Annotated in this window: 98 protein-coding genes, 2 pseudogenes and 1 riboswitch (2 of these 101 cut by a window edge); of the genes and pseudogenes, 61 read left to right on the forward strand and 39 right to left on the reverse strand. The window is 71.0% G+C overall.

Annotation, left to right across the window (positions count from 1 at the left end):
- From OG306_RS23205 to OG306_RS23230, 6 genes are all read left to right on the forward strand, one after another.
- Positions 1–651 carry the 3' portion of an alpha/beta fold hydrolase gene (locus tag OG306_RS23205; RefSeq protein WP_266747991.1) on the forward strand. Its footprint begins 645 nt before the window's first position, so only the last 651 of its 1296 coding nucleotides appear in the window; the start codon falls outside the window, past its left edge; its stop codon occupies positions 649–651.
- A complete protein-coding gene (gene tsaE / locus OG306_RS23210; protein ID WP_266747992.1) occupies positions 620–1183 on the forward strand; it encodes a tRNA (adenosine(37)-N6)-threonylcarbamoyltransferase complex ATPase subunit type 1 TsaE in 564 nt (187 codons plus the stop codon). Before OG306_RS23205 ends, tsaE begins: the two co-directional genes overlap by 32 nt.
- A gap of 63 nt (positions 1184–1246) precedes the next feature.
- Positions 1247–2251, forward strand: a complete 1005-nt coding sequence (locus OG306_RS23215) for a serine/threonine protein kinase (protein ID WP_266747993.1) — start codon at positions 1247–1249, stop codon at positions 2249–2251.
- A 6-nt stretch (positions 2252–2257) separates the two neighbouring features.
- A complete protein-coding gene (locus OG306_RS23220) occupies positions 2258–4441 on the forward strand; it encodes a protein kinase domain-containing protein (RefSeq protein ID WP_266905717.1) in 2184 nt (727 codons plus the stop codon).
- A gap of 22 nt (positions 4442–4463) precedes the next feature.
- A complete protein-coding gene (locus OG306_RS23225; RefSeq protein WP_327258874.1) occupies positions 4464–6554 on the forward strand; it encodes a protein kinase domain-containing protein in 2091 nt (696 codons plus the stop codon).
- A 154-nt stretch (positions 6555–6708) separates the two neighbouring features.
- Positions 6709–6894: a hypothetical protein gene (locus OG306_RS23230; RefSeq protein ID WP_371665589.1), complete on the forward strand. Its 186-nt coding sequence runs from the start codon at positions 6709–6711 to the stop codon at positions 6892–6894.
- Positions 6895–6912: 18 nt separating this feature from the next.
- Here the strand turns inward: OG306_RS23230 and OG306_RS23235 are convergent, their stop codons facing one another.
- A complete protein-coding gene (locus OG306_RS23235; RefSeq protein WP_266747997.1) occupies positions 6913–7479 on the reverse strand; it encodes a hypothetical protein in 567 nt (188 codons plus the stop codon).
- 154 nt (positions 7480–7633) lie between these two features.
- Here OG306_RS23235 and tsaB point away from each other — a divergent pair, with 154 nt between their 5' ends.
- Genes tsaB through OG306_RS23255 form a run of 4 tightly spaced genes read left to right on the forward strand, consistent with a single transcriptional unit; the run spans position 7634 to position 10186 of the window.
- On the forward strand, positions 7634–8296 hold the full coding sequence (gene tsaB, locus OG306_RS23240) for a tRNA (adenosine(37)-N6)-threonylcarbamoyltransferase complex dimerization subunit type 1 TsaB (protein ID WP_266747998.1): 663 nt from the start codon (positions 7634–7636) through the stop codon (positions 8294–8296).
- The gene (rimI, locus tag OG306_RS23245) at positions 8293–8796 is read left to right on the forward strand and encodes a ribosomal protein S18-alanine N-acetyltransferase (protein WP_266905711.1); all 504 of its coding nucleotides are present in this window, start codon (positions 8293–8295) and stop codon (positions 8794–8796) included. Before tsaB ends, rimI begins: the two co-directional genes overlap by 4 nt.
- Positions 8796–9896 (forward strand): tRNA (adenosine(37)-N6)-threonylcarbamoyltransferase complex transferase subunit TsaD, encoded by a 1101-nt coding sequence (gene tsaD, locus OG306_RS23250; protein WP_266748000.1) that lies wholly within the window; start codon positions 8796–8798, stop codon positions 9894–9896. The genes rimI and tsaD overlap by 1 nt, the downstream gene beginning before the upstream one ends.
- A 5-nt stretch (positions 9897–9901) precedes the next feature.
- Positions 9902–10186 carry a hypothetical protein gene (locus OG306_RS23255; RefSeq protein WP_266752361.1) on the forward strand — a complete coding sequence of 95 codons (285 nt, stop codon included), beginning with the start codon at positions 9902–9904 and terminating at the stop codon, positions 10184–10186.
- Positions 10187–10237: 51 nt separating this feature from the next.
- Here OG306_RS23255 and OG306_RS23260 read toward each other — a convergent pair whose 3' ends face one another.
- Positions 10238–10858, reverse strand: coding sequence for a class I SAM-dependent methyltransferase (locus OG306_RS23260; protein WP_266748001.1), 621 nt, complete (start codon positions 10856–10858; stop codon positions 10238–10240).
- A gap of 99 nt (positions 10859–10957) precedes the next feature.
- Here OG306_RS23260 and OG306_RS23265 point away from each other — a divergent pair, with 99 nt between their 5' ends.
- Both OG306_RS23265 and OG306_RS23270 read left to right on the forward strand, forming a co-directional pair.
- Positions 10958–11623: a hypothetical protein gene (locus OG306_RS23265; RefSeq protein WP_266905709.1), complete on the forward strand. Its 666-nt coding sequence runs from the start codon at positions 10958–10960 to the stop codon at positions 11621–11623.
- A gap of 52 nt (positions 11624–11675) precedes the next feature.
- Positions 11676–12041, forward strand: coding sequence for a hypothetical protein (locus OG306_RS23270; protein ID WP_266748003.1), 366 nt, complete (start codon positions 11676–11678; stop codon positions 12039–12041).
- Positions 12042–12074: 33 nt separating this feature from the next.
- Here the strand turns inward: OG306_RS23270 and OG306_RS23275 are convergent, their stop codons facing one another.
- A complete protein-coding gene (locus OG306_RS23275) occupies positions 12075–13292 on the reverse strand; it encodes a THUMP-like domain-containing protein (protein WP_266752362.1) in 1218 nt (405 codons plus the stop codon).
- An 82-nt stretch (positions 13293–13374) separates the two neighbouring features.
- On the opposite strand from OG306_RS23275, the gene OG306_RS23280 reads away from it, so the two are divergent.
- On the forward strand, positions 13375–14418 hold the full coding sequence (locus OG306_RS23280; RefSeq protein WP_266748004.1) for a polysaccharide deacetylase family protein: 1044 nt from the start codon (positions 13375–13377) through the stop codon (positions 14416–14418).
- Between the two features lie 268 nt (positions 14419–14686).
- Here OG306_RS23280 and OG306_RS23285 read toward each other — a convergent pair whose 3' ends face one another.
- On the reverse strand, positions 14687–15166 hold the full coding sequence (locus OG306_RS23285) for a DUF6234 family protein (protein ID WP_266748006.1): 480 nt from the start codon (positions 15164–15166) through the stop codon (positions 14687–14689).
- 329 nt (positions 15167–15495) lie between these two features.
- Between OG306_RS23285 and groES the strand changes: the two genes are divergently transcribed.
- Both groES and groL read left to right on the forward strand, forming a co-directional pair.
- On the forward strand, positions 15496–15804 hold the full coding sequence (gene groES / locus OG306_RS23290; RefSeq protein ID WP_093540722.1) for a co-chaperone GroES: 309 nt from the start codon (positions 15496–15498) through the stop codon (positions 15802–15804).
- A 100-nt stretch (positions 15805–15904) separates the two neighbouring features.
- Positions 15905–17530: a chaperonin GroEL gene (gene groL, locus OG306_RS23295; protein WP_266748007.1), complete on the forward strand. Its 1626-nt coding sequence runs from the start codon at positions 15905–15907 to the stop codon at positions 17528–17530.
- 104 nt (positions 17531–17634) lie between these two features.
- Here the strand turns inward: groL and OG306_RS23300 are convergent, their stop codons facing one another.
- The 5 genes from OG306_RS23300 to OG306_RS23320 form a co-directional block, all read right to left on the reverse strand.
- Positions 17635–18663, reverse strand: a complete 1029-nt coding sequence (locus tag OG306_RS23300) for a hydroxyacid dehydrogenase (RefSeq protein WP_266748008.1) — start codon at positions 18661–18663, stop codon at positions 17635–17637.
- Between the two features lie 35 nt (positions 18664–18698).
- On the reverse strand, positions 18699–19553 hold the full coding sequence (locus tag OG306_RS23305; RefSeq protein ID WP_266748009.1) for a carbohydrate ABC transporter permease: 855 nt from the start codon (positions 19551–19553) through the stop codon (positions 18699–18701).
- Complete coding sequence (locus OG306_RS23310) at positions 19550–20443, reverse strand: carbohydrate ABC transporter permease (protein ID WP_266748010.1); 894 nt, start codon at positions 20441–20443, stop codon at positions 19550–19552. Before OG306_RS23310 ends, OG306_RS23305 begins: the two co-directional genes overlap by 4 nt.
- Positions 20443–21771 carry an ABC transporter substrate-binding protein gene (locus OG306_RS23315; RefSeq protein ID WP_266748011.1) on the reverse strand — a complete coding sequence of 443 codons (1329 nt, stop codon included), beginning with the start codon at positions 21769–21771 and terminating at the stop codon, positions 20443–20445. Before OG306_RS23315 ends, OG306_RS23310 begins: the two co-directional genes overlap by 1 nt.
- A gap of 169 nt (positions 21772–21940) precedes the next feature.
- On the reverse strand, positions 21941–23044 hold the full coding sequence (locus OG306_RS23320) for a substrate-binding domain-containing protein (protein WP_266905706.1): 1104 nt from the start codon (positions 23042–23044) through the stop codon (positions 21941–21943).
- A 198-nt stretch (positions 23045–23242) separates the two neighbouring features.
- On the opposite strand from OG306_RS23320, the gene OG306_RS23325 reads away from it, so the two are divergent.
- A complete protein-coding gene (locus OG306_RS23325) occupies positions 23243–24775 on the forward strand; it encodes a right-handed parallel beta-helix repeat-containing protein (RefSeq protein WP_266748013.1) in 1533 nt (510 codons plus the stop codon).
- Between the two features lie 38 nt (positions 24776–24813).
- On the opposite strand, the gene OG306_RS23330 is transcribed toward OG306_RS23325, so the two are convergent.
- Entirely contained in the window at positions 24814–25587 is a 774-nt protein-coding gene (locus OG306_RS23330; RefSeq protein WP_266748014.1) for an SDR family NAD(P)-dependent oxidoreductase, read from the reverse strand.
- A 69-nt stretch (positions 25588–25656) separates the two neighbouring features.
- Positions 25657–26331: an MOSC domain-containing protein gene (locus tag OG306_RS23335; RefSeq protein ID WP_266752364.1), complete on the reverse strand. Its 675-nt coding sequence runs from the start codon at positions 26329–26331 to the stop codon at positions 25657–25659.
- Between the two features lie 108 nt (positions 26332–26439).
- On the opposite strand from OG306_RS23335, the gene OG306_RS23340 reads away from it, so the two are divergent.
- Positions 26440–27330, forward strand: coding sequence for a LysR family transcriptional regulator (locus OG306_RS23340; protein WP_371665591.1), 891 nt, complete (start codon positions 26440–26442; stop codon positions 27328–27330).
- 85 nt (positions 27331–27415) lie between these two features.
- Here the strand turns inward: OG306_RS23340 and OG306_RS23345 are convergent, their stop codons facing one another.
- A complete protein-coding gene (locus OG306_RS23345) occupies positions 27416–27751 on the reverse strand; it encodes a WhiB family transcriptional regulator (protein ID WP_266748016.1) in 336 nt (111 codons plus the stop codon).
- A gap of 411 nt (positions 27752–28162) precedes the next feature.
- Here OG306_RS23345 and OG306_RS23350 point away from each other — a divergent pair, with 411 nt between their 5' ends.
- The 4 genes from OG306_RS23350 to OG306_RS23365 all read left to right on the forward strand — a co-directional run bounded on the left by OG306_RS23350 (position 28163) and on the right by OG306_RS23365 (position 32646).
- A complete protein-coding gene (locus tag OG306_RS23350) occupies positions 28163–28774 on the forward strand; it encodes a response regulator transcription factor (RefSeq protein ID WP_003948568.1) in 612 nt (203 codons plus the stop codon).
- A gap of 296 nt (positions 28775–29070) precedes the next feature.
- Positions 29071–29646 (forward strand): sigma-70 family RNA polymerase sigma factor, encoded by a 576-nt coding sequence (locus tag OG306_RS23355; protein ID WP_093893485.1) that lies wholly within the window; start codon positions 29071–29073, stop codon positions 29644–29646.
- 230 nt (positions 29647–29876) lie between these two features.
- On the forward strand, positions 29877–31382 hold the full coding sequence (gene guaB / locus OG306_RS23360) for an IMP dehydrogenase (RefSeq protein WP_266748017.1): 1506 nt from the start codon (positions 29877–29879) through the stop codon (positions 31380–31382).
- Between the two features lie 139 nt (positions 31383–31521).
- A complete protein-coding gene (locus OG306_RS23365) occupies positions 31522–32646 on the forward strand; it encodes a GuaB3 family IMP dehydrogenase-related protein (RefSeq protein WP_072486665.1) in 1125 nt (374 codons plus the stop codon).
- Between the two features lie 84 nt (positions 32647–32730).
- Here OG306_RS23365 and OG306_RS23370 read toward each other — a convergent pair whose 3' ends face one another.
- Positions 32731–33273: a hypothetical protein gene (locus OG306_RS23370; RefSeq protein ID WP_266748018.1), complete on the reverse strand. Its 543-nt coding sequence runs from the start codon at positions 33271–33273 to the stop codon at positions 32731–32733.
- 136 nt (positions 33274–33409) lie between these two features.
- Positions 33410–34672, reverse strand: a complete 1263-nt coding sequence (locus tag OG306_RS23375) for a nucleotide sugar dehydrogenase (protein ID WP_266905704.1) — start codon at positions 34670–34672, stop codon at positions 33410–33412.
- A gap of 302 nt (positions 34673–34974) precedes the next feature.
- Here OG306_RS23375 and OG306_RS23380 point away from each other — a divergent pair, with 302 nt between their 5' ends.
- On the forward strand, positions 34975–36681 hold the full coding sequence (locus OG306_RS23380) for a glycerol-3-phosphate dehydrogenase/oxidase (RefSeq protein ID WP_266748020.1): 1707 nt from the start codon (positions 34975–34977) through the stop codon (positions 36679–36681).
- Between the two features lie 79 nt (positions 36682–36760).
- On the opposite strand, the gene OG306_RS23385 is transcribed toward OG306_RS23380, so the two are convergent.
- Positions 36761–37873, reverse strand: a complete 1113-nt coding sequence (locus tag OG306_RS23385) for a serine hydrolase domain-containing protein (protein ID WP_266748021.1) — start codon at positions 37871–37873, stop codon at positions 36761–36763.
- Positions 37874–37993: 120 nt separating this feature from the next.
- On the opposite strand from OG306_RS23385, the gene OG306_RS23390 reads away from it, so the two are divergent.
- The 5 genes from OG306_RS23390 to OG306_RS23410 all read left to right on the forward strand — a co-directional run bounded on the left by OG306_RS23390 (position 37994) and on the right by OG306_RS23410 (position 48593).
- Complete coding sequence (locus OG306_RS23390; RefSeq protein ID WP_266905702.1) at positions 37994–39994, forward strand: serine/threonine-protein kinase; 2001 nt, start codon at positions 37994–37996, stop codon at positions 39992–39994.
- Between the two features lie 182 nt (positions 39995–40176).
- A complete protein-coding gene (locus tag OG306_RS23395; RefSeq protein WP_371665592.1) occupies positions 40177–42942 on the forward strand; it encodes a serine/threonine protein kinase in 2766 nt (921 codons plus the stop codon).
- 131 nt (positions 42943–43073) lie between these two features.
- The gene (locus tag OG306_RS23400) at positions 43074–44804 is read left to right on the forward strand and encodes a serine/threonine-protein kinase (RefSeq protein ID WP_266748024.1); all 1731 of its coding nucleotides are present in this window, start codon (positions 43074–43076) and stop codon (positions 44802–44804) included.
- A gap of 178 nt (positions 44805–44982) precedes the next feature.
- Entirely contained in the window at positions 44983–46611 is a 1629-nt protein-coding gene (locus OG306_RS23405; RefSeq protein WP_266905698.1) for a succinic semialdehyde dehydrogenase, read from the forward strand.
- Positions 46612–46688: 77 nt separating this feature from the next.
- Positions 46689–48593: a GMC family oxidoreductase gene (locus tag OG306_RS23410; protein WP_327258871.1), complete on the forward strand. Its 1905-nt coding sequence runs from the start codon at positions 46689–46691 to the stop codon at positions 48591–48593.
- Between the two features lie 99 nt (positions 48594–48692).
- Here OG306_RS23410 and OG306_RS23415 read toward each other — a convergent pair whose 3' ends face one another.
- Together OG306_RS23415 and OG306_RS23420 are read right to left on the reverse strand one after the other, a co-directional pair.
- Positions 48693–49730, reverse strand: coding sequence for an LAETG motif-containing sortase-dependent surface protein (locus OG306_RS23415; protein ID WP_266748027.1), 1038 nt, complete (start codon positions 49728–49730; stop codon positions 48693–48695).
- Between the two features lie 614 nt (positions 49731–50344).
- Positions 50345–50677: a chorismate mutase gene (locus OG306_RS23420; protein WP_371665593.1), complete on the reverse strand. Its 333-nt coding sequence runs from the start codon at positions 50675–50677 to the stop codon at positions 50345–50347.
- Between the two features lie 455 nt (positions 50678–51132).
- Here OG306_RS23420 and guaA point away from each other — a divergent pair, with 455 nt between their 5' ends.
- The 5 genes from guaA to OG306_RS23445 all read left to right on the forward strand — a co-directional run bounded on the left by guaA (position 51133) and on the right by OG306_RS23445 (position 56424).
- Positions 51133–52728 carry a glutamine-hydrolyzing GMP synthase gene (guaA, locus tag OG306_RS23425; RefSeq protein ID WP_266748029.1) on the forward strand — a complete coding sequence of 532 codons (1596 nt, stop codon included), beginning with the start codon at positions 51133–51135 and terminating at the stop codon, positions 52726–52728.
- A 112-nt stretch (positions 52729–52840) separates the two neighbouring features.
- Entirely contained in the window at positions 52841–53449 is a 609-nt protein-coding gene (locus tag OG306_RS23430; protein ID WP_266748030.1) for a Uma2 family endonuclease, read from the forward strand.
- Positions 53450–53574: 125 nt separating this feature from the next.
- Positions 53575–54345, forward strand: coding sequence for a class II aldolase/adducin family protein (locus OG306_RS23435; protein WP_371665594.1), 771 nt, complete (start codon positions 53575–53577; stop codon positions 54343–54345).
- Between the two features lie 113 nt (positions 54346–54458).
- Positions 54459–55727 carry a hypothetical protein gene (locus tag OG306_RS23440; RefSeq protein ID WP_266748032.1) on the forward strand — a complete coding sequence of 423 codons (1269 nt, stop codon included), beginning with the start codon at positions 54459–54461 and terminating at the stop codon, positions 55725–55727.
- A 187-nt stretch (positions 55728–55914) separates the two neighbouring features.
- Positions 55915–56424, forward strand: coding sequence for a DoxX family protein (locus tag OG306_RS23445; RefSeq protein ID WP_266752366.1), 510 nt, complete (start codon positions 55915–55917; stop codon positions 56422–56424).
- Positions 56425–56580: 156 nt separating this feature from the next.
- Here OG306_RS23445 and OG306_RS23450 read toward each other — a convergent pair whose 3' ends face one another.
- Entirely contained in the window at positions 56581–57918 is a 1338-nt protein-coding gene (locus OG306_RS23450) for a PspC domain-containing protein (RefSeq protein WP_266748034.1), read from the reverse strand.
- Between the two features lie 196 nt (positions 57919–58114).
- Here OG306_RS23450 and OG306_RS23455 point away from each other — a divergent pair, with 196 nt between their 5' ends.
- Together OG306_RS23455 and OG306_RS23460 are read left to right on the forward strand one after the other, a co-directional pair.
- Positions 58115–59416: an ATP-binding protein gene (locus OG306_RS23455; RefSeq protein WP_266748035.1), complete on the forward strand. Its 1302-nt coding sequence runs from the start codon at positions 58115–58117 to the stop codon at positions 59414–59416.
- Positions 59400–60095 (forward strand): LuxR C-terminal-related transcriptional regulator, encoded by a 696-nt coding sequence (locus OG306_RS23460; RefSeq protein ID WP_266748036.1) that lies wholly within the window; start codon positions 59400–59402, stop codon positions 60093–60095. The genes OG306_RS23455 and OG306_RS23460 overlap by 17 nt, the downstream gene beginning before the upstream one ends.
- Positions 60096–60126: 31 nt before the next feature.
- Here OG306_RS23460 and OG306_RS23465 read toward each other — a convergent pair whose 3' ends face one another.
- Together OG306_RS23465 and OG306_RS23470 are read right to left on the reverse strand one after the other, a co-directional pair.
- Complete coding sequence (locus tag OG306_RS23465) at positions 60127–60900, reverse strand: GNAT family N-acetyltransferase (protein WP_266748037.1); 774 nt, start codon at positions 60898–60900, stop codon at positions 60127–60129.
- 40 nt (positions 60901–60940) lie between these two features.
- Positions 60941–61987 carry a C40 family peptidase gene (locus tag OG306_RS23470; protein ID WP_266748038.1) on the reverse strand — a complete coding sequence of 349 codons (1047 nt, stop codon included), beginning with the start codon at positions 61985–61987 and terminating at the stop codon, positions 60941–60943.
- Between the two features lie 355 nt (positions 61988–62342).
- Here OG306_RS23470 and OG306_RS23475 point away from each other — a divergent pair, with 355 nt between their 5' ends.
- Complete coding sequence (locus OG306_RS23475; RefSeq protein WP_266748039.1) at positions 62343–62696, forward strand: hypothetical protein; 354 nt, start codon at positions 62343–62345, stop codon at positions 62694–62696.
- Positions 62697–62933: 237 nt separating this feature from the next.
- Here OG306_RS23475 and OG306_RS23480 read toward each other — a convergent pair whose 3' ends face one another.
- On the reverse strand, positions 62934–64121 hold the full coding sequence (locus OG306_RS23480; protein ID WP_266905692.1) for a C40 family peptidase: 1188 nt from the start codon (positions 64119–64121) through the stop codon (positions 62934–62936).
- Positions 64120–64286: riboswitch (cyclic di-AMP (ydaO/yuaA leader) on the reverse strand. (Overlaps the previous gene by 2 nt.)
- Positions 64287–64566: 280 nt before the next feature.
- Between OG306_RS23480 and pcrA the strand changes: the two genes are divergently transcribed.
- Positions 64567–67011 carry a DNA helicase PcrA gene (gene pcrA, locus OG306_RS23485; RefSeq protein WP_266748041.1) on the forward strand — a complete coding sequence of 815 codons (2445 nt, stop codon included), beginning with the start codon at positions 64567–64569 and terminating at the stop codon, positions 67009–67011.
- A 69-nt stretch (positions 67012–67080) separates the two neighbouring features.
- Here pcrA and OG306_RS23490 read toward each other — a convergent pair whose 3' ends face one another.
- On the reverse strand, positions 67081–68646 hold the full coding sequence (locus tag OG306_RS23490; RefSeq protein ID WP_371665595.1) for a M23 family metallopeptidase: 1566 nt from the start codon (positions 68644–68646) through the stop codon (positions 67081–67083).
- A 380-nt stretch (positions 68647–69026) separates the two neighbouring features.
- Positions 69027–69920: an esterase/lipase family protein gene (locus OG306_RS23495; RefSeq protein WP_266748043.1), complete on the reverse strand. Its 894-nt coding sequence runs from the start codon at positions 69918–69920 to the stop codon at positions 69027–69029.
- A gap of 464 nt (positions 69921–70384) precedes the next feature.
- On the opposite strand from OG306_RS23495, the gene OG306_RS23500 reads away from it, so the two are divergent.
- Positions 70385–70798 (forward strand): cobalamin B12-binding domain-containing protein, encoded by a 414-nt coding sequence (locus OG306_RS23500; protein ID WP_266748044.1) that lies wholly within the window; start codon positions 70385–70387, stop codon positions 70796–70798.
- Positions 70799–71132: 334 nt separating this feature from the next.
- On the opposite strand, the gene OG306_RS23505 is transcribed toward OG306_RS23500, so the two are convergent.
- Positions 71133–72725: a DUF5691 domain-containing protein gene (locus tag OG306_RS23505; protein WP_266748045.1), complete on the reverse strand. Its 1593-nt coding sequence runs from the start codon at positions 72723–72725 to the stop codon at positions 71133–71135.
- Positions 72726–72774: 49 nt separating this feature from the next.
- Positions 72775–74208: an SWIM zinc finger family protein gene (locus OG306_RS23510; RefSeq protein ID WP_266748046.1), complete on the reverse strand. Its 1434-nt coding sequence runs from the start codon at positions 74206–74208 to the stop codon at positions 72775–72777.
- Between the two features lie 348 nt (positions 74209–74556).
- On the opposite strand from OG306_RS23510, the gene OG306_RS23515 reads away from it, so the two are divergent.
- The 5 genes from OG306_RS23515 to sucD all read left to right on the forward strand — a co-directional run bounded on the left by OG306_RS23515 (position 74557) and on the right by sucD (position 82009).
- The gene (locus OG306_RS23515; protein WP_266748047.1) at positions 74557–75669 is read left to right on the forward strand and encodes an ATP-binding protein; all 1113 of its coding nucleotides are present in this window, start codon (positions 74557–74559) and stop codon (positions 75667–75669) included.
- The gene (locus OG306_RS23520) at positions 75666–78296 is read left to right on the forward strand and encodes a DUF5682 family protein (protein ID WP_371665596.1); all 2631 of its coding nucleotides are present in this window, start codon (positions 75666–75668) and stop codon (positions 78294–78296) included. The genes OG306_RS23515 and OG306_RS23520 overlap by 4 nt, the downstream gene beginning before the upstream one ends.
- The gene (locus OG306_RS23525) at positions 78293–79510 is read left to right on the forward strand and encodes a VWA domain-containing protein (protein ID WP_266748049.1); all 1218 of its coding nucleotides are present in this window, start codon (positions 78293–78295) and stop codon (positions 79508–79510) included. The genes OG306_RS23520 and OG306_RS23525 overlap by 4 nt, the downstream gene beginning before the upstream one ends.
- 386 nt (positions 79511–79896) lie before the next feature.
- Positions 79897–81078, forward strand: a complete 1182-nt coding sequence (sucC, locus tag OG306_RS23530) for an ADP-forming succinate--CoA ligase subunit beta (RefSeq protein WP_266748050.1) — start codon at positions 79897–79899, stop codon at positions 81076–81078.
- Between the two features lie 46 nt (positions 81079–81124).
- The gene (gene sucD / locus OG306_RS23535; RefSeq protein ID WP_266748051.1) at positions 81125–82009 is read left to right on the forward strand and encodes a succinate--CoA ligase subunit alpha; all 885 of its coding nucleotides are present in this window, start codon (positions 81125–81127) and stop codon (positions 82007–82009) included.
- A gap of 189 nt (positions 82010–82198) precedes the next feature.
- On the opposite strand, the gene OG306_RS23540 is transcribed toward sucD, so the two are convergent.
- The gene (locus tag OG306_RS23540) at positions 82199–83479 is read right to left on the reverse strand and encodes a sigma factor-like helix-turn-helix DNA-binding protein (RefSeq protein ID WP_266748052.1); all 1281 of its coding nucleotides are present in this window, start codon (positions 83477–83479) and stop codon (positions 82199–82201) included.
- Between the two features lie 125 nt (positions 83480–83604).
- On the opposite strand from OG306_RS23540, the gene OG306_RS23545 reads away from it, so the two are divergent.
- The gene (locus tag OG306_RS23545; RefSeq protein ID WP_432762239.1) at positions 83605–85212 is read left to right on the forward strand and encodes a cell division protein PerM; all 1608 of its coding nucleotides are present in this window, start codon (positions 83605–83607) and stop codon (positions 85210–85212) included.
- A 13-nt stretch (positions 85213–85225) separates the two neighbouring features.
- Here OG306_RS23545 and OG306_RS23550 read toward each other — a convergent pair whose 3' ends face one another.
- Positions 85226–86140, reverse strand: coding sequence for a hypothetical protein (locus OG306_RS23550; RefSeq protein ID WP_266748054.1), 915 nt, complete (start codon positions 86138–86140; stop codon positions 85226–85228).
- A 364-nt stretch (positions 86141–86504) separates the two neighbouring features.
- On the opposite strand from OG306_RS23550, the gene purN reads away from it, so the two are divergent.
- Together purN and purH are read left to right on the forward strand one after the other, a co-directional pair.
- Positions 86505–87161 (forward strand): phosphoribosylglycinamide formyltransferase, encoded by a 657-nt coding sequence (gene purN / locus OG306_RS23555; RefSeq protein WP_266748055.1) that lies wholly within the window; start codon positions 86505–86507, stop codon positions 87159–87161.
- Positions 87148–88701, forward strand: coding sequence for a bifunctional phosphoribosylaminoimidazolecarboxamide formyltransferase/IMP cyclohydrolase (gene purH, locus OG306_RS23560; protein WP_266748056.1), 1554 nt, complete (start codon positions 87148–87150; stop codon positions 88699–88701). The genes purN and purH overlap by 14 nt, the downstream gene beginning before the upstream one ends.
- Positions 88702–88814: 113 nt before the next feature.
- Here the strand turns inward: purH and OG306_RS23565 are convergent, their stop codons facing one another.
- Positions 88815–89588 carry an RDD family protein gene (locus tag OG306_RS23565; RefSeq protein WP_266748057.1) on the reverse strand — a complete coding sequence of 258 codons (774 nt, stop codon included), beginning with the start codon at positions 89586–89588 and terminating at the stop codon, positions 88815–88817.
- A 226-nt stretch (positions 89589–89814) separates the two neighbouring features.
- Here OG306_RS23565 and OG306_RS23570 point away from each other — a divergent pair, with 226 nt between their 5' ends.
- From OG306_RS23570 to OG306_RS23590, 5 genes and pseudogenes are all read left to right on the forward strand, one after another.
- Complete coding sequence (locus OG306_RS23570; RefSeq protein ID WP_371665597.1) at positions 89815–90678, forward strand: bifunctional methylenetetrahydrofolate dehydrogenase/methenyltetrahydrofolate cyclohydrolase; 864 nt, start codon at positions 89815–89817, stop codon at positions 90676–90678.
- Positions 90679–90707: 29 nt separating this feature from the next.
- Positions 90708–91406, forward strand: a complete 699-nt coding sequence (locus tag OG306_RS23575; protein WP_371665598.1) for a DUF3017 domain-containing protein — start codon at positions 90708–90710, stop codon at positions 91404–91406.
- 446 nt (positions 91407–91852) lie between these two features.
- Positions 91853–92320: a helix-turn-helix domain-containing protein gene (locus tag OG306_RS23580; protein WP_371665599.1), complete on the forward strand. Its 468-nt coding sequence runs from the start codon at positions 91853–91855 to the stop codon at positions 92318–92320.
- Between the two features lie 316 nt (positions 92321–92636).
- Positions 92637–93626: a malate dehydrogenase gene (locus tag OG306_RS23585; protein WP_266905676.1), complete on the forward strand. Its 990-nt coding sequence runs from the start codon at positions 92637–92639 to the stop codon at positions 93624–93626.
- A 193-nt stretch (positions 93627–93819) separates the two neighbouring features.
- Positions 93820–94013: pseudogene (locus OG306_RS23590) on the forward strand (hypothetical protein); the annotation flags it as partial.
- On the opposite strand, the pseudogene OG306_RS23595 reads toward OG306_RS23590, so the two are convergent.
- Positions 94005–94115, reverse strand: a pseudogene (locus OG306_RS23595) (isocitrate lyase/phosphoenolpyruvate mutase family protein); the annotation flags it as partial. The pseudogenes OG306_RS23590 and OG306_RS23595 overlap by 9 nt on opposite strands.
- Before the next feature lie 98 nt (positions 94116–94213).
- The gene (locus OG306_RS23600; protein ID WP_266748061.1) at positions 94214–94726 is read right to left on the reverse strand and encodes a carboxymuconolactone decarboxylase family protein; all 513 of its coding nucleotides are present in this window, start codon (positions 94724–94726) and stop codon (positions 94214–94216) included.
- A gap of 47 nt (positions 94727–94773) precedes the next feature.
- Between OG306_RS23600 and OG306_RS23605 the strand changes: the two genes are divergently transcribed.
- Positions 94774–96177, forward strand: coding sequence for a PLP-dependent aminotransferase family protein (locus OG306_RS23605; protein WP_266748062.1), 1404 nt, complete (start codon positions 94774–94776; stop codon positions 96175–96177).
- 400 nt (positions 96178–96577) lie between these two features.
- Positions 96578–97240 carry a class I SAM-dependent methyltransferase gene (locus OG306_RS23610; protein ID WP_266748063.1) on the forward strand — a complete coding sequence of 221 codons (663 nt, stop codon included), beginning with the start codon at positions 96578–96580 and terminating at the stop codon, positions 97238–97240.
- 205 nt (positions 97241–97445) lie between these two features.
- Here OG306_RS23610 and OG306_RS23615 read toward each other — a convergent pair whose 3' ends face one another.
- Positions 97446–98309, reverse strand: coding sequence for a hypothetical protein (locus OG306_RS23615; RefSeq protein ID WP_266752368.1), 864 nt, complete (start codon positions 98307–98309; stop codon positions 97446–97448).
- A gap of 127 nt (positions 98310–98436) precedes the next feature.
- Between OG306_RS23615 and OG306_RS23620 the strand changes: the two genes are divergently transcribed.
- Positions 98437–98712: a hypothetical protein gene (locus tag OG306_RS23620; protein ID WP_266748064.1), complete on the forward strand. Its 276-nt coding sequence runs from the start codon at positions 98437–98439 to the stop codon at positions 98710–98712.
- Positions 98713–98719: 7 nt separating this feature from the next.
- Positions 98720–99916, forward strand: coding sequence for a glutathionylspermidine synthase family protein (locus tag OG306_RS23625; protein WP_266748065.1), 1197 nt, complete (start codon positions 98720–98722; stop codon positions 99914–99916).
- Positions 99917–99963: 47 nt separating this feature from the next.
- Here OG306_RS23625 and rocD read toward each other — a convergent pair whose 3' ends face one another.
- The gene (gene rocD / locus OG306_RS23630; RefSeq protein WP_266748066.1) at positions 99964–101169 is read right to left on the reverse strand and encodes an ornithine--oxo-acid transaminase; all 1206 of its coding nucleotides are present in this window, start codon (positions 101167–101169) and stop codon (positions 99964–99966) included.
- A 262-nt stretch (positions 101170–101431) separates the two neighbouring features.
- On the opposite strand from rocD, the gene trpS reads away from it, so the two are divergent.
- Complete coding sequence (gene trpS, locus OG306_RS23635) at positions 101432–102445, forward strand: tryptophan--tRNA ligase (protein ID WP_266748067.1); 1014 nt, start codon at positions 101432–101434, stop codon at positions 102443–102445.
- Between the two features lie 160 nt (positions 102446–102605).
- The gene (locus OG306_RS23640; protein ID WP_266748068.1) at positions 102606–103196 is read left to right on the forward strand and encodes a 2'-5' RNA ligase family protein; all 591 of its coding nucleotides are present in this window, start codon (positions 102606–102608) and stop codon (positions 103194–103196) included.
- A gap of 35 nt (positions 103197–103231) precedes the next feature.
- On the opposite strand, the gene OG306_RS23645 is transcribed toward OG306_RS23640, so the two are convergent.
- Complete coding sequence (locus OG306_RS23645) at positions 103232–104032, reverse strand: decaprenylphospho-beta-D-erythro-pentofuranosid-2-ulose 2-reductase (protein ID WP_266748069.1); 801 nt, start codon at positions 104030–104032, stop codon at positions 103232–103234.
- A 224-nt stretch (positions 104033–104256) separates the two neighbouring features.
- A complete protein-coding gene (locus OG306_RS23650; RefSeq protein ID WP_266748070.1) occupies positions 104257–105606 on the reverse strand; it encodes an FAD-binding protein in 1350 nt (449 codons plus the stop codon).
- Between the two features lie 142 nt (positions 105607–105748).
- Here OG306_RS23650 and OG306_RS23655 point away from each other — a divergent pair, with 142 nt between their 5' ends.
- Entirely contained in the window at positions 105749–106678 is a 930-nt protein-coding gene (locus OG306_RS23655; RefSeq protein WP_266748071.1) for a YihY/virulence factor BrkB family protein, read from the forward strand.
- Here OG306_RS23655 and OG306_RS23660 read toward each other — a convergent pair.
- The gene (locus OG306_RS23660; RefSeq protein WP_266748072.1) at positions 106626–107900 is read right to left on the reverse strand and encodes a D-alanyl-D-alanine carboxypeptidase family protein; all 1275 of its coding nucleotides are present in this window, start codon (positions 107898–107900) and stop codon (positions 106626–106628) included. The genes OG306_RS23655 and OG306_RS23660 overlap by 53 nt on opposite strands.
- Positions 107901–108021: 121 nt before the next feature.
- Here OG306_RS23660 and OG306_RS23665 point away from each other — a divergent pair, with 121 nt between their 5' ends.
- The 3 genes from OG306_RS23665 to OG306_RS23675 all read left to right on the forward strand — a co-directional run bounded on the left by OG306_RS23665 (position 108022) and on the right by OG306_RS23675 (position 111374).
- Positions 108022–108267 (forward strand): SCO4848 family membrane protein, encoded by a 246-nt coding sequence (locus OG306_RS23665; RefSeq protein WP_266748073.1) that lies wholly within the window; start codon positions 108022–108024, stop codon positions 108265–108267.
- 30 nt (positions 108268–108297) lie between these two features.
- Positions 108298–109629: a metallophosphoesterase gene (locus OG306_RS23670; protein WP_266748074.1), complete on the forward strand. Its 1332-nt coding sequence runs from the start codon at positions 108298–108300 to the stop codon at positions 109627–109629.
- A 188-nt stretch (positions 109630–109817) separates the two neighbouring features.
- Entirely contained in the window at positions 109818–111374 is a 1557-nt protein-coding gene (locus OG306_RS23675; RefSeq protein ID WP_266752369.1) for an ABC transporter substrate-binding protein, read from the forward strand.
- A gap of 52 nt (positions 111375–111426) precedes the next feature.
- Here the strand turns inward: OG306_RS23675 and OG306_RS23680 are convergent, their stop codons facing one another.
- The 4 genes from OG306_RS23680 to OG306_RS23695 all read right to left on the reverse strand — a co-directional run bounded on the left by OG306_RS23680 (position 111427) and on the right by OG306_RS23695 (position 114370).
- Entirely contained in the window at positions 111427–112179 is a 753-nt protein-coding gene (locus tag OG306_RS23680; protein WP_266748075.1) for a TetR/AcrR family transcriptional regulator, read from the reverse strand.
- 23 nt (positions 112180–112202) lie between these two features.
- Positions 112203–112637, reverse strand: a complete 435-nt coding sequence (locus OG306_RS23685) for a thiol-disulfide oxidoreductase DCC family protein (RefSeq protein ID WP_266748076.1) — start codon at positions 112635–112637, stop codon at positions 112203–112205.
- Positions 112638–112644: 7 nt separating this feature from the next.
- Positions 112645–113076: a hypothetical protein gene (locus OG306_RS23690; RefSeq protein WP_266748077.1), complete on the reverse strand. Its 432-nt coding sequence runs from the start codon at positions 113074–113076 to the stop codon at positions 112645–112647.
- A 67-nt stretch (positions 113077–113143) separates the two neighbouring features.
- Positions 113144–114370 carry an MFS transporter gene (locus OG306_RS23695; RefSeq protein ID WP_266748078.1) on the reverse strand — a complete coding sequence of 409 codons (1227 nt, stop codon included), beginning with the start codon at positions 114368–114370 and terminating at the stop codon, positions 113144–113146.
- Between the two features lie 88 nt (positions 114371–114458).
- Between OG306_RS23695 and OG306_RS23700 the strand changes: the two genes are divergently transcribed.
- Positions 114459–114773, forward strand: partial view of a MarR family winged helix-turn-helix transcriptional regulator gene (locus tag OG306_RS23700; protein WP_266748079.1) — the 5' portion only. 195 nt of this gene lie beyond the right edge of the window; the window shows 315 of its 510 coding nt (coding positions 1–315); the start codon lies at positions 114459–114461; the stop codon falls past the right edge of the window.

A 114773-nucleotide genomic window follows, 5' to 3' on the forward strand; every position in this document is an offset into this window, starting at 1 on the left:
ATGATGGCGCTCGCCGAGCAGTACCCCCAGCTCGTCCGGGACCGGGTCGCCGCCATCGCCTTCGTCGGCACATCGAGCGGGAAGCTCGGCGAGGTCAGCTTCGGGCTGCCGGTCGCGGGCGTGAACGCGGTGCGGCGGGTGCTGCCCGGGGTGCTCAAGGCGCTCGGTTCCCAGGCCGAACTGGTGGAACGGGGCCGGCGGGCGACCGCCGATCTCTTCGCCGGGCTGATCAAGCGGTACTCGTTCGGTTCGCGGGACGTCGACCCGGCGGTCGAGCGGTTCGCCGAGCGGCTCATCGAATCCACCCCGATCGATGTGGTCGCCGAGTTCTACCCGGCCTTCACCGAGCACGACAAGACCCACGTCCTGCCCGCGTTCCGTGACGTCCCGGTGCTGATCCTGGCGGGCGACAAGGACCTGGTGACGCCCAGCTCGCACAGCGAGGCCATGGCGGACCAGCTCCCGGACGCGGAGCTGGTCATCGTCCCGGACGCCGGTCATCTGGTGATGCTGGAACACCCGGAGACGGTGACCGACCGGCTGGCGGACCTGCTGGTACGCATCGGGGCGGTGCCCGCCGCGACCGATGTCGGCGGACAGGGAAGTAACGTTGGCGGACATGGAAGCACCGCACAACAGCCTGGCGGCTGAGGCCGACGCGGGCACCGCGCCGGGCACCGTCACCGTCGACCTGGCCGTCGAGTCCCCCGAACAGATGCAGGCCCTCGGCCGCCGCATCGCCGCTGTCCTGCGCCCCGGCGACCTCGTGATGCTCTCCGGGGAGCTCGGAGCCGGGAAGACGACGCTGACCCGGGGGCTCGGTGAGGGCCTCGGGGTGCGCGGCGCCGTCACGTCCCCCACGTTCGTGATCGCCCGCGTCCACCCCTCGCTGACCGGCGGCCCCGCGCTGGTCCACGTCGACGCGTACCGGCTGGGCGGCGGGCTCGACGAGATGGAGGACCTGGACCTCGACGTGTCGCTGCCGGAGTCGGTGGTGGTCGTGGAGTGGGGCGACGGCAAGGTCGAGGAACTGTCCGAGGACCGGCTCCACGTGATGATCCACCGCGCGGTCGGCGACACGGACGACGAGCGGCGCTCGGTGACGCTGGTGGGGATCGGGGCGCGCTGGGCACAACTGGGCGAGGACATGGCCGCCGAACTGCCGGGGCAGGCATCCCGGTAGGGGGCCGTTGCGCGCGCTCAGTAGGGTGAAACCTGTTCGGCACTGACCACGGGGGACACGCGCATGGAACACCTACGCCAGGACGACCCGGCCCGGATCGGGCCGTACGTCCCCCTGGCCCGGCTGGACGAGAGGGACGGCGGACACCCCGTCCCCGACCGCCGCTACATCGCGCGCAGCGCCGACGGCGAACGCACCGTCCTCGTCTGCGTCCCGCGTGCCGCCGCCGACCCGTCGCGCTGGGCCGAGGAGGTGCGGCACGCGCGCCGGTCGTCCGTCCCGCGCTTCCTGCCGGTGTCGGACGCGGCGGAGGCTGCAGGCGGGCAGGTGCCGGACGGTGCGGACCCGACTCCCTGGTACGCGGCGCCGTACGCCCCCGCGCTGGTGCTGCCCGCCGCCCTCGCGGCGCACGGCGGGCCGCTTCCGGAGCGGTTCGTACGGGCATGGGGAGCAGCCCTGGCGCAGTCGCTCGCGGCCGCCCACGCGCAGGGCGTGACGCACGCCGGAGTGAGCCCGTCCGCCGTCCTGCTGATGGCCGACGGGCCCTGGCTCGCGGGTTTCGGAGCGGTACGGGCCGCAGGGCCGGACGGGCTGAGACGCCCGGACCTCGCGGGTCTGGAGCCCGCCGCTCTCGCTCCGGAGCAGCTGTCCGGCGGCCTGCCGCGCCCCCTCGGGGACGTGTACGGCCTGGGGGCGGTGCTCTCGTACGCGAGCACCGGTCAGGTCGTGCCCGAGAACGGGGAACTGCCCGCCGCCCTGCGCCCCGTGATCACCGCCTGCCTGGCCCGCGACCCGGCCGCCCGCCCGGCGGCGGCCCGAGTGGCGGCGGAGCTGACGCGGGGTACGGGCGCGGCACCGGCATCAGCCGCGCCGCAGGTGCTGCCCGCGTCGCAGGCGCCGTCCGCCCCGCAGGCCACGGTGCTCGACGGGGTCTTTCCCGTGCCGCTTCCGCCCCGGGTCCTCGCGGAGCTCGCCCGGCACTCGGCCGCCGTTCTCGCCGCCGAGCTGCCCGGTCCGCCGATACCGGCCGTGCCGGCCGGCCCGGTCGCCCGCAACGGGCGGGGCTGACGGCCGGTGCTCGCTCCTCTCAGCCACGACGATCCGCAGGACCTCGGCGGCTACCAACCGGTCGCCCGGCTCGGCAGCGGCGGCATGGGCACCGTCTACCTGGCCCGTTCGGACCGCGGTCGCACCGTCGCCCTCAAGACGATGCACGCCCGCATCGCGTCCGACCCCGTTGCCCGCACCCGCTTCCGGCTCGAAGTCGAGGCCGCCCGGGTCATCGGCCCCGTCCACGGCGCCCGGGTCTTCGCCGCCGACCCCGCGGCCGTCACGCCCTGGCTGGCGACCGAGTACGTTCTCGGGCCGCCGCTCGACGAGGCGCTCGATCTGGCCGGTCCCCTCCCGGAGCCCGCCGTCCGGGCCCTGGGCGCCCTGCTGTGCCGGGCCCTGACCCAGCTGCACCTCTCGGGCGTCGTCCACCGCGACCTCAAGCCCTCCAACATCATGCTCATGGTGGACGGCCCCAAGGTCATCGACTTCGGCATCGCCCGTGCCATCGGGGACGAGCGACTGACCCGCACCGGAGCCGCCGCGGGTACGCCCGCGTTCATGTCTCCCGAACAGGCCACCGGCCAGGACCACACCGCGGCCGGTGACGTCTTCGCGCTCGCCGGTGTGCTCACCCGGGCGGCGAGCGGACACGGCCCCTTCGGCTCGGGACAGCCCGCGGACCTCCTCTACCGGGTCCGGTACGCCGCCCCGGACCTCACCGGCGTACCGGAGGGTTTGCTCCCGATCCTGGCCGGCTGCCTGAGCAAGGACCCCGCCGAACGTCCCACCACCACGGCACTCGCGGCCGCGCTCGCTCCGCCCCCGGGCACCTTCGCCGAGCATCTCCCCGAATCGTTGCTCCTGGAGATCGCCCGCCGCGCGGCGGCGGTCTGGGCCGTCGCTCCGTACCGCCTGCCGCCCCCGGCGGACCACGCTCTCGCCGACACCGCACCCGACGGCCCCCGCCGCCGCGGCCTGTCCCGTCGAGGGCTGCTCACCCTGGGCGGCGGCACCCTGCTCGGCGAGGCCGCGGGCGCGGCGGGACTCCGGTACCTGCCGGGCCGGGACGACCCTGCTCCGGGCAAGAGCGCCCCGCCCGCCAGGAGGCCCGCCTGGGACATGCGCTGGCAGGTGAAGGCGGACTACGGGATCACCCCCCGGGTGCCGCCCGTGCCGCTCCTGCTGGAGGAGCTGGTCGTCGTGTCGGTCAGCGCCAGTTCGCTCCAGGCCCTGGACCCGGTGTCGGGCGAGGGACGCTGGACGGATCCCGACGTGTGCCGCCCGCACCAGGTCACCACGGACGGCAAGCAGATCTGTGCCATCGAGTACACCTTGGAGGAGACCGACCCGCTCACCCTGTGCACCGTGAACCTGGGCGACGGAAAGCTCACCACACCCTTCGCCCGGCTTCCGGGCCTGGAAGGGCGCCATCTGGAGAACCAGGTGCTCGGTGTCGCGGGCGGCACCGTGTACGTCGTGGGCGGCCACGGGCGCTATTCGACCGAGGGATTCCGCAGGGACCAGACCTGGTCCCTGCTGGCCGTCGACAGCCGTACGGGAGACATCCGCTGGACCCGGCCGCTGCCTGCGCGGCCGGACGGGTCCGAGCGGCTGCACTTCCTGACCGCGCAGGTCCGGGGCACGTATCTGGTCCTCGTCCAGCAGTCCGCGGCGGGCCGGCTGACGCTGGCCGTCCTCGACACCCGTACCGGACGGCGGCTGTGGGACACCCCGCTCGACGGGGAGCAGCACGCGTTCACCCGGGCCCGGCTCGCGGTGGACGACCGGCACGTGTACACCACGTCCGGAGGTTTGCGCGCGCTCCGGCTGGCCGACGGCGGATCTGCGTGGCGGTTCACGCAGGGCCGCTCCGGTGCGGCGTACAGCCCGCCGACGGTGGCCGGCGAGGCGGTCTACGTGGTGGAGGAGAGCCTGGGCATCGTCTCGGTCGGCGCCTCGGACGGGAAGCTGCGCTGGGCGGAGAAGGGCCGGGCCGACACCGGGACGGTCCTCGACGTGGCACCCGCCGTGGGCGTCGACTACGTCTACAGCGCTGCAACGTCCGCGCTGACCGCCACTCGGCTGCGTACCGGTGTCTCGTCCCGCCCCTTCAGGGCCGCGCCCGGGAGCTACTACCCCCACGAGGCATCCAAGGCGCTCATCGCGCTCGGCGACGCGTACGCCGCCGGTTACCCCCTGCTGTGAACTCACGGAAAGCGCTGCGGAAATGAAGCCCCTGGAATCCGGCGACCCGATCCGGCTCGGCCCGTACCACCTGCGTGGCGTCCTGGGCGAGGGCGGCATGGGCAAGGTGTATGTGGGACAGGACGCGCAGGGGCGCGCCGCCGCGGTGAAGGTCCTGCACCCCCATCTGGCGCACGACACCCACCTCGCGCAGCGGTTCGTCCGTGAGGCGCAGATGGCGCAGGCCGTCACCGGCGAGGGCGTGGCCCGGGTCCTGGAGGCCCGGACCGAGGGCGGACGGCCCTGGATCGCCACCGAGTTCCTCGTCGGCCCGACCCTCGACGAGGCGGTCCGCGCCCACGGCCCGCTCGAAGAGCCCGCCACCCGGGCCCTCGCCGTGGCGCTGGCGCGGGCGCTGACGGTCATTCATGCGGCGGGACTCGTCCACCGCGACCTGAAACCCGCGAACATCGTGCTCACCTCGGCGGGTCCTCGGATCATCGACTTCGGTATCGCCCGGCCCGAGCACGGGTTCACCCTGACGGTGACCGGACAAGTCCCGGTGACACCTGGTTACGGTGCCCCCGAGCAGGTGCTGGGTCGGCGTGTCGGCCCGCCCGCCGATGTCTTCTCGCTCGGTGCGGTGCTCGTGTACGCGTCGAGCGGGCAGCGCGCGTACGAGGGCGAGCACGTCGCCGCCGTGCAGTACGAGGTCGTTCACGGCGAACCGCGGCTGGACCGGGTCCCGGCCGTGCTCCGGCCGCTCATCGCTCCCTGCCTGGCCAAGGAACCCGCGCACCGGCCCGCGCCCGAGCACATGGCCGGTGTCTTCGCCCCGCCCCGGGGTGCCGAACGGGTCTGGCGGCAGGGGCCGCTCGCGCAGGATGTCACGGCGCGCGAGCGCAGCCTGCACCAGCTCACCACCGTGTCTGCCGCGGACCGTGGCAGCGGCGGTTCCGTCTCCCGCCGCCGTCTGCTGACCGCGTTCGCGGTCGGCGGGGCGGTGGCGGTGGGTGGTGGCGCGGTGTGGTGGAACATGCGGGAGCGCGGCGCCGGGCCGTTCGACATCCCGCCCGCGGCCAGGACGCCGACGGCCCGCGCTCTGTCCCCGGAGCGGGGCGACTACGCCCGCGGCCAGACGCCCGAGCCGCTGTGGAGCGTGTCCTCGGCGCTTGCCGGGGTGACCCCGGCGCCCCTTCCGGTCCGCGATGTGATCGTCGCCGGCGGCGTGGCGGGAGGCCTCGTGGCACGCAGCGTCGTGGACGGTTCGGTGGCGTGGAAGGCGCCCGAGGTGGCGGCGAGCCGCCGATACGTGTCGCTCTCGGACCGGCTGGTGGCGGCTGTCGACGGGGACGGGGTGCTGCGTACCTTCGTCGCCTCCACGGGTGAACCGAAGTGGACGGCGGACGCGGACGTGGCCTGCGTCCTGGCCGCGGACGACGAGGCGGTGTACGTGGTCACGGGGGATGGCCGGGTGCGGAGCATCGGCCGGTCCGACGCCAAGGTGCGCTGGACCGTCGCGGCCGGAACCGATCTCACTGCGGAGTCCGGGGCGCGCGGGGTTGCCGCGCGGGGGCGCCTGGTGGTGGCCGGGGACCGTGACGTCGCCGCGTTCGCCACCGGTGACGGCCGCAGGGTGTGGGCGCGCGAAGCGCAGTCCGTGAAGCGGCCCGGTCTCGCCGTCGCGGGGGAGACCGTCGTGGTGAGCGGCTCCCGGCTGGCCGCGCTGGACCTCGGCGACGGCAAGGAGCGCTGGGTCGCGGACAGCCCGGAGGAGGTGTCCGGGGTCCCCGTCTCGTGGGGCCCTCCCACGGTCCACGGCCTCCATGTGTTCGCGGCCGTCCTCGGCCACCCCCGGCGTCTGGGCATCGCTGACGGGAAACCGAGCGACTGGGCGTACGAGGGCCTCTTCCAGTGCGACCCGCCGAGCCCGCTCGTCGTCGCGGGCGACGGTCTTTGGTCGGTGGCCGTCAACAAGTCGGTGGGCGGGGTGAACGTCCTCGACCTGGTCCGTCAGCGCGAGCCGTGGGTCTTCCCGCTCATCAAGCACCCCGACCGCTACTGGCTCGCGGCCGATGGCGGGCGGGTCTTCCTGCTGGACGGTGCCTCGCTCACCGCGCTGCCGGTCTTCTGAAGGCTCGTTCGAGTGCGGATTCAGCTGTCCGGCACTCTTTCCGACAAGTCGTCGGTAAATGCTTGCGCAGGACGCGGCGGTCGTGGTCACATGGATGGGAGAATTGGTTAGGTGTGCCTAACCGTGCCCTCCATCGGAGCTCCAGGAGGCATCCATGCCGACGTCCGAGCGTGACCCGCAGCCGCAGCCGCAGCCGCAGCCGCAGCCGCAGCCGTCCGCCCTGTCGATGAAGGATCTGCTGGCCTCGTGTGCCGCCGCCACGGCGGTGTCCACGCCGCCACCGGCCGAGCCGGTTGAGGAAGAGCCGGACGGGCTGCCGTCCCGGCGCGACGCGGCATAGCCTGCGCAACGTGTCCCGCTACGGGACGACGACGACCTTCGTACCCACCAGCGCGAAGTCCCACATCGCGTCCCCGTCGGCCCGGGACATCCGTACGCCGCCGGTCTTCAGTGACGGGTCCGGGCTCTCCATCGAACCGTCCAGTGCCGCGCTGAACCCCACGGCCACGCCGTCCACCATCGCGAACCGCACCACGTGCTCGATCATCACGCCGTCCGAGCCCTTGGTCGCGGCTCCCGAGCGCGGTGTGACCACCTCGTACGTCCCGGGCCGCGGGTTCAGTGAGCTCGGCATGACGGCGAAGCTCCTGGTCACCTCTCCAGCCGCGTCGACGAGCCACACGTGGCGGTCGGCCAGGGCGTACACGACCCGTGTTCCGGTACCGGAGGCGGTGGGGAGTGCGGCCGGCGGCTTCTTTTCCTTCGGCTTGTCGTGGCCGGCGGCGGGCGCGCTGCTGGAAACCTTCGGCTTGGGGGCGGCGACGGAGTCAGGGGCGTTCGCCGATGCCTGGTAGGCCAGAAAACCGACCGCGGCGAGAGCCGCCGCAGTGAGCCCGGCCACGATTCCCGAGCTGCCCCTTGCCACCGTGCGCGCCCCTTTCGCTCCGTATGTCGTACAAACGTTTAGCGATTACGTCGTACTCGCGTGCGTTCCCGGTGACGGTAGCAGCCGGGGCCGGTCGTACCGGGACGCCGTACGGGACACCGTGCCCCCGTCGGAGGAGCCGTAGGCTGTTTGCGTGCTCTTGCTCGCCGTGGATACCGCCACCCCCGCCGTCACCGTCGCCCTTCACGACGGAACCTCCGTCGTCGCCGAGTCCGGTCGGGTCGATGCCCGAAGGCATGGGGAGCTGCTGCTGCCCGCCGTCGACCGGGTCCTCGCCGAGGCCGGGGTGAAACTCGACGCCGTGACGGACGTGGTCGTGGGCGTCGGCCCCGGCCCCTACACCGGGCTGCGGGTCGGCCTGGTCACGGCCGCGACCTTCGGCTCCGCCCTCTCCGTGCCCGTGCACGGGGTCTGCACCCTGGACGGTCTCGCGTACGCCGCAGGGCAGGCCGGCCTGGAGGGCCCGTTCGCCGTCGCGACGGACGCCCGCCGCAAGGAGGTCTACTGGGCGCGCTACGAGGACTGCCGTACGTGCGTCACGGAGCCCGCCGTCGACCGGCCCGCCGACATCGCCGAGCGGCTCGCAGGAGTTCCCGTCGTCGGGGCGGGCGCGGTGCTCTACCCCGAGGCGTTCCCGGACGCCCGGGGCCCCGAGCACGTCAGCGCCGGTGCGCTGGCCGCCCTCGCCGCCGAGCGGCTCGCCGCGGGCGCGGAATTGTTGCCGCCGCGGCCGCTCTACCTGCGCAGGCCCGACGCCCAGGTCCCGAAGAACTACAAGGTGGTCACCCCGAAGTGACGAGCACGACTGCCGTACTGCGCGAAATGCGCTGGTGGGACATCGATCGGGTGCTGGCCCTCGAACACGAGCTGTTCCCGGACGACGCCTGGTCGGCCGGCATGTTCTGGTCCGAGCTGGCGCACGCCCGCGGTCCGCGGGCCACCCGCCGCTACGTCGTCGCCGAGGATCCCGCCACCGGCCGGATCGTCGGCTACGCCGGGCTCGCCGCGGCCGGTGACCTCGCCGACGTACAGACGATCGGTGTCACCCGCGACCACTGGGGCGGCGGCCTCGGCTCCGAACTCCTCACCGATCTCCTGAAGCACGCCACGGCCTTCGAGTGCGCCGAGGTGCTCCTCGAAGTCCGCGTCGACAACACCCGGGCGCAGAAGCTGTACGAACGCTTCGGCTTCGAACCGATCGGCTTCCGCCGCGGCTACTACCAGCCCGGCAACATCGACGCACTCGTCATGCGCCTGACGGTGCAAGAGCCCGCACAAGAGACAGAGACTTACTGATGGCTGACGAACCGCTCGTACTCGGCATCGAGACCTCCTGCGACGAGACCGGTGTCGGCATCGTCCGCGGTACGACGCTGCTGGCCGACGCCGTCGCGTCCAGCGTCGACACGCACGCCCGCTTCGGCGGCGTCGTGCCGGAGATCGCCTCCCGCGCGCACCTGGAGGCGATGGTCCCCACCATCGAGCGCGCCCTGAAGGAGGCCGGGATCAGCGCCCGCGACCTCGACGGCATCTCCGTCACCGCCGGTCCCGGGCTCGCGGGCGCGCTGCTCGTCGGCGTCTCGGCCGCGAAGGCGTACGCGTACGCGCTGAACAAGCCGCTCTACGGGGTGAACCACCTCGCCTCGCACATCTGCGTCGACCAGCTGGAGCACGGCCCGCTGCCCGAGCCGACCATGGCACTGCTTGTCAGCGGCGGCCACTCCTCCCTGCTCCTCGCGCCGGACATCACCAACGACGTACGGCCGCTGGGCGCGACCATCGACGACGCGGCGGGCGAGGCCTTCGACAAGATCGCCCGGGTGCTGGACCTCGGCTTCCCCGGCGGCCCGGTCATCGACCGGCTGGCGAAGGAGGGCGACCCGAAGGCGATCGCGTTCCCGCGCGGACTGAGCGGCTCCCGCGATCCCGCGTACGACTTCTCCTTCTCCGGCCTGAAGACGTCCGTCGCCCGCTGGATCGAGGCGAAGCGGGCCGCGGGCGAGGACGTGCCGGTACGGGACGTGGCGGCGTCCTTCCAGGAAGCCGTGGTGGATGTGCTCACCCGTAAGGCCGTCCGGGCCTGCAAGGACGAGGGCGTCGACCACCTGATGATCGGCGGCGGTGTCGCGGCCAACTCGCGGCTGCGGGCCCTGGCCGAGGAGCGGTGCGAGCGGGCCGGCATCCGGCTGCGGGTGCCGCGGCCGGGGCTGTGCACGGACAACGGAGCGATGGTCGCGGCGCTGGGCGCGGAGATGGTGGCCCGGAACAGGCCGGCCTCCGACCTGGAGCTGTCCGCGGACTCGTCGCTGCCGGTGACCGACCCCCACGTCCCCGGTGCCCACGCGCACAACCACGATCATGTGCACGAGATCAGCAAGGACAACCTCTACTCATGAGCGGCATGAGCGGCACGACCGTCGCCTTGATGTGGGAGGCCCGTGCCACCGCCGGCCGGGGCCCCGAGCTCCTGGAGTGGGCGCGCGCCCGTGCGGCCGAGCTGGCCCGTGAACCGCTGCGACGCGAGCTGCTGCGCGCCCCGCAGGACCGGGTCCTGGTCCTCACCTGGTGGGAGGGGGAGTACGGCGACGAGCTGCCCGAACTCCCCGAGCCGGACCCGGAGTTGATCACTCGTCCGGTGCATCGGTGGCGCTTCGAGTCGCTGGGGGCCGTGGACTTCCCCGGCTGATCGGCCCTCGGTGATCGCGCCGGGTTCCGCCTACGACGCGGCCACGCCGGTCTACGACGCGGCCACGCCCATCGACACGGCCGCCATCGCCTTCGGCGCGCCCTTCTCGTAGAACTCGTCGAGGTCGACGATCGTGAACCCTGCGGCCGTCAGCATCTCGGCGACCGGCCGGGTCAGGCGGCACCCGGCGAAGAGCCGCCGCTCCAGCGGATCGAGGCGGCGTTGCCAGCGGCGTACGTTCTCGTCCTCCTCCGGCGCCAGACCGTGCTCCAGGAAATGCAGGGTCGCACCGGGCTTGAGAACCCGGCGCACCTCGCGCAGTGCCGCGTCGGCGTCGGGGATGGTGCACAGCGCCCACGTCGACAGGGCGCCGTCGAAGGTGTTGTCCTCGAACGGCAGGTACTGGCTGTCCAGACAGGCGCGCCGCACCAGGGGGTGCCCCGCGTCGATCCGGTCACGCGCCAGCTTCCAGCCGAGATCGGACGGCTCGACCGCGGCTACCTCGGTGACGGCGTCCGGGTAGAACGGAACGTTGTGCCCGGAACCGAACCCGATCTCGATGATCTCGCCGTACAGGCCCTCGCAGACCCGGCGCCGCAATGGTTCGACCTGCTTCATCCCGCCGACGGCATCATCGATCCGGGGCACGATCCGGTCGGCATAGAACCCCATCGCGAACCTCCGTGTGTTTCTTTCCAGCATGGCACCGCGGCGGCTTCCGCGCACCGTGCTGCCCGCAGAGGGGGGCGCGCGGTCGGTAGGGTCTGGCCCATGTTTCGCCGCGCACAACTGCCGCCGCCGCCACCGCCCGTGGAGATACGTTCCTGGCCCGACCGCGAGGCACTGCTCGCCGACCGGGCCGTGGTGCTCGGGGAGCTGGTGAGGGCACATGTGTCACCGGGGCGCCTGGCGATGCTGTGGTTGTGGGGAGCACTCTGCGCGCTCGGCTGGTCGCTGGTGGGCGCTGCGCTCATCACGTTCGAGGAGACGTACGACATCTTCAGCGCCTTCCTCGCCGTGATCCTCGTCGGCATGGGCACCTGCTGCGTGGTGCCGGCGGTCCTCCTCGTCGTCATTGGCCTGCGCTACGACATCGAGGTGCGCCGACTGCTCGACGCCTGGGGGCACTTGGACCGCGATCCGGTACGGGACGCGCGGTTGCTGATGCCGGGCGTCAGCCTCGTCTGGCTGCTGATGTCCTTCACGCTGTGCGCGCTCGGGCTGTACGCGTGCATCGCCGTCCCGGCGACCTCCGAGGCGGCCCAGGACAGTTTCGCCCTCATCGTCCTGGTCACCGGACTCGGGATGACCGGCTGGCTCACCGGGCTGATCGGCATCATCAAGGCCTTCGCGCACCGCCGTTGGGCGCTGCGGATGCTGATCGGGGCGCCCCGTCCGGAGCCGCTGTTCTCCGCCGGGGGCGGCGCGCATCGCTGAGTCCGGACCTATCCTGACCGCTACATGAGTCGCACAGGGGGAGGCGTGTCACATGGAGTGGTACTGGTGGGTGCTCATCATCTTCTGGACCGGCGGATTCGGGTGGGCCGTCGACAACGTCCGTACCGCGCTGCGCAACCGGCACACCCGCAAGCTGGAGCTGCTGGAGGCGGCCAAGCAGGAACGGCTCGCCGTCGAAGCGGCCCACCGGCCGCCGGAGCCGGTCTGCGGCTGCACACACCATCTCGCCAAGCACGACAAGCGGGGCAAGTGCCATGAGCGGGTCGAGGTGCCGACGGCCTGGGACGAGTCGAAGAAGCCGGTCCGCTTCGAGTCGGGGCAGTGCAACTGCCAGCAGTACGTGGGTCCTCAGCCGCTCTCCCAGGTATACGCCGAGGACCTGACCGACCTGGCCTGAGACCGGCCGGCAATTGCCGGCCGGCCGGTCGGGCTAAGACGCCTCCGGCCGCACGGGGTGACCGATCAGCATCGTCGGGGCCCCGGCCACCCGGGTCAGGAAGACCGTCGCGGCGTTCGGCCCCTGGAGCTTCATCCTGCGGCGCAGCTCCTCCGGCTCGACGGCCGAGCCGCGCTTCTTCACCGTCAGGACGCCGACCTTCCGCTCCCGCAGCAGCGCCTTCAGCTTCTTCATGTTGAACGGCAGCCGGTCGGTGATCTCGTACCCGGTGGTGTAGGGGGAGTCGTACGGCTCGTCGCTCGTGACGTACGCGATGGTCTCGTCGATCAGCCGGCCGTCGCACCGCGCCACGATGTCGGCGACCAGGTGGGCGCGGATGACGGCCCCGTCCGGCTCGTACAGATATCGGCCGACCGGGCCGACGGGCGGGGCGGGCAGCGGGGCCGCGGACCAGAGGGTGGCGCGGGCCGGGAGCACGGTGGCGCGGTACGAACCGGGCGCGAAGCCCTCGCCGAACCAGAGCACGGCCTCCTTCACGTCGCCGCCGTCCGAGATCCACTCCGCCTCCGCCCGTGCCGGGATCGCCTCGTGCGGGATGCCGGGGGCGATCTTCAGCGCGGCGCGGGGGGCGTCGAGCGCGGCGCCGGTCGCCCAGGAGAGCGGCGGTGAGTACGCCTCGGGGTCGAAGATCCTGCCCCGGCCGCCGCGCCGGGCCGGGTCGACGAAGACCGCGTCGTACGGCGAGGTGTCGATCTCGGTGACATCGGCGCACCGCACCTCGATCAGACCGTCCAGGCCGAGCGCGACGGCGTTGGCGCGGGCCACCTCGGCGGTCAGCGGGTCGCGGTCCACGGCGAGGACGGAGATGCCCGCCCGCGCGAGCGCGATCGCGTCGCCGCCGATCCCGCAGCAGAGGTCGGCTACGCACCGCACCCCGCCCGCCGCCACGAACCGCCGCGCGCGATGGGTGGCCACCGATGTACGGGTCGCCTGCTCGACGCCGTTCGGTGTGAAGAACATCCGGTACGCGTCCTCGGCGCCGAACTTCGCCACCGCCCGCTGGCGCAGCCGGGCCTGCCCCAGCGCCGCCGAGACCAGGGGGGCCGGGTGGTCGCGGCGCAGCCGGGTGGCGGTGGCGAGCTCCTGGGCGGGGTCGTACGACCGCAACTCGTCCAGGAGCGCCGCGCCCTCGGGGGTGCGCAGGGCCATGAAGGAGGCGAGGGGGGAGTCGAGAGCGTTCACCCGCCCCATTGTGAGCCAGCCGGGTTGACCGGCGGACCCGGCGGCGGTGTCGGGCGGGGGCGCCCGTCCCCTGCTGGCAGGATGCGACGCCATGCGTCTTGTACGACAAAAGGTAAAACTAACAGCGAATCTGAGCGAAGCGGGTGCATGCGAATCCGGGCGCGGCCGGAGCCCCGGCGGGCATCGGCCCGCGTGTGCTGTCCTGGCCGCGCTCCTGATCGTCGCCGCCGGCTCCGGCTGCGCCTCCGAGGCCGACGGCCGGGCCGGCGCCGACGTCGAACACCGCGCCCGGCCCGCCGCCGGACTTCCGGGCGGTCCGGGATTTCCGGGCGGTCCCGGGCAGAAAGCGGGCCCCGAGCGGCCGGCCGGTCAGGGCCGCGCACCCGCCGGGCCCTATGAGAACGCGAAGTTCGGCCCGGCCGTACGGGCGGCCCTCGCCAAGAAATGGCGGCTGGACCGGCCACCCCTGATCGCACCCCCGCCGCCCGCCGTCAAACCGCACATCACCACCCGGGAGGGCTTCGAGGTGAAGGGCGGCGACGACTCGCTGCCGCCGGTCTTCACCACCGTCCCGACCAAGGACCGGGTCGTCTTCCTGACGATGGACGACGGGTCCGAGAAGGACCCCGAACTGCTCCAGATGATGGACGAACTGGACATCCCGTACAGCGCCTTCCTCACCGACGACGAGGTGCGTGACAACTACGGGTACTTCGGGGAGGCGCAGCGGCTGGGCGTCGGCCTCAACAACCACACGCTCAGCCACCCGTACCTTCCCGGGCTCTCGTACAGCGAGCAGAAGCGCGAGATCTGCGACCAGCAGGCCACCATCGAGAAGCAGTACGGGAAGCGGCCCGTCCTCTTCCGTCCGCCGTACGGCAACTACAACGGGGACACGCTCCGGATCGCCAAGTCCTGCGGCGTCAAGGCCGTGCCGCTCTGGAACGCGGAGGCGTTCCCGGACCACATGGAGTGGCGCGAGGGGGACCAGGACCTGCGTCCCGGCGACATCATCCTCACGCATTTCCGGGGCCGGGGGGCGTGGGGTGCCGATATGGCGGACCTGGTTCGCGCGGTCATGAAGACCATCACGGATCAGGGGTACGCCGTGGCCCGGCTGGAGGATTACGTATGAGAAGGGCGTACCGGCTGCTCGCCGGCCTGCTGGCAGCCGGTGCGCTCCTGACCACCACCGCCGGGTGCGCGCAGTCGGTCGCCCCGATCGAACGGCTGGGCCGCAAGGCCGCACAGAAGGTGACCCACCCGGGGCCGAGCCCCACAGCGGGCCCGCAGACGCATCCGCACGGCGACCGGGGTGATCGCAGCGGCCGCAGTGACCGCCGGGACCGTGGCGGTCATGGCGGTCACGGGGCGTCAGGGGCGCTGGTCGTCATCGCCTGCCCTCAGCCGCCGGAGTCCAGGCACGCGTGGTTGTCGCCGCCGCTGAGGCACTGGTGGCCGGACCGGCCGGGATCGTCCGAAGGCGTGGAGGCCGGCGCCGGGTGCGAGCGGCGGTAGTCCTCGTGCCCGACCTGCACCGCCGCCACGCACAGCAGGAGCACGACCGGGATCTGGAGCGCCCCCGCCCAGGGCCAGTTCTCGCGGATCAGCACCACGGCGATCAGCGCGACCGCCGCCGCGATCCCGCCGAAGACGAGGACGGGCGTCCAGTCCATCGGCGGCGGGTCCGTCGTCTCCGAAGCACCGGGGTCCCACCGGGACCGGGACAGGGTCAGGGAGTGGGCGGCGGCCGCGCAGATCAGCCCCTCCAGGAGCACCAGCAGCAGACCCAGCACCACATCGAGACAGCCGTTCACGGCGCGCGAGCCGCGCCGGGGCCGCGAGTCCCGTGAATCCGAATGCCGGTACGGAGATTCGGTCATGTTCACACAGTCGTACGGAACGCCGTGGTCCGTACGGCCGTTGTCCCAGTGTTGTCCGGACTGTTGTCCGGACGGTACCCCGGTCGCTGCCCCGGCCGGCGCGCGGTGCTGGGCCGGAGCAGGGCTCCGGTGGACGCCACGAGCGCGTGAATTGGCACTCCGCTTGACCGAGTGCTAATCGCGGTCATAGTCTCGGTGCTGGCACTCACCACTGGAGAGTGCCAGCAGTACTGTGCGACTGGCAGGTCCGGCACCCGCGACGACGGATCCACCTGGTCGCCACCCAAAGACTGTTACCCCGTGAGATCTCCGAAGGGGGAGACCGGATCGTGTCGACCGCCAGCACCAAGGTTGCGATCAAGCCGCTCGAGGACCGCATTGTGGTCCAGCCGCTCGACGCCGAGCAGACCACGGCCTCCGGCCTGGTCATTCCGGACACCGCCAAGGAGAAGCCCCAGGAGGGCGTCGTCCTGGCCGTGGGCCCGGGCCGCTTCGAGAACGGCGAGCGCCTTCCGCTCGACGTCAAGACCGGCGACGTCGTGCTCTACAGCAAGTACGGCGGCACCGAGGTGAAGTACAACGGCGAGGAGTACCTCGTCCTCTCGGCTCGTGACGTGCTCGCGATCATCGAGAAGTAATTCACCCACGTTTGCTTCTGTTCTGCGCCCCTGGCCCCCTGCGAACTAACCAGCCGGGTGGTCAGGGGCGCAGTTCGTTCGAGAGGAAAGCTCAGCTCCCATGGCGAAGATCCTGAAGTTCGACGAGGACGCCCGTCGCGCCCTTGAGCGCGGCGTCAACAAGCTTGCCGACACGGTCAAGGTGACGATCGGCCCCAAGGGCCGCAACGTCGTCATCGACAAGAAGTTCGGCGCACCCACCATCACCAACGACGGTGTCACCATCGCGCGCGAGGTCGAGCTCGACGACCCGTACGAGAACCTCGGTGCCCAGCTGGTGAAGGAGGTGGCGACCAAGACCAACGACGTCGCGGGTGACGGTACGACCACCGCCACCGTGCTGGCCCAGGCGCTCGTCCGCGAGGGTCTGCGCAACGTCGCCGCGGGTGCTTCCCCGGCCGCCCTGAAGAAGGGCATCGACGCCGCGGTCAAGGCCGTCTCCGACGAGCTCCTCGCGACCGCCCGTCCGATCGACGACAAGTCCGACATCGCCGCCGTGGCCGCGCTCTCCGCGCAGGACTCGCAGGTCGGCGAGCTCATCGCGGACGCGATGGACAAGGTCGGCAAGGACGGTGTCATCACCGTCGAGGAGTCCAACACCTTCGGTCTGGACCTCGAGTTCACCGAGGGCATGGCCTTCGACAAGGGTTACCTGTCCCCGTACATGGTGACCGACCAGGAGCGTATGGAGGCCGTCCTCGACGACCCGTACATCCTGATCCACCAGGGCAAGATCGGCGCGATCCAGGAGCTGCTCCCGCTGCTGGAGAAGGTCATCCAGGCCGGTGGCTCCAAGCCGCTGCTGATCATCGCCGAGGACGTCGAGGGCGAGGCGCTGTCGACCCTGGTCGTCAACAAGATCCGTGGCACCTTCAACGCCGTCGCGGTGAAGGCCCCGGGCTTCGGTGACCGCCGCAAGGCCATGCTCGGCGACATCGCCACCCTCACCGGTGCGACCGTCATCGCCGAGGAGGTCGGCCTCAAGCTCGACCAGGCCGGTCTGGACGTGCTGGGCACCGCCCGCCGCGTCACCGTCTCCAAGGACGACACGACGATCGTGGACGGCGGCGGCGAGCCCGGCGACGTCAAGGGCCGGGTCAACCAGATCAAGGCCGAGATCGAGGCCACGGACTCCGACTGGGACCGCGAGAAGCTCCAGGAGCGCCTCGCGAAGCTGGCCGGCGGCGTGTGCGTGATCCGTGTCGGTGCCGCCACCGAGGTGGAGCTCAAGGAGAAGAAGCACCGTCTGGAGGACGCCATCTCCGCGACCCGCGCCGCGGTCGAGGAGGGCATCGTCTCCGGTGGTGGCTCCGCTCTGGTTCACGCCGTCAAGGTCCTGGAGGGCAACCTCGACAAGACCGGCGACGAGGCCACGGGTGTCGCGGTCGTGCGCCGCGCCGCCGTCGAGCCGCTGCGCTGGATCGCCGAGAACGCCGGTCTTGAGGGCTACGTCATCACCTCGAAGGTCGCCGAGCTCGACAAGGGCCAGGGCTTCAACGCCGCGACCGGCGAGTACGGCGACCTGGTGAAGGCCGGCGTCATCGACCCGGTCAAGGTCACCCGCTCCGCGCTGGAGAACGCCGCGTCCATCGCGTCGCTGCTGCTCACGACCGAGACGCTCGTCGTCGAGAAGCCGGCCGAGGAAGAGGCCGAGGCCGGTCACGGCGGCCACGGCCACTCGCACTGACGCACAGCTTCACGCAGCCACTGAGGCCCGGTACCCCGTCGCGGGGTACCGGGCCTCCGGCGTGTGCTGCCGGGGCGGCGGAGCGCCTCGGCGTGTCGGCCGGGTCACGCCGAGCGCGGCAGCGCTCCCGCCAGCACCGGAGCCGCGAACGGCAGGCCGGCCGCGTACCGTTCCAGCTCGTCCAGCGCCTCGTCGGCCATCCGGTGCAGCTCATTGCCCAGCGAACCCGCCACATGCGGAGTGAGCAGCACGTTCGGCAGCTCGTACAACGGTGAGTGCGCGGGCGGAAGTTCGGGCTCCGTCACATCCAGCACCGCGTGCAGCCGCCCGCTCGTCAGCTCGGGCAGCAGCGCGCCCTCGTCGATGAGCGAACCCCGCGCCGTGTTGATCAGGGTCGTCCCGGTCGCCATGGCCGACAACTGCGCCGCGCCGATCAGATGGTGCGTCTCGGGGAGCTGCGGCGCGTGCACCGAGACGACCGAGCTGCTCGCGCACAGCTCGTCGAGCGAGGTGAGCCGGACGCCGAGCCGCGCCGCCTCGGTGACGTCCACGTACGGGTCGTACAGCAGGACGTCCAGATCGAAGGGGCGCAGCAGCTCGATCACCCGGCGGCCGATGCGCGAGGCGCCGATGATGCCGACCGTGCGGCGGTAGTTGCCGGTGCCGTCGAACTCCGCGAGCCAGTCGTGCTCGGTGCGCAGCGCGCGGTAGCGGTCGGCGGAGTGCAGGACGCGCTTGTTCGCGAACAGGATCGCGGCGAGCGTGAATTCGGCGACCGGCAGCGCGTTGGCCCCGGCCGCCGAGGTGACGGCGATCCCGCGCTCCCAGCAGGCGTCGGTGATGTGGTGCTTCACGGAACCGGCCGCGTGCACCACGGCCCGCAGCCGGGGAGCGGCCGTCAGTACTTCGGCGCTGAGCGGCGTCGCGCCCCAGCAGGTGAACAGCACCTCGGCATCGGCGAGCGCGGCGGCCACCTCGGGCGTCGGGTCGGCCAGGTCGTGGGCGACGAGGTGCGGGTCGGTGCGGGTGAGGGTGGCGAGGCGGGTGCGGTGGCGGTCGGTGAGGAGGCGGGCGGCGATGCCGGGGCCCATCGCGAGCAGGGCGGCCGGCCGGTTGTCAGTGGCGTGGGGCATGGTGGAACTCGTACTCCTCAGGGCTCGCGGTGAGGTCACTTGACGCTACCGGCGGTCAGTCCGGCCTTCCAGTGCCGCTGCAGCGAGACGAAGGCGACGATCAGGGGGATGACGGCGAGGAGGGACCCGGTGACGACGAGTGGATAGAAGCTCGGCTCGCCGTGCGTGTTGGTGTTCCAGGAGTACAGACCGAGGCTCAGCGGGAAGAGCTTGCGGTCCGAGAGCATCACGAGAGGGAGGAAGAAGTTGTTCCAGATCGCGGTGAACTGGAAGAGGAAGACGGTCACGAAGCCCGGCATGACCATGCGCAGTCCGATGGACCAGAAGACGCGCAGCTCGCCGGCCCCGTCGATACGGGCGGCCTCCAGGGCCTCGTTCGGTATGTAGCCGGTGCTGAACACCCGGGCGAGATACACGCCGAACGGGTTGACGAGCACCGGGATCAGCACGGACCAGTAGGTGTTGACCAGGCCGGTCTTGGAGGCCAGGAGATACATCGGCAGGGCGAGCGCCGTGGTGGGGACGAGCACACCCATCAGCACGAGGCCGAACAGCTTCTCCTTGCCCCGGAATTCGTACTTGTCGAAGGCGTATCCCGCGGCGACGCAGATCAGCGAGCAGACGATCGCCCCGCCGCCCGCGTACATGAGGCTGTTGACGTACCAGCGGAAGTAGATGCCGTCGCCGTAGGAGGCCAGGTTCGACAGGTTCTCGCCGAGGTTGAAGCCCTCGAAGGAGAAGGCATTGCCCGCGAGCAGACCGCCGGTGTCCTTCGTGGCGGCGGTGACCAGCCAGACGAGGGGGAAGAGCATGTAGACGACGGCGAGCAGGAGAAAGCCGTTGACGGCGGTCTTCGACATCCAGCGGCTGCGGGAGGCGGGGGAGTTCATGCTTTCTTGCCCTTCCGGCCGGTGAAGCGGGTGACGACGAAGGACAGCAGCGCGGCCGTGAGCGCCAGCAGGATGGAGGCGGCCGCGGCGAGACCGTAGTCGTTGCGTTCGAAGGCCGCGGTGTACGCGTACATGTTCGGCGTCCAGGTGGAGGAGACGGCGGAACCGGTCCCCTTGTTGAGGATCAGCGGCTCGGTGAACAGCTGGAGCGAGCCGATGACCGTGAACAGCGCGACCATCACGACGGAGGCGCGGATCAGCGGAACCTTGATGCTGAGCGCGATGCGCCAGGCACCGGCCCCGTCGACCGTCGCCGCTTCGAGCACGGAGCGGTCGATCGCCTGCAACGCGGCGTAGAAGATCACCATGTTGTAGCCGAGCCATTCCCACAGGGCGATGTTGACGATGGAGGGAAGGGCGCCTTCGGGGGAGAAGAAGTCGAAGCCGATCCCGCCGGACTCCATGGCGCTGACCACCGGGCTGAGCTGGGGCGTGTAGAGGTATACCCAGATCAGCGCGGCGATGATGCCGGGCACGGCGTGCGGCAGGAAGAGCGCGAGCTGGAAGAACCGGCGGGCGCGGGCCAGCGTGGAGTCCAGCAGCAGGGCGAGGGCGAGGGCCCCGATGAGCAGCAGCGGAATGTAGAACAGGCAGTATCCGAGGAGTACGCCGAAGCCCTCGCGGAACGCCCGGTCGCCCAGGGCCGCCGTGTAGTTGTCGAGTCCGCTGAAGACGGTCTCGGTGCCGCCGAAGCCCAGGCCGGACTGTTTCTCGGTGAACAGGCTGAGCCAGACCGCGTATCCGATCGGCAGCACCATGACCGCGGTGAACAGTACGAAGAAGGGCCCCAGCAGGATGGCGGCGGCTCTGGTCGTCCGGGCGCGCTTCATCAGTCTGCGTCCTCGACCTTCAGACCGCGCTTCTTCAGCTCGGCGACCGTGGCGTCGTGCCCGGCCTTCACGGCGTCCTTGATGGTGGTGCCGCCGCTCGCGACCTTGCCGAACTGGTCCTTCATGGTGGTGTTCGTGGTGCCGGTCGTCGGGCCCCAGTTCCAGTTCTGGCCGATGGACGCGGCGGCGCCCTCGAACACCTGGTAGATGTCCTCGCCGCTGTAGAAGCCGGCGTCGAAGGACTTCTTCGCCACCGGGCGCAGGGCCGCCGCGGCCGGGAAGGCGCTCGAAGTGCCGGACTCGATGCGGGCCTTGATGCCTTCCTCGGTGGTCGACATCCAGGTGGCGAACTCGACCGCGGCCTCGGCCTTCTTGCTGGTCTTGGTCACCGCGAAGGTGGAGCCGCCGAGCATGCCGCTGGCCGGCTTGCCGTCCCAGTTGGGCATCGGGGCGACGGCCCACTTGCCGCTCTGCTCGGGCAGCGTGGCCTTGAGGACGCCCGCGCCCCAGGCGGCGCCGAGGTAGCCGACGGTGCCGCCGTTCTTGAGGGAGTTGGTCCACTCGGGGCTGAACGAGGCGTTGGCGCGGATCAGATCGTCGTCGAGCAGACCCTGCCAGTAGTCGGCGACCTTGTTGGTGGCCGCGTCGGCCGTGCTGACCTTCCAGGTGTCGCCCTCGGGCTTGTACCACTGGGCGCCGGCCTGCCAGGACATCGCCTGGAACGTGGTCGGGTCGTCGGGGAAGAAGGTGCCGATCCGAACCTTCTTGTCGGCCTTCTTGATCTTCTCGGCGGCCTTGCGGAACTCGTCCCAGGTCTTGGGGACCTCGACGCCGTACTTCTCGAACAGGTCCTTGCGGTAGTAGAACGCCTGCGGCGAGGCGTCGAACGGGACGGCCCAGTTCTTGCCGCCGAGCGTCGTCAGCTCGACCGCCTGCGGCAGCAGCTTCTTCCTGATGTCCTCGGTGAAGTACTGGCCGATGTCCTGGAGCGCGCCCTGACTGACGTACTCCGGAAGCTGCGGGTACTCGATGGAGACCAGGTCGGGGGCGTTGCCTGCCTTGACCGCGTTGGAGATCTTGGCGTAGCCGCCCGCGTTGCCGGACGGGATCTCCTCGTACACCACCTTGATGTTCTTGTGCGAGGCGTTGAACGCGTCAACGACCTCCTTGGACCCCTTGGTCCAGCCCCAGAAGGTGATGCTGACGGGCTTGCCGTCGCTTCCGGCGGCGGCTTTGTCGTCGCCGCCGCCACCACAGGCCGTGAGAACGGCGAGGGCGGTGGCGGCGCCGACTACGGCGAGGGACGTTCTGCTCGAACTGCGGCTCACAGCGAGGCTCCTGAACAAGCGACGACATTGGCGTTCGCCGTGATCCTTGGACCAGCCGTGACCGAAGTCAAGAGCGAAAGAGCGTTTGATCGAAAAAAGATCAGAAAAGTTGCGTACGGAAGTGTGTGGAACGCCCTGCGTGAGGGAACGGGGGGTGCGCGCACTACGCCTACGAGAGGGGCGCTCCGCACGAGTCCCGGACCCGCAGCTGCGGCAGCAGCATCAGATGGCGCCGTGGTGCGCCCCCGCTCTGGCCGAGCCGCTCCACCAGCAGTTCCGTCGCGTGGCGGCCCACGTCGCGCTTGGGTGGTGCCACCGCCGTGAGCGGGGTGTCCGCGAGAGCCGCCACCTCGTCGTCGTAGGCGATCAGCGCCAGATCGTCCGGCACCCGTACGCCCAGCTCGGCAAGGCGCTGCACGACCTGGATCGCGTCCACGTCGTTGTGGATCAGCGCCGCCGTCGCCACGCCCGAGTGGACCGCCTCGCGCAGCGCCCGCACGGCCTGGTCGAACCTGTCCGGAGCGAGTTCGGCCGGTACGGACTCGATCACGTCCTGCGGCGCGCGCAGACCGAGCACGGCCAGGGCCTCCGCGTACCCGGACCGCACCGCGAGGGCGGTCGGCGAGTCCGCCCGGGCCATCAGGAGCGGCGCCCCGTGCCCGAGATCCACCAGGTGGCGAACGGCGAGCAGCACCCCGTGCGCATGGTCCGAGCAGACCCGGTCCAGGCCGTCCAGCGGGGAGCCGGCGGTGGGCCTGCGCTCCAGCAGGACGGTCGGCACGGGCAGTGAGGCGATCCAGTCGCCGAACGCGGCGGGGTCGCCGGGGTGCTGCCAGCCCGGTGCGATCAGCAGCCCCTCGGCGCCCGCGGAGAGCAGCCCCTCGGTGCGGGCCTGGTCCTCCTGCGGCCGGTAGTCGGAGATCCGCAGGATCAGCCGGGCACCCGCCCCGGCGGCCGCCTCATGGGCCCCGCGGATGACCTCGGAGAAGTAGTACGTCGACGAGGGCGCGAGCATGCCGAGAACCAGGCCGCTGCCGCTGCCGCTGCCGCTGCCGCTGCCGCCGGGCCCCGCGGCGGAGGCGGCGTCCTGCGGCCAGGACACCGAGCCGTGGACCCGGTCGAGCAGGCCCCGGCCGGCCAGCTCCTCCACGTCTCGGCGCACCGTGACGGCGGAGACCCCGAGCTGCGAGGCGAGCTCCGAGACCCGGGCTGAACCCCGCTCCCGTACCAGCCCCAGCAGGCGGTCATGACGTTCAGCAGCACTTTCGCGCACGGCAGCAGTCCCCTCGCAGTGTGTGGCCCGGCCCCCGGTCCGGCCGGTGCCGGGGCTGTGGTCCGACCCTAGACCAACGTGATCGAACGATGGGAATTTCGATCATTCAAACGTAATCCATTGACGTTCGATCAATCCGAGTCCAGGATTCCGGCGATGCCGACTCGTCCCGTCCCTGACTGTTCGTACGGAGGAATTGTGAGACATCGCGTCACCGCTGCGACGCTGGCGGCCCTGACGGCCGCCGCCGGCCTGACCGCAACCGGCCAGAGCGCCGCGCAGGCAGCGGCACCCGCCGGCCGTGTCTTCCATGTCGACTGCGCGGCCGACCCGGCCGGCGCCACCGGCAGCAGACAGCACCCCTGGACCACGCTCGCCGAGGCCAACGCGCACACCTACGGCCCCGGTGACAGGCTGCTCTTCAAGCGCGGCGCCACCTGCACCGGCACCCTCGCCCCCACGGGCACCGGCTCCGCCCACGCCCCGTTCACCATCGCCGACTACGGCACCGGCCCGGCCCGCGCCAGGCTCGACGGCGCGGGCGCCCACGACGTCGTCCTGCTCTCCAACACGCAGTACGTGCACCTCAAGGCCCTGGAGATCACCAACGCGGACAACCCCGGCAGCGAGCGCAACGGCGTCCGCCTCCGCCTCACCGACTACGGCGTCGCCCGTGGCTTCGACATCTCCGGCCTCTACATCCACGATGTGCGCGGCGGCGACTACAAGACGGTGTCCGGCTCCAGCGCGATCCACATCGCGGTCGAGGGCAAGGCGAAGGCCAGCTGGTACGACGGCCTGGACGTCGGGCACAACCGCATCGAGGACGTCGACCGCGAGGGCATCTACTTCAAGTCGACCTTCTCCAAGCGTGATCTGGTAGGCGAGCAGCAGGACCCGAACGTCTACCCGGGGGAGTGGACACCCAGCACCGGCGTCCGTATCCACCACAACACGCTGAAGTCCCTGGCGGGCGACGGCATGAAGCTCGACACCACCAGCGGTGCCCGCGTCGACCACAACCGGGTCGACGGCTTCCAGCTCCGCTCGCCCTCCGCCAACGCGGGCATCTGGACCTTCAACACCGACGACACGACCGTCGAGTACAACGAGGTCTCGGGCGGCGGCAACACCCACGACGGGATGTCCTTCGACGCGGACGGCGCCTCGCAGAACACCGTCTTCCAGTACAACTACAGCCACGACAACAAGGGCGGCTTCCTGCTGATCTGCCCGTACAGCGGCGCCAAGACCATCGGCACGGTCGCCCGCTACAACGTCAGCCGCAACGACGGCGCCCGCCTGATCCAGAACTGCTGGGGCCCGATCCTCGACACGAAGATCCACAACAACACCTTCCAGAACAAGGAGCAGATCCCCGGCTATCTCGTCCAGGACGACGCCGGCAGCCCCGCCACCACCCAGCACGAACTGTCCATCCGGAACAACATCTTCGTGAGCGAGGGCACCGGCGGCTACGCGTTCAAGAACCCGACGCCCGGGCTCTCCTTCGACCACAACGCCTTCTACGGCATAGAGATGACCCGCCCCGACCCCGGTGGCATCACGGCCGACCCGAAGCTCCGCGCGGACTTCAGGCTCGGCGCGGGCTCGCCCGCCCTGGCCGCCGGAGCCGTCATCGAGAACAACGGGGGCAGGGACTACTTCGGCAAGAAGCTGACGCCCGGCGCCCCCAACATCGGCGCCTACGCGGGCCACGGGGTGCACTGACCGCGCACCCGGCAGCCGCGCACCCGTCGACCGACCACTCATTGAGGACCGTACTTGCGGCCTGTCTTGGAGGTGACCCCTCCGAGCAGGCCGCGCGGCGTCACCTTCACGAGCCCCATCAGCACCTTGTAGCGGGGATCCGGGACGGAGAGGGACTTGCCGCGTGCCAGGTCCGCCAGGGCCGTCGCCACCAGCTTGTCCGCATCGAGCCACATCCAGCCCGGAATGTTGCCGGTCCCCATCCCGGCCCGCTGATGGAACTCCGTCCGTACGAAACCGGGGCACAGTGCCATCAGCCGCACCCCCGAACCGGCCAGGTCCTTCGCCGCGCCCTGGGTGAACTGCACGACCCACGCCTTGGACGCGCCGTACGTCCCGCGCGGCACGAACGCTGCCACCGAGGCCACGTTGACGACCCCGCCCCGCCCGCGCTCGCGCATCCCGGCCGCGGCCGCCGAGGTCAGCCGCAGCACCGCCTCGCAGTGCACCTTCAGCATGTTCAGCTCATCGGCCATGGGCACATCCAGGTAGCTGCCCCTGTTGCCGAACCCGGCGTTGTTGACCAGCAGATCGACCGGCTGGTGACGATCCGTCAACCGGTCCTCGACCGCGGCGATCCCCTTGTCCTGTGACAGATCGGCCGTCAGCACCTCGGCTTCGATGCCGTGCCGGTCGTGCAGTTCGGTCGCCTGCTCGCGCAGCCGCTCGGTGTCCCGGGCCACCAGCACCAGGTTGTGCCCGTCGGCCGCCAGCCGCCGCGCGAAGGCGGCCCCGATACCCGCGGTCGCGCCCGTAATCAGTGCAGTCGTCATACGCGGCACGTTAGTGCCTGTCCGCCGGCCGCGAACGGACAGGCACCGTCGCCCCGCGGACCACCGCGATCACTCGCGCGTGGCCTCCTTCTCCACATACTTCAGCGCGGCACGCAGCGACTCGGGATGCAGCGCTTCGCCCGCCGCGAGCAGCTTCGGGAGCAGCTCCCTTCGCGTCGTCGACGCCTGGAAGTCCAGCCGCACAGTGACGTCGTGGCCGGGCCGGTGCACGATCTCGACCGGGTCGCCGGAGCGGATCTCACCCGGCTCGATCACCCGCAGATACGCCCCCGGGGCGGCCGCCTGCGTGAACCGCCGGACCCAGCCCTTCTCGTCGAGATGACCGGCGAACGTACGGCACGGAATCCGGCTCGACGCGACCTCCAGCACCAGATCGGGGCCGATCCGCCAGCGCTCGCCAATCCTCGCGCCGTTCACGTCGAGACCGGTGGTTGTCAGGTTCTCGCCGAACGCGCCATTGGCGAGCGGGCGGCCGAGCACCCGCTCCCAGTCGTCGAGGTCCTCGCGGGCGAAGGCGTACACGGCCTGGTCGGAGCCGCCGTGATGACGCAGATCGCACACCGCGTCCCCGGCCAGGCCACTGCCCCCGGTGCCCTTGGGGCCGGGATCGGTGACGCGTACGGGTCCGTCGACCGGCTGCTTGCCGATCCCGGTCACGCCGCCGGCGGCGTCGGTGTACTCGACGACCTCCGGCCGCCCTGCGTTCACGGTCAACAGCTTCATCGGCTTCATCGAGTTCATCGGCTTCATGCGGAGAACGCTAACCATCCCGCCCCCAAAGGTGCCTGCCAATAATTCGCGCCCAATCCAAGAGCGGCTTATGGTTGAAGGGTGATCGAAGCCCGTCATCTCCGTGTCCTGCGTGCCGTCGCCGCCACCGGCTCGTTCTCCGCCGCCGCCCGCGAACTGGGCTGTACCCAGCCCGCGGTCAGCCAGCAGATGAAGGCCCTGGAGGCCTCCGCGGGAACGACGCTGCTGATCCGCACGGGACGCGAGATGCGCCTCACCCAGGCGGGCGAGGCGCTCGTCCGCCATGCCTCCGGCATCCTCGCCGGGCTCGTCGCCGCCGAGGAGGAGGTCGCCGCGATCGCCGGGCTGCGGGCCGGCCGCGTCCGGCTCGTCTCGTTCCCCAGCGGCAGCTCCACCCTGGTCCCCGGCGCCCTCGCGGCGCTGCGCGCGGCCCACCCCGGCACTCGGGTCTCCCTGGTCGAGGCCGAACCGCCGCGCTCCGTCAAGATGCTGCGCGAGGGCGACTGCGACATCGCGCTGGCGTTCCGCTACGGCGCCTCCGGCACCGAGTGGGACGACCTGGTCGTACGCCCGCTGCTCACCGACCGGCTGATCGGCCTGGTCCCCGAGGGGCACCGGCTGGCAGGTGCGGACACCGTCACCGTCGCCGAACTGGCCGAGGAGTCGTGGATCGCGGGCTGCCCGCGCTGCCGTCGCCAGCTGGTGGAGGTCTGCGAGGAGTCCGGCTTCACGCCCCGGATCGACTTCGCCACCGACGACTACCCGGCGGTCGTCGGCCTGGTCGGCGCCGGACTCGGGGTGGCCGTACTGCCGGAGCTGGCGATCGAGTCGGTACGCCCCAAGCGGGCCCGTACCGTCGCGGTGGAACCGGCCATCGAGCGCGAGATCGTCGCCCTCACCCTGCCGGACCTGGCTCAGGTGCCGGCGGTGGCGGCCACCCTGGACCAGCTGTCCCTGGCAGCCGCCCGCTGACCGGGGCCTGCCTGTGACCCGGCCTCCTTCGGTGGCCGGGTGAAGCGCAAAAACGTTTTTCTATTCGCGTACGGACGGGGCGGGTTCAGCCGTGCCCCGACGGGGACGGAACGCCCGACGGCGCCGCTGCCGCGATCAGGCGATTACGGGCCCGTCCCATGAGCTCCTCGCGCTCGTCCTCGGTCAGTCCGCCCCACACCCCGTAGGGCTCTCGTACGGCCAGCGCGTGTGCCGCGCACTCGGCGCGCACCGGGCATCGCATGCAAACCTCTTTTGCCGAGTTCTCGCGGGCGCTCCGAGCCGCCCCGCGTTCACCCTCCGGGTGGAAGAACAGCGAGCTGTCGACCCCGCGGCAGGCCGCCAGCAGCTGCCAGTCCCACAGATCGGCGTTGGGTCCGGGAAGGCGGGAGAAATCTGCCATTGCTTGTCCCCTCAAACCATGCTGAGTCGGAATCGTCGTTGTCATCCATTTGTGACCGTGCTCATGACATTACATCTACGGTGTAAGTAGATGTAAATATGACTGATTGCGAATCTAGCCACAGACACCAGTAAAAGGGAAGAAAACCCGCTAAATGGGGCATAGGTTCATATGAAATTTCCGTTGACCGTTGGATGAGTCGTGCCGCTCTCCTCCGTGTGCGAGTCCTCACGTAGAGTGCCGAACCCGGCCGTCCGACCCGTAACTCTTTCGAGTGACCATCGTTGAGAGGGCGGAGGCGGTTGACAGAAAAAGCGATCGGGCAGATGTCCGAGAGCGTCAACCGCTCAGGTGACGACTTGTAACAGCCTGGAGGCTCAAGGTGACGCGCATCAGCTGCGGAGGACGGTCATGACATCCGTCCTCGTCTGCGACGACTCCCCGCTTGCCCGAGAAGCGCTCCGTCGCGCGGTCGCGACCGTGCCCGGCGTCGAGCGTGTGACGACGGCGGCCAACGGCGAGGAAGTTCTCCGCCGCTGGGGCGCCGACCGTTCGGATCTGATTCTGATGGACGTACGCATGCCCGGTCTGGGGGGTGTGGAGACGGTCCGGCGGCTGCTCTCCGCCGATCCCGGCGCCAGGATCATCATGCTGACCGTCGCCGAGGACCTGGATGGCGTCGCGCTCGCGGTCGCCGCCGGCGCCCGCGGCTATCTGCACAAGGACGCCTCCCGCGCGGAGTTGCGGGCCACCGTGACCCAGGCGCTGGCCGATCCGACGTGGCGGCTCGCCCCGCGCCGGCTGCGGTCGGCCGAGATGGGTGCGGCGCCGACGCTCACGGCGCGGGAGATCCAGGTGCTCGAAGGAATGAGTCACGGCCGCTCGAACGCCGAGATCGGCCGTGAACTGTTCCTCTCCGAGGACACGGTGAAGACGCACGCCAGGCGTCTGTTCAAGAAACTCGGCGCCTCGGACCGGGCGCACGCCGTGGCGCTCGGCTTCCGCTGGGGCCTGGTCCGCTGAGGACGGCCATGGCCGGCAGTCGATCGATTCCCCGTCCGCACACCGGCGGACGGGGCGATGCGACGGGGGTGCGTGGCGCGGGCCCCACCCCGCCGGTGGTGCCTTCCGCGCCCGCGGCATGTGACGCTTCCCGGCCGATGCCGCATCCTTGAGATGTGGAGTTCCTCGGGGACGATTCGGTCGAGCGGAAGGGGAGGGCGCAGGACATGACTTCGGGCGCACCCGCTCATAACGCTTCGGTGCACAACTACGGACGCGGTGGAGCGGAAGAAGCGGCTCCGAGGCACCATGGTCCGATGCGCGACGACGAGACGACGGTGATCGGTGCACTGGTGCACCGTGCTGTCGAGGGGGACGCGCAGGCCACGCATGATCTGCTGGCGCATGTCCACCCCCTCGCGCTGCGCTACTGCAGGTCCCGGCTGAACCGGCTGCCCGGTGATGCCCGTCACTTCGTGGAGGACCTGGCGCAGGAGGTCTGTGTAGCGGTGCTGATGGCGCTGCCGCGCTACAAGGACACCGGCAGACCCTTCGAAGCCTTCGTCTTCGCCATCGCGGGCCACAAGGTCGCCGACCTCCAGCGCGCCGCGATGCGGCACCCGGGATCGACGGCCGTGCCCTCCGACGAGATGCCCGAGCGGCCGGACGATTCGCTCGGGCCCGAGGAGCGCGCACTGCTCAGCAGCGATGCCGCCTGGGCCAAGAAACTTCTCGCCAATCTCCCGGACAACCAGCGCGAGCTGCTGGTTCTGCGGGTCGCGGTCGGCCTGACCGCGGAGGAGACCGGGCAGATGCTGGGCATGTCGCCGGGCGCGGTCCGGGTCGCCCAGCACCGGGCGCTGAGCAGACTGCGGGCCCTCGCGGAGCAGTGAGCGGGGCCCTTCCGGGAGCGTACGAGCCGGCTGTCCGGGACCGTGCGAACCGGCTGTCCGGTCCGTCCGAGTCGCCTGGCCGCGTCCGTGCGAGCCGTCTGTCCGACGCCGGCCGTTTTGTCTGTACGAAGCTACAGAACCTCTGGTTGATCTTGCTCGTGGAATGAGACACCCCCGGAGGCCGTTAGCATGGACATCCGCACCGATCAAGGCCATTTGGGGAAGGTGTCATGACTGCAAACGTCGACGGAGTGCCCGAGAAATTCGCGACGCTCGGGCTGACATACGACGACGTGCTGCTGCTGCCCGGCGCGTCCGACATGGCGCCCGATCAGATCGATACCTCCTCGTACATCTCCAAGAACGTGCGGGTGAACATCCCGCTGCTCTCCGCCGCGATGGACAAGGTCACCGAGGCCCGCATGGCGATCGCCATGGCCCGGCAGGGTGGCGCCGGTGTGCTGCACCGCAACCTCTCCATCGCCGACCAGGCCAACCAGGTCGACCTGGTGAAGCGCTCCGAGTCCGGCATGGTGACCGACCCGATCACGGTGCACCCGGACGCGACGCTGCGCGACGCCGACGAGCTGTGTGCCAAGTTCCGTATCAGCGGTGTCCCGGTCACCGACGCCGCGGGCAAGCTGCTCGGCATCGTCACCAACCGTGACATGGCCTTCGAGCCGGACCGTACGCGCCAGGTGCGCGAGGTCATGACGCCGATGCCGCTGGTCACCGGCAAGGTCGGCACCTCCGGCGTGGACGCCATGGAGCTGCTGCGCCGCCACAAGATCGAGAAGCTTCCGCTGGTCGACGACTCGGGGGTCCTCAAGGGCCTCATCACCGTCAAGGACTTCGTCAAGGCCGAGAAGTATCCGAACGCCGCGAAGGACAAGGAAGGCCGGCTGCTGGTCGGCGCGGCCGTCGGTGTCGCGGGCGACGCCTTCGAGCGGGCCCAGGCACTGATCGAGGCGGGTGTCGACTTCATCGTCGTCGACACGGCCCACGGCCATTCCCGGCTGGTCGGCGACATGGTCGCCAAGATCAAGTCGAACGCCTCCGGTGTCGACGTCATCGGCGGCAACATCGCCACCCGTGATGGCGCCCAGTCGCTGATCGACGCGGGCGTCGACGGCATCAAGGTCGGCGTGGGCCCCGGCTCCATCTGCACCACCCGCGTCGTCGCCGGCATCGGCGTCCCGCAGGTCACCGCGATCTACGAGGCCTCGCTCGCCGCCAAGGAGGCCGGTGTCCCGGTCATCGGAGACGGCGGCCTGCAGTACTCGGGCGACATCGCCAAGGCCATGGTGGCCGGCGCGGACACCGTGATGCTCGGCTCGCTGCTCGCGGGCTGTGAGGAGTCCCCGGGCGAGCTGCTCTTCATCAACGGCAAGCAGTTCAAGTCGTACCGCGGCATGGGTTCGCTCGCCGCGATGCAGACCCGTGGCGACCGCAAGTCGTTCTCCAAGGACCGCTACTTCCAGGAGGGCGTCGCCTCCGACGAGAAGCTGGTCCCCGAGGGCATCGAGGGCCAGGTCCCCTACCGCGGCCCGCTCTCCGCGGTCGTCCACCAGCTCGTCGGCGGCCTGCGCCAGTCGATGTTCTACGTCGGCGGCCGCACCGTCCCGGAGCTCCAGGCCAACGGCCGGTTCGTCCGGATCACCTCGGCGGGCCTCAAGGAGAGCCACCCGCACGACATCCAGATGACGGTCGAAGCGCCGAACTACAGCAGGAAGTAACGCATCAGCACAGCCGAGGGGCGGCCCGGGGGTCCCGGACACTGTTGACCAAACAGTGTCCGGGGTTCCCGGGACCGCCCCTCAGCCGTGTGTCGGGGATACTGGACAGCGCAGACGTAGAGGGAAAGGCCACACCATCGTGACTGAGATCGAGATCGGGCGCGGCAAGCGCGGCCGCCGGGCGTACGCATTCGACGACATCGCCGTCGTTCCGAGCCGCCGTACCCGCGACCCGAAGGAGGTCTCGATCGCCTGGCAGATCGACGCCTACCGTTTCGAGCTGCCGTTCCTGGCGGCTCCCATGGACTCCGTGGTCTCCCCGCAGACCGCGATCCGCATCGGTGAGCTGGGCGGCCTCGGTGTCCTCAACCTCGAGGGTCTGTGGACCCGGCACGCCGACCCGCAGCCGCTGCTCGACGAGATCGCCGAGATGCCCGTCGAGTCGGCGACCCGCCGCCTTCAGGAGATCTACTCCGCGCCGATCCAGGAGGAACTGATCGGGCAGCGCATCAAGGAGGTGCGCGACTCCGGTGTCGTCACCGCCGCCGCGCTCTCCCCGCAGCGCACCGCGCAGTTCTCCAAGGCCGTCGTCGACGCGGGCGTGGACATCTTCGTCATCCGCGGTACGACGGTCAGCGCCGAGCACGTCTCGGGTGCGGCCGAGCCGCTCAACCTCAAGCAGTTCATCTACGAGCTGGACGTCCCGGTGATCGTCGGCGGCTGTGCCACGTACACCGCCGCCCTGCACCTCATGCGTACCGGCGCGGCCGGTGTCCTCGTCGGTTTCGGCGGTGGCGCCGCGCACACCACGCGCAACGTCTTCGGCATCCAGGTCCCGATGGCGACCGCGGTCGCCGATGTGGCCGGGGCCCGCCGCGACTACATGGACGAGTCCGGTGGCCGGTACGTGCACGTGATCGCGGACGGCGGCGTCGGCTGGTCCGGCGACCTGCCCAAGGCCATCGCCTGCGGTGCGGACGCCGTGATGATGGGCTCCCCGCTGGCCCGTGCGACGGACGCGCCTGGCCGCGGCCGGCACTGGGGCATGGAGGCCGTCCACGAGGACGTGCCGCGCGGCAAGCTGGTGGACCTGGGCTCGGTCGGCACGACCGAGGAGGTCCTCACCGGCCCTTCGCACACCCCCGACGGTTCGATGAACATCTTCGGTGCGCTGCGCCGCGCGATGGCGACGACGGGGTACAGCGACCTCAAGGAGTTCCAGCGCGTCGAGGTGACGGTGGCGGACTCCCAGCACCGCCGCTGACCGCTCTCAGCAGACAGATGGACGCGGGCGAGGCCCGGACCGCAACGGCGGTCCGGGCCTCGCCCGCGTCCATTCAGCGAACGGTCACGCGGCCTTCTTGGCGCCACCGATCGCGGCCACGGCAGCGAGCAGCAGGAAGAGGTAGGTCTTGAAGTCCGATCCCGCGTTCCAGGCCTTCGTCAGAACGTCGAAGTGGTCGAAAAAGAGGCTGGACGCGGACTGGTGGACCAGATCGGACAGGGCGATCGCTACGCCCACGAGCTGGCCGAGGTAGACCGCACCCACCGACAGAACGGCGCTCACGACGGGCAGCACCGGGTTCTGACCACCCACCTTGCTCGTCGCGAAGCCGACGAGGAAGCCGACGCCGACGGCGATGTAGCCGATCTCGCGGTCGATGGCGCCGGCGATGACGCCGTACAGGAAGGCCGCGACGACCGCCGTGACCACCGCTGTGAGCAGGCCGAGACCCAGGTTGTTGCGGGTCGGGGCCGCCGGGGCGAACGGTGCGGCGTCGAACGTGGCGCCGGGCTGGCCGTACGGGCCGGGCTGCTGGCCGACGTACGGGTTGCCGTCGACGGGCTGGGCGTCGTTCGGCTGGTGCGGCGGTGGCACGGGCTGGCTCATGGGTGGGATCCCCCCTGGGACGGAAGCGCACGACTGTGCGAGAAGTGACGCCGCAGGCTAGCAGCCGCCTATGACATCGCCCACTAAATTCCTTGGAGGACCCTTGGGATCCTCCTGAATCCTGGGAACCCGCTTCTCACAACCGGTGCGCGGCCCCCGCCGGGGTCGCGCCCCGGGTGTCCAGGAGCAATTGGGCCTTCACGGCGAGGCCCTGGAGGTCGTACGTGCGGTGGTGCTGGAGCAGCACCGTGAGGTCCGCGCTCGATGCCGCCTCGTACAGCGAGTCGGCGCGCGGGACAGGGAGTTCACGGACCCGCCAGTCCAGGACGTGCGGGTCGTGGTAGCCGATCTGGGCGCCCATGTCCATCAGCCGGGCGGCGATCTCCCGGGCGGGGGAGGCCTCCTGGTCGGCGAGGTCCGGCTTGTAGGTGACCCCGAGGAGCAGCACCCGGGCGCCCCGTACCGACTTGCCGTGCTCGTTCAGGAGGGTGGCGCAGCGCTGGATCACGTACTGCGGCATCCGGTCGTTGATCTCCTGGGCGAGCGAGACCATCCGCAGGGGGTGCCCGGGGGTGCGGCTGTTGTACGGAAGGTAGCCCGGGTCGACGGGGGCGCCGTGGCCGCCGACGCCGGGGCCCGGACGGAACGGCTGGAAGCCGAAGGGCTTCGTCTCGGCGCACCGGATGACGTCCCACAGGTCGATGCCGAGATCGTGGCAGAGCACCGCCATCTCGTTGACCAGGGCGATGTTGACGTGCCGGAAGTTGGTCTCCAGGACCTTGGTCATCTCGGCCTCGCGCGGCCCGCGGGCCCGGACGACCTTGTCGGTGAGCCGGCCGTAGAAGGCGGCGGCGGATTCGGTGCAGGCGGGGGTGAGGCCGCCGATGACCTTGGGGGTGTTGGCGTAGACGTGGGTCCTGTTGCCGGGGTCGAGGCGGCTGGGGGAGTAGGCGAGGTGGAAGTCGCGGCCGGCGCGGAGCCCCGAGCCCTCTTCGAGGAGGGGCAGTACGTAGCTCTCGGTTGTGCCCGGCTGTACGGCCGATTCCAGCAGGACGGTGGTGTGCGGGCGCAGCCGGGCGGCGAGCGTGCGGGCCGCGTCGCCGACGGCGTTGAGGTCGAGGGTGCGGTCGGCGCCGAGAGGGGTGGGCGCGCAGATCACCGCGGTACGGATCCGGCCCAGTTCGGCCGGGTCGGTGGTGGGCCGGAAACCCCCCGAGAGCATCCGGCGTAGGTCCGAGGCGGTGAGTGATCCCTCGACGGGGTTGCGGCCCGCGGCGAGTTCCGCGTACGCGCGTGGGTCGGTGTCGTATCCGACGGTCTGGACACCGGCGGCGACGGCGGCTTGGGCGAGGGGCAGGCCGAGGTGGCCGAGTCCGATGACTGCGAGGTCTGCGGGCATGTGGATGGGCCGTCCTTCCCTTGGACCGACCGGCATATGGAGGGCGCCACCCTCTATTTGCCGGTCGGTCCCAGGACACATGAGAGCGGAAAGCGCAACCGCTGGGGACAGCGCAATGTCAGACTAGGCGTAAATATGACCTATATGTCGCATTGCGTGGCTCTCGTCGACCTGGTGTTGTCCACAGGCGGTGGCCGAAGTCGTGGACGGCGGACAGAATCGAGAGGTGGGCACGGGGCGTCCGACCGATCGGTCGGGGCGCGCCCGGTGCCGGACCACCCCGATCTACCCGGGAGGCAGCGGTGAGGACAGCGACACTGGGACCTGCGGAGCGCGCCGAGGCGCTCGCCGCGATGGCCGAGCGCGAACTGGATGTGCTGGTCGTGGGGGCGGGCGTGGTCGGCGCGGGTACGGCGTTGGACGCGGTGACGAGAGGTCTCTCGACCGGCCTGGTCGAGGCGCGCGACTGGGCCTCGGGCACATCCAGCAGGTCGAGCAAGCTGATCCACGGCGGGCTGCGGTATCTGGAAATGCTCGACTTCGCGCTGGTCCGGGAGGCGCTGAAGGAGCGCGGGCTGCTCCTGGAGCGGCTGGCCCCGCACCTGGTGAAGCCGGTGCCGTTCCTCTACCCGCTGCAGCACAAGGGCTGGGAGCGGCTCTACGCCGGATCCGGAGTGGCGCTGTACGACGCGATGTCGGTGTCCTCGGGACACGGCCGCGGCCTGCCCGTCCACCGGCATCTCTCCCGCCGCCGCGCCCTGCGGGTCGCCCCGGCGCTGAGGAAGGACGCCCTGGTCGGGGCATTGCAGTACTACGACGCGCAGATGGACGATGCCCGCTATGTCGCGACGCTGGTGCGCACCGCCGCCGGATACGGCGCCCGGGTGGCGAACCGGGCGCGGGTGATCGGCTTCCTCCGGGAGGGCGAGCGGGTCGTCGGCGTCCGAGTGGAGGACGTCGAGGCGGGCGGTGCGTACGAGGTCAGGGCCAAACAGGTGGTCAACGCCACCGGGGTCTGGACGGACGACACCCAGGCGCTGATCGGGGAGCGCGGGCTGTTCCACGTCCGGGCCTCCAAGGGCATCCACCTGGTCGTCCCGAAGGACCGCATCCACTCCTCGACCGGCCTGATCCTGCGGACCGAGAAGTCCGTCCTCTTCGTCATCCCGTGGGGACGGCACTGGATCGTCGGGACGACGGACACCGACTGGGACCTGGACAAGGCGCACCCGGCGGCGTCCAGCGCCGACATCGACTATCTGCTCGAACACGTCAACTCGGTCCTGGCCACGCCCCTGACCAGGGATGACGTCCAGGGCGTCTACGCGGGGCTGCGGCCGTTGCTGGCCGGTGAGTCGGAGGCGACCAGCAAGCTCTCGCGCGAGCACACGGTGGCGCATCCGCTGCCCGGCCTCGTGGTCGTGGCGGGCGGCAAGTACACGACGTACCGAGTGATGGCGAAGGACGCCGTGGACGAGGCGGTGCACGGTCTCGACCAGCGCGTGGCGGACTGCGTCACCGAGGACATTCCGCTGCTGGGGGCGGAGGGCTACCGGGCGCTGTGGAACGCCCGGGCGAGAACCGCGGCCCGGACGGGGCTCCACGTCGTCCGGGTGGAGCATCTGCTCAACCGCTACGGCTCCATGACGGAGGAACTGCTCGAACTGATCGTCGCCGATCCGACGCTGGGCGAGCCACTGCCGTCGGCGGACGATTACCTGAAGGCCGAGATCGTCTACGCCGCCTCGCACGAGGGGGCCCGCCATCTCGACGACGTACTGACCCGCCGCACCCGGATCTCCATAGAGACCTTCGACCGGGGCACACGCAGCGCCAGGATCTGCGCGGAGCTGATGGCACCGGTGCTCGGCTGGGACGAGGGGCAGATCGACCGGGAGGTCGAGCACTACGAGAAGCGGGTGCAGGCGGAGCGGGAGTCGCAGCGGCAGCCGGACGACCTCACGGCGGACGCGGCACGGCTCGGAGCGCCGGACATCGTGCCGATCTAGTGCCGCGACCGGCAATGTTTGCCCGGAGGGAGCGTGCGTGCTGGGCGGCGCGACGGGGCAGAGCTTGCCGGGAGGGACACTAGGACCGGACCAGGGCCGGTCGAGGGCCGTTCCGGGGCCGGGTCGGGTGGCTGCAGAACTCCGCGTCGAGCAGCGCCGGTTCGAGCGTCTCCGCATCGGCCAGGGTGTCCGTGTCAATGCGGTACGTCAGGGTGTGCCGGCCGTCGCGCGTGGCGGCGGTACGGACGTAACTGCCCGCTATATGCCCGTTGTGGCCCCAGACGGTGATGCCGCAGGAGAGCTTCTGCGGATAGATGCCCAGGCCGTAGACGCCGTGCGTGGCACCGGTGTCCAGGAGGGCAGCCAACTGGGCGGGCGGGAGGAGGCGCCCACCCAGCAGAGCCGCGTAGAAGCGGTTCAGATCGGCGAGCGTGGAGATCAGCTCCCCGGCCGCGCCCGCCGTGCGGGGGTCGAGCTCGGTGACGTCGCGGAGGCTGCCGTCGGCCGGGTCGCGGGTGAAGCCGCGGCCGCGCGGGGAGGGCAGCGTGGTACGGGAGCCGGGCAGGGAGGTACCGGTGAGGCGGAGGGGGGTGATGATGCGGTGACGGATCTCGGTGGCGTAGCCGTGTCCGGTGACGCGTCGGATAACGAGTCCGAGTACGACGTAATTGGTGTTGGAGTAGGCGTAGCGGCCGGGGGTGCTCGTCGGACGGTGGGCCAGCGCGACACGGACCGCCGCGGTGGCGGAGACCGGGTGGGCGGAGGTGTCGGCGGTGTAGTCGTAGAGGCCGCTGGTATGGCTCAGCAGGGCGCGCAGGGTGATACGGCGGCCGTCGTTGCCATTGCCGCGGATCAGACCGGGCAACAGCCGGTCGACGGTGTCCGACAGCTGCAGCCGTCCCTCCCGGGTGAGTTGGAGCACGACGGTGGCGACGAAGGTCTTGGTGACGCTGCCGGCCCTGAACCGGTCCTCCTTGCGGATACCGGGTCCCGTCGAGCGATAGGTGTCGTACGGTGCGGAAGAGGCGTGACGGGCCAGCAGCGCCGCCGTCGGAGCGCCACCCGCGGCGACGAGCCGGGGAAGGTAGGAGGCTGCGGGCGTGAGGTGTGGTTCGCTGGGCAGGGGCACTGTTCCCAGGCTGAACAACACCAGCAGCAGCGAGGTGGCGAGCAGCGCCCTGAGTGTCGGCATGGCAGGGTTTCCCTTCCTCCGGGCACATCATGACGGGCCCACGGACCCGGCACCACGACCGGTCCCGGGGTGAGGGACAATGAACGCTCTGCCAGGGCGGGTTGATCGCAGAGGGGACGCATGTCGGAGGCGGAGCAGGCACGGGAGCCCCAACGGGACAAGGACGGACGTCTCCTTGCGGGGCGTTACCGGCTCGGGGAGGTGCTCGGCCGGGGCGGTATGGGCACGGTCTGGCGTGCCGTCGACGAGACGCTGGGCCGCACGGTCGCGGTCAAGGAGCTGCGGTTCCCTACGGCCATCGACGAGGACGAGAAGCGCCGCCTGATCACGCGCACGCTGCGCGAGGCGAAGGCGATCGCCAGGATCCGCAACAACGGCGCGGTGACGGTCTACGACGTGGTCGACGAGGACGACCGGCCGTGGATCGTGATGGAGCTCATCGAGGGCAAGTCCCTTGCCGAGGCCATCCGCGAGGACGGGGTGCTGACGCCGAAGCGTGCCGCCGAGGTCGGCCTCGCCATCCTCGACGTGCTGCGTTCGGCACACCGCGAGGGCATCCTGCACCGAGATGTGAAGCCGTCCAACGTACTGATCGCCGAGGACGGCCGGGTCGTGCTGACCGACTTCGGTATCGCGCAGGTCGAGGGCGACCCGTCGGTCACCTCGACGGGCATGCTCGTCGGCGCCCCCTCGTACATCTCCCCGGAGCGCGCCCGCGGACACAAGCCGGGGCCGCCCGCCGACCTGTGGTCGCTCGGCGGACTGCTGTACGCCAGCGTCGAGGGCACCCCGCCGTACGACAAGGGGTCGGCCATCGCCACCCTGACCGCGGTGATGACCGAGCCGCTCGACCCGCCGAAGAACGCCGGTCCGCTGGAGGAGGTCATCTACGGCCTGCTCGCCAGGGATCCCGATCAGCGGCTCGACGACGCGGGCGCGCGCGCCCTGCTCGACGACGTGATCCACGCCCCCGAGAAGCCGGACCCGGTGCTGCCCCCGCCCGCCGACGCCACCCAGGTCATGGCGCTGCCCGGGGAGTCCGTCAAGCCTGCCGCCAAGGCGGCGTCGAAGTCCGGTGAGCCGGGGGAGGGCGCGCGGGACCGGTTGCGGGGTGCACTGCGCTCCGTACGCAACGCGAAGGCGACACCGGTCGCCGCGGCCGCCGCGCCGCCTCTGCCCTCGACGCCTCCGGTGATCACGCCGTCGGCCGGTGGTGCGGCGGGCCTGTCGAAGTCCGCCCGGACCTCGGCCCCGGCGACGCCGGCCACGGCCTCCGCCGCCGTACCGTCGCCGCGCCCGGCCACGTCGCCGGTCGCACCGCCCCGCGCGTCCCTCACGGACGTGGTGCCGCGCCGCACCCTCGCGATCATCGCGGCCGTGATCGCGCTCGCCGTGATCGGCACGGTCCTCGCGCTCACGCTCGGCGGGGACGACAAGAACACCGCGGGCGGCGGCAGCGGAAAGGACGACAAGTCCACCTCGGCCGGAGCCTCGACGACGACCGGCGGCTCCGCCGACACCGACACCGACAGCGGCAACAACAACGGCGGCGACAAGGCCCAGGACCCGGGCAAGGACCAGGGCAAGGAACAGGGCACGGGCAAGGACGACAGCGCGGACAAGGGTTCGGACGGTTCGAAGGGCGACAATCCGGGCGACGCAACACCCGCCGGATATCGGACGGTCACGAACAAGAGCTTCCACTTCACGATTGCCATGCCCGAGGACTTCCGGTTCGACAAGAATTCGGGCAGTAACTCCGGTGCCATTTACAACGCCAGCGGCGGTTTCCCGCGCGTCCAGGTCGACTACACCGACTCGCCGGGCCGTGACGCCGCAGCGGCCTGGAACGCCGCGAAGGGCGGTGTCGCGGCCAGCAGCAACGGCTACCACCACCTCGGCGTGAACAAGATCCAGTACAACGGCTACCCGACCGTCGCCGACTGGCAGTTCGAGCGCACCCAGCAGGGCCAGCGGGTCCGGGTACTGAACCGGGGCTTCAAGGTCGACGCCACCCACGGCTACGCGATCATGATCAGCTGCAAGGCGAGCGAATGGGACAGCGAGGAGTGCCGGACGCTGCGCAAGACCGCGTTCGACACGTTCGAGCCCACCGACTGATCCGTGGGTGAAAAGGGCCGGGATGCGCCGACTGAGACGCGTGGCCGTTACTTGCCACGTATCGTGAGAGCCTGAAGACCGTACGCAGCCGGAACGGCGGCTCAATTGCACGGTAAGTGACCGCAATTGATGGGTTTGTGCGGTCATCGTGACCGGGGGACAGCGCGCTCTGGGGAGGCGTCGTGGATGACTACGCGGGTCGGGTGCTTGCCGACCGCTACCGCCTTCCGCTGCCGCCGTCCGACGCGTACGAACTGGTCGAGACCCGGGCGTTCGACACCTACAGCGGACAGGAAGTCCTGGTCCGGCAGGTGCCGTTGCCCGAGGTGGTGGACGCCGAGGTGCTCGACGCCGACGGTCCGGTACGGGCGGCCCGACAGGTCACCGGGCGTGCCGTGCGGCGCTCCACGGATCCGGCGGTGCGGCGCGCCATCGAGGCGGCGCAGGCGGCGGCCCGGATCCCCGACCACCCCAGGCTCGACCAGGTCTTCGACGTGTTCGCCGAGGCCGGTTCGCTCTGGATCGTGAGCGAACTCGTCATGGCCCGCCCCCTCGCGGCCCTGCTGGCGGATCGCCCGCTCGATCCCTTCCGGGCCGCCGAGATCGGCTCCGACGTGCTGACGGCGCTGCGGGTGCTGCACGCCCATGGCTGGACCCACCGGAACATCACCATCCGTACGGTGCTGATCTGCGACGACGGCCGCGTCGTGCTGACCGGCCTGGCGGCCGGGGCGGCGGAGGAGGCGCTCTGCGGGTACGTACCGACGCCGCAGCCCGACGACGAGGAAGAGATCGGTTTCGGCCGCCCGGCGGTCGAGACGGGCCCGTCCGGGCCGTACGTACCGCCCGTCCCGCCCGCCCCTCCCGTCCCGCCTGTTCCTCCCGTCTCTCCGGCCGAGGTGCCGGCCTCGCGCGGCCCGGCGGCGATCGAGACGGGTGGCGCGGACGACGGCGATCCCAACGGTGACGACGCGTACGGCGGTGACGACGCGTACCGCGATGGCGGTCCGCGCGGCGGTGGCGATGCGCAGATTGGTGCGCAGACCGGTGTGTTGGGCGAGCTGGAGGCCGTACGGCGGCCGGGGAACCCCGCCCCCGGAGCGGGGAGCGCCGCGCAGTCGCGAGCCGAGCGCGCCGGAGCCATCGCGGCCTACCGCGCGGGCGCCCTCGCCGCCGCCCGGGCCGGCGAGGACCGGCGCCGGGCCGGGGCAGGCGAGGCGGGGGACGCGGAGGACACGGGCTCCCTCCCCGTCCAGCGCCCCACTGGGCCGTCCGGCCCGGACCGCGGCCACCCGCAGCCGACCAGCCTCTGGAGCCGGCCCGCCGAGGACCCGTACGACGACGAGGACGACGAGGACGACGACGGCGACGGAGGCGATGACCAGTCACCGCCCGCCCGGCGGCTGCACCTCACCGGCAGCTGGAGCGACGGCCCCGGATCCGGGCGTCCCGTGCCCGCCGGGGGCTCGGGCGAGGACGCCCTGCGTGCCGATGCCCGCCGCCACGGCAACTCCGCGGCGCTGCCTGCACACCGGCCCGAGCAGCGGCAGGAGCCGACCCGCTGGGACGACCTCGTGGCGAGCGGCCGTACGGGCCCTGCCTACCGCGGCCCCGCCACCACCCTCGCCGCCGAGCGCGCCCGGCAGGCCCGGATCGCCGTCGTCGGCGCGGTCACCGAGCGCTGGGCGCCCGAGCAGGCCGGCCCCGTCCACGAGAACTGGCAGCTGGCGCCGCCGATCGGCCCCGCCACCGACCTCTGGGCGCTCGGCGCGCTGCTCTACCGCGCCGTCCAGGGCCACGCCCCGTACCCCGAGGAGAACGCGGCCGAGCTTGTCCAGATGGTCTGCGCCGAGCCGCCCGCCTTCGCCGAGGAATGCGGTCCGCTGCGCCCCGTGGTCGAGTCCCTGCTGCGTCAGGACCCCACCGAGCGGCCGGATTTCGAAGAGCTGCGCGGCTGGCTGCGCTCCCTCGTACGGTCGGCGCCCGAGCCCGAGGCCGGTCTGGACGTCGTACCCCTGCCCTCCCTCGACAGCGCCCGGCTCCCCGTCGTACGCCGCCGGGGCGAGCTGGTCCGCAGGCGTCGCGGCCGCCTCGGCCAGGGGACGTCCCACGGCCGCCACCGCCACACGAAGGAGAAGCCCGACCGGCGGCACGACAGGCCCCGGGCGGAGAAGGCGCCCAGGGCGCCGCGCGAGCCCAAGGGCCCCAAGGCGTTGCGCACCCCCCCGCCCGGCCGCCGGCCCGGCGAGGGCCGGGCGCCGCGACGGCTGGGACGGCTGCTTCTGCTACTCGTCCTGCTGGCGCTGGTCGCGGCCATCACGTACGCCGTGATGTTCATGCCCAAGACGGACAGCGGTTCCGGCACCCGCCCCTCGGGCGCGGCTTCGTCGGCGTCCGGTTCACCCGAGCCCGGCGACGGCGTGTCCGACGGGCAGTCGCCCTCGCAGCCCCCCGGCGCGCAGCAGCCGCAGACCAGCCGCTCCGCCGTCGCGCTCGCCCCCGGCTACGTTCTGCGCAAGGACCCGGAGGGCTTCGAGATCGGTGTGCTCAAGGGCTGGCAGCGCAGCCCCGCCAACGCGGACCGGCAGATCCGGTACGGCAGCGACGGCTTCAGCCTGCTGATCGTCCCCGGACGCGACACGGTCAAGGCCAACGGCAACGACCCGCTGGCGTACCAGGCCGACAAGGAGCTGGAGTTGCAGCCGTTCCGCGACTCCAGCTGGTCGGGGTCGAGCGGGCTGCGCCGGATCGACGTCGGCCGACAGGCCATGGCCGAGGGGCAGTTCACCTGGCAGGACGCCAGTGGCCGCGAGGTGTACGCCCGTAACCTCGCGATGATTGTCGACGGCCGCTACCACATCCTCCAGGTCATCGGCCCGGAGAACCGGCGCGACGAGGTTTCGGACATCTATGAACAAGCCATCGCCTCCTACCGCGTGACGCACTGAAGCATTCGGGGCGTCATCTGGGCAGTGGGCGGAGCGACAAGCATCACAGTGCGGTCTCTTGGGGGATGGCGAGGTTCCGTGGCCGTGCGTCCCCTCCGTAATCTGGCCTCCGAGGGAACGGGGCGGAATACGTGGATCGATCACAGGGCACGGACGCGGGACTGGTGCTGGCCGGAAGGTACCGGCTCGGTGAAGTCCTCGGGCGCGGCGGCATGGGCAAGGTCTGGCGCGCCCACGACGAGGTGCTGCACCGCACGGTCGCGGTCAAGGAGCTGACCGCCGGGCTGTACGTCGCCGAGGCCGACCGGATCGTGCTGCACGCCCGCACACAGAAGGAGGCCCGCGCGGCCGCCCGGATCACGCACCCGGGTGTGGTCACCGTCCATGACGTGATCGAGTACGACAACCGGCCCTGGATCGTCATGCAGTACGTCGACGGTCCGTCACTTGCCGACGCGGCCAAGGAGTCCGGCGAGATCGAGCCCCGCGAGGCCGCCAGGATCGGCTTCCACGTGCTGGGCGCCCTGCGCGCCGCACACGCTGCGGGAGTGCTGCACCGGGACGTGAAGCCCGGCAACGTACTCCTGGCCAGGGACGGCCAGGTGCTGCTCACGGACTTCGGGATCGCGGCCATCGAGGGTGACTCGACCATCACCAGGACCGGTGAACTGGTCGGCTCCATCGACTATCTGGCGCCCGAACGGGTACGTGGCGGCGATCCCGGCCCCGCGTCCGACCTGTGGTCCCTCGGTGCCACGCTCTACACCGCGGTCGAGGGACGCTCGCCGTTTCGCCGTACATCGCCGATCTCCACCATGCAGGCCGTTGTCACCGAGGATCCCCCGCCGCCGGAGCGGGCGGGTCCGCTGGCTTCCGTGATCACCGCTCTGCTCCGCAAGGAGCCCGAGGACCGGCCGTCGGCGGCCGAGGCGGAACGGATGCTGCTGGAGGCCATGGAGGGCCGTGAGCCCCGGGCCGCGCAGGCGTACGTACCGACGCAGCGCGTCCCCGACGAACTCCTGCGCACACTGGGCCCGGACGGCACGTCAGGTGCGGGTGTGGGCGCGGGTGCGGGCGCGGATGGGGCTGCGGGTGCTTCCGTTGCTCCTGGTACAGCGGGTGCGTCCGGTACGGCCCGGCTTCCGCCCCCGGCCGCCGGTTCCGTCGTCGGCCCGGCGTCGTTCCCGGTGACCCGGCGCAGCCGGGGCCGGTGGCGTACGACGGTCCTGGTCATCGCCGCGGCCGCGCTGGTCGGCGGCGGCGCGGGGCTTGCCGCGATGAAGTACGGGGACCGCACGGACAGCGCCACCGGGCGCGGCGGCACGGGCACGCACGCGACCGAAACCCCCTCGAATCCCAGCACTTCGCAGGCACCGAAGCCGGACACCCCGGGGAAGGGCATACCCGACGGCTGGCACCGGGTGAACGACCCCGAGGGCTTCAGTCTGATCGTGCCCGACGGCTGGGTGCGCCGGGAGGACCGCAACCAGATCGACTACACCCCGGACAACGGCGTGCACTACATCCGGATCGGCATCGACCCGTCGCCCGACTTCGAGAACTCGTACATGCACATGCTGAACCTGGAGAAGCAGCTGGCCGAACGGCTTCCCGGCTACCACCGCGAGACCCTGGAATCCAACACCTACCGCGACCGGGAGGGCTCGCTCTGGGAGTTCACCTGGACCGAGACCAAGAACCACCCGGGTCCGCGTCACGCGATCGACCAGATGTACTTCGGGGAGGACGGCGGCCCGGAGTACGCGATGTACATGACGGGTCCGGCTTCGGACTGGGACACGACCCGGGAACAGTTCGACACGATGCTGCGCGGCTGGCGGGCGCCCGACAGCTCCGGCTGAGATCCGGCAGCCCGGACCGGGATCGCACGGCTGGGGGGCCGTCGGGTGTGGGTCCGGCGACTGCAGGGGTCCTGATCAGGGGCTTTGTTGCCAGTGATCACTGGCTTGTTTGTGGGGAGTGTGAAAACCCGTTACTCACGGGTACCCAAAGCGTGCGGCTGGACGTACTCTCGCCCTCATGACGGACTCGCAGGCCTCCACGTCCACCCCCGCAGCCCCGGTCGGCACCAACCCCGTGGCCGCCGCCCCCGCAGGTGTGCGCACCGCGGCCGATGTGGTGACGCCAGAGGTGATCGCCCAGCTGACCCGTGGCGTGGCCGGCTCCGGCCGTACGGCCAACCACACCCCCTTCACGGGGGAGAAGCTGGCCGATCTGCCCGAGTCCACCCCCGAGGACGTGGCGACGGCCTTCGAGAAGGCCCGGGCCGCCCAGCCGGCCTGGGCCGCGACCCCCGTCCGCGCGAGGGCGGCCGTCCTGCTCCGCTTCCACGACCTCGTGCTCAGCCGCCAGGCCGAGGTGCTCGACCTCATCCAGCTGGAGACCGGCAAGGCCCGGCTGCACGCCCACGAGGAAGTGCAGGCCGTCGCCGTCGCGGCCCGGCACTACGGGCGCAAGGCCCCCGCGTACCTGAAGCCGAAGCGGCACACCGGAGTCGTACCGACCCTCACCAAGGTCACCGAGCTGCGCCAGCCGCGCGGCGTCATCGGCCAGATCGCGCCGTGGAACTACCCCTTCGAGCTGTCCGTCGGCGATGCGCTGCCTGCGTTCGTCTCCGGCAACGCCGTCGTGATGAAGCCCGACACGGAGACGGCGCTGACCGCGCTGTGGGCCCGGGACCTGCTGATCGAGGCCGGGCTGCCCGCCGAGGTGTTCCAGGTGGTCCTCGGTGACGGACCCGTCGTCGGCCCCGAGGTCGTCAAGCACGCCGACTACGTCTCGTTCACCGGTTCCACCCGCACTGGCCGCGAGGTCGCGCAGGGCGCGGCGGCCCGGCTCGTCGGGGTCTCGTTGGAGCTCGGCGGCAAGAACGCCATGCTGGTCCTGAAGGACGCCGATGTGGAGAAGGCCGCCGCGGGTGCCGTCCGCGCCTGCTTCTCCTCGGCCGGCCAGCTCTGCATCTCCATCGAGCGGCTGTACGTCCACGAGTCGGTCGCCGACGACTTCGTGGCCCGTTTCGCCGCCCGTACGAAGGCCATGCGGCTCGGCAGTTCCCTCGCCTACGGCGCCGACATGGGCTCACTGGTCGGCGAGCGCCAGCTGGAGACCGTCACCCGGCATGTCGCGGAGGCCGTGGAGAAGGGCGCCCGGCTCGTCGCGGGCGGCGTCGCCCGGCCGGACATCGGCCCGCTCTTCTACGAGCCGACCATCCTCGACGGCGTCGAGGCGCCGATGGCCGTGTGCAGCGAGGAGACCTTCGGCCCGGTCGTCTCCATCTACCGCTTCACTGACGAGGACGAGGTCGTCGCCCTCGCCAACGCCACCCCGTACGGCCTGAATTCGAGCGTCTGGACCAAGGACGCCAGGCGCGGCCACCAGGTCGCCGCCCGGCTCCGGACCGGCACGGTCAACATCAACGAGGGGTATGCCCCCGCGTACGGCAGCGTGCAATCCCCGATGGGCGGCATGAAGGACTCCGGTCTCGGCCGACGGCACGGCTCCGAGGGCATCCTCAAGTACACGGAGGCACAGACCGTCGCCCAGCAACGGCTGATTCCGCTCGCCCCGGCGTTCGGCATGGACGACGAGAAGTACGCGGCGTTCATGACCCGCAGCCTGAAGGCGATGAAGGCGTTCCGCCTGCGCTGACCCCCGGAGCAGGCGTTTTGCCCGCGCTGCCCCGTAACACCGCAGCACGTTCCGCCCTTTTCGTACCGAGGAGAGCCATGTCCCAGGACAGCCCTGCCCAGAATCAGGCCGAGCCCGCCGGTGGGACCGACGACGACGCGTACGACTACGACGTCCTGGTCATCGGCTCGGGCTTCGGCGGCGCGGTGTCGGCCCTGCGGCTGACGGAGAAGGGATACCGGGTCGGGGTCCTGGAGGCGGGCCGCCGCTTCGGCCCCGGCACCCTCCCCAAGAACTCCTGGGACATCAAGAACTACCTGTGGGCCCCCGCGCTCGGCCTCTACGGCATCCAGCGCGTCCACCTGCTCGGCCATGTGATGGTGCTGGCCGGTGCGGGCGTGGGCGGCGGCTCGCTCAACTACGCCAACACGCTGTACGTGCCCCCGGCGCCGTTCTTCGAGGACCGGCAGTGGGCGTCCATCACCGACTGGCAGGACGAGCTGAAGCCGCACTACGACCAGGCGAAGCGGATGCTCGGGGTCCGGCTCAATCCGACGATGACTCCGTCCGACGTCCATCTGAAGGCGGCCGCGCAGGCCATGGGCGTCGGCGACACCTTCCATCTCGCCCCGGTCGGCGTCTTCTTCGGCGACGGCAAGGACGCCGACGGCACGGCCACGGTCAAGCCCGGCGGCACGGTCGCCGACCCGTACTTCGGCGGCGCGGGCCCCGCCCGCAAGGCCTGCACCGAGTGCGGCGAATGCATGACGGGCTGCCGGCACGGCGCGAAGAACACCCTCAACGAGAACTACCTCCACCTCGCCGAGAAGGCCGGGGCGGTCATCCACCCGATGACCTCCGTCGTCGCGATCGCGGACCACCCGGAGGGCGGCTACCACGTCACCACCGTACCCACCGACCGCCGCAGGAAGACGAGGCCCACGCGGCTGCGCGCCCGCAAGGTGGTCGTCGCGGCGGGCACGTACGGAACGCAGACCCTGCTGCACACCATGAAGGACCGCGGTCTGCTGCCCCGGCTCTCCGACCGGCTCGGCGAGCTGACCCGCACCAACTCCGAGGCGCTCGTCGGCTCGCAGACCAGCGACCGGCGCTACCGCAAGAAGCACGGCACCGCGAAGGCCGACTTCACCCAGGGCGTCGCGATCACGTCCTCGATCCACCCCGACGAGAACACCCACATCGAGCCGGTCCGCTACGGCAGGGGCTCCAACGCGATGGGCGCGATGTCCATCCTCCAGGTGCCCTACGGCGGCCGCCGGGTGCTGGGCTGGCTCGGCAACATGGCCAGGCACCCGGCCCTCGCCCTGCGATCGCTCTCCAACCGCCGCTGGTCGGAGCGGACCATCATCGGACTCGTCATGCAGTCGCTGGACAACTCCCTGACCACGTACCGCAAGCCGGGCGGAATAGGGAAGGGCCTGCTCACCGCCCGGCAGGGGCACGGCGCACCCAACCCGGCCCAGATCGAGGAGGCGACGCGCAGCGCCTCCCTGCTCGCCGACGAGATCAACGGCTTCGCGGGCTCGAACATCGGCGAGCTGATGGGCACCCCGCTCACCGCGCACTTTCTCGGCGGCTGCCCCATAGGCGCGAGCGCCGAGGAAGGGGTGATCGACCCGTACCACCGGCTCTACGGACACCCCGGCATCTTTGTGGTCGACGGTTCCGCGGTCTCCGCGAACCTCGGCGTCAACCCGTCGCTCACCATCACCGCACAGGCCGAGCGCGCGATGTCCTTCTGGCCCAACAAGGGCGAGGCGGACCCGCGCCCCGCGCAGGGTGAGGCGTACGAACGGCTGGCCGCGGTCGAGCCGCAGGCACCGGCCGTACCGAAGGAGGCGTTCGGCGCGCTGAAGCTGCCGTTCCTCGGGCTGCCGACGGTCCCGCCGAAGAAGAATCTGCAGGAGCAGACGGAGAAGAACCCGCAGGAGCAGACGGAGAAGAACCCGCAGGAGCAGACGGAGAAGAATCCGCAGGAGTAGGCGGAGCAGCGGTGGCAGGGCCCCGGCCGACCGGGACAGCCGAAGGGGCTGCACCCCCCTCCGAGTGCAGCCCCTCCGTGCTCAAGGTGACGAAACGCCTTACGCGGCGGCGTCACCGTTCCTGCGGCGCCGCACGATGAACATCGCGCCCGCGCCGAGCACGATGGCCGCGCCGCCCGCGGCGGCGAACACCGGCACCGCGGAGGACGAACCGGTCTCCGCGAGGGAGCCGGAGACCTTGCCCGTCGGGTTGTCGGCCGGCTTCGTGGTCGGGACCGGAGCGGTGCCGCCGGTCTGCGGCGTCGAGCCGCTCTCGCCGGAGTTCACGATCTTGAACTTGTACGCGACGTCGCTGAAGCCCAGGCAGTCCTTGTCGCCCACGTACAGACCGGCGCCGAGGGTGAAGCCGGCGCCGACGGGGGCGGTCGACTTCACGTTGATGCGCAGCGGGATGTCGACCTCGTAACCCGGACGGATCTCGTCGGACTGGCCGACGTAGCCGACCGCGCGGCCGTCCTCGTTGAGGTCCTCCCACTTGTTCGTGTCCTGGTCGAGGGCCTGGAGGCTGACGTGCTTCGACTTGAAGAGGTCGTAGCCGTCCTTGTCGGAAGAGGCGCCCGCGAAGTAGTCGATCTCCTTCACGACGGACTTCGACGAGTTGTAGACGTTCATCTTGAACTGGTGCCAGCCGCTGCCCCGGGCGATCTTGCCGGGCAGGCCGTTGATGGAGATGTCCAGGTCGGACTTGGAGCACTCCACCAGCTCCTCCGGGTCCTCGGACTCCGACGGGGACGCGGATGCCGAGGCGGACACGGACGGGGACGGGGAGGCGGATGCGCTCGCCGAGTCGCTCGGGCTCGGGGCGACCTCGCCCGGGGTGGTGCTTCCGGTCGGCTCGGCCGTCTCGCCCGCGCCGGGCTTGCCGGTCTCCTCGGCGGGAGCGGTGGTGGATGCGCTGGCGGAGGGGGACGCCTCGGTCTCCGGGGACTCGGAGTCGCTCGGCGAGGGCGATTCGGTGGACTCGACGGCAACGGTCCCGTCCGTCGTTTCGGCAAACGCGACCGGGGCGGCCAGGATCGCGGCGGGAGCGATGACTGCCGTGGCGGCGGCGAGCGCCATGGTGCGGCGAAGCTTCATGAATGACCTCAGAAGTCCGGCGTACCGCTGTGAGCAGTACGGATAAGGGGACTGGCCCGGCGGTGGCGGGGGACACGAGCGGGGCCGGTGGTTCCGCATGATTGACCCGTGGTCCGCCGCAATGGTTGTCCGCTTATTCACAGAACCTTTATGTGATGCCGCTCACATACCCCTCCGTGCCCGGTCCGCGGTCGCCAGGAATCCGGACACGGCACATGAGCAAGGGCCCCGCGGACCGGAAGCGGTCCAGGGGGCCCTGCTGGATGAACATCCGGACGCGGCCTCGGCGCCGAGCCGGCCGGGCTGCTCCCCGAGCAAACCGTTCCGACCGGATACGGTCGGCTCCGGGCGTCCCCGGAGCCGACCGTTTCTTGGAGTGACCGGGCTGCTGTCCCCTGCCGACCGGTCACGCACACTGGGGCGCGGTCCCACGGCGTACCTGCAGTACGCCACACGCTCCAGCGGAGCCACGCGTGGTTTCTCCAAAGCCGCCCCTGGCTGGCACGGACACCGGGACCAACGAAGCCGCGACGGACCCGGTCACGCGCCGTACGGGTGAGAGTCGGCCCGAACTGGGATACGTCGGCACACCCCCGGACCCCGGGCACGGGGCGTCAGGCCCGGCCGCGGCAGAGCTCCAGCAGCGTCATGGCGAGGGAGGTGCCGGGCTTGCCGAGCGCGTCCCGGTACTGGCCGAGGATCTCCATCTCGCGGGAGAGGTTGATCCGGCGGCCGCCGGAGGTGATCCGGGCCTCCTGGATGACCGCCGAGACGGCCATCCGCTCCTGGACGAGTCCGATGATCCGGTCGTCGAGCGCATCGATTCGGGTCCTGGCGCCGTCGATCAGGGCGGCAGCCTCATCGGTGTGCGCACCGGTCTTCTCGGCGGCGGTCTTCGTGGGGGCGGTCTGCTTGGTAGCGGTCTTCGTGGGGGCGGTGCCGGCCATGGTGGTGACTCCTCGTGGGATGCGGCCCCCGAAACCGACCGGTCCGGAACGCCAGAACGCCCCGGGCCTTTCGGCCCGGGGCGCCTGGAACGTTGCTTGTCAGTGGATCAAGCAGCACGACCATGGCAGCCGGCGGGCCGGATGCCATAGGTAAAGACGAAGGTCGTGTGCTCTCGCATAAACCCAGTATGACCTTGCCTGCCCGGGCGGACCAACACGGCGCCCGGATGCTGAGACACCACCCGGAGCCCGCTCCGGAGCCCGTGCTTCGCACACCCCGGTCCCGGGTGGGACGACGGCCGGCTCCGTACCCCCGGTCCCGGGCGGGACGACGGCCGGCTCCGTACCCCCGGTCCCGGGCGGGACGACGGCCGACTCCGCCATCCGGGCAGACCGGTGGAGCAGACCGGTAGAATCGACAGAACCGACCCCCCTTCACCGCCGGAAGGCCGCCCGTGCCAGCAGCACCCCTCGCCGCCCCCGACATCGCCACCGACGTGGTCCTCGTTGTCGACTTCGGGGCGCAGTACGCCCAGCTCATCGCCCGACGCGTCCGTGAGGCCCGGGTCTACAGCGAGATCGTCCCGTCCACGATGCCGGTGGCCGAGATGCTGGCCAAGAACCCTCGGGCGATCATCCTGTCCGGCGGTCCCTCCTCGGTGTACGCGGAGGGCGCGCCGTCCCTCGACCGGGCGATCTTCGAGGCCGGGGTCCCGGTCTTCGGCATGTGCTACGGCTTCCAGCTGATGGCCACCACGCTCGGCGGCACCGTCGACGACAACGGTGCCCGTGAGTACGGCCGTACCGCGCTCACCGTCTCCAAGTCCGGCTCCACGCTCTTCGAGGGCACGCCCGCCGAGCAGTCGGTCTGGATGTCGCACGGTGACGCCTGCTCCGCCGCCCCCGAGGGCTTCACCGTCACCGCGTCCACCGACGTCGTACCGGTCGCCGCCTTCGAGAACGACGAGAAGAAGCTCTACGGCGTCCAGTACCACCCCGAGGTCCTGCACTCCACGCACGGCCAGCAGGTCCTGGAGCACTTCCTCTACCGCGGCGCCGGCATCGAGCCGACCTGGACCACGACCAACGTGGTCGACGAGCAGATCGCGCTGATCCGCGAGCAGGTCGGCACCAAGCGCGCCATCTGCGGCTTGTCCGGCGGAGTCGACTCCGCGGTCGCCGCAGCCCTCGTACAGAAGGCCATCGGCTCCCAGCTGACCTGCGTGTACGTCGACCACGGCCTGATGCGCAAGGGCGAGACCGAGCAGGTCGAGAAGGACTTCGTGGCCGCCACCGGCGTTCAGCTGAAGGTCGTCGACGCCGAGGAGCGGTTCCTGACCGCGCTGGCCGGGGTCTCCGACCCCGAGCAGAAGCGGAAGATCATCGGCCGCGAGTTCATCCGCGTCTTCGAGCAGGCCCAGGCCGAGCTCGTCGCCGAGGCGGGCGCGGCCGGCGAGGACGTCGCGTTCCTCGTCCAGGGCACGCTCTACCCGGACGTCGTCGAGTCCGGCGGCGGCACCGGCACCGCCAACATCAAGTCCCACCACAATGTCGGCGGTCTCCCCGACGACATCGAGTTCCAGCTCGTCGAACCGCTGCGCCAGCTGTTCAAGGACGAGGTCCGGATGGTCGGCCAGGAGCTCGGCCTGCCCGAGGAGATCGTCCAGCGCCAGCCGTTCCCGGGCCCCGGCCTCGGAATCCGTATCGTCGGCGAGGTCACCAAGGAGCGGCTCGACCTGCTCCGCGAGGCCGACGCCATCGCCCGCGAGGAGCTGACCGCGGCCGGCCTGGACCGCGACATCTGGCAGTGCCCGGTGGTCCTGCTCGCCGATGTCCGCTCGGTCGGCGTCCAGGGCGACGGCCGCACCTACGGCCACCCGATCGTCCTGCGCCCGGTCTCCTCCGAGGACGCCATGACGGCCGACTGGTCGCGCCTGCCGTACGAGACGCTCGCCAAGATCTCGACCCGCATCACCAACGAGGTCGCCGACGTCAACCGCGTCGTGCTCGACGTGACGAGCAAGCCGCCGGGCACCATCGAGTGGGAGTGATCTTTTCGCAAGGTCAACGCTGATGCCGTCGCTCATTCGTTTGGGCGGCGGCATTGTCGTACCAGCTGGGTACGCTTCCCATACAGGCGAGACTCCATGCATGGGAGCAATCATGAGCGCCGCATCCGAGTCCAAGCTCGCGCAGCAGCGGTACCGGTGGCCTATCCCGCCCGAGGGCGGCTGGACAGCGGACGACCTCGACCGGATTCCGGGCCTCCCGCCCCACACCGAGCTGATCGACGGGAGCCTCGTTTTCATGAGTCCGCAGACCGTCTTTCATGGGCGTGCCATGCGTTTGTTCGAGAACGCTCTGCTGGATCAGGCGCCGGATCACCTGGACGTCCTGCGTGAGATGACGATCAAGCTGGACCAGAGGAATCGGCCGGAGCCGGATGTCCTGGTGTTTCCTGTGGAGGCGAATACGGGCTACCGCCAGACCTGGTTCAGGCCCGAGGACGTCATTCTCGCCGTCGAGGTCGTTTCCGACGACTCCGTGGAGCGCGACCGCGAGGTCAAGCCCCGGAAATACGCCGCGGCCGGGGTCCGGCACTTCTGGCGGGTGGAGGCGTCCGACGAGGGACTGCCCGTCGTGTACGCCTACGAGCTCGACCCGGCGCTCAAGACGTACGTGGCCACCGGCATCCATCACGACAAGCTCAGGCTGACGGTCCCCTTCCCCATTGAGATCGACCTCACCGCGATCAACCGGCGTCGCCCGTAGAAGATCGCCTGCCGCGTGCCGAGCGACCGACCCGTTCCCGAATCGGTGCGTGATCGCTCTGGTCACCTGTGGCAACCGGCGGTAACTTCCGGTTCCGTACGCCCTGGGAGTCCGGAGGAGCCGCCATGCCCGAGCCCACACCGATACCTATGGAACAACTGCAGTTCGCGCTGCCGCCCGTCCATCAATCGGTAGACGAGGAACGCGCGTACCGCAAGGAGCGGCTGGCCGGGGCGCTGCGGCTGTTCGGCGCGTACGGGTACGAGGAGGGCGTGTCCGGTCACCTCACCGCGCGGGACCCGGAGTTCGCCGACTGTTTCTGGGTCAACCCCTTCGGGGCCCCCTTCGACGGGCTCGCGCCGGACGAACTGATCCTGGTCAACAGGGAAGGGCAGGTCGTCGACGGGCGGCATCACGTCAATCAGGCGGCGTTCGCCGTCCATGCGCAGGTGCACCGGGCCCGCCCCGACGTCGTCGCCGTCGCGCACACCCACTCCGTGCACGGGCGGGCCCTCTCCGCGCTCGGCGAGCTCATCGAACCCCTCACCCAGGAATCCTGCGCCTTCTACGAGGACCACGTTCTGTACGACGCGTACACGGGCGTCGTGGTCGACGAGGAGGAAGGGCGCCGGATCGCCGCCGCGCTCGGCGGGCACAAGGCGATCGTGCTGCGCAACCACGGGCTGCTGACCGTCGGCGACTCGGTGGACGCGGCCGCCTGGTGGTTCATCGCGCTGGAACGCTCCTGCCAGGTGCAACTGGCCGCGCGGGCGGCCGGAAAGCCGGTGCTGATCGAGCACCGGGACGCCGTCGCCACGCGTGAGCAGCTCGGCAGCGACCTGGTCGCCTGGATCAACTACCAGCCTCTGTGGCGCCGGATCAGTCGCACATTCTGACGATACGCGCCGACGGACCGCCCCGATGCGGCCCGCAGCCCTGCCGTACGGCACAATTCGCAGCAATCACAGCAGAGTTGGCTGTACCGGGGCTTGAAAGGGCGGCGTTCTCCGTGGCGTTGGACGAGGCGAGGGCGAGCAGCACGCACGGCGGCGGCTGCACGTGCGGCGACTGCCCGCACGGGGCACGCGAGGGCCACCGGCGCGCGGTGGCCGCCTTCCTGACCAAACGGGACGAATTCGCCGCGGGCCAGGGGCTGCCGCCCGGGGTCGCCCAGTCCGCATCCGCGACCCGACAGTGGGTCTCGGACGAGCTGACCCAGTCGGCAAGGTCGGTGGCCGAACGGGGCCGGGAGGCGGGCGACGCCTGGCTGTACCGGGTGTGGCGGCGCACCCTGATCGCGGTGTGGGGGAGCGTCGCCGTGCTGGTCGTCGCCGAGGCCGCCACCGCCATCGGTGCGGGCTGGACCAACGCCCGTACGGCGGGGCTCGTCGCCGGCCTCGTCACCGCGGGCCTGCTGACCGCCGCCGCCCACGTCCACCGGGCGCGCGGCGGCCTGTTCGCCCCGGTGATCGGCGAGGACAACCGGCTCTCCACCTCCCGGGCGGTCGCCGCGTCCTGGGTGCTGATCGCCGTCTTCTCCGTCCTCGTGCTGGCGCTCCAGCTGGCGGGCGCCTCCGGCCACGCCGAGCGTGACGAACTGATCGAGGGGCTGGAGCTGTCCCGGGGCGCGGGGGTGGTGACCGTGCTGGCGCTGGTGTGCGCCGTCGCCGTGGTCGTACGCCGGGTGGTGACGGTACGCGCCCTGTCCGGGCGGCTGCAGAAGCTGCGGGCCGAGCGGCCACGCGCCGCGGACCTGCTCACCGACGACTCGGGGCGGGGCAGCTTCACGGATGTGCAGTACGTACTGGTGAGCACTGTCGCCGTGCTGTTCGCCGCGGTCCGGCTGGCCCGTCGGCCCGAGCAACTGCCCGACCTGCCCTGGGGCCTCGCGCTGCTGGTCACCGTTTCGGCGTGTGCGTACTTCGCCGGGAAGTACGTGGAGGGCGGGCGTCCGGTGGTGCTCTCGGTGGTCCGGGCCCGGGAGGCCGGGGATCTGGACGCGCCGATCCGCACCGGCGACGACATCGAGATCCGGGGTGCGGGCTTCGTGCCGCCCGGCGCCGGGACGCCGGACCGGCTGGCCCGCATGGTCGTGCGGATCGGCCGGGTCCATGTGCACGTGCCGCTGATCCCGGTCACCGGCGGCTTCGCCAACCCGAGCGACGGCGTGCTCACCGTGCCGGTACCGGTGGAGGTGGAACCGGGGCTGGTCGAGGTGCAGGTCGTGACCGCCGCCGGGGTCGAGACGAACAAGGTCGAGATCGATGTGACGGACTGACGGCACGAGAGCCCCGCCGGGTGGTCGGAAACCGGCCGATGAACACCGGCGGTTGGACCGATTGGCCGGTCGGACGGCCGATGAATACCGGCCGATCGGGCGTCCCACCGGGCGAACAGTGCGTTCACCGCGTACGTATGGTCTGGAGACGGGTCTACGGAAGGCGGGCAGCAGCATGCAGAGCCACATGCAGGGGTACGACACGACCGTACGCGGTCTGGGTGAGCCGAGAGGGCTCAAGGAGCCGGCACGGGAGCATGCCCTGCTGCCCCTGCGGATCTTTCTCGGCGTCACCTTCATCTACGCCGGGCTCGACAAACTGACGGACAGTTCCTTCTTCCGCGCGAGCGGCGCCGGCTCCATCGGCGAGACGATGCACGCGGTGCGCGACTCGTCCGCGATCCCGGCCCTCGTCGACCTCGCGCTGAAGAGCCCCGGCGCCTTCGGGTACGCCATCGCCATCGGCGAACTCCTCGTCGGCATCGGCACCCTCATCGGGCTCCGGGCGCGGCTCGCCGCGCTCGGCGGGGCACTGATCTCGCTGAGCCTGTGGCTGACGGTGAGCTGGTCGGTCGAGCCGTACTACTTCGGCAACGACCTGGCCTACCTCATGGCCTGGCTGCCGCTGCTGCTCGGCGGGGCCGCGGCATTCTCCGTGGACGCCTTCCTCGCGGCCCGGCGGCGGCGGATCAGATAGTTCACCCAGGTCGCGGTGGCGGCCAGCCAGAGGCCGCCGAAGAACAGCGGGAAGAAGAACACCCACGGGGCGTTCCAGGCCCCCGCTGCGTCCGCCGCGTATCCCGCTGCCAGTGCGAGCATGACCACGCCCGCCACCGCCCGTCCCGGACGGATCTCATGACGCAGCACGGGTGACCTCCACCTGTCCGATGCCGACTTCGAGAGTGAGCTCGACCGTGCCGGCCGGTTTGCTCCCCGGGGGAGGCGGCAGCGTCCTGTGCTCGTTCTGCGAAGGATTGACGTCCACCTCGCGCGCCTTGCCGGCCGGTGCGCCGCTCGGCCGGCTGAGCGGCAGCGTGATGTCGCCGAGGGTCGCCCGGGCGTCCACCTTCACCGTCACCGCCTTCGGCACGACGACGACCGCGCGGCCCGCCCCGACGCTGACCTCCGTACGGACGGTGTCGCCCGGCGGAACCGTGATCTCCGTGAGATCCAGCCGCGCCACCCCGGTGCCCAGTCCGTAGTGCGGCCGGACCGCCGCCACCGAGGCCGGCCGCCAGCCCTCGCGCACCCACTGGGTGGTGATGTTCTTGGGCAGCGTGGAAGCGCCCGCCAGCAGGGCCGCCGTGATCATCGACAGCATGACCGTGCCGAACCCGGTCCGTCCGAGGAACGCGCTGACCAGCATGCCCAGCCCGAACACCGCGAGCGCACCGGCCAGACCGATCTGCAGACTCGTGCCGAGGGGGTGGGAGTCCCAGCTCAGCCCCGTGCCCAGCCCGCCCGCGATCAGCGCGAACAGGAACACGAGACCGCCGATCGAGACCGGGCCCGTGGTGCCGGGCTCCGGCCGGGGCGCGCGGAACGGATCTTCCGGCGGCGCCCCCCGGGGCCGTACCGCCCGGTCGGCGGGCGCCGTGTCGGCCGGACCCCACAGATAGCCGGGGCCCACCGGCCCCGAGGTGCCGTCCTTGATGATCGGGTCCCGCCACCACGACGGGCTGCCCGGCCGGGGCGGCGCCTTCACCTCGGGCGGCGCGTCCGCCACCGCCTGCGCGGTCGCCGGATGCAGCGGGTCCTCGGGCGCCGCGGTCCTGCGGTTCTGCGTCCAGACGGCGAAGCCGACGACCGCGAGCGTCAGCATCGCGGAGAACGCCAGCGTGCCGCCGTTGCCCAGCATCGAGAGGAACAGCCCGCAGCCGATCAGCGCGAGCAGCACCGCGATCAGCGACGCCCCCTCGACGCGGCCGGACAGCAGCCTGCGCGCCTCGTTCTCGTCCGCCCCCTCCAGGGGGATCAGCAGCCAGGCGAAGCCGTAGAAGATCAGCCCGATGCCGCCGGTGACGGACAGCACACCGAGCACGATCCGGAAGATCACCGGATCGACGTCGCAGTACCGGCCGAGCCCGCCGCACACCCCGGCCACGACCTTGTGCCGCGAGCTGCGCCGCAGGTGAGGTCCCGGGGCCGGGGGCGGTGCGACACCGGGGGAGGCGTCCTGGGGAACGGTCATGGCTCCATGGTGACGGGCCGGGCGCACGTCCGGGACCCGCGCCGACCCTGGCCGATCCCTGATATTTGGCCCGCGGGACCCCTGGGGGAGACGTCCGTGCCCCCGGATGCCTCGTTGGCGGGGCCGAGCTCTCTCAGGGTCGGGTCCGGGGCGGACCCTGATGCCGTCGCCCGTGCCGGCATGTGACCATCGGGTCATGCCAGCCGCCACCCCCCGAGCCGCCGCGAGCTCCCCCGGAACCGACCCCGAGGAGCCGCCGCTGCGCAAGCTCTACCGGAGCGCCGACGGACGGATGCTCGGCGGCGTCGCGCGCGGACTCGCCGGGCATCTCGGGCTGCCCGTCGTCTGGGTACGGTTCGTCTTCCTCGGCCTGTTCTTCGCGGACGGTCTCGGCGCGCTGCTCTACGCCGTGTTCTGGATCGTCGTCCCGCTCGGGGTCGGTGGCGTGGAGGCGCCGCGCTCCGTCTTCGAGACCGCCCCGGACGGCAGACGCCGGCTCCGTAAACCCGACAGGGGCCAGATCTTCGCCCTCATCGCGCTGTTCTTCGGCGCCATGATCTTCGTCGGCAACGTCGACATGGGCAGCGGCGCCGACCGCTACATCTGGCCCACGCTGCTGATCGGTGCCGGTTCCGTGCTGGTGTGGCGGCAGGCCGACAACGCCCGGCGGGCCCGCTGGATGGAGGTCGGCCGCCGCCGCCGGGTCCTGCACCTGGCCCGGGCGCTGGCCGGGGTCGCCCTGGTCGGTCTGGGCCTGGCCGTCTTCATGGTGGTACGCGGCTCCGCGGCCCAGCTCGGCAACGTCCTCACCGCCGCGATCGCCGTCCTCACCGGCATCGCGCTGCTGGCCGGCCCCTACCTCGTCCGCATGACCCAGGACCTCTCCGAGGAACGCACGATGCGCATCCGGGCCCAGGAGCGCGCCGAGGTCGCCGCCCACGTCCATGACTCGGTGCTGCACACGCTCACCCTGATCCAGCGCAACGCGGAGGACGCGGGCGAGGTCCGCAGACTGGCCCGCGCCCAGGAACGCGAACTGCGCAACTGGCTGTACAACCCCGAGGGCACCGGCAAGGACGAGGACGACGAACCCGAGACCCTCGCCGAGGCGGTCAAACGCGCCGCCGCCGAGGTCGAGGACAAGCACGGCGTCCCGCTGGAGGTCGTCGTCGTCGGCGACTGCCCGCTGGACGAGAAGCTGGCCGCGCAGATGCAGGCCGCGCGCGAGGCGATGGTCAACGCCGCCAAGTACGGTGGCGAGGGCGGCGCCGTCCAGGTCTACGCCGAGGTCGAGGGCCGCACGGTCTTCGTCTCGGTACGCGACCGGGGTCCGGGATTCGATCCGGATTCCGTACCGGCGGACAGAATGGGCGTACGAGAATCAATCATCGGCCGGATGCAGCGCAACGGCGGTACGGCGCGGCTGCGTTCGGTGCCCGGTGGGGGCACGGAAGTCGAGCTGGAAATGGAGAGGGCGAGCGATGACGGAGACCACTGAGGCGACCGGGGGCCCGGAGCGCCGGGTACGGGTCGTGCTCGTCGACGACCACCGGATGTTCCGCACCGGAGTCCAGGCCGAGATCGGCCGCACCGAGGAGACGGGCGTCGAGGTGATCGGCGAGGCCGCCGACGTCGACCAGGCGGTCACCGTCATCACGGCGACCCGCCCCGAGGTCGTCCTCCTCGACGTCCACCTGCCGGGCGGCGGCGGCGTCGAGGTACTGCGCCGCTGCGCCCCGCTGATGGGCGCCGTGGAGAACCCGGTGCGGTTCCTGGCGCTGTCCGTCTCGGACGCCGCCGAGGACGTCATCGGCGTCATCCGCGGCGGCGCCCGCGGCTACGTCACCAAGACGATCACCGGCGCCGACCTGGTCGACTCGGTCTTCCGGGTCCAGGACGGCGACGCGGTGTTCTCGCCCCGGCTGGCCGGCTTCGTCCTCGACGCCTTCGCCTCCACGGACGCGCCGCCGATCGACGAGGATCTGGACCGGCTGACGCAGCGCGAGCGCGAGGTGCTGCGGCTGATCGCCCGCGGCTACGCGTACAAGGAGATCGCCAAGCAGCTGTTCATCTCGGTGAAGACGGTCGAGTCGCACGTCTCGGCGGTGCTGCGCAAGCTCCAGCTGTCCAACCGGCACGAGCTGACCCGGTGGGCGACGGCGCGACGGCTGGTCTGAGCCGACGGACCGGTTCCCGTACCGGTCGGGCTCAGCCTGCCGCACCGTCGGGGTCGAGCGAGATGTTCAGCTTCTCGCCGACCCGGCGGTAGCCGATGCCCGCGTAGATCCGTTCCACATCGGCGTCGCCCGGCTCCAGCCACACCACCCGGCAGCCCCGCTCGAAGGCGGTCGAGGTCAGGCGGGCGGAGAGCGCGGCGCCGATGCCGCGGCGGCGGAAGGTGTCGGCGACGGCGAGGCCGGCCAGTTCGCTGAGGCCGTCGACCGGGACCGAGCAGCCGCCCGCGCCCGCCGGGACGCCGTCGACCGTGGCGAGGGCCGCGACTCCGCCGCCCCCGGCCGCCGCGCGCAGCCAGGCAGCCTGTCCCTCCTCGGGTACGCCCGTCCCGCCGTATCCGAGGTGCTGGACGAGCGCGGCGGCGTCGAACTCCGCGTCGGTGACCGGTTCGGCGATCGTGAGGGAGTCCACCGGCTTCGGCGTCAGCAGGTCGCCCGGGGCACAGGCCATGACCGGGGCCCGGTTCTCGACGGTGAACCCGGCGGCGAGCAGGGCGGGTTCGACCGCAGGCGCCCAGCCGGGCAGAAACTCCAGCCGAGGCAGCCGCTCGCGCTCGCGGAACGCCGCGATCAGGGCGTCGAGGTCCTCGGCCGTCGGCTCGGCGTCCTGGTCGGGTATCGCGTAATTGGCGTACTTGATCGACCAGTCCGGGGTGTACCGGACGGTGAAGGGGCCGATCCGCAGATGGTCCAGGGAGCGCAGGGCGAGCGTACGGGCGTGGGTCTGGACCTCGATGTCCATGGGCATGTGTGGGTGTCCTCTTGCCGATCGGTCGGAAGCCGGGAGCCTATGCCACCCGGGTAGCTCCGGCGAAGGGCATGTGATCGATGGGCGCGATCCGGACCGGCGCTCCCGGGCGCGGGGCGTGGATCATCTGGCCGTTGCCGATGTAGAGCCCGACGTGGCTGATGCCCGAGTAGAAGAACACCAGGTCGCCCGGGGCCAGTTCGGAGCGCGAGACGTGCTGCCCGGCGTTGATCTGGGTGTACGTGGTCCGGGGCAGCGAGACGCCGGCGGAGCGCCAGGCGGCCTGGGTGAGCCCGGAGCAGTCGAACGAGGACGGGCCGGTCGCGCCCCAGACGTACGGCTTGCCGAGCGCCCCGTACGCGAACGCGATGGCCTCGGCGGCGCGGGCGTTGGAGGCCAGTACGGGGCCGCGCGCGGTGCCGCGGTCGACGCGGCCGGCGGAACGCACGCCGTCCGAGCCCTCGTAGGCGGCGCGTTCGGCCGGGGACAGGGTGGCGAGGAGCCGTTGCACTTCGGCCAGTTTGGCCCTGATCGCCGCCTTGCGTTCTTTCAGCTCGGTCTGGCGCGCCGCCAGCGCCGCCAGCTCGTCCTTGGCCTGCGAGCGCAGCTGGGCGATCTGGGCGACCTGCCGCTCCACCTCGCCGACCTCGGCGGCCTGGCGGTCGCCGATCCGGTCCACGTACGACGCGCGCTCCAGGTACTGGTCGGGGTCGGAGGAGAGCGCCAGCTGTACGGACGGGTCGAGGCCGCCGGTGCGGTACTGCGCGGCGGCGAGCGAACCCAGTGCGTTGCGCGAGGCGTTGAGGCGCTCGGTTTTGCGGGCGGCCTCGTCGCGCAGGGTGTCGACGGCATCGGCGGCGGCGGTCGCCTGCTCCTTCGCACCGTTGTACTGCTCGGTGGCGACCTCCGCGTCGTGGTAGAGCCGGTCCACCTCGGCCTTGATCTGGGCGGGGGTTCGCTGGGGGTCGGCGTGTGCCGACCCCGGTAGTACGGCAGCGGTGGCGGCCCCGGCGAAGGCCAGGGTGGCCGCGGTGCGGGCAGCAGAGCCGGTGTACGAGCGCTGCTTGGGTTTCCGGTGCGCTGCCACGGGGGCGTGCGTCCTTCCTGGCGACTGCCCGTCGGGGACTACCGGCGGGCCCGCCGGAGGTCCGGCGGCGGGTCACCAACAGGAGAGCGGCCCGCCGCCGGATCCCGGCGGGGTGACCGGTGTGCCGTCCGGGTGCGGAGCGGCGGTGAAGACGGTCACCTGCTCAGGGACGCTAAACCCGGGGCACGGGGAAGAGTTGTAATGACGCCTATTGCCTCATTTTGGCGCGGCACTGTCTTTGATTGATCGGAAAAATGGCAACAGAGTAAGGCAATTGGTACAGACACGAGCGAAGCGGCAGGAAGCCGCACCTGCCTGCGGAGTGGTGATATGGGCAGGGCTAGGCTGCGGCCTCATGGACGTACTCATTCATGTCTTCGTCGCCCTGCACATCATCGGCATCGCCTCTCTGCTGGGCGGTTTCCTGACCCAGATGAAGGCGATGGGCGCGGGCACGGCCCGGTTCGTCCCTGCGATGCTGCACGGCGCGCTGACGATGCTGGGCACCGGTGTCGCACTGGTCGGGCTCAACCAGGCCGACGACAACCCCGTGAACAACATCAAGATCGGGGTCAAGCTGCTGCTCCTGGTCGTCATCCTCGCGCTGGTCTACATCAAGCGGGACGAGGAGAAGGTCGACAAGGGCGCCTTCTCGGCCGTGGGCGGGCTGACGCTCGCCAACATCTTCATCGCCACGCTCTGGACCTGAGAACCGAGGCCGGAGAGCTCGGGCCGGAGAGCTGAGGCCGGGGAACCGAGGCCGGGGAACCGAGGCCGGGGAACCGAGGCCGGGGAACCGAGGCCGGGGAACCGAGGCCGGGGAACCGAGGCCGATGTTCCGAGAGCCGGGGTCCGAGCCGGGCCGGGTTCCGAGGCCTGGGTCCTGAGTCGGCCGGAGTGCGGGGCGGCCCGCGCCCCGGCCGATGGCCGATGGCCGTGCGAATCGCTACGCCGGCCGCACGCTGCCGTAGATCGGCATGTAGTAGATCGACTCCTCGCGCACATTCGCCCCCGGCTTCGGCGCGTGGATCATCATCCCGTCACCCTTGTAGATGCCGACGTGGCTGATGTCGTCGTAGAAGAAGACGAGGTCGCCCGGGCGCAGGTCCGCCGTCGCGACCCGGGTGCCTGTCTTCACCTGGTCCCAGGTGGTGCGCGGGATGTCGACGCCCGCGGCCTTCCACGCCGCCTGGGTGAGCCCGGAGCAGTCGTACGAGGACGGGCCCGTCGCGCCCCAGACGTACGGCTTGCCGATCTGGGCGCGGGCGAAGGCGAGGACCTTCTCCGCCTTGGTGGTGGCGCTGCTGTCCGAGCCGGTGCTCGTGCCCGTACCGGTGCCCGTACCGGTGCCCGTACCGGTGCCCGTACCGGTGCCGGAACCCGCTTCCTTCGCGGCCTCCGCCGCCTTGCGGTCCGCCTCCGCCTTGGCGGCGGCCTGCTGCTTGGCCAGTTCTTCCGCCTTGCGCCGGGCCTCCGCCTCCTTCTTCCGCTCCAGCTCCGCGAGCCGCGCCTTCTCCTCGGCGGTCAGCTGCGACAGCAACGCGCGCGCCTCGCCCAGCTTCTTCTGGACGTCCTGCTTGCTGGTGCGCAGCGTGGTCTGCGTCGTGGTCAGCGTCTCCAGGCTCTGCACCGCCTCGGCACGCTTCTTCGCCGCCTTGGTCTGCTGCGTACGGAAGTCCGTGATCGCCTTCTGCTGCCGGCTGGTCATCCGGTTCATCAGCTGGTTCTGGTCGAAATACGACTGCGGGTCGTCGGCCAGGAAGAAGGTGGCGCTCGGTGCGATGGTGCCGCTGCGGTACTGCGCGGCCGCGTACGTGCCGAGCGTCCTGCGGGCCTCGTTGAGCTGGTCGGCGCGCTTGGCGACATCGTCCAGCAGGGCGTCGACCTTGGTGCGCTGGGTGGCGGCGGCCTCCTTCGCCTGGTTGTACTGCTGGGTCGCGGTGCCCGCCTGCCGGTAGAGGTCGTCGACCTGCTTCTGGACGTCCTCGATGCCGGCTTTCGGAGCGGGGGCGGCCATCGCGCTCTGCGTGGAGAGCAGGGTCACGGACGCCAGTGCCGCCGTCGTGAGCCCGACGGCCGGTGTGGTGGTGCGCACCCGGGTGCGCGGCTTGCGATGCGATGCCAAGGCCGGCATCTCCTTCCGTGGACCGCCTACCGGGTTAGCTGTCGGGTTCGGGCGGAACGGAAGGCTGCCCTACGGTCCGCGTGGGGGACAAGGACCGATTCACCCCGGTACATGCGTGTGGGTCCCCGGTTCCGAACTCCCGCGAGGGCAGCCCGGATTCGGCGTGGGCGCCCGCTCGGCGTGGTTCGCCTCTGGGGGTACGGGCCGCCCGGACGAGCACGCTAGCCAACCCATGGTGCTGCTGTGAAGGTTGATGTTCGATATGCCCGATACATCTTCGTGACCTCGGCGAAGTGGGGCGGCGGGCGCGGACGGGGGGCCCGGAATTCCTGACCGCGAGTGGGCGTCCGCTCTCTTTGTGTGCCCGGCAGGGGGTGGGGCCGGCCCTGCGGTCCGGGTCCGGTTCGGCATGCGGCCGTCGTGTGTCGGTGCGGCGGCCTAGACTCGACAAGCGATGAGCAGCCTCTTTGACGACAGCTTCCTGGCCGGCCTCCAGCACTCGGAGGAAGAGCCCCCGCCGCCCCCCGAGGACTCCGCACCCGAAGCGGTGCCGGAGGACCTCTTCGCGGGCGTATTCGACGGGCCCCCGCCGCCCAGGGAGGCGTACTACCGCGACGGCGCGCACCGCCCCGTCATCGACCCCGCGGCGCTCCTCGACGGGCTGAACACCGAGCAGCGCGCCGCCGTGGTCCATGCGGGCTCCCCGCTGCTCATCGTCGCCGGGGCGGGCTCCGGCAAGACGCGGGTGCTGACCCACCGGATCGCCCACCTCCTCGCCGAGCGCGGGGTGCACCCCGGCCAGATCCTGGCGATCACCTTCACCAACAAGGCCGCGGGCGAGATGAAGGAGCGCGTCGAGCAGCTCGTCGGACCGCGCGCCAACGCCATGTGGGTCATGACCTTCCACAGCGCGTGCGTACGCATCCTGCGCCGCGAGTCGAAGAAGCTCGGCTTCACGTCATCGTTCTCGATCTACGACGCCGCCGACTCCAAGCGGCTGATGGCCCTGGTCTGCCGCGATCTCGACCTCGACCCGAAGCGCTTCCCGCCGAAGTCGTTCACGGCCAAGGTCTCCAACCTGAAGAACGAGCTGATCGACGAGGAGACCTTCGCCGGTCAGGCCGCCGACGGGTTCGAGAAGACCCTCGCGCAGGCCTACGCGATGTACCAGTCCCGGCTGCGCGAGGCCAACGCGCTGGACTTCGACGACATCATCATGACGACGGTCCACCTGCTCCAGGCGTTCCCCGACGTCGCCGAGCACTACCGCCGCCGCTTCCGGCACGTCCTCGTCGACGAGTACCAGGACACCAACCACGCCCAGTACACCCTCGTACGCGAACTGGTCGGCCCGGCGGGCGAGGCCGACGCCCCCGCCGAGCTGTGCGTCGTCGGTGACGCGGACCAGTCGATCTACGCCTTCCGCGGCGCGACCATCCGCAACATCCTCCAGTTCGAGGAGGACTACCCGGACGCGACCACGATCCTGCTGGAGCAGAACTACCGCTCCACGCAGACGATCCTGTCCGCCGCCAACGCCGTCATCGAACGCAACGAGAGCCGCCGCCCCAAGAACCTCTGGACGAACGCCGGCACCGGCGCCCGCATCACCGGCTATGTCGCCGACACCGAGCACGACGAGGCGCAGTTCGTCGCCGACGAGATCGACCGGCTGACCGACGCGGGCGATGCCAAGGCCGGCGACGTCGCGGTCTTCTACCGTACGAACGCGCAGTCCCGGGTCTTCGAAGAGATCTTCATCCGTGTCGGCCTGCCCTACAAGGTCGTCGGCGGAGTGCGCTTCTACGAGCGCAAGGAGGTCCGGGACGTCCTGGCCTACCTCCGGGTCCTCGCCAACCCCGAGGACACCGTCCCGCTGCGCCGCATCCTCAATGTGCCCAAACGCGGCATCGGCGACCGTGCCGAGGCGATGATCGACGCGCTGTCGATGCGCGAGAAGATCACCTTCCCGCAGGCGCTGCGCCGGGTCGACGAGGCGTACGGCATGGCGGCCCGGTCGGCCAATGCCGTCAAGCGGTTCAACACGCTGATGGAGGAGCTGCGCACGATCGTCGAGTCCGGCGCGGGCCCGGCGGTGGTCCTGGAGGCCGTCCTGGAGCGGACCGGCTATCTCGCCGAGCTCCAGGCGTCCACCGACCCGCAGGACGAGACCCGCATCGAGAACCTTCAGGAACTCGCCGCCGTCGCCCTCGAATTCGAGCAGGAGCGGGGAGAGGCCGGCGAGGAAGGCGCGGGCACCCTCGCCGAGTTCCTGGAGAGGGTCGCGCTCGTCGCCGACTCCGACCAGATCCCAGACGAGGACGAGGACGGCTCCGGCGTCATCACGCTGATGACCCTGCACACCGCGAAGGGCCTCGAATTCCCGGTGGTCTTCCTGACCGGCATGGAGGACGGCGTCTTCCCGCACATGCGGGCGCTCGGCCAGGTCAAGGAACTGGAGGAGGAGCGGCGGCTCGCGTACGTAGGCATCACCCGGGCCCGCGAGCGGCTGTATCTGACCCGGGCGGCGATGCGCAGTGCGTGGGGGCAGCCCTCGTACAACCCGCCGTCGCGGTTCCTGGAGGAGATCCCGGACCAGCACCTGGAGTGGAAGCGGACCGGGCCGATGGCGGCCCCGGCCGGACCGACGTCGGGGATCACCTCGTCGCTGTCGTCGTCCCGTTCGCGCTCCGGCCCCTCGGGCTTCGCGACCCGGCGGACCTCCGACAAGCCGACGATCACGCTGACCGTGGGGGACCGGGTCACGCACGACCAGTTCGGGCTCGGCACGGTGACGGCCGTCGAGGGCTTCGGCGACCAGGCGAAGGCGACGGTCGACTTCGGGGACGAGCGGCCGAAGAAGCTGCTGCTGCGGTACGCGCCGGTCGAGAAGCTGTAGGCCCGGCAGAAGGGTGGACGTGCAGGCGGCCGGGGCTGTTGCTCCGACCGCCGTCGGGTGCGTGGTGGCTCAGGTCGGGTTGACGCCGTGGCTGCGGAGCCAGGGGAGCGGGTCTATCGCCGCACCGCCACCGGGTCGCACCTCGAAGTGCAGGTGCGGGCCGGTCGAGTTCCCGGACTTGCCGGAGTACGCGATGACGTCGCCGGCCTTGACCGAGCCCGAGCGGATCCTGGTGCTGCTGAGGTGGCAGTACCAGGTCTCGGTCCCGTCGGCCATGGTGACGATGGCCATGTTCCCGTAGGCGCTGTTCCACTGGGTGCGTACGGTGCCGTCGGTCGCGGCCATCACGGGCGTGCCGTACCAGACGGGGAAGTCGATGCCCGTGTGCACGGACATCCAGTTGACGCCCGCCTGGCCGAAGTACGCGCTGAGGCCGTGCTCCGCGACGGGCATCACGTACTTGGGGCGCAACGCCTCCTTGCGGGCGGCCTCTTCCTCGCGCTTCTTCTTCTCGGCGGCCTGCCGTTCGCGCAGATCGATGCGTTCCTGGGTACGGCTGACGCGGTCGCCGAAGTTCTCTGCGTCGGCCCTGAGGTTGGCGAGCTGGGTGTCCAGCTTGTGGTTGGCGGCGACCGATTTGGCCGAGCCGGGGTCGGCGGCCGCCATCGTGGTCGTGCTGTCGTCCTTCTTGTCCTCGCCGCCCAGTCCGCCGACGGAGGCCGCGGCGATACCGGCCACGCTCATCACACAGGCGGAAGGAACGGCGACGGTGAGGAGCGCGGAACGCTTCGCGGGAGAACGCCGCCGGCTACGGCCGCCGGTGCCGCGGGTGACGGAGCGGCCGAGGGGGCGGTGGGCATCGGGGGCGGCGTCGGCGGTGTCGGGGTGCGCTGTGTCGCGGGTCGCGGCGGCGGTCTTGTCGTCGCCGGTGGCTTCGGAAACTTCGGCGGCTTCGGAAACTTCGGCGGCTTCGGAAACTTCGGCGGCTTCGGCCGTGGTTTCGTGCCCGTTGGTGTCGAAGCCCGTCTCCGGGAGGCTGAACTCGGCGGTGCGGTGGGCCTCGTACGGGGCGTACGGGTCGTACGGAAGGTGTGCGTCGTACGCCTTGTGTGCCGCTGGCGCCTCGTGCAACACCTGTGCGGTTTGGGTGGTTTGCGCGGTTTGCTCTTCGTGTTCGGGCGTGGCGCCGGTGTTCCAGGCGGTGGCGTCGTACGCGCCGGTGTCGTGGACGGCCGTGCCGGTAGTCGCCCACTGGCCGGTCTGGTGCCAGCCGTTGGTTTCCCACTGGCCCGTGGCGTCCGGGGCGCCGCCCTGTGCCGGAACGCCGGCGAAGGTGGCGGTGGCGGCGGTGGCCCAGGTGGTTGTGGTGTCGTACGTCGGGCCTGCGGCGTACTGCTGCTCGGGCTGTGCCGCGTACGGGGCGTAGGTGTCGTACGCGGTGGTCGGGTGCGCGCCCGTGTCCCACTGCGTGGAGTCGTACTGGCCGCTGTATCCGGCCTGCTGGGTGTCGTAGCCGCTGTCGTACGCGCCGTCGTAGTGACCGGGGAGGGAACCGAAGAGCGGATCGCTGTCGAAGCTGCCGGTGGCTTGGCTGTCGTATCCGGCGAACCCGGCGTGGGGGTGCTGGTCGTTCACCAACTTCTCTCTCGCCTCGGCAGCAGGACCTGTGTGCTGGAGTCCGGTGGGGGAATTCCGAATCCCAGGGGGAGTGGTGGCCGCGACTGTACCCGGCGGTACGCGACGTCGACAATCTTCGACAGGTTCGGACGGCTCGGGAAACGGGCAATCGGCCGTCTTTCGACGGACTGTCTACACAGCCTTGGCTCTATGTTCGAAACCAGTTCTATTCGTGTGGTGCGGCGGAGGCCGGTGGGGTGGCTGCGCCATCGAAGTTCGAGTGCCCGGTGTCTCGGCCCGTCGGCCCGGTGTCTCGGCCGGGCGACCCGATATCTCGGCCGTCGACGCGACCCACGCCGGAACCTGCCCGGTGGGCGAGGCGGCAGCACCACCCCGGCTCAGGCAGCTCCTCCGGCCTCGGAATCTCCCCTGGCTCCGGAAGTTCCTGCGGTTTCGGTCGATGATGCGCCGGATTCCAGTGCCTGCCGGATCGCGCTGGCGACGGTCGGGTGCACCGGGAGCGCGAGATGGCCGATGCCGCTGACGCGTACGTTCAGGGCGTCGAGATCCGGATGGTCGATGCAGGCCGCCTCGGCGGGGACGATCACCCGGTCCTGTTCGCTCCAGAAGCTCACGAACCGGGTGCGGCAGCCGGGCGCCGGTCTGCGTAGCTCCTCGATGGGCGCGGAGCCCGTACGCATCTGGCGCACGATGGGGTGAGCGCTGGCCAGCGGGGCGACGGCCGTGCCCCCGTGCGGCGTGCCGAGCGTGACCAGGGTGCGGACCCGCTGGTCACCGCCCAGTCGCTGCACGTAGTAGCGCGCGATCAGACCGCCGAGGCTGTGCCCGACGATGTCGACCTCATGGTGTCCGGTGCGGGTGCAGATCTCCTCGACGTGCCGCCCGAGCAGCTCGGCCGCCGTACGGATGTCGCAGGTCAGCGGCGAGTAGTTGAGCGACTCCAGATGGTGCCGGCCGTGCCGGGCGAGGGAGCGGCGGAGCAGGACGAAGACCGAACGGTTGTCGATGAAACCGTGCAGGAGCACGACGGGCGGCCGCTCGCTGCCCTCGGCGGGCAGGGCCGGGGTCCGGGCGGGCGAGGTACCGGCGGGTGGTCCGGCCGGGCGTGGCGCGGGCCGCCGCTCCCCGGCGATGCCGGTGGGGTACAGGAGTACGTGCCCGGCGAGAACCACCAGTTCGAGCACGGTGGCCTTGACCAGTGCGGACGGCAGCCGGGTGGGGCACGGACACGGCCGGCGCAGCAGTTGCGGTGGGAAGGGCAGGATCTGCATGGCCGACCTCCTGCTTCGGCAAGCGGGGAGGCGGCTCCGGTCCCCGTATGCCCTCGTGGGGTGCCGTTGCGGAGGTGCCGGTGGTCGGCCCGGCCGGGGTCTGGTCCCGATGGGGGCCCCTGCTTGCCGGTGGCAACCGGTAGTGACCCGTGGTGGCCCGTGGCGATCGATGGTCACCGGTGAACGACCGGCTGTCGGATCCGATGCCGACGGGCCCGGCGGTCCGTACCGCCGTGCCGCGCGGCTGGCGGCGCGGTGGTACGGCGACCTCGTAACGGCTCCCCTGGCGGCCGGTCCCGTACGGCTGGTGTGCCGCATGGAGGGAAACGGCGCCCGGTGAACACGTCCCACGTGTGATTTCCCCCTCCCCGTCCACCGCGAAACGGCGGGTTGCGGGATGCTGTCGATAACGTTCGTTCACATCCCTGGCCCTTCAGGCACGGGAGACGCATGTGGAGGCAGTGATGGGTGTGACCGGTCCGATCCGTGTGGTGGTGGCCAAGCCGGGCCTGGACGGCCATGATCGCGGGGCCAAGGTGATCGCGCGGGCGCTGCGCGACGCCGGTATGGAGGTCATCTACACCGGGCTCCACCAGACGCCCGAGCAGATCGTGGACACCGCGATTCAGGAGGATGCCGACGCGATCGGCCTCTCGATCCTCTCCGGCGCGCACAACACGCTCTTCGCCAAGGTGATCGAGCTCTTGAAGGAGCGCGAGGCGGAGGACATCAAGGTCTTCGGCGGCGGCATCATCCCGGAGGCGGACATCGCACCGCTGAAGGAGCAGGGCGTCGCGGCGATCTTCACCCCGGGTGCGACGACGGCGTCGATCGTCGACTGGGTCAACGCAAACGTCCGCCACCCCGCGGAAGCCTGACCCCCACCACCACTCGGGCCCGCCGGGCCCAGGCACCGGTGCTGCCGGGCCCGGCAGCCCGGCCTGGGTACTTGGCCCGCCGGCCTGGTGCATCGGCTTGGCGCACCGGCCTGGCCCACTGACTCCGGCGGGCGCCGGGGACGGCTGTGCGGGGACGGTCGCACGGGGCGCCGGCATGGAAGTGGCCGTGCGGGGGGACGTGGCCAGGGCCACCGGGACCGACACCTCTCCGCGCCGGACGCCGACGGCTCGGGCCCCGGAGGCTCGCGCCCGCTGAGCAGCCCTCCGCCGGGGCTGCCCCGCGCTTCCCGCGGCCGAAGTCCGGCGGCTCGCCTCAGCCCGGTATCAGTTCCAGGTCCATCGCCGCGCGCAGCCGCAGTGTGGAGACCAGTCGTTGGAAGGCCTCCGACCAGTAGCCGTTCGCACCCGGTGAGGCGTTTTCCGGTTCGTCCGGGGTGGTGGTGAGAACTTCCAGGCGGTCTGCCTCGGCCGGGTTCAGGCAGCGTTCGGCCAGGCCCATCACGCCGCTGAAGCTCCAGGGGTAGCTGCCCGCGTCCCGGGCGATGTCCAGGGCGTCGACGACCGAGCGGCCGAGCGGTTCGGACCAGGGGGTCGGGCAGACCCCGAGTAGCTGGAACGCTTCCGACAGTCCGTGCGCCGCGATGAAGGCGGCCACCCATGCGCCCCGTTCGGCCGCCGGAAGCAGGGCGAGGAGCTCCGACCGCTCGGCGAGCGACGCCGGGCCCGGTCCGGTCGATGGAGGGACGGAGGGAGCGCCGAGCAGTGCGCGGGCCCACTCCGGATCCCGCTGGCGCACCGCTGCCCGGCACCAGGCGGCGTGCAGTTCCTCGGCCCAGCCGTCGGCCACCGGCAGGGCGACGATCTCCTGCGCGGTGCGCCCGCCGAACCGGGCCGGCCAGGTGGCGAGCGGGGTGGCCTCCACCAACTGGCCGAACCACCAGGACCGTTCGCCCCGCCCGGACGGCGGCACCGCCACCACGCCGTCGCGCTCCATCGCGGCGTCGCATTCGTGCGGGGCCTCCACGGCGACAGAGACGCCGTCGTCCGCGAGGTCCGGGCTCACGCAGGACATCGCGCGGGCCGCCATCCGTCCGGCGAACGCCGACTCCGGCAGCGCGGACAGCAGTTCGGCAGCCGTCGAGCGGACATTGCGGCTGCGGTCGGAGAGGGCCTGTTCCAGGAAGGTCTCGTCCACGGCGGACAGCCCCGCGCGCAGTGAGTCGAGGAACATCAGCCGGTCTTCGGCGCGCTCGGTGGACCATGTGGTGGCGAGGAGCGCGAGCGCTTGCGCGGAATCGTGTGCCCGTACGGCCCCGAGCAGGGCGACCCGTTCGGCGAACAGGCCCTCTTCCCACAGCCGGGCGACTGCTTCCGAATCCGTGACGTCGGGCAGCAGCGAGCCGCCGGACGACCCGCGCAGCGCGAACTTCCACTCGGGGTTCAGCCCGGCCAGCCACAGCCCGCGCGGCCCGGCGAAGACCAGGGCCTGCGGCCGCAGATCGGTACGGGATCTGGCCGCGTCGAGCAGGGGCGGGAGCAGCGCGGCCGGGGCCCGGAAGCCGTGCTGATTGGCGGTGGCCAGCCACTGCGGGATCAGTTCCGTGAGATCGGGGGCCGTACCGCGCCGACCACCCGAGCCGCCCGCTGCCGACCGGTCCGCGAGCAACTGGGCCAGTCTGCGCCGCGCGGCCGTGGGCAGCGGCGGCCTGGGGTCGACGGGCGCCGGCCCGGGCCGGGGGGCGGCGGGGGCGGGCAGCAGTCCCGCTCTGCGCCGCACGGTGTGCAGCGCAGCCGCGTCCAGCAGCCCGGCCGGTCCGTCGTTTCCCTCCACAGGCCGGCGGTCGGTGCCCAGGAGCGCCGCAGTGACGAGCTCTTCCCATGGCGCGGGTGTGATGGTGTGAGGCATTGGTCCCCCTATGAGCCCTTCGAATCCTTCAAATCCTGTGAATCCGGCGTCAGATGAGCCGCACAGTCCCGGACGCCGTATCGGCGCTGCTGATACCGGCGCTGCCTGCGGCGCCGTCCCCGTCCGCGGACCAGGCCGCGAGCGGGTCGAGACCACGGTGGCCGCATTCGCCGAAAACCGTGACCGGAGAGCCGCCGGAGAGCGCGACGAGCTTCCACAGCCCGGGCCGGGACAGCGCGGACGGAGCGAGGGGCAGGGCTGCCTCGCCCGCCGCGTCGACCAGTTGCCAGCCGTTCCCGGACGGCACGGGTATGACCTCGTGCAGCGTCACCGGCCAGGTGTCGAGCCACGGGTCGTCCCGCAGGGCATGCCCGTACGCGGCGATCGCGGCCGCCACCGTGCCCCCCGGAGGTGGCGTGCCTGCCGGGGACGGGACACCGAACTGCCGGCCCAGCTCCGCCCGTAGCCGGCCCATGCCCGGATAGGGCGTGATCTCGGCGTCGATCGTGACCCCCACAGGCAGTGCCAGCCCGGGGGAGCGCCCGGCAGCCCCGAACGAGAGCAGCATCGCCGCGCGGCCCGAGTCCCTGCCGTGGAGCCAGATCCGGCGCGTGACGATCTTGCCGTCCGGGGTGTCGTATTGTGCGAGGACCAGCCACTTGTCGCGGATCGGTGGGCCCTCGGCGGAGGCGGTCAGCCCCACCCGGGTACGCACCGTGGCCGCCAGCGGTTCCGGCAGCCGGCTGATTCCCAGCCAGGCGCTGTCCAGTAGATGCAGCAGCGCGCACTCCTCCAGCAGTCGTGCCGGCCAGCCCGGCCCGGACGCGGGAATGGACCCCAATTCCCTTACCCGGGCGGCCAGTCCGGGCGCCTGGGCATCGACCATGCGGGCCGCCGTCTCCTCCCACAGCCCGTACCCCGATTGATCGGCCGCCGCCAGGCCGCCGCGCAGCAGGTCCGTCAGCCGCTGCTCGAGTTCCTGTGCTCCGCCGGTGATCCGCTCGGCCCGGCGCTCGGCACGGCGCCGGGCGGCCTCCGGGTCGGCCGGGCCCGTGGCCGAGGCGCCGCCCGCAGCCGGCCCGTCCTTCCCCTCCTTCTCCGCCGCGCGCTTGCGACGGCCCGTCAGCCACTCGCCGGTCCAGTCCGGAACCTCGCCCGTGGGCAGGGCCGATTCGCCGGACGCCCAGACCAGCAGCAGGCCCAGCGCGTGCTTGCACGGAAACTTCCTGCTGGGACAACTGCACTTGTACGCAGGGCCGGTGGTGTCGACCACCGTTTGATACGGCTTGCTTCCGCTTCCCTTGCACAGCCCCCACACCGCGCCCGAACCGTCGCATCCACCGCCCGACCAAGGACCGGTCGAACCGAGCTTGCTCCCCGCCCTGCGCGATGCCTCGTCAGGAGCCAGGGCCAGTACCTGCTCCACCGTCCAGCGCGCCGCCGGGGCGGCGGTACGCAAGGGTTCTCCCTGAGATAGCAGCATGGGAACGACGGTAGATCCCGCCACTGACAATCGGTCTGCCCTGCTGATTCGTCGCTCGGGCTCGCCGTGGGCCTCAGCGCCTGCTTTGAGACCGCCGATCAGGTGGAAAAGGCCGTCGAGAAGGGGGCCGACGTCTCCTGCTCGATCACGCACAAGGGCAAAGTCGTCAAGGAGGCCGAGGGTGAGGGGCTCAGCACGGCGGGCGGCTGTGTCCGCCGTCTCGCCAGTGGCCGGCTGAACTCCCGTTCCGTAGCGGCCGAATCGGCCCTGACCTGCGGTCGGGGCCGATTGTCAGTGCCATGGTGCACGGTGGAAACCACATCAGGTCGACCGATCTGGAGGGGATCCATGACCGTGTCCGAGACCACCGCCACCGATGGCGTTGAGGCCCTGCGCCCGCATGCCGAGGACGCCTTCGCCCACGAGCTGAAGGCCCTCGTCGCGGCCGACGACCGTCCGCGGCCCGCCCGTTGGCAGCTGTCCCCGTGGGCCGTCGCCACCTATCTGCTCGGCGGCACACTGCCGGACGGCACGGTGATCACGCCCAAGTACGTCGGCCCGCGCCGCCTCGTCGAAGTCGCCGTGACCACACTCGCCACCGACCGCGCCCTGCTGCTCCTCGGCGTCCCCGGCACCGCCAAGACCTGGGTGTCCGAACATCTCGCGGCCGCCGTCAGCGGTGACTCGACACTGCTCGTCCAAGGCACGGCAGGCACCCCGGAGGAGGCCATCCGTTACGGGTGGAACTACGCCCAGTTGCTCGCGCACGGGCCCAGCCGTGACGCCCTCGTGCCCAGCCCGCTCATGCGCGCCATGTCCGACGGCATGACCGCGCGGATCGAGGAACTCACCCGCATCCCCGCCGATGTGCAGGACTCGCTCATCACGATCCTCTCGGAGAAGACGCTCCCCGTTCCCGAGCTGGGGCAGGAGGTCCAGGCGGTCCGGGGTTTCAACGTCATCGCCACCGCCAACGACCGCGACCGCGGGGTCAACGAGTTGTCCAGCGCACTGCGCCGCCGGTTCAACACCGTCGTGCTGCCGCTGCCGGAGACCCCCGATGCCGAGGTCGACATCGTCTCCCGGCGCGTCGCCCAGATGGGGCGCTCGCTCGACCTCCCGGCCGCGCCCGACGGCCTGGCCGAGATCCGGCGGGTCGTCACCGTCTTCCGTGAACTGCGCGACGGCGTCACCACCGACGGCCGCACCAAACTCAAGTCCCCCTCGGGGACGCTGTCGACGGCCGAGGCGATCTCCGTCGTCACCAACGGCCTGGCACTGGCCGCGCACTTCGGGGACGGCGTGCTGCGCCCCGGTGACGTGGCGGCGGGCATCCTCGGCGCGGTCGTCCGCGACCCCGCGGCCGACCGGGTGGTCTGGCAGGAGTACGTGGAGACCGTCGTCCGGGAGCGGGACGGGTGGAAGGACTTCTACCGCGCCTGCCGCGAGGTATCCGCATGACCCGGGCCACGCCGCCCGGCGGACCGCTGCTGCTGGGGGTGCGGCACCACGGACCGGGCTCGGCCCGAGCCGTCCGTGCGGCCCTGGACGCCGCCCGCCCGCGGGCCGTGCTCATCGAGGGCCCCCCGGAGGGTGACGCGCTCCTCCCGCTGGCCGCCGACGAGCAGATGCGCCCGCCGGTCGCGCTGCTCGCCCATGCCGTCGACGACCCGGGGCAGGTGGCGTTCTGGCCGCTGGCCGCGTTCTCCCCCGAATGGGTCGCGATCCGCTGGGCGCTGGCTCATGACGTGCCGGTCCGTTTCATCGACCTGCCCGCGGCGAACTCGCTGGCCATGACGCGGGAAGCGGAACGCCAGGACGACCCGGACGGGAACGGGAACGGGAACGGGGAAGGGGAAGAGCGAGGCGACGGAGAAGGGGCAGGGGAAGCCGGCTCGGGGACACTCGCCGGCGGTTCGCCCGCCCGCGCTCCGATCGACCCCATCGGCGTACTGGCCGAAACAGCGGGTTACGACGACCCGGAGGCCTGGTGGGAGGACGTCGTCGAACACCGCACCCAGGACGGCGAGGCCGCCGACCCGCGGGCTCCGTTCGCCGCGCTCGCCGAGGCCATGACCGCCCTGCGCGAGGTGTACGGCGACGGCGGCCATCCCCGGGACACCGCCCGCGAGGCGTACATGCGCATCCAACTGCGCAAGGCAGCAAAGGAGTTCGGTGAGGACATCGCCGTCGTCTGCGGCGCCTGGCACGTACCCGCGCTCGGCACGAGGACCACGCTCGCCGCCGACCGGGCCCTGCTCAAGGGGCTCCCCAAGGTCAAGACCGAGCTGACCTGGGTGCCCTGGTCGCACCGTCGGCTCGCCCGGCACAGCGGTTACGGGGCGGGCATCGACTCGCCCGGCTGGTACGGGCACCTCTTCGACGCCGCCGACCGCCCGATCGAGCGGTGGATGACCAAGGTCGCCGGGCTCCTGCGCGACGAGGACCGGTTCGTCTCGTCGGCCCACGTCATCGAGGCCGTCCGGCTCGCCGAGACCCTGGCCGCCCTGCGCGGCCGCCCGCTCGCCGGGCTGAGCGAGACGACCGACGCGATCAGGGCCGTGATGGGCGAAGGCTCCGATGTGCCGCTCGCGCTCGTACGGGACCGGCTGATCGTCGGCGAGACACTCGGTGAAGTGCCGGACACCGCCCCCGCCGTCCCCCTGCAACGCGACCTCACCCGGCAGCAGCGCACGCTCCGGCTCAAACCGGAGGCGCTGGAGCGGGAGTTGGAGCTCGACCTGCGCAAGGACACCGACGCGGCCCGCAGCCGGCTGCTCCACCGGCTGCGGATCCTGGCCGTCGGCTGGGGCGAGTCCGCGACCGGCCGGGCGAGCACCGGCACCTTCCGGGAGAGCTGGCGGCTGCGCTGGGAACCCGAGCTGTACGTACAGGTCGCCGAGGCCGGGACCTGGGGCACCACCGTGCTCTCCGCGGCCACCGCAAAGGCCGAGTTCCAGGCGACCTCGGCGACCGGGCTCGCCGAGGTCACGGCGCTGGCCGAGCAGTGCCTCCTCGCGGAACTGCCCGACGCGCTGCCCGTGGTCATGACGGCCCTCGCGGACCGTGCCGCGCTCGACGCCGACGTCGGCCACCTCGCCGACGCCCTGCCCGCACTGGCCCGCACCCTGCGCTACGGCGACGTCCGGTCCACGGACACCGCGGCGCTCGGCGGGGTCGCGGCCGGGCTCGCCGAGCGGATCTGCGTCGGACTGCCACCCGCGTGCACCGGACTCGACGCCGACGGCGCCGCCGAACTCCGCCGCCGGGTGGACGGGGTCCACACCGCGATCGGCCTGCTCGGCGAGGCCGTTCGGACGGACACCGACGGGGACGGGCTGCGCGAGCGCTGGACCGCCGTACTGCACAAGCTCGCCGCCCGGGACACGGTCGCGGGCGTCATCCGGGGCCGCGCGGCCCGTCTGCTGCTCGACGAAGGACGGCTCGCGGAGGACGAAGCGGCACGGCTGATGGGCCTGGCCCTCTCACCCGGCACACCCCCGCCCGACGCCGCGGCCTGGATCGAGGGGTTCGTCGGCGGAACCGCCGGGGGAGGCATGCTCCTCGTCCACGACGAGCGACTGCTCGGCCTGGTCGACGCCTGGCTCACCGGGGTTCCCGCCGACACCTTCGCCGATGTGCTGCCTCTGCTGCGCCGCACCTTCTCGGTGTACGAAGCGGGCGTGCGACGCACACTGGGCGAGCTCGTACGGCGCGGTCCGGCCGCCGGGGGACCGGCCGCCGGCGCCGACGGCACCACGGCCGCGGTGCCCGGCTTCGGCCCCGGACTCGACGGGGCCCGGGCCGACGCGGTGGTACCGGTACTGCGGCTCCTGCTCGGTCTGGACACCGGCACCGGCACCGGCACCGGCACCGGCACCGGCACCGGCACCGGCACCGACGCCCACATGCACACCGTCATCGGCACAGGCACAGGCACAGGCACAGGCACAGGCACAGGCACAGGCACAGGCACAGGCGTAGGCGTAGGCGTAGGCACCGACACGAATCCGGTCCCGGGCGGCGTCCACCCGGGCGAGCGTGCCGAGAACGTCAAGGAACCGGAACCGCTGGGGGCAACGGGATGACCACGAACACCGTCGACACCACACCGCACCCTGCCCACGGCTCATCGCCCGGCCCGGCCGACGACGAACGGCTGCGCCGGTGGCGGCTGGTCCTGGGCGGGGACAGCGCCGAAAGCACCGGCCGCACCCTCACCGGACGCGACGCCGCGATGGACGCCGCACTGGCAGCGCTCTACGGCGGCGGAGCCCGCCCCGGAGGCCGGGGCGGAAACAACCGCTCGGCCGGGCTCGGAGCCTCCGCACCCTCCGTGGCCCGCTGGCTCGGCGACATCCGTACGTACTTCCCCAGCTCCGTCGTCCAGGTCATGCAGCGTGACGCGATCGACCGGCTCGGTCTCTCCGCCCTCCTCCTCGAACCGGAGATGCTGGAGGCCGTCGAGGCAGACGTCCATCTCGTCGGCACGCTCCTCTCGCTCAACAAAGCCATGCCCGAGACGACGAAGGAGACCGCGAGAGCGGTCGTGCGCAAGGTTGTCGACGACCTGGAGAAGCGGCTCGCCACCCGTACCCGGGCCACTCTCACCGGCGCACTGGACCGCTCGGCGAAGATCAACCGGCCCCGCCACCACGACATCGACTGGAACCGCACCATCCGGGCCAACCTCAAGAACTACCTCCCGGAGTACGGCACCGTCGTCCCCGAGCGCCTCATCGGCTACGGGAGGGCCGCACAGTCCGTGAAGAAGGACGTCATCCTCTGCATCGACCAGTCGGGATCGATGGCCGCCTCCGTCGTCTACGCCTCCGTCTTCGGTGCGGTGCTCGCCTCCATGTGCACCCTGCGGACCAGACTCGTCGTCTTCGACACGGCCGTCGTCGACCTCACCGACCAGCTCGACGACCCCGTCGACGTCCTCTTCGGCACCCAGCTCGGCGGCGGTACGGACATCAACCGCGCGCTCGCCTACTGCCAGTCGAGGATCACCCGCCCGGCCGACACCGTCGTCGTGCTGATCAGCGACCTGTACGAGGGCGGCATACGCAACGAGATGCTCAAGCGGGTCGCCGCGATGAAGGCCTCCGGCGTGCAGTTCGTGACGCTGCTCGCACTGTCCGACGAGGGCGCGCCCGCCTATGACCGCGACCATGCGGCGGCCCTCGGAGCCCTGGGCGCACCGGCGTTCGCATGCACCCCGGATCTCTTCCCGGAAGTGATGGCCGCGGCGATCGAGAAGAGGCCGCTTCCCGTACCGGACAAGGAGACCCAGCACTGAGCCCCGTCGGGGAGGGAGCTCGCGCCGGCAGGGGACCCCGGGGGAGCGGGGAAACCCGGGGCAGCAGGGAAACGCGCTTCAGCAGGAAGAGAGTCTCGCGTGGAGCGCGTTCCCGGCCTGTTCGGGGGCCGTCCCCGTGGACCACGGCCGTGCGGAGTTGTCCACGGCGACCCGGTGACCGGCCCGGCCTGTGACCGTAATCACCGCTCAGGGGCGACCTGCGATTTAGGGTCATGCGGAGCGCGGGGATAACCTGCGAGATGGACATGCCGCGTACTCCGGGTCACCCTGTGCGCCTTCCTAGTGACAGAGCAGTCACATTGCCCCTCGCGGCACGCCCACGCAGAAATCGAACCGCGAGACCATTGATTAAGGGACGGACGCGCGTGGACCTGTTCGAGTACCAGGCGAGGGACCTCTTCGCCAAGCACGGTGTACCGGTGCTGGCCGGTGAAGTCATCGACACGCCTGAGGCAGCCCGCGAGGCGACCGAGCGGCTGGGCGGCAAGTCGGTCGTCAAGGCGCAGGTGAAGGTCGGCGGCCGCGGCAAGGCCGGCGGCGTCAAGCTGGCCGCCACCCCCGAGGAGGCGGTCGCCCGCGCGACCGACATTCTCGGCATGGACATCAAGGGCCACACGGTCCACAAGGTGATGATCGCCGAGACCGCGCCGGAGATTCTTGAGGAGTACTACGTCTCGTACCTCCTCGACCGCACCAACCGCACCTTCCTGGCCATGGCCTCGGTGCAGGGCGGCATGGACATCGAGGAGGTCGCGGAGAAGACCCCCGAGGCCCTCGCGAAGGTCCCGGTCGACTCCAACTCCGGAGTCACGATCGAGAAGGCCCGCGAGATCGTCGCCCAGGCGAAGTTCCCGGCCGAGGTCGCCGAGAAGGTCGCCGAGGTCCTGGTGACGCTGTGGGAGACCTTCGTCGCCGAGGACGCGCTCCTCGTCGAGGTCAACCCGCTCGCCAAGGTCGCCTCCGGTGACGTCCTCGCGCTGGACGGCAAGGTGTCTCTCGACGAGAACGCCGACTTCCGTCAGCCCGAGCACGAGGCGCTCGAGGACAAGGCCGCGGCCAACCCGCTCGAGGCTGCCGCCAAGGCCAAGAACCTCAACTACGTCAAGCTCGACGGCGAGGTCGGCATCATCGGTAACGGTGCCGGTCTGGTCATGTCGACGCTGGACGTCGTCGCGTACGCCGGTGAGAACCACGGCAACGTGAAGCCCGCCAACTTCCTCGACATCGGTGGCGGTGCCTCCGCCGAGGTCATGGCGAACGGCCTGGAGATCATCCTCGGCGACCCGGACGTCAAGTCCGTCTTCGTCAACGTCTTCGGCGGCATCACCGCCTGTGACGAGGTTGCCAACGGCATCGTCCAGGCGCTTGCACTGCTCAAGTCCAAGGGCGAGGAAGTCACCAAGCCGCTGGTCGTGCGCCTCGACGGCAACAACGCGGAGCTGGGTCGCAAGATCCTTTCCGACGCCAACCACCCGCTCGTGCAGCGCGTGGACACCATGGACGGCGCGGCCGACAAGGCCGCCGAGCTCGCCGCGGCTGCGCTGTGACGTTGCGCGTCTCCGACACGACAAGGGACTAAGGGACTCCAACACCATGGCAATCTTCCTCACCAAGGACAGCAAGGTCATCGTCCAGGGGATGACCGGTGCCACCGGCATGAAGCACACCAAGCTCATGCTCGCCGACGGCACCAACATCGTCGGCGGCGTGAACCCGCGCAAGGCCGGCACGTCCGTCGACTTCGACGGCACCGAGGTTCCCGTGTTCGGGAGCGTCGCCGAGGCGATCGAGAAGACCGGCGCGGACGTGTCGGTTCTCTTCGTGCCGCCGGCCTTCGCCAAGGCCGCCGTCGTCGAGGCGATCGACGCCGAGATCCCGCTGGCCGTCGTGATCACCGAGGGCATCGCCGTCCACGACTCCGCCGCCTTCTGGGCGTACGCGGGCTCGAAGGGCAACAAGACCCGGATCATCGGCCCGAACTGCCCCGGCCTGATCACCCCCGGCCAGTCCAACGCCGGCATCATCCCGGGCGACATCACCAAGCCCGGCCGCATCGGTCTCGTGTCCAAGTCCGGCACGCTGACCTACCAGATGATGTACGAGCTCCGTGACATCGGCTTCTCCTCCGCCGTCGGCATCGGTGGCGACCCGGTCATCGGTACGACGCACATCGACGCCCTCGCGGCGTTCGAGGCCGACCCCGAGACCGACCTCATCGTGATGATCGGCGAGATCGGCGGCGACGCCGAGGAGCGTGCGGCCGACTTCATCGCGAAGAACGTCACCAAGCCGGTCGTCGGTTACGTCGCGGGCTTCACCGCCCCCGAGGGCAAGACCATGGGCCACGCCGGCGCCATCGTCTCCGGCTCCTCCGGCACCGCGCAGGCGAAGAAGGAGGCCCTGGAGGCCGCAGGCGTCAAGGTCGGCAAGACGCCGACCGAGACCGCGAAGCTGGCGCGCGAGATCCTCGGCGCCTGATCGCTTCACCGCGTCGGAGCAGTACCGCAGTATCGCGTCACCCGCACAGACGGCGCGGGCCCGTACCCCGGTCAGGGATACGGGCCCGCGCCGTTTCTGTCTGCGCGGCCGCTGCTCCGTCCGCGCCTCGGGCGAGGCCCCCGTGTCTCCCGCGGTGGCTCCGTCCGTCAGCCGGTTCCCGCCTCGCGTTCAGCCGGGGTGGGGGAGCAGCCGGGCCGGGCCCTGTACGAGTTTGCCGCGCAGCTGCTGCCGCAGGTCCAGGTCCTGCGGCGTCAGCTTCTGCGGGCCACTTCGTGGCGGCACCCCCTCGACCTGCTGAGCGGGTGACTCCGGGGGCTCGTACCGCGTCTGAGCCGTCGCCAGGGTGAACAGCGTCGCCGCGACGAGCAGCACCGCGAAGGAGATGACCGCCTTGGTCCACAGCTGGGCCCGGTGCTCGCTGTCCGTGCGGATCACGTCGGGCGAGGGGAGCGAGCCGGGGGTCTGGGCCTCGGCGAGCGCGCCGAGCTGTTGGTGCAGGAGCGCCGACTGCTCGGCGGGGGACGACGGCTCCGCCAGCTCGGGCAGCCGCTCCGCGACCGCGGCACGGGCGTTCATCAGCCTGCTCGCCGTCGCCGGAGTGCTGGCCTCCGTCTCCGCCGCGGTCTCGGGCAGCCCCAGGCCGACACCGTCGTGGAGCAGCAGGGCGCGGCGGTACGACGGCGGCAGGTCGAGCAGCGCGTCGAGCAGTGCGCGCGCACCGGGTTCGGCCGGCGGCGGGTCGAGCTCACGGCGTGTGCGGCGCAGCCGGTGCCAGGGCGACATCGCGTACTCGTACGCAGCCGCCCGCACCCACCCCACCGGATCCCGGTCCGCCACGACCTCGGGCCAGCGGTCCCAGGCCAGAGCGAAGGCCCGTGCGACGGACTCCTGGGAGCGGCTCCGGCGCCCGGTCAGCAGAAACGTCTGCCGGAAAAGGGCGACAGCGCAGTGCTTGTACAAGGCATCGAAATCCTCGACCGCGGCGGCTTCTGCTGCAGCGGCCGCAGCCTCTGCCGCCTCCGATGCTGCCGCCGCTGCCGCCTCAACGGCCGGCGCTGTCGCCTCATCAGGTGCTTCACTCGCGCCGGATGCGTCGGGGGTGCCGGGCAGATCGGGGGTGGTGCCGGGCTCGGTCGGGGCCATGGCGGAGCTCCCGGTGACTGCGGCGGGGGTCGGAGGACGGGACGGCGGTTTCGCCAACGTCACCGGCTTGGACAGCCACGCGACTGTCGTGGGCGTCGCCGGGCGGGCCGTCTGCTTGACGGCGGCCTTCGGCCGGGTGCTCGACGTGGTGGGCTCGGTCCGGGCGCTCGAAGACGGGGCCCCGGTGACGTCCACCGCCTTCGCGACCTGCTTTTCACTCAGCGACTTCGCCTCACGCAGTCTGCGGCGCTCCTTGGGGGAGGTGAGCGGAGGGGCGGCGACCACATCGGGCGAACTCTGCGTCATGAATGAACCCCCGTGGACCTGCACTGAGCAAAAAAGTACATAAACGCATATTGAGCGACACAGCGACTGTTCGCCTGTTACACGGAATAAGCGCGTGTCGTTGGGAGCATGACGGGGTGACCCAAGTGACCGAAGGAAGCCCGTCGTTGTCGGCAGAGCAGGGCCGGTCCGCCGTACTGGCCTTCACCTTCCTGCGTGGGGTTCTCGCGGCCGGGCTGGGGCTGGGTGCCCTCACCGTGCTCGTCATGGTGCTGTGGATCAGCTCTCCGGCCCCCGACGACGGCCCCGGCGGGGCCCTCCACGCGGCGGCCGGGCTCTGGCTGCTCGCCCATGGCGCCGAACTGATCAGGACCGGCACGCTCGGCGGAGCCCCCGCTCCCGTGGGCCTCGTCCCGCTGCTGCTCACCGTGGCACCGGTGTGGCTGGTGCACCGCGCGGCCCGGGATGCCCTGGAGCAGGACGAGGGGCGTCCGGCGCCCTCGGCGGCGGCCACGTTCGCCTTGGTCGTCGGCGGATATCTGCTGGTCGGGGCCGCTGTCGCGCTCTACGCGCGGGGCGGTTCGCTGACCGTGCACGCACCCTCGCTGTTCTTCCCTGCGGCCATTTTGGTGGCGGGCGCGGCGGCGGCCGGGGTCTGGACGGCATCCGGGCGCCCGATCGGGCCGCCGCCGTCCTGGGCGCCGGTGCGCCTGCACGAGGAGCTGGCGCGTTCCGGGTTCAGGAAGCGTGCCGACACGGTGTGCCGGTCGGCGGTGGCCGGGGTGGCGGTGCTGGTGGGCGGCGGGGCGCTACTTGTCGCTGTGGGGCTGGTCTGGCATGCCCCGGCGGCTCAGCAGTCGTTCGTCCAGCTCTCGGGCGACTGGGCGGGCCGGGTCTCGGTGGTACTGCTCGCGCTGGTGCTGGTGCCGAACGCGGCGGTGTGGGGTGCCGCGTTCGGACTCGGGCCGGGTTTCGCGCTCGGTACGGCGTCCACGGTCACCCCGCTCGCGTTCTCGGGGCGCCCGGCGCTGCCCGTCTTCCCGTTGCTCGCCGCGGTGCCGGGCCAGGGTCCGGGGACGGCCCCGAACTGGGCGGCCGCGGCGGTGCCGGTCGCGGCCGGGGTGACGGTCGCCTGGTTCACGATGCGCCGGGCCGCGCCCGCCCATGCCGGACGGGACGAGGTGTGGAGCCTGCGCGAGACCGCGCTGACGGCCGGGCTGGGGGCGCTGGGGTGCGGGGTGGGTACGGCGGTGCTGGCCGCGGCTGCGGGAGGGCCGCTCGGCACCCGGTCGCTGGCGGAGTTCGGCCCGGTGTGGTGGCTGACCGGTGCGGCGGCCCTGGCGTGGACGGCGCTGCTCGGCGTTCCCGGGGCGCTCCTGGTGCGGGCCTGGCGGCTGCGGGGCGGCGAGCGGGGCCCGGCGCAGGAGGCGACGGCAGCGGAAGGAGCAGCGGAAGGAGCAGCGGAAGGCGCGCCCGTTGCCCAGGCGCCTGCGGAGGTGCCCGGGCCAGTGCCTCAGCGGACGGCCGACGACCGACGGTGGTGGACGCGGTCCGGGCGCCGGGAAGCGGACGAGAAGGCCGAGCCGGTGTCCACGCCGGGAACGCTGCCCACCCCCGTATGCACCCCCGGGGGGCCGCCTGCCGCGGCGAACGGCGGGAAGGGCGAGGACTCCGAGTCGTACGACTTCCTGCCGACCGGTCCCTGGCACGAACGGACGACGGTCCGGCCTCCCGAGGAGGCCGGACCGTCGTGAATGGCGCGAGGTGTCACTTCTTGACGCCGAAGAAGGGTTCCAGAGGCTTCGGCAACTGGTCGTTGCAGGCCAGTTGGCCGGACTTGGTCAGGGCGTCGTTCACGCAGGTGTAGTAGTCGCGGTAGACCAGCTGCACCGTGAACGTCGTCGCGACGATCGAGAGCGCGAGCAGCGCCGTCACCAGCCCGCTGACCGCGGCCGTGGTCTGCTGCCTGCCATAGCCCGGAGCGGGTGCGCCGGTCGCGCCGGCCGCGGGGACATGCCCGGAACCGGAACCCTGAAGAGGACCGGCAGCCGGCGTACTGGACGCCGCGCCCGCCCCGGGGGCACCGGTGGCGCCGCCCGGTGCGGATGCCCCCTTCGGCTTCGCCCGGAGCGAGCTGATCGACCAGTACACGGCGAGTACGCCGAGCAGCAGGGCGATCTCCGGGAAGTCGAAGAGCGCGAAGAAGAAGGCCCACATGCCGGAGAGCAGCGCGTAGCGGGCGCGCCGCTGGGCGGGGTCGGTCGGATCCCAGCGCAGTCCGCCGGGCTTGCCCTCGGGGCCGCCCTGGCCGTTCGGCCCGCCAGGGCCTCCGGGACGACCACCGAAGCCGCCGCTCTGGCGACCGGGCTGCTGGTTGCTCCACTGGCTGCCCCAGACCGGCCGGTCGTCGGAGGAGCCGCCCTCCGGCGACCCGTCGCCGTTGTCCCGGCCTCCGTCTCCCCGGCCGTTCCCGGCGTTCGAAGGGTGGCGGGGCTGCCAGGGCTGATCGGGTCGGTTCTCCGGCGGCGCGGCGAACGGGTTGTCATCGGAAGGAGCGCCGGAAGATGAAGAACCGGAAGGAGAGGAAGGGCCCGTAGAGGACTGGCGCTCTCGCAGCAGCAGCAGCGAGGTCCGCTCGGGCAGCGGCTTGCGGAAGGCGGTGCGGCGGCGTCGGTCCGGCATATGGTGAACGTCTTCCCCATCTCGTCATTTCCGCCCTGCGGACGGTTCCCTGTCCCCTGACGCTACCTCCCGGCCAGGAGGGGCCGAAAGCGGGGAGCGGCTCCACCGGGCGCCCGACAGCCGCCCCCGGACGCTCCCACGCGTTCCGCAGCCGGTCCCCGGTCGATTCCCCACCGACCCCCGACCGCCCCGTAGCCGTCCCGTGGCCCCCTCACCCCCGTCCCGTGGGGGTCCACAGAGGTGCCGGTATCGTTGCTGACGGTCGGCTCGTTCGTAGAGTTCCCCGTATCGCGGGGCTCGATTCTTTCGTACGACCATACAAATCAGCGTCACTCTGCTTCACCACGCGAGAAAGGGCCCAGCCGTGGCCTCCCCGCCCCCTTCCCCCGCACCGGCCCGTCTGGTCGTCCTGGTTTCCGGCTCCGGTACGAACCTCCAAGCCCTGCTCGACGCCATCGGCGACGACCCCGAGGGCTTCGGTGCCCAGGTCGTCGCGGTCGGCGCCGACCGCTCCGGCATCGTCGGTCTGGAACGGGCGGAGCGCGCCGGACTGCCTACCTTCGTGTGCCGGGTCAAGGACTACGCCACTCGCGAGGAATGGGATGCGGCACTCGCGGCCGCGACGACCGAGCACCGCCCGGACCTCGTGGTGTCCGCGGGGTTCATGAAGATCGTGGGCAAGGAGTTCCTCGCCCGGTTCGGCGGCCGGATCATCAACACCCACCCCGCCCTGCTCCCCAGCTTTCCCGGTGCCCATGGGGTGCGTGACGCACTTGCGTACGGCGTGAAGGTCACCGGGTGCACCGTCCACTTCGTCGACGACGGCGTCGACACCGGTCCGATCATCGCGCAGGGCGTGGTCGAGGTGACCGAAGAGGACACGACGGAGGGCGAAGCCGCTCTCCACGAACGCATCAAGGAAGTCGAGCGCAAGCTGCTCGTCGAGGCCGTAGGGCGGCTCGCCCGTGACGGCTATCGCATTGAGGGACGAAAGGTTCATCTCGGTCATGTCGGTGAATAAGCCCATCCGTCGCGCCCTGGTCAGTGTTTACGACAAGACGGGGCTCGAAGACCTCGCCCGCGGTCTGCACGAGGCGGGTGTCGAGCTGGTCTCCACCGGCTCCACCGCCGGGAGGATCGCCGCCGCCGGGGTGCCGGTCACCAAGGTCGAGGAGCTCACCGGCTTCCCCGAGTGCCTGGACGGCCGCGTCAAGACGCTGCACCCGCGCGTCCACGCCGGCATCCTCGCGGACCTGCGCCTGGACGCCCACCGCGAGCAGCTCGCCGAACTCGGCGTGGAGCCGTTCGACCTGGTGGTCGTGAACCTCTACCCGTTCAAGGAGACCGTCGCCTCCGGCGCGTCCGCCGACGAGTGCGTGGAACAGATCGACATCGGCGGCCCGTCCATGGTCCGCGCCGCCGCCAAGAACCATCCGTCCGTTGCCGTCGTCACCAGCCCCGAGCGGTACGCCGACGTCCTCGCCGCGGTCAAGGCCGGCGGCTTCGACCTGACCGCCCGCAAGCGGCTGGCCGCCGAGGCGTTCCAGCACACCGCCGCGTACGACGTGGCCGTGGCGTCCTGGTTCGCCGACGACTACGCCGCCGCCGACGACTCGGGCTTCCCCGACTTCTTCGGTGCCACGTACGAGCGCAAGAACGTCTTGCGGTACGGCGAGAACCCGCACCAGCCCGCCGCGCTCTACACCTCCGGCGCCGGTGGCCTGGCCGAGGCGGAGCAGCTGCACGGCAAGGAGATGTCGTACAACAACTACACGGACACCGACGCCGCGCGCCGGGCCGCGTACGACCACGCCGAGCCGTGCGTCGCGATCATCAAGCACGCCAACCCGTGCGGCATCGCGATCGCCGACGACGTCGCCGAGGCACACCGCAACGCGCACGCCTGTGACCCGCTGTCGGCGTTCGGTGGCGTCATCGCCGTCAACCGCCCGGTGACGGTGGCCATGGCCGAGCAGGTCGCGGAGATCTTCACCGAGGTCATCGTCGCCCCGGCGTACGAGGACGGCGCCGTCGAGGTGCTCGCCCGCAAGAAGAACATCCGCGTGCTGCGCTGCCCCGACGCCCCGTCCGCCGAGGTCGAGGTCAAGCCGATCGACGGCGGCGCGCTGCTTCAGGTGACCGACCGCCTCCAGGCCGAGGGCGACGACCCGGCCAACTGGACGCTGGCCACGGGTGAGGCGCTCTCCGTCGACGAGCTCAAGGAGCTCGCCTTCGCGTGGAAGGCGTGCCGCGCGGTCAAGTCCAACGCGATCCTGCTGGCCAAGGGCGGTGCCTCGGTCGGCGTCGGCATGGGCCAGGTCAACCGGGTCGACTCCGCGAAGCTGGCCGTCGAGCGGGCGGGCGAGGAACGTGCACAGGGCTCGTACGCCGCGTCCGACGCGTTCTTCCCGTTCCCGGACGGGCTGGAGATCCTGACCGCGGCCGGCATCAGGGCCGTGGCCCAGCCGGGCGGTTCGGTCCGCGACGAACTGGTCGTCGAGGCTGCGAAGAAGGCGGGCGTGACCATGTACTTCACGGGTACGCGGCACTTCTTCCACTGATACGAGTTGCACCCGGGCAGCCCGGGTAAGACGGAAGGCCGTCAATTCCCCGGAACGAGTGGGGAATTGGCGGCCTTCGCAAGGCGGTGAGGGTGGTTAAACCTTCACCATGCTCACTTCGTCTTGATGACGATCGTGCTGCCCGCGCGGTCGTGCCAGCCCTGGAGCTTGCCCGAGTTGTCGAAGAAGGGGGAGAGGTAGACCAGCAGCGTGCCGAGACCGCAGAAGAGCGAGCCGACCATCGGGATGATCCAGCGGATGAAGCCCGCACCCAGACCGGGGGCCTGGCCGGTGCTCTCCTTGACGACCTTGACGTTGAGGACCATCTTGCCGAGCGTGGCGCCCCAGATGGAGACCATCAGCCATTCGTAGAGCAGCGCGATCAGCGCGAACACGGCGATGAAGCCGAAGAAGCCTGCGAGGATGCCGACGCTGGCGTCGGCCGCGTCGTTCATGCACTGGTTGTAGGCAGCGGTGCCGTACTCGGTGCTGCTGCAGTCGTCGATGGACTTCGAGGCGCCCACGATGCTCGCGACGCCGATCACCGAGAAGATCGCGTAGAGGATGCCGTACGCGACGGCGTCCAGTGCACGCGCGCCCAGGCGACGCCCCATCGTGGCGAGTTCGACGGTGCCGAGGCCCGCGACGTTGATGTAGCCGTTGTTGGCCTGGAGGGTGCCGCCCGGCTGCTGGCCCGGGTACTGCGGAGGCGCACCGTACGGGGCCTGGCCCGGCTGCTGCGGATAGCCGTAGCCCGGCTGGCCCTGCGACGGTACGCCCTGCGGCGGCTGCTGCGGGTAGCCGTAACCGGGCTGGCCCTGCGGCGGCTGGTTCGGCTGCTGGCCGTACGGGTTGTTCGGATTCGGGTTCGGGTCGCCGAAACTCATCTGGGCGTTCCTCCAACGTGCATGCGGGGACGATGCGGCCGCACGGAGGAAAGAAAAGGTCAGTGGTCCGCCCCCCGGTACTTCTGCGGCACTGCGGCGACAATCGTTATAAATGAAATGTAAGTTTGTCCAGTGGTGGCAGTTGCTTGTTGCTCAAGTGCAACCTCGCACCGCCTCCGGCACCCGCAATTGGTATGCGGGCGGGGTCATCCGCGAGTATGGGGACATGACTGCCCAGATTCTCGATGGCAAGGCCACCGCAGCCGTGATCAAGTCCGATCTCACCGTCCGCGTGGCGGCCCTCAAGGCGCAGGGCATCACCCCTGGCCTGGGAACCCTGCTCGTCGGGGACGATCCGGGCAGCCGGTGGTACGTGAACGGCAAGCACCGCGACTGCGCGCAGGTCGGCATCGGCTCCATCCAGCGCGAACTCCCCGACACCGCCACCCAGGAGGAGATCGAGGACGTCGTACGGGAGCTCAACGACAACCCTGAGTGCACGGGCTACATCGTGCAGCTTCCCCTCCCCAAGGGGATCGACACCAACCGCATCCTGGAACTGATGGATCCGGCCAAGGACGCCGACGGCCTGCACCCGATGAACCTCGGCCGGCTCGTGCTCAACGAGACCGGCCCGCTGCCCTGCACCCCGCAGGGCGTCGTCCAGCTGCTGCGCCACCACGACGTGGAGATCAACGGCGCGCATGTCGTGGTCGTCGGCCGCGGCGTCACCATCGGCCGCTCGATCCCGCTGCTGCTGACCCGTAAGTCCGAGAACGCCACCGTCACCCAGTGCCACACCGGTACGCGTGACCTCTCCGCCCAGCTCAAGCAGGCCGACATCATCGTCGCCGCCGCCGGAGTGCCGCACATCATCAAGCCCGAGGACGTGAAGCCGGGCGCGGCCGTGCTCGACGTGGGCGTCAGCCGGGACGAGAACGGCAAGATCGTCGGGGACGTCCACCCGGGCGTCGCCGAGGTCGCCGCGTGGATCTCCCCGAACCCCGGTGGTGTCGGCCCGATGACCCGCGCCCAGCTGCTCGTCAACGTGGTCGAGGCGGCCGAGCGCAACGCGGCCGACGCCGTCTGAGCCGGCCGACCCGATCCGGAAGGAACCTCATGGGTGCTGGTACGAGTCCGGCCGACCCGGCCGCCGCGGCGGACCGGACGTCTCCGGTGCCGTCGGAGGTGCAAACAGACACGGACGCGGGGGCGGGGTCGGACGTGGCCGGAGCAGGAGCGGGCGCCGATCACGGTCACGGTGTGGCGGACGAGGCCGTGGTGGACGAGGCCGTGGTGGACGAGGCCGTGGTGGACGAGGCCGCAGCGGGCCGTGGCGAGGTGGAAGCGGCTGCCGGTGATGACACCGGTGCCGCGGACACCGGTCCCGGAAGTGCCCCCGAGGGCGCCCCGGCCGCACGCCCGTCGCGGAGGTTCCCGTTGTTCACCCGGGACACCGCGCGCCCCGAGGGCGGTGGCCGGGCCGCGTCCGGGACCGCGCCCGCCCCGGCCCGGCAGTGGCCGCTGCTCGCCGTGCTCTGCACGGCCGGGATCGGGCTGCTGATCGTGGCCGTCGACCCGTTCGCCGAGGCCTTCAGGATCGGCACGATGCTGATCGGCGTGGCCCTCATCGGGGGCGCCGTGCTGCGGATCGTCGTCCCGTCGGTGGGCATGCTGGCGGTCCGTTCCCGCTTCACCGACCTGGTGACGTACGGACTGCTCGGCTTCCTCATCGTGGTGCTCGCGCTGGTGGCGCAGCCCAAGCCGTGGCTGGACATTCCGTTCCTGGAGGACGCGGTCCACTTCGCGATCCGCTGAGGCCGCCCGCAGGGCCGCGCCGTCGACGGAGGGTGTCCGTCCCCTCCCCCGAGAAGGGACGGACACCCGGGGACGGGGCCGCCGGAACGCAGCCGCTCCGCAAGGTTGCGACGTGAGCGGCCTTGCCCTCGTCCTGCGTTCAGCCTTGTGGACGGCGAAGACCGGTACAAGGGAACCCTGTGGCCTGTGGCACGGAGGTGACCATTCCGCCACGGCGTGATCGCTTCTGCAACGATGTGATCGCACTTGCAACGGTGGCATGCTCACCTCTCACCTCTCACCTCTCACCTCTCACCGCCGACCGGGGGCGCGCGGAGACGTGCGCGTGGACCCGAACGCCCCCGTGCGCCCCGTATTCAGGAACGGCCGGCCGGCGTTCGCGCAGGCTCCTGGGTAGTTCGGAACGGAACACGGAATGACGTACCGGATCCGGGCAAGGGGAAGCAATGCCTCGTTGGAAGGCGCTGTCGGACGAACTCGATCCGCAGGTGAGGGAGTTCGCCGGCCAGCTGCGCAGGCTCGTCGACCGCAGGGGGCTGAGCATCGCCGCGGTGGCCGACCGCACGGGCTACAGCAGGACGTCGTGGGAGCGGTATCTGAGCGGGCGGCTGCTCGCGCCCAGGGGGGCGATCGTCGCTCTCGCCGAGGCGACCGGCACCGACCAGGCACACCTGACGACCATGTGGGAGCTGGCCGAGCGGGCCTGGAGCCGTTCCGAGACGGGCCAGGACGTGACCGTGGAGCCGGCCAGGATCTCCCGGGCGCGTGCCGCGCTCCCGCTGGTGCCGCAGCAGCCACCGCGACCGGGCGGCCCGGTCGGTGGTGGCAGACGGCTGGCCGTGCTCCTCGCGGGCGCGGTCGGCACGTTGCTGGTGCTGGCCGGAGCGGCGTTGCTGGCCGGAGCGGGGCGGTGATGACGGGGCGATGGCAGGACGCCCCGCCCCGGCCCGACGTGGTGCAAACGCCTCACCACCGGGCAGCGGAGCAAACGCTCCAACCACCCTGCAACGGTGCAAACGCTCCGTCGCCGCGCCACCGCCTCCCGGGTGACGTGATTCGGCCGGGTGAGCGCTGTGTGACGGGTTGTGTGCGGTGCCACAGGGGGCCGGGCCGCCCGGAGGATCCGGGTCGGATAGCCTGATCGATGGATATCTCTTCACATCAAGATTCAGAGATGTCCAGCACCAGGGGCCAGGAGCCCCCACCGCCAGCTGTCTAACGGAGATCGCCATGACCCGCACTCCCGTGAATGTCACCGTCACCGGCGCAGCCGGTCAGATCGGCTACGCGCTGCTCTTCCGCATCGCCTCCGGCCACCTGCTCGGCCCGGACGTGCCGGTCAACCTGCGTCTCCTGGAGATCCCGCAGGGTCTCAAGGCCGCCGAAGGCACCGCGATGGAGCTCGACGACTGCGCGTTCCCGCTGCTGCGCAACATCGAGATCACCGACGACGCCAACGTCGGCTTCGCCGGCGCCAACGTCGCCCTGCTGGTCGGCGCCCGCCCGCGTACGAAGGGCATGGAGCGCGGCGACCTGCTCTCCGCCAACGGCGGCATCTTCAAGCCGCAGGGCAAGGCGATCAACGACAACGCCGCGGACGACATCAAGGTCCTCGTCGTCGGCAACCCGGCCAACACCAACGCGCTCATCGCGCAGGCCGCCGCCCCGGACGTACCGGCCGACCGCTTCACCGCGATGACCCGTCTCGACCACAACCGTGCGATCTCGCAGCTGGCCGCCAAGACCGGTGCCGCCGTCTCCGACATCAAGAAGCTGACGATCTGGGGCAACCACTCGGCGACCCAGTACCCGGACATCTTCCACGCGGAGATCGCCGGCAAGAGCGCCGCCGAGCTCGTCAACGACGAGGCGTGGCTGGCCGACACCTTCATCCCGACCGTCGCCAAGCGCGGCGCCGCGATCATCGAGGCCCGTGGCGCGTCCTCGGCCGCCTCCGCCGCCAACGCCGCCATCGACCACATCCACACCTGGGTCAACGGCACCGCCGCCGGCGACTGGACCTCCATGGGTATCCCGTCGGACGGCTCCTACGGCGTGCCCGAGGGCATCATCTCGTCCTTCCCGGTCACCACGAAGGACGGCAAGTACGAGATCGTCCAGGGCCTGGACATCAACGAGTTCTCCCGTACGCGCATCGACGCGTCGGTGCAGGAGCTCATCGAGGAGCGCGACGCGGTCCGCGAGCTCGGCCTGATCTGATCGTTCCTGCTCGACGAAGCGCTCCCGGCAGCACGTGCTGCCGGGAGCGCTTCGTCGTTATTTGCCGTACTGGGTGCACTTTTGACGTACGTGTGAACGGCGCACTCCACATGGGGAATCAATGGCGTGCTTTTGTCTACACGGCACTGCTGAACCGGTCTAACCTGCTCACCTTCCATGGGGCCAGAGCGACCTGCTGGGGAAACCGCCCGTGCATCCCGCCGTGAGCGAAGCGTGCAGGCTCCTCTGTGCCGGTGTCTACATGGACGACGGTTACCTGTCGTCGACCAGCTCTATGTCCAAGAGGGACGCCTCGCTGCCCCGTCGCTCGGCTTCGACGCGGCACGGGTGCTGGCCCACGCCCTGCGGGCCCGCCGCGCCGAGCTCGGCGAAGACGCGCGCGCTCGCCGCGTCCCGCGGGCCGGGGAGGACCAGCGGGTCGCCGGGCGCGCGGTCGTGGTGCAGGGCACGGAGGACGGATGCGGTCATCGTGGGGCCCCGGGACGGGCCGGCAAGGCGACGGACGAAGGGGTGGGCAGGGGCGCGTACAAACGGGCAGGGGCGTACAACGGGGTGGGCGCGCCCGGTCAGTGCTTGATGTCGCCCGGCTTGTAGTGGCCGGGGACCATGCGGGTGGTCACGGCGAACCGGTTCCACGCGTTGATCGTCGTGATCGCGGCGACGAGGTGGGCGAGCTCGGTCTCGTCGAAGTGCTTGGCGGCCTTCTCCCACACCTCGTCCGGCACGAAACCGTCGGTCAGCACGGTCACGGCCTCGGTCAGCTCGATGGCCGCGATCTCCTTCGGCGTGTAGAAGTGCCGCGACTCCTCCCACGCGCTGAGCTGGACGATCCGCTCGATGGACTCGCCCGCCGCGAGCGCGTCCTTGGTGTGCATGTCGAGGCAGAACGCGCAGTGGTTGAGCTGCGAGGAGCGGATCTTCACCAGCTCCCCGACGACCGGATCGAGGCCCCTGCGGGATGCCGCGTCCAGCCGGACCATGGCCTTGTAGACATCGGGGGCGAGCTCGGCCCAGCGGGTACGAGGCGTGTGCTCGGGGTTGAGTTCGGACGTCGGATGGCTGTGTTCGTTGGTCGTCATGGGTACGACGTTACGGCGCGGGTGGCGCATCGGTATGGTCCATTTCCATGACGGATTCCCGGGCCACTTTCGGTGCCGACCTGCATCTCGAAACGACCGGCTCGGCAGGGCTGCGGGCCGGGCTGATGGACGCGCTGCGCGAGGCCGTACGGACGGGGCGGCTGGCGCCCGGCACCCGGCTGCCGTCCTCCCGCAGCCTCGCCGCCGACCTCGGCATCGCCCGGAACACCGTCGCCGACGCGTACGCGGAGCTGGTCGCCGAGGGCTGGCTCACCGCCCGGCAGGGTTCGGGGACCAGAGTGGCGCAGCGGGCCGAGCCGCGCCCGGCGGCCAGGAGGGCGGCGCGGTCCCGGCCGGTGCACTCCCGGCCCGCCCACAACCTGCTGCCGGGATCGCCCGACCTCTCGACGTTCCCGCGCGCCGACTGGCTCAAGGCGGCCCGTCGCGCCCTGACTGCAGCGCCCAACGACGCCTTCGGGTACGGGGATCCGCGCGGGCGCATCGAGCTGCGCACCGTACTCGCCGACTACCTGGCCCGCGCTCGCGGTGTGTACGCGGAACCGGAGCGCATCGTGATCTGCGCCGGTTTCGTGCAGGCACTGAAGCTGATGGGGGTGGTGCTGCGCGGGCGGCGGGTGCGGGAGGTGGCCGTCGAGTCGTACGGACTGGACGTGCACTGGCGGCTGCTCGCGGACGCGGGGCTGCGCATGCCCTGTCTGCCGGTCGACGGACTCGGGGCCCGGACGGGCGAACTGGCCGGGCTGCGCGGGGTGGGCGCGGCCCTGATGACGCCCGCGCACCAGTTCCCGACGGGGGTGCCGCTCCATCCCGACCGGCGGGCCGCGGCGGTCGACTGGGCGCGCGGTACGGGCGGGCTGATCCTGGAGGACGACTACGACGGCGAATTCCGCTACGACCGGCAGCCGGTCGGCGCGCTCCAGGGACTCGACCCCGAACACGTCGTGCACCTGGGGACGACGAGCAAGTCGCTGGCGCCGGGACTGCGGCTGGGGTGGATGGTGCTGCCGGAGAATCTGGTGGGGGAGGTGGCCGAGGCGAAGGGGCTGAGCGACTGGTCGTCGAGTGCGCTGGAACAGCTGACGCTCGCGGAGTTCATCGAGTCGGGCGCGTACGACCGTCATGTGCGCTCGATGCGACTGCGCTACCGCCGGCGTCGCGACCAGCTCGTCGCGGCGCTGGCGGAACAGGCCCCCGGTGTCCGGATCAGCGGTATCGCCGCCGGGCTGCATGCCGTCCTCGAACTCCCGGAGGGCAGCGAGGCGTCGGTACTGCGGGCGGCCGCCTGGCAGGGGCTGGCACTGGAGGGCTTCTCGCGCTTCCGGCACCCGGACGCGGCGCCGGTGCGCGATGCGCTGGTCATCGGCTACGGGACGCCGACCGACAGTGCCTGGGCGGGCGCGCTGGAGGCACTGTTGCGAGTGCTGTCATGAGGCCGGTCGGAAGCGCGGAAGACCCGAAGGCGGTGGGCCGACGACCCTGACTCAAGGGCCGGTCCGCCCGGCTCAGGTCGCGGTACCGGTCGAATGCTTCGCGGGCGTCGGGTACGAACTCCCGCTGTCGCACGAGGGATGCGAGCTCCGTCCCGGTGAACCAGCCCTGCCAGGCGACTTCCTGGGCACTCGGCCGGACGGGCGTCGTGATGACGACCTCGTGCGGTCCCAGCCACTAGGGGCTGATTGCGCCCGCGCACAGGAATTTGAGCACGAAGCGCGGGGCGGCGTGAACGCCCGGCTTCTCCGAACCGGCGACAGCCCGGGCGAACGGGCGTGGCGGGAGGGAAGACCGTGATTCTCTCGGCTCGCCTCGGGGCCGGGAACTAGTGTCGCGAGCATGGTCGAACACGATGCCCTCAGTGCCACCCGCGAGGCCTACGACGCTGCTGCCCCCACCTATGCGCAACTGTTCCGCGACACGCTGCGTGACAGTCCCCTGGACCGCGCGATCTTGGGTGCCTTCGCCGAGGTCGTAAGGGCGAGTGGGGACGGTGAGGTCGCGGACCTGGGGTGCGGGCCTGGTCATATCACTGCCTATCTGGACGAGTTGGGGCTGACGGCGTTTGGCGTTGACGCCTCTCCTGCGATGATCGAGTTGGCTCGACAGGCTTATCCGGGCCTGCGGTTCGACGTGGGCTCGATGGCCGCGTCGGACATCGCTGACGGCGTGCTGGGCGGCGTACTCTCACGTTGGTCCATCATCCACACTCCGCCGCAGGAACTCCCCGTCATCCTGGCGGAGTTCCACCGCGTGCTGGCACCTGGCGGCCACCTTCTGGTCGGCTTTTCGGCAAGCGACGATCCGTCTCACCCGACGCAGGTCTTCGATCACGCAGTCGTGCCGGCCTATCGGTGGTGGCCTGATCACCTCGCCGCGATGCTGCGCACGTCCGGGTTGGCCGAGGTGGCCCGGATGGTTCGCGAGCCTCAGCCCACCGACCGGCGGCAGTTCCAGGAGATTCAACTGCTCGCCCGTAAAGCCCAGGCAGAGGCTGCCTGAACGAACGCGTGAGCGCATCCAGCTTGTCGGACGGAGATTTGGCAGGCTCCAGGCGTCGATTCGTGATCAGGCCTCACCACCCGTTCGAGCCCTGATCTGGTCGAACGAGGGCACTCCGAGGAACACCCAAAAATGCTTGCGCTCCTGTCGAGCATCGAGCGGGGCGATCTTCTCTTCTGTGCGGCGCTTACCGACGCCCCGGACATCACGGACTGTGCGGGACCGTCGGCCTGTCCGGTTCGGCGGCGTCCGCCGGGGCCTCGCCGAACCGGGCCAGGGCCAGCGCACCCGCCACCGCCACCACGAAACCGGCGACCGCCAGTCCGCCGAGGCCGGCACGCGTACGGTCTCCGAGCCAGATGACGCCCACCAGCGCCGGGCCGATCGTCTCGCCGATCACCATGCCGGCCGTCGCCGTCGTCACCGAACCGCGCTGCAGCGCCGAGGTGAGCAGCAGGAACGCCGAACCGCCGCCCAGCAGCAGCGCGTACACCGCGGGGTTGGCGAGCAGCGCCGTCGGGGACAGGTCGTCGATCAGCCGGACGGCGACCTCCACCACCCCGAACCCGCACCCCGCACCGAGCCCCAGGACGAGCGCCCGCGGCTTGTCCGGGAGGCGTCCGGCCCCCGCGCCGATCAGCAGAATGCCCAGCGAGATCCCCAGCATCCACCAGCTCAGGGCCGCCGGACCGGCCGCGTGGCCCTCGCCGCCGGAGGCGAGCCCCAGCATGCCCAGGCCCGCGCAGACGACCCCGACCGCGGTCCACTCGACGCCGCTCAGCCGCACGCCGAGAAGCCGGGCGGCGACCACCGCCGTCACCGCGAGACTCGCCGCCAGGGCGGCGCCCACGACGTAGATCGGCAGGGACCGCAGGGCGACGATCTGGAGCACGAAACCGCAGCCGTCGAGGGCGAGTCCGGCTACGTAGCGCCACTGGCGCAGCGCGCGCAGCAGCAGCGCGGGATCGACCCCCGCGCCCGACCCCGGCTCGGCCGCGGCCCGCGAGGCGACGGCCTGGAGGACGGAGGCCGTACCGAAGCAGACAGCGGCGCCGAGCGCGCAGATCATCCCGAGGAGCACATCAAGGACTCTACTTGCGGACGATCGGTGCACCCGCTTCCCGCCGAATCCAGCAGGCCATTAATCTGACAAGTAGCCGTACTGGCTTGCTTCGTACGACGGGGGAGACGGAAACATGGCCACACGAAGGCTGAGGTCGAGCACGGTGGTGCTCGGGGGCATGGGGGTGCTCGCGGCGATGATCACCTCCTGCGGCTCGGAACCGGACAAGCGGTGTGTCGACCCGCTGACCCAGGACAAGCTGCCGAGTTACGAGTGCAAGAACGGCAGCGGCAAGGGCTCGTACTACTACGGCGGCAGCAGCAAGAACGGCAAGGTGCAGGGCGGCAGCTTCAACAAGTCCGCCGTCGAGCGCGGCGGCTTCGGCTGCTCGGGCACCGGCGGCGGCTGAACCCGGCATGGAACGCCACACCACGCGACCGCGTCCCGACTGGCAGCGGACGGTGGAGGAGCAGGGGCTCGTCTACCCGCTCACCCGCTACCCCGACGGGTCCCTGCGTCCCTACTGGGACGAGAGCGCGTATTACGTCTTCTCGCTGCCCGAGGTCGAGGCGCTGGAGGACGTCGTCGAGGAACTGCACACCATGTGCCTGGCCGCGGCCGCGCACATCGTGGAGCGGGAGCGCTTCGCCGAACTCGGCGTCACCGACCCCCGGCTGGCCGCGCTGATCGCCCAGTCCTGGCAACGCCGGGACGAACTGCCGTCCCTGTACGGCAGATTCGACCTCCGCTACGACGGAACCGGCCCGGCGAAGATGCTGGAGTACAACGCGGACACCCCCACCTCCCTGGTGGAGGCCGCGAGCGCCCAGTGGTTCTGGATGGAAGACCGCTTCCCGGGCGCCGACCAGTGGAACTCCCTGCACGAACGTCTCGTCGCGGCGTGGCGGCGCCAGGCCGCCCTGCTGCCGCCGGGACCGCTGCACTTCGCGCACTCCGACGGGGACGAGCTGGGCGAGGACCTGATGACCGTCGCCTATCTGCGGGAGACCGCCGAACAGGCCGGCATCGACACGGAGGCGCTCTCCGTCGAGCAGATCGGCTGGGACCGGCTGGCCGGGCGGTTCGTGGACGAGCGGCTCCGCTTCATCCGCAGCTGCTTCAAGCTCTACCCGTGGGAATGGCTGGCGACCGACCGGTTCGGTCCGCACGTACTGGACACCCTCGACAACGGCGGCGGCACCGGCACCACCTGCTGGATCGAGCCCGCCTGGAAGATGCTCCTCTCCAACAAGGCGCTCCTGGCGATCCTCTGGGAGCTCTACCCCGGCCACCCGAATCTACTCCCCGCCTACCTCGACGGCCCCCGCGAACTCGCGGCGACGGGTGCGGGGGAGGGCGCGGGCTATGTCGCCAAGCCGCTGCTCGGCCGGGAGGGGGCCGGGGTCACGATCCATGAGCCGGGAAGCCCCGCCGTGCTGCGGGACGAGCCGTGCTGCTATCAGGAACTGGCGGCACTGCCGGACTTCGACGGCAACCGGGTGGTGCTGGGGGCGTGGGTCGTCCAGGACGAGGCGGCCGGGCTCGGCATCCGGGAATCGGCGGGGCTGGTCACGGACGAGTACGCCCGCTTCCTGCCCCACGTCATCCTCTAGTGCCGGGAGCGGCACTAGACCCCGGCCCGGCGGCCCGGTCGCCGGGCTCAGCCGCGCAGGACGTCGCGGAGCTGCTCCAGCCCCCAGTCCAGGTCCTCCTTGCTGATCACCAGCGGCGGGGCGATCCGGATCGTCGAGCCATGGGTGTCCTTGACCAGCACCCGGCGGTCCATCAGCTTCTCGGAGATCTCCCGGCCGGTGCCGTGGCTCGGCGCGATGTCGACGCCCGCCCACAGCCCACGTCCCCGTACCTCCGTCACCGCACCCCCGCTCAGCAGCAGCCCCAGCTCCTGGTGGAGGTGTTCGCCCAGCTCGGTCGCCCGCTGCTGGAATTCGCCGGTACGGAGCATCGCGATGACCTCCAGCGCGACCGCGCACGCGAGGGGATTCCCGCCGAACGTCGAACCGTGCTCACCCGGCCGGTACACCCCGAGCACGTCCTGCGAGGAGACGACCGCCGACACCGGCACCACACCACCGCCCAGCGCCTTGCCGAGCACATACATGTCCGGCACGACACCCTCGTGCTCACAGGCGAAGGTCTTCCCGGTCCGGCCCAGGCCCGACTGGATCTCGTCCGCGATGAACAGCACGTTCCGCTCCCGGGTGAGCTCGCGCACCCGGGGAAGATAGCCGGGCGGCGGCACCAGCACCCCCGCCTCGCCCTGGATCGGCTCCAGCAGCACCGCCACGGTGTTCTCGGTCATCGCCTCCGCGAGCGCGGTCAGATCCCCGTACGGCACGATCTGGAACCCCGGCGTGTACGGGCCGAAGTCCTCCCGCGCCTCCGGGTCCGTGGAGAAGCTGATGATCGTCGTCGTCCGGCCGTGGAAGTTGTTCGAGGCGACGATGATCTTCGCCATGCCGTCCGGGACGCCCTTCACCCGGTAGCCCCACTTGCGGGCGGTCTTCACCGCGGTCTCCACGGCCTCCGCGCCGGTGTTCATCGGCAGCACCGTCTCCATGCCGCACAGCTCGGCGAGCTGGGTACAGAAATCGGCGAACCGGTCGTGATAGAAGGCGCGCGAGGTGAGGGTCACCCGCTCCAGCTGGGCCCTGGCCGCGTCGAGCAGGCGCTGGTTGCTGTGGCCGAAATTGAGCGCCGAGTATCCGGCGAGCATGTCGAGATAGCGCCGGCCCTCGACATCGGTCATCCAGGCTCCGTCCGCCGAGGCGACGACGACGGGCAGCGGATGGTAGTTGTGCGCGCTGTGCGCCTCGGCGGAGGCGATGGCAGTTTCCGTGGTCGACACGGGATCTCCGTTCGTCGTGCGGCGTGGGCGGGGGATGATGCCCACTTTGTATCGTCGGTCGGAACCGTGGCGAGGAAACCTTCACATCACGGCGCGCCCGTCCACCGCCGGTACGGCTCCGTCCGCCGCCGGTACGGCTCCGTCCACCGCTGGTGCGGTTCCTGCCACTGCCGGTACGGCTCCGGCGGCTGTCCCCACCCCTCGGGCACCCCTTCCCCACCGGCTGCCGGAGATCGGTTCCGTACCTGAGACAATGGGGCACATGGCCTCTGAACGCCCCCGCGTGCTCTCCGGAATCCAGCCCACCGCAGGCTCGTTCCACCTCGGCAACTACCTCGGTGCGGTCCGCCAGTGGGTGGCGCTGCAGGAAACCCACGACGCCTTCTACATGGTCGTGGACCTGCATGCGATCACCATTCCGCAGGACCCCGCGGAGCTGCGCGCGAACACCCGGCTCGCCGTCGCCCAGCTCCTCGCTGCCGGTCTCGACCCGGAGCGCTGCACGCTCTTTGTCCAGAGCCATGTTCCCGAGCACGCCCAGCTCGGCTGGGTCATGAACTGCCTCACCGGCTTCGGCGAGGCGTCCCGGATGACGCAGTTCAAGGACAAGTCCGCCAAGCAGGGCGCCGACCGCACCACGGTCGGTCTGTTCACGTACCCGATGCTGATGGTCGCCGACATCCTGTTGTACCAGGCCGACCAGGTCCCGGTCGGCGAGGACCAGCGCCAGCACCTGGAGCTGACCCGCAACCTCGCGGAGCGGTTCAACGGCAGCTACGGCGACACGTTCACCGTGCCGGACCCGTACATCCTCAAGGAGACGGCGAAGATCTACGACCTTCAGGACCCGTCGGCGAAGATGAGCAAGTCGGCGGCCACCCCGAAGGGCCTGATCAACCTTCTCGACGAGCCGAAGACCACCGCCAAGAAGGTGAAGAGCGCGGTCACCGACACCGACACGGTCATCCGCTTCGACCGGGCCGAGAAGCCCGGCGTCAGCAACCTGCTGACCATCTACTCCACACTCACCGGCACCGGTATCGCGGATCTGGAGCAGAAGTACGAGGGCAAGGGCTACGGTGCGCTCAAGACCGACCTCGCCGAGGTCATGGTCGAGTTCGTCACACCGTTCCGCACCCGCACCCAGGAATACCTGGACGACCCGGAGACCCTGGACTCGATCCTGGCCAAGGGCGCGGAGAAGGCCCGCTCCGTCGCGGCCGAGACTCTGGCCCGGACGTACGACCGGATGGGCTTTCTGCCCGCGAAGCACTGAGTCCAAGGACCCTGGCGGTTTCACGGTCGCAGGCGTCACACTGGCGACGGGAAGTTGATCCGATAGATGGCTGAAAACAGGCCATCGATCATCGAGGACCATCGGCCCCCGGATCATCGACCACCGGGGACCATCGACATCGAGGATTGAGGAGAACGACGTGGGGACCGTAACGCTCGGCGTTTCGATCGCGGTCCCGGAGCCCTACGGCAGCCTGCTCCAGGAGCGGCGCGCGAGCTTCGGGGACCCGGCCGCGTACGGCATTCCCACCCACGTCACGCTCCTCCCGCCGACCGAGGCCGCGGCGGCCGACCTGCCCGCGATCGAGGCGCATCTCGCCCAGATCGCGACGGGCGGCCGCCCCTTCCCGATGCGGCTGTCCGGCACGGGGACCTTCCGTCCCCTCTCGCCGGTCGTCTTCGTCCAGGTCGTCGAAGGGGCCTCGGCCTGCATGTGGCTGCAGAAGCGGGTCAGGGACACCTCCGGGCCGCTGGTGCGCGAGCTCCAGTTCCCGTACCACCCGCATGTCACCGTGGCGCACGACATCCCCGAGCAGGCGATGGACCGGGCGTACGAGGAGCTCGCCGACTACGAGGCTGCCTGGACCTGCGGTTCCTTCGCGCTGTACGAGCAGGGCCGGGACAGCGTCTGGCGCAAGATCAACGAGTTCCCGTTCCGCGCCGGGGACGACGCGCCCGCCGTGCCCGCGCAGGGCGGCTCTTCCGTGGACAAGCCCTCCCTGCAGCCCTGAGCGCGGCCCCCTGAGCGCCTCCGGCCGCCGTCCGCTCAGACCGGCAGCCGCCGGAACAGCGGGCGTGGCACATGCCGCAGTGCCGACATCACCACCCTTAGTGCCCCCGGCACCCACACCGTCTCCGAACGCCGCCGCAGTCCCGTCACGATCGCTGCCGCGACCTCGTCGGGGGTCGTGACGAGGGGCGATGCCTCCAGCGGTGCAGCGGCGAACCGTGCCGCGGTGAGCCGCAGCGTCGCGGGGCGGACCGCCGTTTTCGGCCGTACGACTCCGGGACGCACGACCATCACATGCACTCCCGTGCCCCGCAGCGCGTCCCCCAGGCCCTGCGTGAACGCGTCCAGGCCCGCCTTGCTGGAGCCGTAGATGAAGTCGGCCCGGCGGACGCGTTCGCCGGCCACCGAGGACAGCACCACCAGCGAGCCGTGCCCCTGCGCCTGGAGCGCGCCGGCGCACACCAGCCCGGCGGAGACGGCCCCCGTGTAGTTGGTCTGCGCGACCCGGACCGCGGAGAGCGGCTCCTCCTCGTCACGCTCCTGGTCGCCCGCGATACCGAAGGCGAGGAGCACCATGTCGATGTCGCCCTCGGTGAAGATCTTGCCGAGGGTGGTCTCGTGGGATGCGGAGTCGAGGGCGTCGAAGTCGACCGTACGGACATCGGCGCCCCGGGCGCGCAGTTCGGCTGCGGCCGAGTCGAGGGCGGGGGAGGGACGGCCGGCCAGCCAGACCGTACGGGTCCGGCGGGCGATCAGCCGGCGTGCGGTGGCGAGCGCGATCCGGGACGTGCCACCGAGAACGAGCAGGGACTGCGGGGCACCGAAGGCGTCCTTCACGGGAACGCTCCTTGCAGACGAGGGGAACAGGAGGGCAGAAGACGGCGGGAGACGGCAGAAGACGGTGGGAGACGGCGGGAGACGGCAGAAGACGGCGGGAGACGGCAGGAGACGGCAGAAGACGGCGGAAGGCCGCAGTAGTCGCAGCGGCGGCAGCAGTCACCGTGGTCGCAGCCGTCGCAGCCGTCGCAGCCGTCCTGGTGATCACAGGGGCGGCACCGCCGTCACAGCGCCAAGCGGCGTGACAGGTCCGAGCGGAACGCTCCGTTCGGGTCCAACTCGGCGCGCAGCGACCGGAAGTCGGCCAGCCGCGGATACATCGCGGCCAGCATCTGAGGCCGCAGCCGGGAGTCCTTCGCCAGGCAGATCCGGCCCCCCGCCTCCGCCACCTCCTCGTCCAGCGAGTCCAGGAACCCGGCCAGGCCGGGCAGCGCGGCGGGCAGACCGAGCGCGAGCGTCCAGCCGGGCATCGGGAACGACAGCCAGCCCGCGTCCCCCGCGCCGAACCGCTTGAGGACGGCGAGGAACGACGGGCAGCGCCGCTGCGAGAGGCGGCGCACGATCCGGCGCAGCGCCTCCTCCTGGCCGTGCCCGACGACGAACTGATACCGCACGAATCCGGCTCGGCCATGGATCCGGTTCCAGTGCGGCAGGCCGTCCAGGGGGTGGAAGAACGTGGACAGTCTCCGGAGTTCGCCGATGCGGTACGCGGGGGCGCTGCGGTACCGGAACTCGTTGAGGAGGGCCACGGACCTGCGGCCGAGCAGCCCCTCCGGTACGAGGCCGGGTGCCGCCGGCAACCGTCCAGGGCGGAACGCGAGCGCTGCGCGCCGGGCGTGAAGCGGGAGCGCGTACCGGGGTACGTGCTCCCCCCGGGTGAGGACGGAGCGCCCCGTCGCACGGCCGTGGGCGAGCAGATCGACCCAGGCGGCCGAGTAGCGGTAGCGGTGGTCCCCGGCGGAGAGCCTGGCCAGCAGGTCGTCCAGATCGACGGCCCGTTCGGTGTCGACCGACATCCATGAGCTGGTGACGCGGTGGAGCCGCAGCGTGGCCGAGAGGATCACGCCCGTCAGGCCCAGCCCGCCCGTGGTCGCGTCGAAGAGGTCGGTGCCGGGCCGGACCGTACGGATCTCGCCGTCGGCGGTCAGCAGCTCCAGCTCCTGGACGTGCCGCGAGAAGGAGCCGGAGAGGTGATGGTTGCGGCCGTGGACGTCGGCGCCGATCGCGCCGCCCACGGTGACCTGGCGGGTGGCCGGCGTGACGGGGACGAACCAGCCGAGCGGCAGCAGGACCTCCATCAGCCGGTGCAGGCTGACCCCGGCGTCGCAGACCGCCAGGCCCGCCCCGGCGTCGATGGTGCGGATCCGGTTCAGCGCGGTCATGTCGAGGACGGAGCCCCCCGCGTTCTGCGCTGCGTCGCCGTGGGCCCGGCCGAGGCCCCGGGCGATGGAGCCGCGGGGCCCGCAGCCGCGTACCGTCGCCGCCGCCTCCTCGTAGGTACGGGGGCGAAAGCGCAGGGCGGCCGTCGGAGCGGTACGGCCCCAGCCGGTCAGGGACACGGTGTCGACAGACATGACGGTGACCGTATCGCCCGAGAAAACCCTTTCGAGGGATTTGTTACAACACTCACCAGTATGGGTGACTGAGGGAGTGTCGGCCCGTACGGCGGTGAACGAACCTCCGGTTTTCCGCACCCGGGAGGGTAAGTCGTACGACATGGACTGGCTGAAAAACCTCCCTGTCGTCGGGCCGATCGTCTCCCGGCTGATGGCGACGCACGCCTGGCGCTCGTACGAGACGCTCGAGCGGGTCCACGGGGCCAGGCTCGCCGCCGCGATCACCTTCATCAGCTTCCTGGCGCTCTTCCCGCTGATCGCGGTCGGCGCGGCGATCGGTGCCGCACTGCTCTCCACCGAGCAGCTCCACACCATCGAGAACAAGCTCACCGAGCAGGTGCCGGGCATCTCCGAGCAGCTCGGCATCGGCGATCTGGTGGCTCATGCGGGCACGGTCGGGGGGGTCGCCGGTGCGCTGCTGCTCCTCACCGGTGTCGGCTGGATCGGCGCGCTGCGGGGCTGTCTGCGCGCCGTGTGGGGCATGGACGACGTGGACCAGGGCAACCCCGTCATCCGTAAGCTCAAGGACGCCGGGCTGCTGCTCGGTCTCGGCGGGGCGGCGGTCGCGACGCTCGCCGTCTCCTCGGCCGGCTCCGTCGCCGTCGGCCGGACCGCCGGTCTGCTGGGCATCTCGGACCATGGCGCGGGCGGTGTGATGCTGCAGGTGGCCACCCTGGTCGTGGCGGCCATCGCCGACTTCCTGCTGCTGCTCTACCTGCTGACGCTGCTGCCCGGCGTCGAGCCCCCGCGGCGCAGGCTGCTGGTCGCCGGGGTGATCGGCGCGATCGGCTTCGAACTGCTCAAGCTGCTGCTCGGCAGTTACATGAAGGGCGTCGCGACGAAGAGCATGTACGGCGCCTTCGGCGTGCCGGTCGCGCTGCTGCTGTGGATCAACCTCACCTCGAAGCTGCTGCTGTTCTGCGCCGCCTGGACGGCGACGCGGAGCAGCGAGGACAGCGGGAAGGGCGCGGCGGCCGTCAGCGACGAGGGAGGCGACGCACCAGGTCCGGCAGCGGCCAGCGCCGGTTGACCAGGAACACCGCGCCGGCCAGCAGCACCAGGACGCCTCCGGCGATCCCGAGCGCGATCCCGATGCCACCGCCGCCCCCGCCGGTCGCGGCGGCGGCCTTGGCGGCCGGCGAGGATCCGCTGCCGCCACCGCTCTTCCCGTTCGCCGCCGGGCCCTTCCCCGTCCCGGTGTCCGTCCCGGTGTCCGTCCCGGTACTGGCGGACCTCGGCGGCACCAGCTCGCCCACCGGGGTCACCTTGCCGCTCGCGTCGAAGCCCCAGTCGAGGAGGTCGGCAGCCTCCTTGTAGACGGCGTGCCGCTCTTTGGAAGAGGGGTTCATGACGGTGACGAGCAGCACCTTGCCGTCGCGTTCGGCGACGCCCGTGAAGGTGTTGCCCGCGTGGGTGGTGTAGCCGTTCTTGACGCCCGCGATGCCCCTGTACGGGTCGACGCCGTCCGCACCGGTGAGCAGCCGGTTGGTGTTCTGGATCCCGAAGCTCTGGCGCTTCCCGTTCTTCTTCTCCGCGCCGGGGAACTGCGCCTCGGCCGTCGCACAGTACTCCCGGAAGTCCGCCTTCTGCAGGCCGCTGCGGGCGAACAGCGTCAGGTCGTACGCGCTGGAGACCTGGTCGGGCGCGTCGTACCCGTCGGGCGACACCACCGTCGTGTCGAGCGCCTGCAACTCCTCCGCGTGCGCCTGCATGTCGGCGACGGTCTTCGGGACGCCGCCGTACATCGCGGACAGCACGTGCACGGCGTCATTGCCCGAACGCAGGAACACCCCGAGCCACAGGTCGTGGACCGTGTAGCTGAGGTGCTCCTTGACGCCGACCAGGCTGCTGCCCTCGCCGAGATCCGCGAGGTCCTCGTCCTGCACCGTGTACGTCCGGGTCTTCGGCTGCAGCGCGGGCAACACGGTGTCCGCGAAGAGCATCTTCAGGGTGGAGGCGGGAGGCAGCCGCCAGTGCGCGTTGTGCGAGGCGAGCACCTGGCCGTTCTCCGCGTCCGCGACGATCCAGGATCTGCCCGTGAGCTTCTCGGGCAGTACCGGGGCGCCGGGGCCCAGCTCTACCTGCGTGCCGGTCCGGCCCAGTAGTTCGCCACCGACCCGGGACATGACGGCGGGCGGTTTCGGCTGGTTGTCGGAGGTGTCCTTGTCGACCGCCGACGCCGGGCTGACGACAAAAGTGGACAACAAGGCGGCAGAGGTGATCGTCAAAGAGATCTTTTTCAGAGCGGGCACGGTCGGAAACGTACAGGGCGACGGTGTGGATGGGGATACGGACGGCTTGACCCGCCGTGCGAGCCGCCGGGACAGCCCACCCCGGGCGAGGCCGCCGGAGCGCGGACGGGATACTGGAACCATGAAGCTCAGCCGCCCGGTCTCCTGGTTCCTGCTCGCGTTCGGGGTGTGGAGCTGGTTCATCTGGGTCACCTTCGTCAAGAACCTCTGGAAGGACGGCAGCGGACTCGCCTTCGACGACGCGGGTGACCCGACTGCGTACTTCTGGGTGCATCTGCTGCTCGCCATCACTTCCTTTCTCCTGGGGACGGTCATCGGTGTGATCGGGTTCCGTGGCGTCAGGGCTTTGCGTCGAGAACGTGCCTGACAGGCCGCACGACAGGCGGAGGAGTCGCACATGGCAGTGGCCGGTCTCGCGCTGACGGCGGTCGTGGTGCTCGCGCTGCTCGTCGGCGTGCACCGCTATCTATGGCGCCGCTTCGTCGGCGACACGACCGCCGAGGGCAGTGCCCTGCGCCGAGCCGGCACGGTGGCCGCGTACCTCCTGCCGCTGCTGAGCGTCGGCGCCCTGGTCTCCGGCCGTACGGGCGCGCCCTTCTGGCTCCAGCGGGTGCTGGCCTGGCCGGGCTATCTGTGGCTGGCCGCGCTGCTGTACCTGACACTGGCTCTGCTGGTGGGTGAGCTGGTACGGCCGATTCTGCGCCGGGTTCTCGCGAGGCGCGCACCTGGGCCGGACGGGGCGTATCGACCTTCCGCGGCGGAAGTGCCCGAGTCGGCGGCCGTGGCCACGGCCGCCGGCAGTGAACCCTCCGCCGTTCCCGCCGCCGGCAGTGAGTCCTCCGCCGTTCCCGCCGCCGACACCCTCGTCGCAGTCGCCGCCGCCCCGGACCACCGCCCCGCCGCGCCCACGCGCCGGCTGTTCGTCGCGCGGGCCGTCGGGGGCGCCGCCGCCGTCGCCGGACTCGGCACGGTCGGCTACGGCACGTACGGCGTACTGCGCGGACCGCGGATCAAGCGGATCACCGTGCCGCTCGCCAAGCTGCCCCGCTCCGCGCACGGCTTCCGGATCGCCCTCGTCAGCGACATCCATCTCGGCCCGATCCTCGGCAGCGCCCACACCCGGCGGATCGTCGACACGATCAACCGGACCCAGCCGGACCTGGTCGCCGTCGTGGGAGATCTCGTCGACGGAACCGTCGCCGACCTCGGCCCGGCCGCGGAGCCGCTCGCGCGGTTGAGTGCCCCCCACGGCAGCTTCTTCGTCACCGGTAATCACGAGTATTACTCCGGTGCTGCCCAATGGGTTGATCACGTAAGGGAATTGGGTCTCCATCCCTTGGAGAATGCCCGGGTCGAGATCGCCGGATTCGATCTCGCGGGCGTCAATGACGTCGCCGGGGAGAGCGAGGGGCAGGGGCCCGACTTCCACCGCGCGCTCGGCGACCGGGACCGTTCCCGCGCCGCCGTCCTCCTCGCCCACCAGCCCGTTGTCATCGACGACGCCGTCGCCCACGGCGTCGACCTCCAGCTCTCCGGCCATACCCACGGAGGCCAGCTCTGGCCGGGCAACTTGGTGGCCGAGTTGGCCAATCCCACGGTCGCCGGCCTCGACCGCTACGGCGACACCCAGCTCTACGTCTCGCGCGGCGCGGGCGCTTGGGGCCCGCCGGTACGGGTCGGCGCACCCTCCGACATCACCGTCGTGGAACTCGCCTCCCGGCAGGCCTGACGCTCCGTCGATGGCCGGTTACGAACCCTGCGGATGGACTCCAGGTTTCAAGTGCCCAACAAAAGGCTATGAGTCTCTGATTTGCTCTTCCAGATGTGAAAATCGTGTGATTGGCTGAGCGCGAGCATGCGGTGATGTGCGTATCTGAGCGCGACGCCGAGGTGGGGCTGGTAAGGGAGAGCACGGCAATGCGGTCGATCCGAATACGGATTCTCGCGATTCTCGCGGTTTTGGTCATCGCAGGCGTCGGCGCCTGGCAACTGCTCCCCTCGGGCGAGGTGAACAAGAACCCGATCGCCGTCGGCACGACGGACGTAGTCACCTCGCTGGACCCGGCGGGTGCGTACGACGCCGGTTCCTGGGCGATGTACGGCAATGTGTACCAGTCCCTCCTGACGTTCAAGTCCGGGGCGACCGTCCCCGAGCTCGACGCCGCCGAGAGCTGCGGGTTCATCGGGCTGAAGCTCCAGACGTACCAGTGCAAGCTGCGTGACGACCTGTCCTTCTCCAACGGCCGGAAGATCACCGCCGCCGATGTCAAGTACTCCATCGAGCGCATGGTCAGGATCAAGACGGATGTCGGTCCGTGGGTGCTGTTCCCGAGCCTCAAGAACGTGGTGGCCGACGGCCGGACCATCACCTTCAACCTGTCCAAGCGTGACGCGACCTTCCCGCAGAAGCTCGCCACGGGAGCCGGTTCGATCGTCGACCGTGAGTCGTACCCGGCGGACAAGCTCCGGTCCGGGAACAGCGTCGACGGCTCGGGGCCGTACATCCTGAAGTCGTACCGGCCCGGCGACCTCGCCGAGTTCGTCCCCAACTCCCGGTACAAGGGTGCGCTGACGAAGACCGGAGCCCCGGTCACCGTGCGCTACTACAAGGAGTCGGACGAGCTCCTGGCGGCCTGGAAGTCCAAGCAGATCGATGTAGCGCACCGTCAGCTTCCGCCGGCCACAACCGTCGAGCTGAACCCGGGCGATCCCGACCTGCGCGTCACCGAGGCGGACAGTGCCGAGATCCGCAACCTCGTCTTCAACGTCCGCGCCGGCACCCCGTTCGCCGACAAGAAGGTCCGGCAGGCCATCGCCTCGATCATCGACCGCGGACCGCTGGTGACCGACATCTACAAGGGCACGGTCGAACCGCTCTACTCGCTGATCCCGCAGGGCTACATCGGGCACAGCACACCGTTCTTCGACGCCTACCCCGCGCCCGACCTCGCGCGCGCCAAACAGCTGATGCAGGAGGCCGGTGTCCAGACGCCGCTGCACTTCACCTTCGGATACCGCGGCGGCGACGAGACGTACGTGAAGGAGACCGCGGAGCTGCGCCGCCAAATGGAGGCGACCGGACTGTTCAAGGTCTCGGTCAAGGCCGTCGAGTGGACGAAGTTCCAGAAGGAGTACGCGGCCGGCAAGTTCGACGCGTACACCGTCGGCTGGCTCCCCGACTACCCGGACCCCGATACCTTCAGCCAGCCGCTGGTCGGCCGCGACGGCAGCCTCCACAACGGCTACTCCAGCAAGAAGATCGACGCCCTGATCGGCGCCACGCTGCAGTACAGCGACCGCAGCCGTACCTCGGCGGACTACAAGGAGCTCCAGGCGATCGTCGGCGAGGACGTGCCGCTGGTGCCGCTGTGGCAGAAGAAGGACTACGTCGTCAGCACGACCGACGTCTCCGGTTCGCAGTACCTCTCGGACGGCACCGGCATCTGGCGGCTGTGGGAGCTGAAGCGGCTCTGACGGCCCGGCGGGCCGGACCCGGCCCGCCGCCGGGTCCGGAGAGGACGTCGGGTCAGGCGCCCGTCGGGTCAGGGGCCGTCGGGTCCGGCGCCTCTCGGGCCGGACGCTTCGCGACGCCGGGCAGGAACTCCTCCAGCACCTCGTGAATCTGCCGCACCAGCGGCCGCAGCACCCGGAACCGGGAGAGCGCGATGGCGCGGGCTGCGATCGGGGCGGCACGCTCGACCAGGCGTCGGCTGCGTTCGGTGTGCTCGGTCCGGTCGTACACCCAGAACAGCACCAGGCCCATCTGTATCAGCCACATCAACTGCGGCAGCAGCTCGGCCAGTTCGGGATCGGTCCTGGTGTCGGAGCCGGCCAGGCACCGCCGGTGGATGGAGATCGCCGCCTCGCGGGCCGCGACCGATTCCGCCGAGAACGGGCTGAGCGGGCTCTCCGGGTCGGCGGCGTTCTTGAAGAACTGGGCGGCGAAGCGGTGGTACGGCTCTGCCACGTCCAGCCACGTGAGCAGGACCCCGCGCATCCGCACCGCGAGGTCCTTGTCGCCGTCCAGGACCGGCTGCACCGCCGCTTCGTGTTCGGCGGCGAGCCGGTCGTAGAAGCCCTGGACGAGGTGTTCCTTGTTCGTGAAGTAGTAGTAGGCGTTCCCGACGGAGACACCGGCCTCCTGGGCGATCGCCCGCATCGTCGTCTTGTCGTAGCCGCGTTCCTGGAAGAGCCGGAGCGCGGTTTCGAGGATGAGTGTGCGGGTCTGCTCGCTCTTGGGAGCCTTGACTTCCTTCACGTCCTTCGCTTCCTTCACCACAGTCCCGAGGGTATCCGCCCCGGTCAGTCGCCGGATCCCGGGACTGCGCAGGCGCCGTCCCCGGAGCCGTCACCGCACGGCGCCGCGGTCAGCGAGCGGTACTTCGCGGCGGCGAGCACGGTCGCCCGGGCGAACGGGCGGCCCGCCGGGGTGGTCAGCCAGTGGGACCTGGGCCGGTGTTCGGCCAGTGCCCAGAGGCAGACGATCCACGCGTCGGTCCCGCGGTAGATCTGCCCCCCGTCGCCGATCACCGTGATCTCCTCCAGCGTCCCGGTGTGGTCGAGCCCGGGGAAGCGGCGGCGCGCCTCCTCGGAGGCGGCCGGGACGAGGTCGAGCGGGACGAGCTGACGCTGCTTCAGCAGCCACTGGCGCAGGTGGACGCAGAGCGAGCACTGCGCGTCGTACAGCACCGTGAGCCGTTCGACGGACAGCCGCCGGCCGCCGGTTCCGGTCGTCATGGCGGGCTCAGGCCTTGGCGGCGGGTGCGGCCCACGGACCGTTGCCCGGCCCCGTCCAGCCCTCCGGCGGCACCGGCGGGGTCTGCTCACGCTCCATCAGACCGCGGCGGCGGATCTTGTTGAGCACGTAGACGTTGCCGAGGTGCAGCACACCGAGGACGAGCAGGACCACGCCGAGCTTCACCGAGAGCGCCTCGAAGAGCCCGCGGGCATCCGCGACGCCGTCGTCGTTCCTCAGATAGAGGGTGACGAAGCCCAGGTTGACCAGGTAGAAGCCGACCACCAGCAGGTGGTTGACGGCATCGGCGAGCTTTTCGTTCCCGTGCAGCACATCGGCGAGGAACACCTTGCCGTTGCGGCTGAGCGTGCGAGCGACCCAGACGGTGAGCGCCACGCTGATGAGTAGGTAGATGACGTACGCGACAACAGTGAGGTCCATGCCCCACCCTCCCTTGAACGCGTTCAAAAACTGTTGTCATGGACTGTAGACCCGTTTGTGAACACGTTCAAGCCGGTACCTCGGCGGCCCGTTCCGTCTGCTTGCCGGGTGCGCCGAAGTGCCGTACGCCGCGCACCGCCGCCGTCGCCAGGCAGGCCGCGCCGACCGCCACCGCGGCTACGGCCAGGGGGACTTCGGCGCCCCAGGCCGAGGCGGCGAGCGGGGCCAGGGCGTAGCCGAGCGGCATCGCGCCGAGGGAGAGCAGCCAGTCGTACGAGGTCACGCGGGCGAGCGCGTGCGCGGGTACGGCGGACTGGACCGCGGTCTCCCAGACCGGGTTGAGGAAGCCGAGGCCGGCCTGGGCGATGCCGTACGCGGCGATGGTCACGGCGACGGGCGCGTGGGCGGCGAGGAGGCCGAGCGGGAGGGCGTACGTGGCGAGGCCCAGGTTGGCGATCAGGACCGGGCGGCGGGGGCGGGCCCGGCCGGCCAGGAGGGAGCCGAGGAGCAGGCCGACCGCGCCGGTCTGGAGGAGGGCGACCCAGGCGCCCTTGCCGCCCAGCTCGTGGACGAAGAGCGCCGGGCCCACGGTCATCAGGATGGCCGCCGCGCCGTTCCACACGGCGTGGGCGATCAGGCTCGTCCAGTACCAGTCGCGGCCCCTGACCTCGCCCCAGCCCTCCTTGAGGTCGGTGAGCACGGAGCGCCGGGGGATGGGTACGTGACGGACCTTCATGGCGGCCAGCAGCGCCGCGCTGACCGCGAAGCTCGCGCCGTCCAGCACGAAGGCCCAGCCCGGCCCCGCCGTGAGGATCAGGGCTCCGGCGAGGGTCGGGCCGCCGAGCCGGGTCGCGCTGTTCACCACCGCCATCAGCGAGTTGGCGCGCAGCAGCCCCGGCTCCGCCACCGTGCCGCGGATCAGCGGGGAGACGGTCGGCATCGCGAACGCCCCGGCGGCGCCGCCGATCGCCTCGGCGACCGCGATCTGCCAGAGCGCGGGGGAGCCGCCGAGCAGCTCCGCGCCGACGAAGAGTTGGGTGACGCACCGTACGAGGTCCGTGGTGAGCGCGACCGTACGGGCGTTGAAGCGGTCGCCCGCGACACCGCCCAGCGGCAGCAGGAGCAGCTTGGGGACCATCGCGCAGCCCAGGACCAGGGCGAGTGCTGCGGTGGAGCCGGTGGTCAGGTAGACGGCCAGGGAGAGGGCGGTGGGGATGGCGGCGTCGCCGAGGAGGGAGAGGGAGCGTCCGATGAAGAGCAGGCGGAAGGCGCGCGTGCGCAAGGGATGCGGCATGCGGCACAAGCTATTTCGGTACCGAATTATTCGTCAACGAAATATTTGATACCGAAGCATCTTTGGCCGTCGGGCGTACGCTTTCCCCATGGAGCGACGCGACTGGACCGACGGACATGTGGAGCGCTGGAAGCCCGTTCTTCCCCACCTCGATCCCGATATCGAGGGCGCGGTGACCCGGATGAAGAAACTCTCCGTCCATCTGCGCCGGGTACGCGAACAGTCCCTGGCCGACTTCGAGCTGGACCGCCAGGAGTTCGAGACACTCCACAAGCTGGCCGGACGCGGCGGGAAGGCGGCCCCCTCCGAACTCGCCGCCGACCTCGACCTCGCGCCCGCCTCCGTCACCGGCCGGCTCGACGCGCTCGAACGGCGCGGTTTCGTCCGCCGTACGCCCTCCACC

Origin of the sequence: Streptomyces sp. NBC_01241 (assembly GCF_041435435.1) — a bacterium.
In the GTDB taxonomy this organism is placed as follows: domain Bacteria; phylum Actinomycetota; class Actinomycetes; order Streptomycetales; family Streptomycetaceae; genus Streptomyces.

Coding starts and splice junctions, on each gene's coding strand:
- tsaE (WP_266747992.1), top strand. CDS start 620: ATGGAAGCACCGCACAACAGCCTGGCGGCTGAGGCCGACGCGGGCACC.
- OG306_RS23215 (WP_266747993.1), top strand. CDS start 1,247: ATGGAACACCTACGCCAGGACGACCCGGCCCGGATCGGGCCGTACGTC.
- OG306_RS23225 (WP_327258874.1), top strand. CDS start 4,464: ATGAAGCCCCTGGAATCCGGCGACCCGATCCGGCTCGGCCCGTACCAC.
- OG306_RS23230 (WP_371665589.1), top strand. CDS start 6,709: ATGCCGACGTCCGAGCGTGACCCGCAGCCGCAGCCGCAGCCGCAGCCG.
- tsaD (WP_266748000.1), top strand. CDS start 8,796: ATGGCTGACGAACCGCTCGTACTCGGCATCGAGACCTCCTGCGACGAG.
- OG306_RS23255 (WP_266752361.1), top strand. CDS start 9,902: ATGAGCGGCACGACCGTCGCCTTGATGTGGGAGGCCCGTGCCACCGCC.
- OG306_RS23260 (WP_266748001.1), bottom strand. CDS start 10,858: ATGGGGTTCTATGCCGACCGGATCGTGCCCCGGATCGATGATGCCGTC.
- OG306_RS23265 (WP_266905709.1), top strand. CDS start 10,958: ATGTTTCGCCGCGCACAACTGCCGCCGCCGCCACCGCCCGTGGAGATA.
- OG306_RS23270 (WP_266748003.1), top strand. CDS start 11,676: ATGGAGTGGTACTGGTGGGTGCTCATCATCTTCTGGACCGGCGGATTC.
- OG306_RS23275 (WP_266752362.1), bottom strand. CDS start 13,292: ATGGGGCGGGTGAACGCTCTCGACTCCCCCCTCGCCTCCTTCATGGCC.
- OG306_RS23280 (WP_266748004.1), top strand. CDS start 13,375: ATGCGTCTTGTACGACAAAAGGTAAAACTAACAGCGAATCTGAGCGAA.
- OG306_RS23285 (WP_266748006.1), bottom strand. CDS start 15,166: ATGACCGAATCTCCGTACCGGCATTCGGATTCACGGGACTCGCGGCCC.
- groL (WP_266748007.1), top strand. CDS start 15,905: ATGGCGAAGATCCTGAAGTTCGACGAGGACGCCCGTCGCGCCCTTGAG.
- OG306_RS23300 (WP_266748008.1), bottom strand. CDS start 18,663: ATGCCCCACGCCACTGACAACCGGCCGGCCGCCCTGCTCGCGATGGGC.
- OG306_RS23305 (WP_266748009.1), bottom strand. CDS start 19,553: ATGAACTCCCCCGCCTCCCGCAGCCGCTGGATGTCGAAGACCGCCGTC.
- OG306_RS23310 (WP_266748010.1), bottom strand. CDS start 20,443: ATGAAGCGCGCCCGGACGACCAGAGCCGCCGCCATCCTGCTGGGGCCC.
- OG306_RS23330 (WP_266748014.1), bottom strand. CDS start 25,587: ATGACGACTGCACTGATTACGGGCGCGACCGCGGGTATCGGGGCCGCC.
- OG306_RS23335 (WP_266752364.1), bottom strand. CDS start 26,331: ATGAAGCTGTTGACCGTGAACGCAGGGCGGCCGGAGGTCGTCGAGTAC.
- OG306_RS23345 (WP_266748016.1), bottom strand. CDS start 27,751: ATGGCAGATTTCTCCCGCCTTCCCGGACCCAACGCCGATCTGTGGGAC.
- OG306_RS23350 (WP_003948568.1), top strand. CDS start 28,163: ATGACATCCGTCCTCGTCTGCGACGACTCCCCGCTTGCCCGAGAAGCG.
- OG306_RS23355 (WP_093893485.1), top strand. CDS start 29,071: ATGCGCGACGACGAGACGACGGTGATCGGTGCACTGGTGCACCGTGCT.
- guaB (WP_266748017.1), top strand. CDS start 29,877: ATGACTGCAAACGTCGACGGAGTGCCCGAGAAATTCGCGACGCTCGGG.
- OG306_RS23370 (WP_266748018.1), bottom strand. CDS start 33,273: ATGAGCCAGCCCGTGCCACCGCCGCACCAGCCGAACGACGCCCAGCCC.
- OG306_RS23375 (WP_266905704.1), bottom strand. CDS start 34,672: ATGCCCGCAGACCTCGCAGTCATCGGACTCGGCCACCTCGGCCTGCCC.
- OG306_RS23385 (WP_266748021.1), bottom strand. CDS start 37,873: ATGCCGACACTCAGGGCGCTGCTCGCCACCTCGCTGCTGCTGGTGTTG.
- OG306_RS23390 (WP_266905702.1), top strand. CDS start 37,994: ATGTCGGAGGCGGAGCAGGCACGGGAGCCCCAACGGGACAAGGACGGA.
- OG306_RS23405 (WP_266905698.1), top strand. CDS start 44,983: ATGACGGACTCGCAGGCCTCCACGTCCACCCCCGCAGCCCCGGTCGGC.
- OG306_RS23410 (WP_327258871.1), top strand. CDS start 46,689: ATGTCCCAGGACAGCCCTGCCCAGAATCAGGCCGAGCCCGCCGGTGGG.
- OG306_RS23415 (WP_266748027.1), bottom strand. CDS start 49,730: ATGAAGCTTCGCCGCACCATGGCGCTCGCCGCCGCCACGGCAGTCATC.
- OG306_RS23420 (WP_371665593.1), bottom strand. CDS start 50,677: ATGGCCGGCACCGCCCCCACGAAGACCGCTACCAAGCAGACCGCCCCC.
- OG306_RS23430 (WP_266748030.1), top strand. CDS start 52,841: ATGAGCGCCGCATCCGAGTCCAAGCTCGCGCAGCAGCGGTACCGGTGG.
- OG306_RS23435 (WP_371665594.1), top strand. CDS start 53,575: ATGCCCGAGCCCACACCGATACCTATGGAACAACTGCAGTTCGCGCTG.
- OG306_RS23445 (WP_266752366.1), top strand. CDS start 55,915: ATGCAGGGGTACGACACGACCGTACGCGGTCTGGGTGAGCCGAGAGGG.
- OG306_RS23450 (WP_266748034.1), bottom strand. CDS start 57,918: ATGACCGTTCCCCAGGACGCCTCCCCCGGTGTCGCACCGCCCCCGGCC.
- OG306_RS23455 (WP_266748035.1), top strand. CDS start 58,115: ATGCCAGCCGCCACCCCCCGAGCCGCCGCGAGCTCCCCCGGAACCGAC.
- OG306_RS23460 (WP_266748036.1), top strand. CDS start 59,400: ATGACGGAGACCACTGAGGCGACCGGGGGCCCGGAGCGCCGGGTACGG.
- OG306_RS23465 (WP_266748037.1), bottom strand. CDS start 60,900: ATGCCCATGGACATCGAGGTCCAGACCCACGCCCGTACGCTCGCCCTG.
- OG306_RS23475 (WP_266748039.1), top strand. CDS start 62,343: ATGGACGTACTCATTCATGTCTTCGTCGCCCTGCACATCATCGGCATC.
- OG306_RS23480 (WP_266905692.1), bottom strand. CDS start 64,121: ATGCCGGCCTTGGCATCGCATCGCAAGCCGCGCACCCGGGTGCGCACC.
- pcrA (WP_266748041.1), top strand. CDS start 64,567: ATGAGCAGCCTCTTTGACGACAGCTTCCTGGCCGGCCTCCAGCACTCG.
- OG306_RS23495 (WP_266748043.1), bottom strand. CDS start 69,920: ATGCAGATCCTGCCCTTCCCACCGCAACTGCTGCGCCGGCCGTGTCCG.
- OG306_RS23500 (WP_266748044.1), top strand. CDS start 70,385: ATGGGTGTGACCGGTCCGATCCGTGTGGTGGTGGCCAAGCCGGGCCTG.
- OG306_RS23505 (WP_266748045.1), bottom strand. CDS start 72,725: ATGCCTCACACCATCACACCCGCGCCATGGGAAGAGCTCGTCACTGCG.
- OG306_RS23510 (WP_266748046.1), bottom strand. CDS start 74,208: ATGCTGCTATCTCAGGGAGAACCCTTGCGTACCGCCGCCCCGGCGGCG.
- OG306_RS23515 (WP_266748047.1), top strand. CDS start 74,557: ATGACCGTGTCCGAGACCACCGCCACCGATGGCGTTGAGGCCCTGCGC.
- OG306_RS23520 (WP_371665596.1), top strand. CDS start 75,666: ATGACCCGGGCCACGCCGCCCGGCGGACCGCTGCTGCTGGGGGTGCGG.
- OG306_RS23525 (WP_266748049.1), top strand. CDS start 78,293: ATGACCACGAACACCGTCGACACCACACCGCACCCTGCCCACGGCTCA.
- sucD (WP_266748051.1), top strand. CDS start 81,125: ATGGCAATCTTCCTCACCAAGGACAGCAAGGTCATCGTCCAGGGGATG.
- OG306_RS23540 (WP_266748052.1), bottom strand. CDS start 83,479: ATGACGCAGAGTTCGCCCGATGTGGTCGCCGCCCCTCCGCTCACCTCC.
- OG306_RS23550 (WP_266748054.1), bottom strand. CDS start 86,140: ATGCCGGACCGACGCCGCCGCACCGCCTTCCGCAAGCCGCTGCCCGAG.
- purH (WP_266748056.1), top strand. CDS start 87,148: ATGTCGGTGAATAAGCCCATCCGTCGCGCCCTGGTCAGTGTTTACGAC.
- OG306_RS23565 (WP_266748057.1), bottom strand. CDS start 89,588: ATGAGTTTCGGCGACCCGAACCCGAATCCGAACAACCCGTACGGCCAG.
- OG306_RS23570 (WP_371665597.1), top strand. CDS start 89,815: ATGACTGCCCAGATTCTCGATGGCAAGGCCACCGCAGCCGTGATCAAG.
- OG306_RS23575 (WP_371665598.1), top strand. CDS start 90,708: ATGGGTGCTGGTACGAGTCCGGCCGACCCGGCCGCCGCGGCGGACCGG.
- OG306_RS23580 (WP_371665599.1), top strand. CDS start 91,853: ATGCCTCGTTGGAAGGCGCTGTCGGACGAACTCGATCCGCAGGTGAGG.
- OG306_RS23585 (WP_266905676.1), top strand. CDS start 92,637: ATGACCCGCACTCCCGTGAATGTCACCGTCACCGGCGCAGCCGGTCAG.
- OG306_RS23600 (WP_266748061.1), bottom strand. CDS start 94,726: ATGACGACCAACGAACACAGCCATCCGACGTCCGAACTCAACCCCGAG.
- OG306_RS23605 (WP_266748062.1), top strand. CDS start 94,774: ATGACGGATTCCCGGGCCACTTTCGGTGCCGACCTGCATCTCGAAACG.
- OG306_RS23610 (WP_266748063.1), top strand. CDS start 96,578: ATGGTCGAACACGATGCCCTCAGTGCCACCCGCGAGGCCTACGACGCT.
- OG306_RS23615 (WP_266752368.1), bottom strand. CDS start 98,309: ATGATCTGCGCGCTCGGCGCCGCTGTCTGCTTCGGTACGGCCTCCGTC.
- OG306_RS23620 (WP_266748064.1), top strand. CDS start 98,437: ATGGCCACACGAAGGCTGAGGTCGAGCACGGTGGTGCTCGGGGGCATG.
- OG306_RS23625 (WP_266748065.1), top strand. CDS start 98,720: ATGGAACGCCACACCACGCGACCGCGTCCCGACTGGCAGCGGACGGTG.
- trpS (WP_266748067.1), top strand. CDS start 101,432: ATGGCCTCTGAACGCCCCCGCGTGCTCTCCGGAATCCAGCCCACCGCA.
- OG306_RS23650 (WP_266748070.1), bottom strand. CDS start 105,606: ATGTCTGTCGACACCGTGTCCCTGACCGGCTGGGGCCGTACCGCTCCG.
- OG306_RS23655 (WP_266748071.1), top strand. CDS start 105,749: ATGGACTGGCTGAAAAACCTCCCTGTCGTCGGGCCGATCGTCTCCCGG.
- OG306_RS23665 (WP_266748073.1), top strand. CDS start 108,022: ATGAAGCTCAGCCGCCCGGTCTCCTGGTTCCTGCTCGCGTTCGGGGTG.
- OG306_RS23670 (WP_266748074.1), top strand. CDS start 108,298: ATGGCAGTGGCCGGTCTCGCGCTGACGGCGGTCGTGGTGCTCGCGCTG.
- OG306_RS23675 (WP_266752369.1), top strand. CDS start 109,818: ATGCGGTCGATCCGAATACGGATTCTCGCGATTCTCGCGGTTTTGGTC.
- OG306_RS23685 (WP_266748076.1), bottom strand. CDS start 112,637: ATGACGACCGGAACCGGCGGCCGGCGGCTGTCCGTCGAACGGCTCACG.
- OG306_RS23690 (WP_266748077.1), bottom strand. CDS start 113,076: ATGGACCTCACTGTTGTCGCGTACGTCATCTACCTACTCATCAGCGTG.
- OG306_RS23695 (WP_266748078.1), bottom strand. CDS start 114,370: ATGCCGCATCCCTTGCGCACGCGCGCCTTCCGCCTGCTCTTCATCGGA.